Raw genomic sequence first — 112,250 nt, 5'->3', positions numbered from 1 at the left:
GCTGGACGAGAGCGCGGCGCACCTGGGGCATGCGGGCCAGGACGGCACCGGTGTCGGGACGCATTTTCGCGTGCGCATCGCCTCGCCGCTGTTCGCCGGCAAGACCAAGGTCGCGTGTCATCGCCTTGTGTATGATGCCCTGCGCGATTACCTCGACCGTGAGCATGGGGTCCACGCGCTGGCGATCGAACTGGTCTAATTTTTCCGCTCCCGAGGATATCCCATGAAGAAAGTGTTCCTGACCGCGCTGGCCGCGGCCACCATCGGCATCGCCCTGCCCGCCGCTGCGCAGAACGTCGCCATCGTCAACGGCAAGCCGGTCCCGAAGGAACGCGTGGACATGCTGCAGCAACAGCTGGCCAAGGCCGGCCGGACGGTCACCCCCGAGATGCAGGGCCAGTTGAAGGACGAGGTCATCACGCGCGAGATCTTCCTGCAGGAAGCGCAGAAGCGCGGCCTGGACGCCGGGGACGACTACAAGGCCCAGCTCGAACTCGCCCGCCAGACCATCCTGATCCGCGAGCTGTTCGCGGACTACCAGAAGAAGAACCCGGTCACGGACGCCGAGGTGAAGGCCGAGTACGACAAGTTCGCGGCGGCCAACGGCGGCAAGGAATACAAGGCGCGCCACATCCTGGTGGAAAAGGAAGACGAGGCCAAGAAGATCATCGCCGACGTGAAGAAGGGCGCGAAGTTCGAGGACCTGGCCAAGAAGATGTCCAAGGACCCGGGATCCGGCCAGAACGGCGGCGATCTGGACTGGGCCAACCCGAGCAGCTACGTGCCCGAGTTCGCCGAGGCCATGATCAAGTTGAAGAAGGGCGAGATGACCCCGGCGCCGGTGAAGTCCCAGTTCGGCTGGCACGTGATCCGCGTCGACGACGTCCGCGAAGCCCAGCTGCCCAAGTTCGACGAAGTCAAGCCGCAGATCGCGCAGCAGCTGCAGCAGCAGAAGCTGGCGCAGTTCCAGGAAAGCCTGCGGAAGGCCGCCAAGGTCGAATAAGCGTTCCTTCCCGCACCCCTGCCGGGGTGGGGCAGACAAGCGGCCCGGGATGGGCCGCTTTTTTCTCGTCCGCGCGGGTGCTTGGAGACCAGCGAAACCCGGCCGCCGCGCCCCGGATCAGACGATGAAGTCGGCCGCAGCCACCGCGGTGACGCCGACCAGTTCGATGGCGAACTCGGGCGTGGCGTCCGCATCGGTGCTGCCGTACACCATGGCGACGCCGGCGCGGGTGTCGTACTCCCAGCGCAGCTGCCCCGTCGCATCGCCGGCGCTGAAGCCCGCCGTGCCGATGAACGCGAGCGGCTGCAGTCCGGCCAGCGCCGTGTTGCCGTCGATGCCCGACAGGTCGATGCGGTCGCCCTCGAAGCTGCGGAAGTCGGTAATGACGTCGCAGCTGCCGCGGCTCCTGCCCATGTCGGAAGCCAGGGCCATCTGGAAGCGGTCGGCCCCGCTGCCGCCCGTCATGCGGTCGGCACCGCTGCCGCCGTCGAGGACGTCGTTGCCGCCGCCGCCCTGCAGCGTGTCGTTGCCCGCCCCGGCCGCCAGCCGGTTGTCGCCGGCATTGCCGGTGAGCAGGTTGGCCAGCGCATTGCCGTTGCCATCGATGGCCCCATTGCCCGAGAGCACCAGCTTCTCCAGGGACTTGCCGAGCGTGTAGCCGATGCCGGAGATGACGGTGTCGTAGCCGCCGCCGGCGGCCACGGATTCGATGACGAGGTCGCCGGCGTCGTCCACGTAGTAGCGGTCGTCGCCGCTGCCGCCGGACATCCGGTCCGCGCCCGCCCCGCCCTGCAGGACGTCATTCCCCGCGCCGCCGCTGAGGGTGTCGTTGCCCGAAGCGCCCGAGAGCACGTTGGCTGCCTCGTTGCCCGTCAGCACGTTGGCGAGTGCGTTGCCCGTGCCCTGGACCGCGCTGGTACCGGACAGCGTCAGGTTCTCCTGGAAGGCGCCTAGCGTGCGGGTGACGCTCGAAACCAGCGTGTCCACTCCGCCGAGCAGGGCGTCGGCCGATTCGGTGACCACGTCGCCCGCATCGTCCAGGTAGTAGGTGTCGTTGCCTTTGCCTCCCGCCATCACGTCGGCGCCCAGGCCGCCGTCCAGCGTGTCACGGCCCGCATCGCCATGCAGTGCGTTGGCCGCGGCATTGCCGCCCAGCGCGGCGCCCGTGGACCGTGCGATCCGGCCGGTCTCCACGTTGTCGGGCAGCACGAAGGCGGCGAGGTAGCTCCAGGCGACGTCGTTTCCCTCGCCCGCCGCCTCGATGACGCGGTCGCCGGCCGAGCGCACCGCGTAGCTGTCGTCGCCAGCGCCGCCACTCAGCGCGTTGCTGCCGGCGCCGCCGTCGATCCAGTCGTTGCCGCCGGCGCCATGGAGTTCATCGTCCCCTGCGCCGCCCGACAGCCTGTTGTCGGCCGCGTTGCCCCACACGACGGCCCCCGCCGGCGCCAGCACCGTGGCGTTCTCGATGTCCGGCGCGAGCGTGAACGCTCCGAGAGCGCTCAGAACGGAATCGATGCCCTCGCCCATGGCTTCGACCAGCACGTCACCGGCATCGCGCAGCACGTAGGTGTCGTCGCCGGCGCCCCCGGCCAGCCGGTCGATGCCCTCGCCGCCATCGAGCAGGTCCGCGCCGCCGCCTCCCCAGAGCGTGTCGTCGCCGCTGCCGCCGTCCAGCAGGTCGCTGCCGCCCGCGCCCCAGAGGGCGTCGTTGCCCGTGCCACCCGACAGCCTGTTGCCGTCGCTGGCGGCATCGTCGACGGCGTCACCGAGGAAGTCCTGCACTTCGGCGGCGAACAGCGTGTCATTGCCTGCGCCGCCGTCGAGCGCGTCGGAGCCCGAGCCGCCGACGAGCCTGTCGTTGCCATCGGCGCCATACAGGGTGTCGTCCCCGGCGCCCCCCAGCACGACATCGTCACCGGCCGAGCCGTTCAGCACGTCCGTGCCCTGGTTGCCACCCAGGAAGTCGTTGCCGCCGGCACCGCTGAGCCGGTCGTCGCCGCCGCCGCCGAAAAGCATGTCGTCCCCGCTGCCCGCCGGGAGCTGCGCGTTGGTATCGGGGCCCGCGCTGCCCACCCGGGCCCGGAAGGTCCCCGGGGTGAAGCTGCCGGGCGCCAGCGGGACCAGGCCGTCGAACGCGATCTTCAGGTCGGACGCGTCCACCACGAAGTCGCGGTTGCGGTCGGCAAACAGCACCGTCCGGTTGCTCGCCGGGTCATGCCAGGTCCAGAACTCGAGGAAATGCGGGTCGGCGGAATCGCTGCCCGCCAGCGCCATGCTCTGGCCGGCCGTGGCCGTGAAGCCCGCGGCGGCCTCCCCGCGCCACACCAGGGGAACGCCGGCCGCCGTGCCATCGACGATCCCGCAACCCAGCCGGTCGCCTTGCGCAGCGTCGAAATCGGTGACCCGCTGCGGCGCCGCGACCAGGCTGGTGGCGTGGCTGACGATGTTCCAGTCACCCGCGCCGTCGAAGCGGGCGTACGCGAACACGAAGCGATCGGCGCCCGGCCCGCCCGTGAGCACGGTCTGCACCAGTGCGGAAGTCGGCGCGCCGGCATTCGCGCCCGGCAGGCCGGCGGGCCACCAGGGTTCGGCGTCGCCACCCTGCAGCACGTCGTCGCCGTCCCCGCCCAGGAGCGTGTCGCCATCGCTGCCGCCCCACAGCCGGTCGTCGCCCGCATCCCCGGACAGCAGGTCGGCACCCGGCCCGCCGTCCAGGTCGTCGGCACCGTTCCCGCCATGCAGGCTGTCGCTTCCGGCGCCGCCCTGCAGCCAGTCGATGCCGTCGGCGCCATCGAGCGTGTCGTCGCCGTCGCCGCCGTCGAGGGCATCGTCGCCGGGTCCGCCGGCGAGGTGGTCGTTGCCCGCCTCGCCCCAGAGCCCGTCATTTCCCGCCAGGCCGTCCAGGCGATCGTCGCCGGCCCCCGCGAAGGCGACGTCCGGGCCGGACGACAGCGGCGGCGTGGTGTCCGCATCGGCTTGCGGCGTGCCGGATCGGGTGGTGAACGTGCCAGGCGTGAAGCAGGCCGGGGAGAGCCCGGTCTCGCCGTCGAAGACGACCTTCAGGTCGGTCGCATCGACGCGCAGGTTGCGGTTGGAATCGACGAACAGGATGGTCTGGCGGGCCGCCGTGTCATGGAGGATCCAGAACTCCAGGAACCGCGTGTCGGCCAGGCCGGCACCGGCAAGCGGGGTCCGCTCGCCTTCGGTGGCCGTGAAGCCGGCCGCGGCCTCGCCGCGCCACACCAGCGGCGTCGCGCCGCGGTGTCCATTGAGGATGCCGGAGGGCAGCAGGTCGCCCTGCGCGGCGTCGAAGTCGGTGATGCGGGCGGGCGCGGCCACGGTGCTGAATCCGGAGCCGACGATGTCGGCGCCGCCGGGACCCACCGGGAAGAGGAGGAAGCGATCCGCGCCGGCACCGCCGCTGAGGACCACCCGGCCGCCCTGGGCCTGGAGAACGTCATCGCCCTCTCCGCCTGCCAGGCTGTCGGTGGACCCGAGGCTGGCCGCGCCGGCACGCAGCACGTCGTTGCCCGCGCCACCGTCCAGGCTGTCGGACCCCTGGCCGCCATCGAGGGTGTCGGCACCGTCGTCGCCGTGCAGGAAGTCGCTGCCCGCGCCGCCTTGCAGCAGGTCGTCGCCGGCGCCGCCGTGGAGGAGGTTCACCGCGTCGGCGGCGTCCCAGTCCCAGACCGTCGTTCCGGAGTGGACCGGACCATCGGCGTAGAGCCGGTCGTCGCCCGCGCCGCCCGCCAGCGTGTCCGACCCGCTGCCGCCGTACAGGAGGTCGGCGTCGCCGCCGCCGTCCAGAACGTCCGCGCCGGCGCCGCCGTACAGGGCGTCGGCGCCGGCGGCGCCGCTGAGCGCATCGTCGCCGGCATTTCCGTTGAGGGTGTCGTTGCCCTCCAGTCCCTCGAGGACGTCGTTGCCCGCCAGGCCGAAGGTCAGGTCGTCGCCGGCGGTCAGCACCAGCGTGTCGGCGGCCGCCGTGCCGACATGCTCCGGCCCCGCGAAGGTGCCCGGTGTGAAGCTCTCCGGCGAAAGCGCGACGTCGCCGTCGAAGACGATCTTGGTGTCGCCCGCGTCCACCGCGAAGCTGAAGTTGCTGTCGACGAACAGCACCGTCTGCGCGCGCGCCGCGTCATGGAAAGCCCAGAGGCCGTAGAAGTCCGCCTCGGCGGGATCGGCACCGGCGTGCGAGAGGCTCTGGTGCAATGTGGCCTTGAAGGGGGCCGCCGGCGTGCCGCGCCAGATCACCGGACGGCCGTCGAACATGCCATCGACGATGCCGGTCCGCAGGAGGTCGCCCTCGCCTGGCCGGAAGTCCGTGATGCGCACCGGTGAAGCGACCGTGCTGACGTCGTGCAGCAGCGTCGCCCCGTTCGCCTCGCCATCGGCGGTCGCGTAGGTCAAGGCGAAGCGGTCGGCGCCCGTGCCGCCGGTGAGGATGGCGTCGTCGCGCCCGAAGGCGCCATCGCCGGGGCGCACGTAGAGCACGTCGTCGCCGGCGCCGCCTGCCAGCGTGTCGGTCGCGGCAGACTCGCCGAACAGGAAGTAGCTGCCGCCCACCAGGACGTCGTTGCCGTCACCGCCGTCGAGCGCATCGGAGCCCGCGCCGCCTGCGAGCACGTCGCTGCCGGCGCCGCCGCGCAGCACGTCGTCACCCGCCGCGCCGTCCAGCACGTCGTCTCCCGGGCCGCCGTCCAGCGTGTCGTTGCCCACGCCGCCCCGCAGCTGGTCGGAACCGTCGCCGCCGGTGAGGGTGTCGTTGCCGCCGCCGCCTTCCAGCGTGTCGGCGCCGGCACCGCCGGACAGGCCATCGTCCGCGCTGCCGCCCAGCAAGGTGTCCGCGCCCGCGCCGCCTTGGGCGTGCAGGGCCGACAGCAGCGCGCTGCCATCGAGGGACATGCCATCGCCGGAGCCCTGGGCCGTGGCATCGAAGGACACGGGGGCCGTTGCGGTGGCGAAGACGTTGTCGTTCAGGCGCAGCCGCACCGTCCCGCCCGGCTCAAAGACGAAGCGCTCGATCTCCGTGACGGTCAGCGTCCGCAGCGGCACCGCGGCGGCATAGTTGCCGGCCAGGTGCAGTTCGTCGTTACCCGCCCCGCCGCGGAACACGTCGGTGTCGCCCAGGCCTGCCCCGGCCCGGATCACGTCGTCGCCGGCGCCGGCGGAGACCCTGTCATTGCCGCCGGCGCGCATGTCGAACTGGTCCGCGGAGGCCGTTCCACCCAGCGCGTCGTCGCCGCTACCGCCCTGGCGGTACACGGAGCCGTCGGCGAACACGAATTGCGTCCCGGCGAGCGATGCCGCCACAACCCCGAGCAGCCGCACGGCGGCGCCGCCCTGGGACACGATCGTGTCGGCACCCGCCGCTGCGAGCGACAGGCCCGGGGCCCCCATTCCCGGACCGAAACTCAGTTGGTCGACGGCGGGGTCGAAGGCGATGCTGGAGCCCGCGACGTTCGTGAACGCATAGGTGGCCATGCTTGCTCCCGGATGCCGGTGCGCAGTCTGGCTGCGTCGGACGCAGGCCTTGCGCTGCCGACTCCCTCAAGAATGGACGACGGCAGCCGCGGGACCTTGATGGAGAACAAGCTCGGGCCGTGCGCCGCGGTACGGCGCCTGCACCGACGGCGCGACCAAGTTCCGCCGCGGCGGCGCCGCCGCCACAGTTCGGCTCAGCACAACGCGTCCGAACAACGCCTTGCGCACCACGCTGCGCAGCGAGACGAACGTCCAGGCATTCCGCACGGCCACGCTCGTGCCGGTCACCGGCGGCCCCGCGGGCCTGATGCTGGGAGCCAACGACACGGACGGCGTCGTCTTCACGATGCAATTCGCCAGGCTGGGCGCCGTGTTCGCGGCCCGCAACAACCCGGTCAGCCCCGGCTACATCGAGATCGGCCGCAAGTAAGGCCAGGAGGAGAGCCGTCTCCTGCGCATCGGACCGCCGCGCGGCCGCGTCCTGCGGCCGCCTGGTCCTTTCCGGGTCGGCGGCAGCCGCGCGCCGGCGGCGTCAGCGTCGCACCGCCGCCTGCAGCTCCTGCTGCCGCTCCTGCAGGCGGGCACCCAGCGCCTCCAGATCGAGGCCGGGCGTGGAGCGCGCCTTCGGGAACAGGTCGTCGCGCTCCTCTTTCACGTGCAGTTCGACCGCGCGCGCGAGTTCGCTGACGAGATCGTCGAGCGCGGGCGTGGCCCGCTTGGCCGCCTGGATCTGCGCGATCAGTTCCTTGGCCTGCTGGTGCTCGGCCTCGGCCCGGTCGAGCAGTCCGGGGCTGGCGATCGCTTCGCGCAACGCCGGATAGAAGATCTCCTCCTCGATCTGCGCGTGCACGGTCAGCTCGGCGCAGATGCGCGCCGCGATGGGCTGCCGCTCGGCCACCGCCGCGGGGGCGGCCATGGCAAGGCGGGCGTATTCGACGAACAGGTGCTTCACGGCGATGTGGTCGGCATCGAGCAGGTCGCAGGCGTCTTTCATGGCAACAGTGGGCATGGGTTTCGGGTCTCGGTGGTAGGGATGGCGTTCAGACCAGCGGCGGGTCCATCTCGCGGCCGAAGTGGCGGTGCTTCGCCAGCGCCTGGAGGAAGGCTTGAGTGGCGGCCTGCTCCTCGCCTTCCCCGGCCAGGATCAGGCCGGTGCCGCCCTGCGCCTGCGCCTTGTCCAGGGAGGGCGGCAGTCCCGCCAGCGCCAGCAGCTCGCGCGCCGCGCCTAGCACCAGGATCGTCTTGCAGTGGCGGAACTGGTCGCGGACGAATTCCGCGGTGTGGCCGTCCTGGGCCAGGGCGGCGACCGCCTCGGCGCCGTCCGGCAGCACGAGCGCGTCGAACAGGAAACCGGGCTCGTTCTCCAGGGAAGCATCGGCGTCGACCGCGGCGCCATCGGCCGTCGGCATCGGGCCGATCCGCGGGCCGACCAGGCGCCCGATGGCGCCCTGCTCCAGCAGCGCCTGCTGCACCTGCAGCAGCGGCGCAGCCCGCACGCCGGGGGCGACCAGCAGCGCCACCTTCCGGCCCCGGATCGAGCCGTCCCCCGGCCGCGCAAGCAGCGACAGCGGCGGCGACTTCGTGACCTCCGGCGGCGCCGGATCGGCCAGCGCCGGCGGCAGCGGATCCGGCAGCGGGTCCATGCCCAGCCCCTGCCCCACCTTCAGCGCCAGGTCCTCCGAGGCATTGCGCAGCGACGCCACCATCCGCTCGCGGATCGCCGGCACCGTCACCTTGCTCAACTCGAAGCGGAACGCGTTGGCGATGTGGCACTGCTCCACCGGCGTCTGGCTCTCGTAGAACAGGCGCGCCTGCGTGTAGTGGTCGGCGAACTTCTCCGGCTTGGCCCGCACCTTGCCCTGCTCCTCCTCGGCGCGGATGCGCGCCGGGACCGAGACGAAGCCCTGCGCCGCGCCGGCCTGGAACGGGCAGCCGCCGGCCAGCGAGTTGGGCTCGTAGTTCACGCGGCCGCGGTGGATCGCCTGCCGGTGCATGCCGTCGCGCTGGTTGTTGTGCACCTGCACGAGCGGCGCATTGATCGGGATCTCGTGGAAATTCGGGCCGCCCAGGCGCGAGATCTGCGTGTCGACGTACGAGTGGATGCGCCCCGCCAGCAGCGGGTCGTTGGAGAAGTCGATGCCGGGGATGACCTGCGCGGTGCAGAAGGCCACCTGCTCGGTTTCGGCGAAGAAGTTGTCCGGGTTGCGGTTCAGCACCATGCGACCCACCGGGATGACCGGCACGAGTTCCTCGGGAACGATCTTGGTGGCGTCGAGGATGTCGAAGCTGAACTGCTCGGCCTGCTCCTCCGTGAAGGTCTGCAGGCCCAGCTCGTACTCGGGATAGTTGCCCGCCTCGATGCGCTCCCACAGGTCGCGCCGATGGTAGTCGGGGTCGGCGCCGGAGATCTTCACCGCCTCGTCCCACACCAGCGAATGCGTGCCCGCCGCAGGGCTCCAGTGGAACTTGCAGAACACCGAGACGCCCTGCTCGTTGACCAGCCGGAAGGTATGCACGCCGAAGCCCTGCATCGTGGCGAAGCTGCGCGGGATCGCGCGGTCGCTCATCACCCACATCAGCATGTGCGTGGATTCGGGCATCAGCGAGACGAAGTCCCAGAAGGTGTCGTGCGCGCTGGCCGCCTGCGGCATCTGGTGGTGCGGCTCGGGCTTGACGGCGTGGACCAGGTCGGGGAACTTCATGGCGTCCTGGATGAAGAACACCGGCATGTTGTTGCCCACCAGGTCCCAGTTGCCCTCGTCGGTATAGAACTTCACCGCGAAGCCGCGCACGTCGCGCGCCGTGTCCTTGGAGCCGCGCTCGCCCTGCACGGTGGAGAAGCGCACGAACACCGGCGTGCGCTTGCCGGCCTCGCGGAACGGCGCGGCCATGGTGACATCGGTGAGCGGCCGCAAGCACTCGAAGAAGCCGTGCGCGCCGGAGCCGCGCGCATGGACGATGCGCTCGGGAATGCGCTCGTGGTCGAAGTGGGTGATCTTCTCGCGCAGGACGAAGTCTTCCAGCAGCACCGGCCCGCGCACGCCGTACTTGAGCGAGTTCTGGTTGTCGGAGACGGCCACGCCCTGGTTGGTGGTGAGCGTGCGGCCGCTGGAATCCACCCGCACCCGGTCGAGCGACTCGGTCGTCGCGTTCAGGCCGTCGAGCGCGGCCGTGCCGACCTTGGCCGAATCGTTCTCTTCCGACAGGGTGCTGGCGCCGACCAGGCGCGAGGGCGGCTCGACGGCCTCGCCCGCCGGAGGGTTGGTGCCATTCTCGAATCCGTGCTCCAGCGGTTTGGTGGCGTTGTGCGGCATGGCCGCCACCGTCTGCTGCACCTCGGCCATCCTGCGAGCCGCGAGGTCCGCCTGCGCCGGGTCGATGCGGCCCGGGCCGCTATCGGTATTGCGTGCCGCGGCAGCGGCCGCTTCCTTGTTCTGGCTCGCCGGATTCGGCGCGGGTGGCTTGGGCATGGAGGGAGGGTCCGGACACTCGGCAACATCGCCGAGGCCCGACGGTAAAGGCCCTCGCCACCCTGCCCTGTAGGCGCATGCCGACGACGCGTTCGGCGGTCGCTATCGCACCCATAGCATCACGCCGATGAGCAAGGGCTGGTGCAGCATGTACCAGCTCAGGCTCCACCGCCCCATCCACGCCAGCGGCGCGAACGCACGCGGAATCCCCCCGCGCACGAAGCCTGCGCGCTGCCGCAGCAGCCACTGCCCCGCGGCCATGCCCCACCACATCACGCCCAGCCAGGGCAGCAGCGGCACATAGTCCTGCGTCACCGGTTTCAGCGACACGAAGCCGATCCAGTTCAGCCAGCGCTCGTTGAGCAGGTGCAGGTTGCCGTAGGCCACGTGCACCGGCAAGGCGGCCAGCGGCAGCAGGATCGCGGCCAGCCCGGCCGGCCACAGCCACGCGCCCCAGCCGGCGGTCAGGCGCACGATGACCAGCATCACCGCGATGCCGTGCAGCACGCCGAAGTAGATGAAGCTGTCGGGGAACATGAACCACGAGCCCGCGCTCACCAGCAGCGCGCAGCCGGCGATCTGCGCCCAGCGGCGCCAGAAGCGCGGCCAGCCCTGCCCCTGCACGTACGCCACCGCCTGCCCGAGCCCGGCGCAGAACAGGAACAGGCTCACGATGCTGGTGCGCTGCCGGGTCCAGAACGGGTCGTAGAGGAAGTTCTGGTGGATCCAGCCGAAGTGGTTCAGGTCGAAGCAGAAATGGAAGGCCGTCATCCACACGATCGCGGCGCCGCGCAGGGCGTCGATGCGGTCGAAGCGGTGGCGGGCGGGGGCTGCGTGCATCGGCGTGCAGTGTAGTGGCGCGCCCGATTGACGCCCCGCACCGGCGCCGTTCCAATCGCCCCAGCCAATCCATCCAGGTTGGCATGCATACAACAAGGAGTTCGCGATGACGAGATTCCGGTCCCTGCTCTTCACTGCTGCCCTGCTGGCGCTCGCCGGCTGCACGACCCCGATGGGCGGCCCCCTGTCCTCCATGCAGGCGGCGCCTGCGCTGCAGGCCCGGCCCGGCGAGGCGCCGCGCGTGGCCGGCAAGACCGAGATCCTGTGGCTCGGACAGGCCGCGACGCGCATCACCACGCCGGGCGGCAAGGTGATCCTGATCGACCCGTGGCTCAAGACCAATCCGAAGGCGCCGGCCCACTGGAAGGACCTGGCCGCACTGGGCAAGGTGGACCTGATCCTCGTCACGCACGCGCACTTCGACCACTTCGCCGACGCACCCGAACTCGCGCGCATGAACAACGCGCCCATGTACGGCCCGGCCGGGCTGGGCCAGACCGTCGCCACCTACGGCATCCTGCCGGCCAACCTGGCGCCGCGCTTCGGCAAGGGCGGCACCATCCTGCCCTGGGGGCCGACCGGCCCCAAGATCACGGCCGTGCACGCCGAGCACTCCTCCGAACTCGGATGGAAGGACAGCAACGGCAAGGACATCGTGCTGCCCGCCGGCGAGCCGCAGGGCTACATCATCGAGATGGAGAACGGCTTCAAGGTCTGGCACATGGGCGATACCGGCGTGTTCGGCGACATGCGCCTGATCGGCGAGATGTACCGTCCCGACGTGGTGCTCATGCCCATCGGCAACCACTTCGTCATGAGCCCGCAGGACGCCGCGATGGCCGTGCGCGACATGATCCGCCCGCGCTACGCGATCCCGATCCACTACGGCACCACGCCGCAACTGCGCGGCACCCCGGCCGAACTGCTTTCGGCCATGGGCAATGCGGCGGTGCCGCGCATCCTGGTGCCGGAGCCGGGCCAGAAGTACGACTTCTGATGGCCAGCCGCCGCCTCTTCTGCGCGGCGGCCGGCGCCACGCTGGCCGGCTGTGCAGGCATGCCGGCGGCCGGGCCGTCCGCTGCCGCGGCGCGGGCCGAACTCGCCGGCAGCGGCAAGCTGCGCGCCGCCATCAACTACGGCAACCCGATCCTGGCGGGCCGCGGGGCCGACGGTGCGCCGCGCGGCGTGTCCGTCGACCTCGCGCGCGAGGCCGCCCGGCGCCTCGCCGTGCCCATCGAGCTGGTCACCTTCACCTCCGCCGGCAACGTGGTGGAGGCGGTCAAGGGCCGGCAGGTCGACCTCGCCTTCGTCGCGATCGACCCGGTGCGCGCGGCCGACATGGAATACACCGCACCGTACGTCGTCATCGAAGGCGCCTACCTGGTGCGCAACGCCTCGCCGCTGCAGCGCAACGAGGAGGTCGACCGCGCCGGCACGCGCGTGGCGGTGGGCCGCGGCAGCGCCTACGATCTGTTCCTCACGCGCGAGCTGAAGAACGCCACGCTGGTGCGCGTGCCGACCTCGCCGGTGGTCGTCGACGAATTCCTGAAGCAGAACCTGGAAGTCGCCGCCGGCGTGAAGCAGCAGCTCGAAGCCGACGCCAGGCGCGCAGGTGGCGTGCGCCTGCTGCCGGGGCGCTTCATGGTGATCCACCAGGCCATGGGCGTGCCCAAGGGGCGCACCGCGGCCCAGGCCTGGCTGAGCGCCTACATCGAGGACATGAAAGCTTCCGGCTTCGTCGCCCGCGCCCTGCAGCAGCACGGCATCGAGGGCGCGGCCGTCGCGCCCCCGGGCGGGGCGCGCTCCTGAACGCGCGGCCTCCCTCTGGCAGCCGCACGCCACCGCATGACTTGTGAGACACCCATGAACCAGCAGTTCCTTCGCTTCCGCTTCCTGCAACGCGCCGGCCTCGCCGTGCTCCTGGCCAGCGCCGCCATCGGCGCGCGCGCCGACTACCCGGACAAGCCGGTCACGATGATGCTGTCCTTCCCGCCCGCGGGCGCCACGGACATCCTGGCGCGCGCCATCGGCCAGAAGATGAGCGAAGCGCTCAAGCAGTCCGTCGTCATCGAGAACAAGCCGGGCGCCGGCGGCAACATCGGGCTGGTCGCGGCGGCCAAGGCGCCGGCGGACGGCTACACGACCTACATGGCCGCGGTGACGAACGCGGCCATCGCCGCCGCCGCCTATCCGCCCCAGGCCGCGCACCTGCAGAAGGACTTCGTGCCGGTGGCCGGCGTGGCGATCGTGCCGCACATGCTGGTCGTGCCCTCCTCCCTGCCGGTGCAGAACGTCAAGGAACTCATCGCGCTGCTGAAGTCGCAGCCGGGCAAGCACAACTTCGCTTCCCAGGGCGCCGGCACGCTGTCGCACCTGGAGTCGGAGGTGTTCAAGGCCACCACCGGCGTGGAGGTGACGCACATCCCGTACAAGGGCAGCTCGCAGGCGCTGCCGGACCTGATGTCGGGCAGTTCCAGCATGATGTTCGACAGCATCCCGGCCTCGATGCCGCACGTGAAGGCCGGCAAGCTGCGGATCCTGGCCGTGGCCTCCAGCAAGCGGCTCGGCGTGCTGCCCGAGGTGCCCACGATCGCGGAGGCCGGCGTGAACTTCTCGGCCGACAACTTCTTCGCCGTGATGGTCCCCAAGGGCACGCCGCCGCAGGCCATCGCGACGCTCAACCGCGCGGTGCGCCAGGCCGTGGAATCGACCGACCTCAAGCAGCGCCTGCTGGACCAGGGCGTGGAGCTGCGCTATACAGCGGGGGAGGAATTCGCCAAGGTGATCGACGAGGAATTCCGCACTTGGGGCAAGGTCGTGCAGCAGGCCAAGGTGCGGCTGCAATGAGCACTCCCGTCGTCCCCGCGGAGGCGGGGACCCGGCAAGCGCTGGATTCCCGCCTGCGCGGGAATGACGGTGCTGCTTCGGGCTTCTGGGACTTTCCCTACACCTCGCAGCGCATGCCGCTGCTGGCGCGCAACGTCGTCAGCACCTCGCAGCCGCTCGCCTCCGCCGCCGGCGCGCTGATGCTGGCGCGCGGCGGCAACGCGGTCGATGCGGCGCTCGCCACGGCGATCACGCTGACCGTCGTCGAGCCCTGCATGAACGGCATCGGCGGCGACGCCTTCGCCATCCTGTGGGACGGCCAGCGGCTGCACGGGCTGAACGCCAGCGGCCGGGCGCCGCGGCGCTGGACGCGCGACTACTTCGCCAGGTACGACGCGATGCCCTACCGCGGCTGGGACTCCGTCACGGTGCCGGGCACCGTCTCGGCCTGGCGCATGCTGTCGGACCGCTTCGGCACCGTGCCCTTCGCCGAACTGTTCGAGCCGGCGCTGCGCTACGCGCGCGAGGGCTACCTCGTCTCGCCGACGGTGCGCCGGCAGTGGCAGGCGCAGGTGGCGGAACTGCTGCCGCAACCCGGCTTTCGCGAGGCCTTCGCACCGCGTGGCGAGGCGCCGGGCACCGGGGAACCGTGGATCTGCCCGGGCCAGGCCGAGACGCTGCAGAAGATCGCCGCGAGCAAGGGTGAGGACTTCTACCGCGGCAGCCTCGCCAGGGCGATCGCCGACCATGCGCGCAACACCGGCGGTGCCATCGACGAACAGGACCTGGCGGAGCACGCATCCGACTGGGTCGAGCCGATGGCCATCGGCTACCGCGGCATCGAACTGCACGAGATCGGCCCGAGCGGCCAGGGCATAGGCGCGCTGATGGCGCTGGGCATGCTGTCGAATCTCGACCTCGCGGCGGCGGGCGCCGACAGCGCGCTGTGGCACCACCTGCAGATCGAGGCCATGAAGCTCGCCTTCGCCGACCTCGCGGCCTACGTGGCGGATCCGCAGGCGATGCGCGAGGTCAGCGCGCAGCAGCTGCTGGATGCGAAGTACCTCGCGCAGCGCGCGCGCCTGATCGACCCGGACCGTGCCGCGCCCGCGCGCGCCGGTGCACCCGCGAGCGGCGGCACGGTGTACCTCACCGCGGCGGACCAGAAGGGGATGATGGTCTCCTTCATCCAGTCCAACTTCAAGGGCTTCGGCTCCGGCGTGGTGGTGCCCCACACGGGCATCGCCCTGCACAACCGCGGCTGGGGCTTCACGCTGCAGGCCGGCCATCCGAACGAGGTCGCGCCGCGCAAGCGTCCCTTCCACACGATCATCCCCGGCTTCTTCATGCAGGACGGCCAGCCGCTCATGAGCTTCGGCCTGATGGGCGGATCGATGCAGGCGCAAGGGCACGTGCAGATCGCCGTGCGCGTGGCCGACCAGGGCTTGAACCCGCAGGCGGCCAGCGACGCGCCGCGCTGGCGCGTGCTGGACGACAACAGCGGCGTGGCGGTGGAATGGAACTTCCCCGCCGAAGCCATCGAAGGCCTGCGCGCCCGCGGCCACCCGGTGAAGGTGGCGCCGCGCCTGGACACCGAGTTCGGCTGCGCCCAGCTCGCGCTGAAGACGCAGCACGGCTACGTGGCGGCTTCGGACCATCGCAAGGATGGCTATCCGGTGGGGTTCTGATGACACACTCTCCTCCTCCCCTGCTCCAGCGCGCCGCCGTGCTGGCGTGCCTCGTGCTCGCAGCCTGCGCCAGCCCGAAGGAGCCCGTGGGCCCGGACCGCTGCCACCCGCGCCCGAACGGCGCGCAGTGCATCACGCAGGCCCCGCGCCCGCTGTCGCTGCTGCCGGTGGGCACCCCGGTCACGGTGCGGGTCGACGCCCGCTGCGAATGGAATCCCACCGGGGTGATCGTGGAGCGCGGCTCGCGCTACCGCCTCGCGGTCACCAACGTGGTGGAGGACTGGATCCGCGGCCCGCGCATCCTCTCGGTCAGCGGCAAGTACGTGCAGCGCTGGGCCCGCGCCAGCGAGTTCCCCATGTACACGCTGGTCGCCGCGCAGGGCCGCGACGAGCGGACCTACTTCGCCGCCGGTCCCGAGACCACCTTCACGGCGGCCAGCGGCGACGAGCTGCTGTTCTTCGCCAACGACTGGCCCGGCTACTACGACAGCAACCGCGGCTGCGTGGAAGTCGAGATCCGCAAGCTGCCGCCCTGAGCGCCGCCGACAGGATCGGCCTTCCCATGTCCCTCCGGCTCCGCCGCGGGCTTGACGGCGGTCAAGCCCCGCACGGGGGGGCGGACCATACTGGGGCTGTGACCCCCGGCACCTGGCACCTGCGGGAAGCCGCCGACGTCGCCCGCGAACACACCGTCGATCCCACGCTGGGCCTCGATCTCGCCGAAGTCCGCACGCGTGCCGGACGGCACGGCCCCAACGAACTGCCCTCTGCCCCGCCCCGCAGCCTCGCATCGCTGCTGGCCGAGCAGTTCCGCGACCTCATGATCCTGGTGCTGGTGGGCGCCGCCCTGATCTCGGGCGTGCTCGGCGACTGGGTCGACACGCTCGTGATCGTGGTGATCGTCGTGCTCAACGCGGCGATCGGCATCGTGCAGGCCTGGCGCGCCGACCGCGCCCTGGCGGCGCTCAAGCAGCTCGCGGCGGCCCACGCCGTGGTGCTGCGCGCCGGCCGCACCGACCGCATCCCCGCCCATGCGCTGGTGCCGGGCGACGTGGTGTTGCTGGAGGCGGGCAACCAGGTGCCGGCCGACCTGCGGCTGTTCGAAAGCGTGCAGCTGCGCATCGACGAGTCCGCGCTGACCGGCGAATCCGTCACCGTGGCGAAGCAGACCGGCGTGCCGGCCGGAGAGACGCACGCGCTGGGCGACCGCACCAACATGGCCTACAAGGGCACGACCGCCACCCAGGGTCGCGGCCGCGGCCTGGTGGTCGCGACGGGGCGCACCACCGAACTGGGGCAGATGGCGCACCTGCTGGCGCAAGGCGGCTGGGAGCCCACGCCGCTGCAGCGTCGCCTCTCGGCCTTCGGCAAGCGGCTGGCGCTGGCCGTGCTGGGCATCTGCGTACTCGTGTTCGCCGCGGGCTTGCTGCGCGGCGAGCCTGCGCTGCTGATGCTGCTCACCGCCGTCAGCCTGGCCGTCGCCGCCATCCCGGAGGCGATGCCGGCCGTGGTCACCGTGCTGCTCGCGCTGGGCGCGCGGCGCATGGTGGCGATCAACGCGCTGGTGCGCCGGCTGGCTTCCGTGGAGACGCTGGGCTCGGTGACCTGGATCTGCTCGGACAAGACCGGCACGCTGACGCAGAACCGCATGCGCGCCGAAACACTGCGCGACGGCCAGGGCCTGCGCTGGGACGCCGCGCAGTCCGCTGCCCCCGCCGCTTGCGAGCTGCTGCGGGCCGCGGCGCTGTGCAACGACGCGCAGGTCGCGCGCGACGGTGCGCTGCAGGGCGATCCGACCGAGACCGCGCTGGCCGCACTCGCCGCCAGCGCCGGCCTGCAGCGCGCCGCGCTGGAGCGGCAGTCCCCCCGCATCGCCGAAGAGCCCTTCGATGCCACGGTGAAGCGCATGAGCACCTGGCACGGCGACGCTGCCGGCGTCGTCGGCTACACCAAGGGTGCGCCCGAGCTCCTGCTGCCGCTGTGCGAGGGACTGTGGCACCCCGCGGGCGCCACCGCGCTCGACCACGCGCACTGGCTGCAGCAGGCGGAGGCCATGGCCGGCGAGGGCCTGCGCGTGCTGGCCTTCGCGCGGCGCGCGCTGCCCGCGCCGCCCGAGGCGGGCGACGTGAAGGGACTGCAGTTCCTGGGGCTCGTCGGCCTGATCGATCCGCCGCGCGAGGAAGCGGCGGCCGCCGTGCGCGAGTGCCTGGCCGCCGGCATCGCGGTGGCGATGATCACGGGCGACCATCCCGCCACGGCGCGGGCCATCGCCTGGCGCCTGGGGATCGTGCGCGACCCGCGCTCGCCCGTGCTCACGGGGGCCCAGCTGGCAGGGATGGACGCGGCGGCGCTGGCGGCCTGCGTGCGCGAGGTGCGGGTCTACGCGCGGGTCGATCCGCTGCAGAAGATCCGCATCGTGCAGGCGCTGCAGGCGCACGGCGAACTGGTCGCGATGACCGGCGACGGCGTGAACGACGCGCCGGCGCTGCAGCGCGCCGACATCGGCGTCGCGATGGGGCGAGGCGGCACGGACGTGGCGCGCGGTGCCTCCAGCCTGGTGCTGCTGGACGACAACTTCGCCACCATCGCGGCCTCGGTGCGCGAAGGCCGGCGCATCTACGACAACATCCGCAAGTTCGTGCGCTACGCGCTGACCGGCAACGCCGGCGAGATCGGCGTCATCTTCCTGGCGCCGCTGCTGGGCCTGCCGCTGCCGCTGCTGCCCATCCACATCCTGTGGATCAACCTCGTCACGGATGGCCTGCCCGGGCTGGCGCTGGCGGCCGAGCCGGCCGAACGCAACGTGATGCAGCGCCCGCCGCGGCCACCGGCCGAGAGCCTGTTGGCGCGCGGCCTGTGGCAACAGGTGCTGGTGGCCGGCCTGCTGCTGGCGGGCCTGTGCCTGGGCGTCCAGGCCTGGGCCCTGCACGTGGGCGACGCGCACTGGCAGACGATGGTGTTCACGGTGCTGACGTTCGGGCAGTTGGCGCTGGTGCTCGGCCTGAGGTCCGAGGCGACGCCGCTGTGGCGCCTCGGCCTCTTCAGCAATGTGCCCCTGCTGCTGGCCGTGCTGCTGAGCGTGGTGCTGCAGCTGGCCACGGTCTACGTGCCCTGGCTGAATCCGGTGTTCCGGACTCAGCCGCTGACGGCGATGGAGCTGGGTTGGTGCCTCGCGTTGGCGGCGCTCGTGTGGGCCGCGGTGGAGGCGGGCAAGGCCTGGTGCGGCAGGCCCGCCGGCTGACGGTTCAGTGCAGGCAAGCGGCTTCCACGGCCGGGTAGGCGAGTTCGCGGCCCATCATGGCGCGGGCGTAGAAGTAGTTGTTGCGGGTGCGCTCGCTCATCTGGTCGAGGTCGACGTGGCCTTCGGCGTCGCACGGGAAAGCAAAGTCGCTGCCGCTGCGCAGCGAGCGGAAGCAGAGCTGGAAGGCGCTGGACTTGCTGCTGGTGCTGGATTCGAACATGGTGCTCTCCTGGAACGTTTTGCCTTTCGGCATGGAGCAACTATGGGCGACGAGCCGGTTGGCGGCGATCAGCGCATGCTGAATCGAAGCCTCGGCGAAATCCGGATGGCAAGCACGGCGGGCACCGAGGGGGGCTAGGACGCGTCCTATGCCGAGGGAGGCTCTGGCGTACGGCGCGGCAGTCCGGCCGCCCCATCGCCTCCCCCGTCAGGTGCTCAGCGGCGCGTCGGGTTGTGCGGGGCGCGGTCGAGGCGGTTCGGCACGCCGTCGCCGTCGGCATCGCCCGGGCGCGACTGCATCGCCGCCTGGTGCGCGGCACGCGGGTCGTAGTGGCGCCAGTCGCGGTCGTACACGTTCGAGATGCCGTCGCGGTCGGCGTCGCCCCACAGGTCACGGCGATCGTGGCCGCCGCGCACGTCGTGGCGCGAGCGGTAGTACACGGGCTGCGGCTGCACGTACACCGGGCGGGGCTGCACGTACACCGGCTGCGGCTGCTCGTACACCGGCTGCGGCTGCACGTACACCGGGGCGGCGTGCACGTGGGCCAGCGGCACGCCGATGGAGACCGCGAGGTCCGTGCGGGCGTGGGCGGCGGACACGGCTGCCAGCGAACCGAAGGCAACCGCAGCGGCGAGGAAGGTCTTGGAGGAGAGAAGGCGGTTCATGAAGGACTCCTTGGTTGGTGTGCCTTCATGATGCGACCGGGTCGATGAACCGATCCTGAACCGATCGCAGCTTGTCGCCGCCCCATTTTCAGTCGATCGTGGCCCCGCTGCGCTTGATCACGGGACCCCACTTCGCCAGTTCTGCCTTCATGAAGGCAGCGAACTGCGCCGGCGTGCCGGGTTCGGCATCCATGTACTGCGCCTTGAGCTTCTCCCTGGTCGCGGGGTCGCGCATCGCCGCCACGAATTCATGGTTCAGCCGCTCGATGACGGGAGCCGGCGTGCCGGCGGGCGCCACCAGCCCGATCCAGGCGCTGCCGTCCATGGGCACGCCGGCCTCGCGCAGCGTCGGCACGTCGGGCAGTTGCGCGACGCGGTGCGCGGTGGACACGGCGAGCGCCTTGAGCTTGCCGGCCTGCACCTGCGGCATCACGGCCAGCGGTGCCAGGCTGGTCATGTGGGTGTCGCCCTGCAGCACGCTGGTGACGGCAGCCGGCGACGAGTTGTACGGCACGTGCACGACGAAGCTGTGGGTCAGCGACTTGAGCATCTCCATGCTCAGGTGCGAGAGGCTGCCGACGCCGATCGAGGCGTAGTTGTACTTGCCGGGATTCCTGCGCAGCAGGTCCATCAGTTCCCGCAGCGTGTTGACCCCCAGCGAGGGCGTCACCGCGATCACGTTGGCCTGGTGCACGCCGAAGGTGATGGGCGCCAGGTCGCGGAACGGGTCGTACGGCATCTTCCTGTACAGGACGGAGTTGTTCACCAGCGGCCCCGTGATGGAGGCGCCGATGGTGTAGCCGTCCGGTGCCGCCTTGGCCACCACGTCGGTGCCCAGGTTGCCACCCGCGCCGGAGCGGTTCTCGATCACGACCGGTTGCTTCAGGCCCTGCGACGCGCGGTCGCCCACGATGCGCGCGAACACGTCGGGGGTGGAGCCCGCCGCGAAGGGCACGACCAGGCGGATCGGCCTGGCGGGGTATTCCCCCTGGGCCCGCGCGGCGGTCCAGGAGCTGGCGAGGATGGCGGCCGGCGTGGCCGCCAGCGCTTTCACGAGTTGGCGTCGTTGCGTCACTGCTTGTCTTCGGAGGAGAAAGGAAGGGATCAGCCCACCCACTTGCGGGCGTTGTGCCAGATCTGCATCCAGGGGCTGAACGCGGAGGGATCGCCCGCGGTCCAGGACATCTGGATGTTGCGGAACACCCGCTCGGGGTGCGGCATCAGCGCCGTGAAGCGGCCGTCCGCCGTGGTCACGGCGGTCAGCCCGCCGGCGCCGCCGTTCGGGTTGAACGGGTAGCGCTCGGTGGGCTGGCCGAAGTGGTCGACGAAGCGCAGCGCCGCGATGGCCTGGGCGGCGTCGCCGCGCCGCGCGAAGTCGGGATAGCCTTCGCCGTGCGCCACCGCGATCGGCAGCCGCGCACCGGCCAGGCCCTGGAAGAACAGGCTGGGCGAGTCCAGCACTTCCACCATCGCCAGGCGCGCCTCGAAGCGCTCGCTGCGGTTGGTGGTGAAGCGCGGCCACGCCTGCGCGCCGGGGATGATGTCGGCCAGCTCGGCGAACATCTGGCAGCCGTTGCACACGCCGAGGCCGAAGGTGTCCTGGCGGGCGAAGAAGTCCCGGAACTGGCGCGAGAGCGCCGGGTTGAAGGTGATGCTGCGGGCCCAGCCGATGCCGGCCCCGAGCGTGTCGCCGTAGCTGAAGCCGCCGCAGGCCACCACGCCGATGAAGTCCGCCAGCGCGTGGCGGCCGGCCTGCAGGTCGGTCATGTGGACGTCGACCGCATCGAAGCCGGCCAGGGTGAAGGCGTAGGCCATCTCGACATGGGAGTTGACGCCCTGCTCGCGGAGGATGGCGACTTTGGGGCGGGTCAGGTTGAGCGCGGGAGCGCCCCCACCCCCGCCCTCCCCCAGAGGGGGAGGGAGTGAACCCGCCTGGCTCCCTCCCCCTCTGGGGGAGGGTTGGGGTGGGGGCGCCCCCGGCAGAAACACATGCAAGCCCGGATCATTCGCCTCCCCCGCCGCCGCGTGCTCGCTGTCCGCGCAAACCGGGTTGTCGCGCTGCTGGCAGATCTTCCAGCTCACGCTGTCCCACACCTGGTGCAGGTCGGCCAGTTTCGCGCCGAAGACCGCCTTCGTGTCGCGCCACACCTGGACCTCGCCCTTGCCGATGTCCATGGGCGAATCGGCGGGGCGCGTCTTGCCGACGAAGTGGGCGTGCTTCGACAGGCCATGCTGGCGCAGCACCTGCATCACCTCGTTGCGCTCCGCCGTGCGCACCTGCAGCAGCACGCCTAGCTCCTCGCTGAACAGGGCCTTGAGCGTGAGCTCCTCGCGGCGCGCGCTGACCTGCGTGGCCCAGTTCTTGGCGTCGCCGTATTCGGCGCGGCTGTCGCTGATGCCGTCGCCCTCGGTGACCAGCAGGTCGATGTTGAGCGCCACACCCACGTGGCCGGCAAAGGCCATCTCGCAGGCGGCGGCGAACAGGCCGCCGTCGCTGCGGTCGTGGTAGGCCAGGATGCGGCCCTGCGCCCGCAGTTCGTTGACGGCGTCAACCAGCCGCACGAGGTCCTGCGGATCCTCGAGGTCCGGCACCTCGCCGCCCGGCTGCGCGAGAACCTGCGCCAGGATGCTGCCGCCCATGCGGTTGCGGCCGCGCCCCAGGTCGACCAGCAACAGGGTCGTGTCGTCGCTCGCCTGCAGCTGCGGCGTGAGCGTGCCGCGCACGTCGGCCACGCTGGCGAAGGCCGTGACGATCAGGCTGACCGGCGAGCTCACCTTGTTCGTCCTGCCGCCTTCGCTCCACTGCGTGCGCATCGACAGGCTGTCCTTGCCGACCGGGATGGCCACGCCCAACTGCGGGCACAGTTCCATGCCGACGGCCCGGACGGTGTCGTACAGCGCCGCGTCCTCGCCCGGTTCGCCGCAGGCGGCCATCCAGTTGGCCGAGAGCTTGACGCGCGGCAGGTCGATGGGGGCGGCCAGCAGGTTGGTGATCGCCTCGGCCACGGCCATGCGGCCGGACGCGGCGGCGTCGGTGCTGGCCAGCGGCGTGCGCTCGCCCATGCTCATCGCCTCGCCGGCGAAGCCCTGGTAGTCGGCCAGCGTCACGGCGCAATCGGCCACGGGCACCTGCCAGGGTCCGACCATCTGGTCGCGGTGCGTGAGCCCGCCGACCGTGCGGTCGCCGATGGTGACGAGGAAGCGCTTGGAGGCGACGGTGGGATGGCCCAGGACCTGGATGGCCGCGTCCTGCAGGGAGACGCCGGTGAGGTCGAGGGGCGTGACCGGGCGCTGCACGCGGCTGACGTCGCGGTGCATCTTAGGGGGCTTGCCGAGGAGGACGTCGAGGGGCATGTCGACGGGCAGGCCCTCACCCCCGCCCTCTCCCGCAAGCGGGAGAGGGAGCAAGTCATTCCCCGTGGACTCGGGGGCTTCACTCCCTCTCCCCTCCGGGGAGAGGGTTGGGGTGAGGGGCACCCCGTCCGCCACCACCAGCTGCCGTTCTTCCGTCGCCACCCCCACCACCGCGAACGGGCAGCGTTCGCGCTCGCAGAAGGCGCGGAACTGGTCCAGCGATTCCGGGGCGATCGCCAGCACGTAGCGCTCCTGGCTTTCGTTGCACCAGATCTCCTTCGGCGCCAGGCCCGATTCCTCCAGCGGCACGCGCTGCAGGTCGAAACGCGCGCCCCGGCCGGCGTCGTTGGTCAGCTCGGGGAATGCATTGGACAGGCCGCCGGCGCCCACGTCGTGGATCGCCAGCACCGGGTTGTTCTCGCCCAGCTCCCAGCACCGGTTGATCACTTCCTGCGCGCGGCGCTCGATCTCCGGATTGCCGCGCTGCACCGAGTCGAAATCGAGTTCGGCCATGTTGGTGCCGGTGGCCATCGACGAGGCTGCGCCGCCGCCCATGCCGATGCGCATGCCGGGACCCCCGAGCTGGATCAGCAGGGTGCCCGGCGGGAAGGGGATCTTGTGCGTGAGGCGGTCATCGATGAAGCCGATGCCGCCGGCGATCATGATCGGCTTGTGGTAGCCGCGGGCGACGCCCGCCACTTCCTGCTCGTACTCGCGGAAGTAGCCCAGCAGGTTGGGCCGGCCGAACTCGTTGTTGAAGGCCGCGCCGCCCAGCGGCCCCTCGGTCATGATCTGCAGCGGGCTGGCGATGTGCGCCGGCTTGCCGAACTGGCCGCCCCAGAGCTTCGAGACGGTGAAGCCGGTGAGGCCCGCCTTGGGCCGCGCACCGCGGCCGGTCGCGCCCTCGTCGCGGATCTCGCCGCCGGCGCCGGTCGACGCACCGGGAAAGGGCGAGATCGCCGTCGGGTGGTTGTGCGTCTCCACCTTCATCAGCACGTGGTGCACTGCCTCGCTGGCGCGGTAGACGCCGCCCGCGCCCGGCACGAAGCGCTCGACCCGATGGCCTTCCATCACCGCCGCGTTGTCGGCGTAGGCGACGATCGTGTGCTGCGGGTGCGCCTGGTGCGTGTTGCGGATCATGCCGAACAGGCTCTTGTCCTGCGGCTGGCCGTCGATGGTGAACGAGGCGTTGAAGATCTTGTGCCGGCAGTGCTCGCTGTTGGCCTGCGCGAACATCATCAGCTCGACGTCCGTCGGGTTGCGCGCCAGGCCGGTGAAGGCCTGCACCAGGTAGTCGATCTCGTCGTCGGCGAGCGCCAGGCCGAAGCGGCGGTTCGCCTCTTCCAGCGCGGCGCGGCCACCGGCCAGCACGTCGACGTGTTCCATGGGCTGCGCCTGCACCTCGGTGAACAGGCGTTCCGCCTCGTCGAGGCTGGGCACCACGCTTTCCGTCATGCGGTCGTGCAGCAGGTCGGCGACGGCGGCCAGCTGCGCGGCCTCGAGCTGCGGCTTGCCCAGCCAGCCGGAGGCGAGCTGCAGGCGGTATTCGACGGCCCGCTCGATGCGGCGGATCGCGAGGCCGCAGTTGTGCGCGATGTCGGTGGCCTTGGAGGCCCAGGGCGACACGGTGCCCAGGCGCGGCGTGACCACCAGCAGCGGCCCCTGTCCGGCGCCGGTAGAGGGCTCGCCGTAGGTCAGCAGCGCGGCGAGCCGCTCGCGCTCCTCCGCCGTGAAGGCATGGTCGCTGGCCACCAGGTGGACGTAGCGCGCCGCGATGCCGCTGATCTTGGGATGCACCGCTTGCAGGCGGGGCAGGAGTTGCTGGATCCGGAAGTCGCTGAGGGCCTGGCCGCCCTCGAACTCGGTGATGTGCAGGGACACTGTGCTGAAGCCTTCGGATGGGGCGCGGGCGCCGCTGACTGGGGCGCTGCCGGGAGACGCTGCCATTCTACCTGCGCGACTTTTGCTGCTCTGGGATAATCCGCCCATGGGTATCACGATCAAAGACGAAGCAGGCATCCAGGGGATGCGTACCGCGGGCCGCCTGGCCTCGGAGGTCCTGGACTACCTCACGCCGCTGATCAAGCCGGGCATCACCACGAAGGAGATCGACCTCCTCGCGGCCGAGTGCATGGGCAAGCAAGGCAGCACCTCGGCCACGCTGGGCTACCAGCCCGCCGGTTATCCGCCCTACCCGGCCTCGCTGTGCACCTCGGTCAACAACGTGGTGTGCCACGGCATCCCGAACGAGAAGCCGCTCAAGAAGGGCGACATCGTCAACGTCGACGTCACCGTGATCAAGGACGGCTGGTACGGCGACACCAGCCGCATGTTCATCGTCGGCGACGCGTCCATCGCGGCCAGGCGCCTGGTGGCCATCACCTACGACGCGATGTGGCACGGCATCATGCAGGTCCGCCCCGGCATCCGGCTGGGCGACATCGGCTGGGCGATCCAGAAGTTCGCGGAGAGCAACGGCTTTTCCATCGTGCGCGAGTTCTGCGGCCACGGCATCGGCCGCAACTTCCACGAGGAACCCCAGGTGCTGCACTACGGCAAGCCGGGCACGCTGGAAGAGCTCAAGCCGGGGATGACGTTCACGATCGAGCCGATGATCAATGCCGGCCGCAGGGACGTGAAGGAATTCGGCAACGACGGCTGGACCATCGTGACGAAGGACCATTCGCTGTCGGCGCAATGGGAGCACACGGTGCTGGTCACGCAGACGGGCTACGAGGTGCTGACGCTGTCGGAGGGCAGCCCGCCGCCGCCGGCCTTCGTGAAGGCCGGATGACCTCGCTGCGCTCGATGACGAAATGACGGAATGACGGAATGACGAATCCGGGTCATTCCGTCATCGAGGCGGCGCAGCCGCCAGGTCATTCCGTCATCGGCGCGGCCTACAAGCAGCGCAAGGGCGAGCTGCTGGCGGAGTTCCGTGAGGGCGGCACCACGCGCAGCGTCAAGGGCCTGCTGCAGGCGCTGAGCCACGTCGCGGACGATACGCTCAAGGCCCTCTGGCAGCATGCCGGCCTGCCGGCGGGCATCGCGCTCGTCGCGGTGGGCGGCTTCGGGCGCGGCGAGCTGTTCCCGTATTCCGACGTCGACGTCCTGATCCTGATGCCGGACGGCATCTCCCCGGACCACGACGCCCCCCTCAAGAACCGCATCGAGCGCTTCATCGGCAGCTGCTGGGACGCCGGCCTGGAGATCGGCTCCAGCGTGCGCACCGTTGCCGAATCGCTGGCGCAGGCGGCCGAAGACGTGACGGTGCAGACGGCGCTGATCGAATCGCGGCTGATCACCGGCTCGCGCAAGCTGTTCGTCGAATTCCAGGCGCGCACCCGCGCCCGCATCGACGCCCGCGCCTTCTTCACGGCCAAGACGCTGGAGATGCGCCAGCGGCACAACAAGTTCGAGAACACCCCTTATTCGCTGGAGCCGAACTGCAAGGAGTCGCCCGGCGGCCTGCGCGACCTGCAGGTGATCCTGTGGGTCGCGAATGCCGCCGGCTTCGGCAAGAGCTGGGACGAACTGGCGCGGCGTGGCCTCGCCACCCCCTTCGAGGCGCGCCAGATCAAGGCCAACGAGGCGCTGCTGTCGATGATCCGCGCGCGCCTGCACATCGTCGCCGGCCGGCGCGAGGACCGGCTGGTCTTCGACCTGCAGAACGCGGTGGCCGATTCCTTCGGCTACAAGTCCGTCCTGCGCACCGACGGCCGCCTCGTCGCTCGCCCGAGCGAGCGGCTGATGAAGCGCTTCTACTGGGCGGCCAAGGCGGTGGCCCAGCTCAATCAGATCCTGCTGCTGAACATCGAGGAGCGGCTCAATCCGCTGGCGGCGGAGGCGCGCCCCATCAACGACCGCTTCCTGGAGAAGGCCGGGATGATCGAGGTGGCGAGCGACGACCTGTACCTGAAGAACCCGCGGGCGATCCTCGAAACCTTCCTGCTGTTCCAGACCACGCCAGGCGTCAAGGGCCTGTCGGCCCGGACGCTGCGCGCGCTGTACAACGCGCGCAAGGTGATGGACGCGAACTTCCGCAACGACCCGGTCAACCACTCCACCTTCCGCGCCATGCTGATGGCGCCGCGCGGCATCACGCATGCCATGCGCCTGTTGAACCAGACCTCGGTGCTCGGGCGCTACCTGTGGGTGTTCCGCCGCATCGTGGGCCAGATGCAGCACGACCTGTTCCACGTCTACACCGTGGACCAGCACATCCTCATGGTGCTGCGCAACGTGCGCCGCTTCTTCATCGCCGAACACGCGCACGAATATCCGTTCTGCTCGCAGCTCGCCGCCGGCTGGGACAAGCCGTGGATCCTCTACACCGCGGCCCTGTTCCACGACATCGCCAAGGGCCGCGGCGGCGACCATTCCGAGCTGGGTGCGCGCGAGGTGCGGCGCTTCTGCCGCCAGCACGGCGTGCCGGCGGAGGACTGCAAGCTGGTCGAATTCCTCGTGCGCCAGCACCTGGCCATGAGCAACACGGCGCAGAAGAAGGACCTGGGCGACCCGGAGGTGATCAAGGCCTTCGCGGCGCGCGTGGGCAACGAGCGCTACCTCACCGCGCTGTACCTGCTGACGGTGGCGGACATCCGCGGCACCAGTCCCAAGGTCTGGAACGCCTGGAAGGGCAAGCTGCTGGAGGACCTGTACCGCTACACCGTGCGGGCGCTGGGCGGCGCCGCGCCCGATCCGCGGGCCGAGGTCGAAGCCCGCAAGCGCGAGGCGCTGGTGCAGCTGCAGCTCTATGCGCTGCCCTTCGAGGCGCACAGGAAGCTGTGGGACACGCTGGACGTCGGCTACTTCATGCGCCATGAAGCCGGCGACATCGTCTGGCACACGCGCCACGTTTCGCGCTACGTCGGCACGGCCAAGGTGCTCGTGCGCGCGCGCATGTCGCCGGTGGGCGAAGGCCTGCAGATCATGGTCTACACCGCGGACCAGCCGGACCTGTTCGCCCGCATCTGCGGCTACTTCGACCAGGCCGGCTTCAGCATCCTGGACGCCAAGATCCACACGGCCACCAACGGCTATGCGCTGGACACCTTCCAGGTGGTGACGGCCATGCTGCCGGAGCACTACCGCGAGTTGTGCAGCATGGTGGAGTCGGAGCTGGCGCACGTGCTGGCGGCGGCGGGCCCCTTGCCGGCCCCGAGCCGCGGCCGCGTCTCGCGCCGGGTCAAGAGCTTCCCGATCCCGCCGCGGGTGGACCTGCAGCCGGACGAAAAGGCGCAGCGCTGGCTGCTCTCGGTTTCCGCCAGCGACCGCGTGGGCCTGCTGTATTCGATCGCGCGGGTGCTGGCGCGCCACAAGCTGAACCTGCAGCTCGCCAAGGTCACCACGTTGGGCGAGCGGGTGGAAGACACCTTCCTGATCGACGGGCCCGAGCTGCAGCAGAACCGCAAGCAGATCGAGATCGAGACGGAGTTGCTGGAGGCGGTGGCGGCTTGAGGCGGGGCGACATCCGCGCCGCGACGGGCACGACGTCATCCTCGGGCAGGCGGACATGTCGTCATCCCCGCGCAGGCAGTCATGACGTCATCCCCGCGCAGGCAGTCATGACGTCATCCCCGCGCAGGCGGGGATCCAGGAAGGCGCGCGCGCGGCGCGCTCTCCGGACGCCCTGGATTCCCGCCTCCGCGGGAATGACGGCGGGTGGGGGGCGTCGCCGCGGGAATGACGGCTGTGGGGGCCGCCTCCGCGCGAATGACGGCGGGAGAACTAGTCGTCGGCCTGCGACAGTTCCGGGAAGAGGATGTCGGTGAAGCCGAAGCGGCTGAAATCGCGCACCCGCATCGGGTACAGCTTGCCCTCCAGGTGGTCGCATTCGTGCTGCACCACGCGGGCATGGAAACCTTCGACTTCACGTTCGATGGGACGGCCCTTCTCGTCGAAGCCCGTGTAGCGGATGCGGCGCCAGCGCGGAACGACGCCGCGCAGGCCCGGCACCGACAGACAGCCTTCCCAGTCCTCTTCTTCCTCATCGCCGATCGGCGTGATCCGCGGGTTGATCAACACGGTGCGCGGCACCGGCGGTGCGTCGGGATAGCGGGGGTTGGGCGCGTCGGTGCCGAAGATCACCAGCTGCACGTCCTCCCCGATCTGGGGCGCGGCCAGGCCGGCGCCGTTGGCGGCGCGCATCGTGTCCTGCATGTCCGCGATCAGTGCATGCAGTTGCGGCGTGTCGAACGCGCGTAGGGGTTGCGCCACACGCAGCAGGCGCGGATCCCCCATCTTCAGGATTTCACGTAGGGACATCGTTCAGGAGCATACGCGCAGGGTGCGCAACTGGTATCTTGTGGGGAAATGGAAAACGAAGCGCAGACGGCCCCCCGTGGACTCGCGGCCCCTGCTCGCTGGGCCCTGCAGGCGCTGGCGGGCGTGTGCGTGCTGCTGGGGCTGATCGGCATCGTCGTGCCGGTGCTGCCGACGGTGCCCTTCCTGCTGGTGGCCGCCTGGGCTGCCTCGCGCAGTTCGCCCCGGCTGCACCGCTGGCTGCTCACGCATCCGCGCTTCGGCCGCCCGCTGCGCGAGTGGGAAGAAGCCGGCATCGTGCCGCGCCCGGCCAAGTGGTTCGCCACCGGCATGATCGCGGTGAGCGGCCCGCTGATGGCCTACCTGGTCCCGGCCGGCTGGCGCAATCTGGTCCTGATCGGCCTGGTGCTGATGCTCGTCGTGCTGGTGTGGCTGTGGCGGCGGCCGGAGCATCGCCCGGGCAGCACGTCGTAGGCCGGCGCGCAGCGGAAGGTGAGCTGCGCGAACCCCGGCTTGCCGGGTGCGAAAACGCTGGGGTTCCGGCGCGAACCGCTGCGCGGTCGCGCGTCACCGCCAGCCTACGTTGGCGAAGCCCCCGAAAGCAGCCGGCGCAGGCCGTCTTCGTCCAGCACCGGCACGCCCAGTTCGCGCGCCTTGTCCAACTTGCTGCCCGCCTCCGCGCCGGCGACCACATAGTCGGTCTTCTTGCTGACGGACCCGGCCACCTTGGCGCCGGCGGCTTCCAGCAGTTCCTTGGCCTCGTCGCGTGAGAGCGCGGGCAGCGTGCCGGTCAGCACCACCGTCTTGCTGGCCAAAGGCCTGGGCGCCTGCACCGCCGGCTCGCCCTCTTCCCAGTGCAGCCCGCAGGCGCGCAGCTGCTCGATCACCTCGCGGTTGTGCGGCTGCTCGAAGAAGGCATGGATGCTCTCGGCGACCACCGGCCCGACGTCGGCCACTTCCAGCAACTGCTCCACGCTCGCGTCCATGATGCGATCGAGCTGGCCGAAGTGGCGGGCGAGGTCGCGCGCCGTGGATTCCCCCACGTGCCGGATGCCCAGCCCGTACAGGAAGCGCGGCAGCGTCGTCGACTTCGACTTCTCCAGCGCCGCGAGCAGGTTCTGGGCCGACTTGTCGCCCATGCGCTCCAAAGCGACCAGCCCCTGCAGGCCGAGGCGGTACAGGTCCGGCAGGACGCGGATCACGCCGGCATCGACCATCTGGTCGACCAGCTTTTCGCCCAGGCCCTCGATGTCCATCGCGCGACGCTGGGCGAAGTGCAGGATCGCGTGCTTGCGCTGGGCGCCGCAGAAGAGACCCCCGGTGCAGCGATGGTCGGCCTCTCCTTCCTCGCGCACGGCGGCCGATCCGCACACCGGGCAGGTGGCCGGCATGTGGAACTCCTGCGCGCCCGGCACGCGCCTGTCCGGCACGACGGCGACCACCTCCGGGATCACGTCGCCCGCCCGGCGCACGATCACCGTGTCGCCCACGCGCACGTCCTTGCGATGCACCTCGTCCTCGTTGTGCAGCGTCGCATTGGTCACCGTCACGCCGCCGACGAACACCGGCACCAGCCGCGCCACCGGCGTGAGCTTGCCGGTGCGGCCCACGTAGACGTCGATGGATTCCACCGTCGTGAGCTGTTCCTGCGCCGGGAACTTGTGGGCGACCGCCCAGCGCGGCTCGCGCGTCACGAAACCGAGCTGCTTCTGCAACGCCAGGCTGTTGACCTTGTAGACCACACCGTCGATGTCGAAGGGCAGGCTGTCGCGCTCGCGCCCCACGGCCTGGTGGTAGGCCACGAGTTCCTCGGCGCCGCGGGCCAGCACGGTGCGTTGCGAGACGGGGAAGCCCCAGGCCGCGAGCGCCTGCAGCAGTTGGTGGTGCGTCTCGAAGGCGGGGCCGCCCTCGATCTCGCCCCAGCCGTAGGCGTAGAAGCTCAGGGGGCGCTGGCGGGCGATGGCGGGATCGAGCTGGCGCACGGCGCCGGCGGCGGCGTTGCGCGGATTGACGAAGGTCTTCTCGTTCTTCGCGCCCCGGGCGATCTTCTCGCGCTGCAGCTCGTTCAGGCGCTCGAAGTCGTCGCGCCGCATGTAGACCTCGCCGCGGACTTCGAGGATCGGGGGCACCCTCACCCCCGCCCTCTCCCGCAAGCGGGAGAGGGAGTGCTTCGGTGTTGCTCCCTCCCCCTCTGAGGGAGGGTTGGGGTGGGGGCGCTCCCCGAGCCGCAGCGGAATCTGCCCGACCGTCCGGATGTTCTGCGTCACATCCTCGCCGATCTCCCCATCGCCGCGCGTGGCCGCCTGCACCAGCACGCCGTCTTCGTAGCGCAGGTTGATCGCCAGGCCGTCGAACTTGAGTTCGGCCACGTATTCGATCGGCGGATCGTCCTCCTTGAGCCCCAGCTCGCGCCGCACCCGGGCGTCGAAGTTGCGGGCGCCGCTCGCCTCGATGTCGGTCTCGGTGCGGATCGACAGCATGGGCACCTTGTGGCGCACCTTGGCGAAGGCGTCCAGCGCCTTGCCGCCGACGCGCCGGGTGGGCGAATCCGGCGTCGCCAGCTCCGGATGCTGCTCCTCCAGCGACTGCAGTTCGGCGAACAGCTTGTCGTATTCGGCGTCCGGGAGTTCCGGCGCGTCCAGCACGTAGTACTGGTGGGCGTGGTGGTGCAGCAGTTCGCGCAGGGCGTCGGCGCGTTCACGGAGCTTGGCAGGGATCATGAAAACAGGCGCCGCGCCTGCGGCGAGCCCGCCGAGAGGTCGCGCGCATCCAGCGTGTCGTACAACTGCTCCAGGTCGGCGCCGATCACGTCCAGCGCCTCGGGCGGGATCTCGCGGCCGTCGTCGTCGGTGATCAGGCCGTCCATGGCGGCGGCCAGCGCGCTCGCCGCGTCCCGCATGCGCACGAAGGGCTGCTCGGTGCGCGGGACCTGCGGCACGTCCAGGCTCAGGGTCAGCTCGCGGATGGCCGATTGGGCCGGATCGTCGGCCAGCGCAGCCTGGCTGGAGAACGCGAGGCCCAGCAGCGGCGGGCCACCCGGCACGCCGGCCGGCAGCACCAGCCGGCCCGGGATGGCGCCGGCAACGAAACCCAGGCGCGCGGCGTTCTGCTGCACGTAGCCCGGGCTCCAGGCGGCATTGCGAGCCCGCAGTGTGAAGCCCAGTTGCGCGTCGTGGGCGCCGGCGAACTGGTCCAGTTCGCGTGCCCGCGCCACCTCATCGCGCATCTCCGGGAAAACCGCTTCGCCGTTCACCGCGTCGGCAAACGCCTGGGCCTTGATCACGAATTCCGAGAACTCGATCTCGTTGAGCGCGCCCTTGCGGTTGGCCAGCTGCACGCCGGCCTGGAACGCCGTGTAGCGCTGGCCGGCGCGCGGCGTCTCCCATTCCTGCGTGGCCTCGTTGCGGCCCTCGATCGCGAAGGGCTTGCTGCCGGCACGCCGCGTGGGCGGCAGGACGGACAGGGCCAGCTCGCCGGACACCGGCCCATCGAGGGCGATCGGGGCCAGCACGTCGATCAGGGCATCGAGCCCGGGGCGTTTCTCCGGCAAGGGCAGCGGGGCGAGCGGAGCGTCGTCGAAGACGGGCTCCTTGCGCTCCGGCGGCGATTCGACGCTCGCGCCGGCCGCGGCGGCGGCCTGCGGCTGGCGCGGCGTGTTGCGGCGGGTCGTCCAGGCGTTCCAGGCGACGAGCAAGGCGAGGACGAAGCCGCCGAGAAGGGCGACGCCGAGAGTGAAGTTGCTCATGGGGAGCCCTCACCCCGGCCCTCTCCCGCAGGCGGGAGAGGGAGGAAGAAGCGCGACGCGAGCATCATGCGGCTTCGGCCATCGACACGGCGGATTCCATGTCCACCGCCACGATGCGCGAGACGCCCTGCTCCTGCATGGTCACGCCAATGAGCTGTTCGGCCATCTCCATCGCGATCTTGTTGTGGCTGATGAAGAGGAACTGCGTCTCCTTGCTCATGCTGCCCACCAGCTTCGCATAGCGCTCCGTGTTGGCGTCGTCCAGCGGCGCGTCCACCTCGTCCAGCAGGCAGAAGGGTGCCGGATTGAGCTGGAAGATCGCGAACACCAGCGCGATGGCGGTCAGCGCCTTCTCGCCGCCCGAAAGCAGGTGGATGGTCTGGTTCTTCTTGCCGGGTGGCTGCGCCATCACCTGCACGCCGGAATCGAGGATCTCCTCGCCGGTCATGACCAGCCGCGCGTTGCCGCCGCCGAACAGCTCGGGGAACATGCGGCCGAAGTGGCCGTTGACGGTCTCGAAGGTGCTTCCCAGCAGCTCGCGCGTTTCGCCGTCGATCTTGCGGATCGCGTCCTCCAGCGTCGTCATCGCCTCGGTCAGGTCCTTCGACTGCGCATCGAGGAAGGACTTGCGCTCGCGCGCCGTGCTCAGCTCCTCCAGCGCGGCGAGGTTCACCGCGCCCAGGGCCGCGATCTCGCGGTGGATGCGCTCGATCTCCGACTGCATGCCGGCCAGGCGCACGTTGTTCTCCGCGACCGACTTGCCCACGGCTTCGAGGTCCGCCTGCGCATCCACCAGCATCTGCGTGTACTGCTCCAGGCCCAGGCGGGCCGCCTGCTCCTTCAGCTGCAGTTCGGTGATCCGCTGGCGCAGCGGATCGAGCTCGCGTTCCAGCTGCAGCCGGCGCTCGTCGCTGGCGCGCAGCTTGGCAGTGAGATCGTCGTACTCGCTGCGCTTGGCGCCCAGCACCTGCTCGCGCTGCGACTTCAATTCCAGCGCCGACTGCAGGCCCGCCTGCGCGGCGGCGTCGGTCAGGCGCGCCAGTTCCGCGGCGGCGCGTTCTTCCTCGCCGGCGAGCGAGCCGGCCTGCTGGGTCGCCGTCGCGATCGCCCGCTGCAGTTCGCCGCGCCGTGCCTCCAGCGCCCGCTGGGCGAACTGCGCTTCCTGCGCCTGGCGCTCCAGGCTGCGATGCTGCTCGCGCGACTCGGCGACCTTGCGCTCGGCCTCCATCACGCGCTCGTCGAGCTGCGCATGCCGCTCCTGGCTGTCGGCCAGCTGCATGTCCAGTTCCTCGAAGCGCGCTTCGGCCGCCACGCGGCGCTCCTGCAGTTCTTCCAGCAGCGCATCGACCTCGGCGAGGTCGGAGCCGATCTGCTCGCTGCGGGCGCGGGTCTGTTCCGCCAGCTGCGACAGGCGCAGCGTTTCGACCTGCAGTTCGTGGGCGCGGCCCTGGTTCTCGGCGGCTTCGCGGCGGGCCCCGGTGAGGCGCTGGGCGGCGTCGCTGTACGCCGCCTCGGCGCGCACCAGGGCCGAGCGGGCTTCCTCGGTGATCAGCGCCTGCGCGCGCAGCTGCTTCTCGAGGTTCTCGATCTCCTGCTGGCGCGCCAGCAGGCCGGCCTGCTCGGAGTCCTGGGCATAGAAGCTGACGCTGTGCGCCGTGACCGCGTGGCCCGACTTCACGAACAGGGTCTCGCCGGGGCGCAGCTTGTCGCGCGCGGCCAGCGCCTCCTCCAGCGAAGCAGCGGTGTAGCAGCCGTGCAGCCAGTCGGCCAGCAGCGCCTTCTGGCCCGCATCGTTCAGGCGCAGCAGGTCGGCCAGCCGCGGCAACGTCGCGGCGGCTTCGGGCGTGCCGGCAGCAGGCGCGTGGTAGAAGGCCAGCCTGGCCGGCGGCGCATCGCCGGCGAAGGCCCGCACCATGTCCAGGCGCGAGACTTCCAGTGCGTTCAGGCGCTCGCGCAGCGCGGCTTCGAGCGCGCTTTCCCAGCCCTGTTCGATGTGGATCTTCGTCCACAGGCCCTGCAGGCCGCCCAGGCCGTGCCTGGCCAGCCAGGGCTGCAGCTTGCCGTCGGTGCGCACCTTCTCCTGCAGCGCCTTGAGCGCCTCCATGCGCGCCGACAGGTCGGCCTGGCGCGCGCCCTGCGCATTCACGTCCTGCTGCCGGCCCCGGCGGTCCTCGTCGAGCTGCGGCACCTGCTCCTGCAGTTCGTGCAGCCGGGCGTCGGCCGTCTCGGCGGCTTCCTGCGCGGCGGCCAACTGCTGCTGCAGGTTGGCCAGGCGCTGCTCGTCGGGGGCGGCGAGCGCGTTGCGGTCGGTCACCAGCCGCTCGCGCCGCTGGTTCAATTGCCGCGACTGTTCCTCGATGTTGCGCTGGTCCGCCGCCAGCACCTGGATCTGCTGCTGCACCTGCGTGACGGCGACGCGCTGCTCGGACGCGCGGGACTGCGCCTGCCGCAGGGCATCCTCGAGGTCGGGCAGCTGCATGCCCTGCTCCTCGACCTGCGCCGCCAGCAGGGTCGCCCTTTCCTCGCCCTCCAGGGCCAGCGCCGCCAGGTTCCCGGTCTCCGCCTCGGCTTCGTCCTTGCGGGCGGCCCACTGCGCCGCCTGTTCCTTGAGCTGCACCAGCCGCTGCTCCACCCGCTGGCGGCCTTCGACCACGAAGCGGATCTCGGCTTCCAGCCGCCCGACCTCGGCGCTGGCCTCATAGAGCTGGCCCTGGGCCTGGTTCACCTGGTCGCCGGCGGCATAGTGCGCCTGGCGGATCGTCTCGAGCTCGCTCTCGACGCGCCGCAGGTCCGCCACGCGCGCCTCGAGCTCGTTGACGGCCTTGTCGGCATCGGCCTTGATGCGCGCCTGGTCCGTCTCGGCCTCCGCGCGCTTGAGGAACCAGAGCTGGTGCTGCTTCAAGGTGACGTCGGACTGCAGCTGGTTGTACCTGGCGGCCACCTCGGCCTGCTTCTCCAGCTTTTCCAGGTTGGAGTTCAGCTCGCGCAGGATGTCCTCGACGCGCGTGAGGTTCTCGCGCGTGTCGTGCAGCCGGTTCTCGGTCTCGCGCCGGCGCTCCTTGTACTTGGAGACGCCGGCGGCCTCTTCCAGGAACAGGCGCAGCTCCTCGGGCTTGGACTCGATGATCCGGCTGATCGTGCCCTGGCCGATGATGGCGTAGGCGCGCGGCCCCAGGCCGGTGCCGAGGAACACGTCCTGCACGTCGCGCCGGCGCACCGGCTGGTTGTTGATGTAGTAGCTGGACGTGCCGTCGCGCGTGAGCACGCGCTTGACGGCGATCTCCGCGAACTGGCTCCACTGGCCGCCGGCGCGGTGGTCGGCGTTGTCGAACACCAGTTCGACCGAGGAGCGCGAGGCCGGCTTGCGGGTGGTCGTGCCGTTGAAGATCACGTCCTGCATGGACTCGCCGCGCAGCTCGCTGGCCTTGCTCTCGCCCAGCACCCAGCGCACGGCGTCCATGATGTTCGACTTGCCGCAGCCGTTGGGGCCCACCACCCCCACCAGCTGGCCGGGCAGCATGAAGTTGGTGGGTTCGGCAAAGGACTTGAACCCGGAAAGCTTGATCGATGTGAGACGCACGGCCCCTCGCCCTTGTCGCAACGCAATGGACAGCGCCGGCGGGAGCGCGCGCGAGCGTCTCGCACGGCGCCCCACTGCCGGCGTCTACGGGGCACATGATAACTGCTGCCGTGCGCGCACCGGCGCGGTGCATGGCCCCTGCTGCACTGTCGCCAAAACCACGCGGAGTGCCAATTTTTTGGCAGGACCCAGGGTCATCCCTCAGACGCTTGCGGCTGGCACGTAACCAAATGTCGCCAGAATTGCAATCAAAACAGGGAGGGAGACATGAACACCCCGGTCGCCACCAGCTACCAACTGCTGTACGTGGCCATTTCCTATGGGATCTCGGTCCTGGGCGCCTTCGTCGCGCTGAACTCCGCCACCCGCATCGGGCAGGCGGACGGCAGCATCAGCGTCGGCAACACGATCGCCGCCGGACTCGCCCTGGGCGGCATCGGCGTCTGGGCCATGCACTTCATCGGCATGCTGGCGCTCAAGCTGGGCGTCGCCAGCAGCTACGCCATGGGCGAGACGCTGATCTCGCTGGTCGCCGCCGTCGTCGCCACGGCGCTGGCGCTGGGATTCGTCGCCCGGGCGCCGGAGCGCTTGGGCCGCCTGCTGGGCGCTGGCTTCCTCCTGGGCATGGGCGTGGTCGTGATGCACTACCTGGGCATGTGGGGCATGAAGATCTCCGGCTATATCCGCTGGGACGTCGGCGTGATCGCCCTCTCGGCGGTGATCGCCGTGCTGGCGGCCACCGCCGCCCTGTGGCTGGCCTTCAACACCGGCGGCGTCGGCATGCGCGTGCTGGCCGCCCTGATCATGGGCGTGGCGGTCTGCGCCATGCACTACACGGGCATGACCGCGGCCGAATTCATCTGCACCTCCGACCCCGGCATCGCACCGGACGGCTTCGGCTACGTCGGAGCCACCTCGCTGCCCTTCGTCGTCGGCCTGGTGGCGGTGGTGGTGGCGGGGCTGATCGCCGCGTACCACACCTGGCAGGACTCCGCGCTGTACGACATGGAGGAATTCGGCGTCTCGGTGCGCTGAAGGCCCCCCGGCCGCGCCGGCTTCTGGCAGAAAGAGGGCATGGCGGGCAAGGTCCTGATCGGCGTTTCGGGCTGGCGCTACACGCCCTGGCGCGGGCACTTCTATCCCACCGGGCTGGCGCAATGGCGCGAGCTGCAGCACGCTTCGCGGGTGTTCAACTCGCTGGAGTTGAACGGCTCGTTCTATTCGCTGCAGCGCCCCTCCAGCTATGCGATGTGGGCCGGGCACACGCCGCCCGGCTTCGTGTTCGCGGTCAAGGGCAGCCGCTACATCACCCACATGCTGAAGCTGCGCAACGTCGAGGTGGCGCTGGCGAACTTCCTCGCGTCCGGCCTGTTCGAGCTGGGGGAGAAGCTGGGGCCCATCCTGTGGCAGTTCCCGCCCATGATGCGCTTCCACCCGGAGCTGTTCGAGGCCTTCTTCCAGCTGCTGCCGAACAGCACCCACGACGCCGCGAAGCTCGCGCTGCAGCGCGACGCGCGCCTGCAGGGGCGCGAACGGCTGGAGCCCGGGCGCAACCGGCGCATCCGGCATGCGGTGGAAGTGCGGCACGAGAGCTTCGTCACGCCCGACTTCATCCGCCTGCTGCGCAAGTACCGCATCGCCTGGGTGGTGGCCGACACGCCGAAGCCCTGGCCGCTGTACGAGGACGTCACCGCCGATTTCGTCTACATGCGCCTGCACGGCTCCACCGAGCTGTACAACAGCCGCTACACGAGAGAGGAGCTGGAGCGCTGGGCGCGCTTCATCGGCGCGTGGCGCGACGGCGGCGAGCCGGACGATGCGCGCCTCATCTGCCCGGTGCGCTCACGCGAGCGCAGCGGGCGGGACGTCTACTGCTACTTCGACAACACGGACAAGCGCCATGCGCCCGAGAACGCCCGCGAGCTGATGGCGCTGCTGGACGTGGCGTGGCAGCCGGCCCCGGCGTGAGGCGTCAGCGGCTCTCGTGCAGGCAGAGGAAGTTGCCCTCCGTGTCCCGGAACCAGGCGCACTTCTCGCCGGCCATGTCGCAGACGTGTTCCACGGTCTTGAGCCCCGGGAAGTCGTAGTCCTCGAACACCACGCCGGCCTTCTCCAGGGTGCGGATGCCGTCCACGATGTCGCTCACCTCGAAGCTGAGCGCAGTGTGCTCGGCCTTCGTCCCGCCTTCCTTGGGCAGCAGCGCGATCGAGTATTTCTCCGTGTCGTACACCCAGGCCCCGTCGGGTTTGGCCGCGCCGTGGGAGAAGCCGAGCCGGGTTTCGTAGAAGGCCCGGGCGCGAGCGAGGTCCTTCACCGGCAGGATGGTGGTGGCCCTGGCTTGGGACAGAGGCAGCATGGCGGCTCCTTTGCAACAGCGGGGCTGCAAGGATAAATCCCTGCTGCCGGCGACGCAAAAGCCCGCGCGACCGAAGGAAGGCAACCCGGCCTTTTACCCTGGGGCGGCGGCGCCGGCCCGCCGCGGCTCCATCACGAGGAACCACAGCGGCGGCACGGCGGCCAGCAGGATGCAGCCCGCGTAGCCGGTCGGAAGCTGCGGCCCGGGCAGCGGCTCGAGCTGCCCGAACGGCTTCCAGGCGTGCACGTGATGGTCGGAATGCCGCTGCAGGTTCGCCAGCAGGCTGTTGGACACCACGTGGTCCGCATTCCAGGCGTGCGCCACGCCGAAAGGCTCGGGCCGGCCATCCGCCTGCAGGCGTCGCTGCAGGCCGTAGTGCTCGATGTAGTTCACGGTCTCCAGCAGCCACACCGCGAAGGCGCTCTGCACCAGCCAGAACGCCAGCAGCTTCCACTGCCCCGCGACGGCCAGCGCCAGCAGCCACGCGACGCTGGCACCGCTGGCCCAAGGCAGCGGACTCGCGGCCCACCCGCGGCGCCTGCGCTGCAGGTGCGCTGCCTCCAGTTCCCAGGCGCTGCGCAGGCTGCCGGCCAGGGTGCGCGGCAGGAAAGCCCACAGGCTTTCGCCGGGGCGCGCCGAGGCGGGATCGGCGGGGGTGGCGGCGCGCACGTGGTGCCCGCGGAAGTGCTCCACCATGAACTGCGGGTAGCCCACCGGCGTCATCAGCACCCAGGCCAGCGCGCGATCGGCGCGCTGCCGGCTGTGCCCCAGCTCGTGGGCGAAGGTGATGCCCTGCGCCCCGGTGACGAAGCCCACGGCGATGCCGACGCCGACGAGCGTGGGCCAGGAGGCATTCACGGCCGCCGTGGCGCCTGCGGACAGCAAGGCCAGTTCCAGCGGCACGAACAGGCGCAGCACCCAGCGCAGCGTGCCGCCATCGGCGTGCGGCGCCGGCGAACGGGCCAGGGCGGGCAGGAGCGCCTCCAGCGCGGCGATCAGGAACAGAACGCCGAAAGCCACGAGACCGGCCGTTTGCGGCCGGTGCGAGACCGAGTGCAGCGTCAGCGCGGGCAGCAGCAGCGCCAGCAGGAATCGCAGGTCACTGGCCCGCAGGGTGTTGGCCTTCATCGGCGCATTGGAGCGCCGCGCCCGGCGAAGGTCAATCGCGGGGCAGGGATAATCCGGGCATGAATCCCCTGCTGTCCCGGCTGCAGCCCTACCCCTTCGAGCGGCTGCGCCAACTGTTCGCCGGCGTCACGCCGAATCCCGCCCTGCGGCCCATCAGCCTGGGCATCGGCGAACCCAAGCACCCCACGCCCGCCTTCATCAAGCAGGCCCTCGCGGCCGCCATGGAAGTCCCGGGCAGCGACCTCGCCGGCTACCCGCCCACGGCCGGCACGCCGGAACTGCGCGCCGCCTGCGCCGGCTGGCTGCAGCGCCGCTACGGCCTGGCGGTCGATGCCGCGACGCAGGTCCTGCCCGTGAACGGCTCGCGCGAGGCGCTGTTCGCCTTCGCGCAGACGGTGATCGACCCGACGCGCCCGGCGGTGGTGGTCTGCCCCAATCCCTTCTACCAGATCTACGAGGGCGCGGCCCTGCTGGCGGGCGCCGAGCCGTACTACGCGCCCAGCGACCCGGCGCGCAATTTCGCGGTGGACTGGGACAGCGTGCCCGAAGCCACCTGGGCGAAGACGCAGCTGCTGTACGTCTGCTCGCCGGGCAACCCCACCGGCGCCGTGATGCCGCTGGAGGAGTGGCGCAAGCTGTTCGCGCTGCAGGACAGGCACGGCTTCGTCATCGCCTCCGACGAGTGCTACAGCGAGATCTACTTCCGCGACGAGCCGCCCCTGGGCGGCCTGGAAGCGGCGGCGAAGCTGGGGCGCGCGGACTTCCGCAAGCTGGTGGCGTTCACCAGCCTGTCCAAGCGCAGCAACGTCCCCGGCATGCGCAGCGGCTTCGTCGCCGGCGACGCGCGATTGATCAGGCAGTTCCTGCTCTATCGCACCTACCACGGCAGCGCGATGAGCCCGATCGTGCAGGCCGCCAGCGCCGTCGCCTGGCAGGACGAGCAGCACGTCGTCGCCAACCGCGAGCAGTACCGCCGCAAGTTCGCCGAAGTCACGCCGCTGCTGGAGCAGGTGCTGGACGTGCGGCTGCCCGATGCGAGCTTCTACCTCTGGGCCGGCGTGCGCGGCAGCGACACCGACTTCGCCCGCGACCTGCTGGCTCAATACAATGTGACGGTGTTGCCGGGCAGCTACCTCGCGCGTGAAGCGCATGGCTTCAACCCCGGCGCCGGCCGCGTGCGCATGGCACTGGTGGCGGACACCGCCGAGTGCCTCGAAGCCGCGCAGCGCATCGTGCAATTCGTGCAATCCAGGCCCTGAGAAATCCCCCCATGACCCAGCAGCTCCAGAACATCATCGACCAGGCGTGGGAAGACCGCGCCAATCTCTCGCCCAAGGGCGCGCCCAAGGAAGTGAGCGAGGCCGTCGACCACGTGATCGGCGAACTCAATACCGGCAAGCTGCGCGTGGCCACCCGCCAGGGCGTGGGCCAGTGGACGGTGAACCAGTGGCTGAAGAAGGCGGTGCTGCTGTCCTTCCGCCTGAACGACAACGTGCTGATGAAGAGCGGCGAGCTCGCCTTCTACGACAAGGTGCCGACCAAGTTCTCGCACCTGTCGGCCGACGAGATGGCCGCCACCGGCGTGCGCGTGGTGCCGCCGGCGGTGGCGCGGCGCGGCGCCTTCATCGCCCGGGGCGCAATCCTGATGCCCTCGTACGTGAACATCGGCGCCTACGTCGACGAAGGCACCATGGTGGACACGTGGGCCACCGTGGGCTCCTGCGCCCAGGTCGGCAAGAACGTGCACCTGTCCGGCGGCGTGGGCCTGGGCGGCGTGCTGGAGCCGCTGCAGGCGAACCCGACGATCATCGAGGACAACTGCTTCATCGGCGCCCGCTCCGAAGTCGTCGAAGGCGTGATCGTGGAGGAGAACTCCGTGATCTCGATGGGCGTGTACATCGGCCAGAGCACGCCGATCTACGACCGCACGACCGGCGAGACGCACTATGGCCGCGTGCCGGCCGGCTCGGTGGTGATCTCCGGCAGCCTGCCCAAGGACGGCGGCAAGTACAACCTGTACGCCGCCATCATCGTCAAGCGGGTGGACGCCAAGACGCGTTCGACGACCAGCCTGAACGATCTGCTGCGGGATTGAGACAAGACGCGGCAAATCGCCGACACAAAAGCGCCAAAACGCCGTCATTCCCGCGCAGGCGGGAATCCAGGGCTTTCGCCATCGGCGATTCGAAAAGAGAATGCTCTGGATCCCCGCCTTCGCGGGGATGACGCAAGAACGCGACGGATCAGAGGAGTGGGTTCGATGGGAACGATGGAGCGCATCCTGCGCCTGATGGCCGACAAGAAGGCCTCGGACGTGTACCTGTCCGCGCACGCGCCGGCGATGATCAAGATCAACGGCCAGACGCTGCCGATCAACAACCAGCTGCTGCCCCCGGACGCCACGCGTGCGCTGCTGGCCGAAGTGCTGCCCGCGCACCGCATGGAGGAACTCGATGCGACCGGCGAGCTGAACATGGCCTACGCCGTGGAAGACGCCGGCAACTACCGCTTCTCCGCGATGCGCCAGCGCGGCACCATCGCCGCCGTGATCCGCTACATCGCCAGCGACATCCCGCCGCTGGCGACCCTGCAGGTGCCGATGATCCTGGCCGACCTGATCCTGGAAAAGCGCGGCCTGATGCTGATGGTGGGCTCCACCGGCGCCGGCAAGAGCACCACGCTCGCGGCCATGATCGACCACCGCAACGAGACGATGACGGGCCACATCCTCACCATCGAGGACCCGGTCGAATTCATCTTCCGCAACAAGAAGTCGGTGGTGAACCAGCGCGAGGTGGGCAGCGACACGCAGTCGCTGCAGACCGCGCTGAAGAACGCGCTGCGGCAGGCACCCGACGTGATCCTGATCGGCGAGATCCGCGACCGCGAGACCATGTCCGCCGCGATCGCCTATGCGCAGTCGGGCCACCTGTGCCTGGCGACCATGCACGCCAACAACAGCTACCAGGCGCTGAACCGCATCCTGTCCTTCTACCCCGTCGAAGTGCGCCCCACCATGCTGGGCGACCTGGCCGCGGCGCTCAAGGCCATCGTGTCGCAGCGCCTGCTGCGCACGGTGTCCGGCGGCCGGGCCCCGGCGGTGGAGGTGATGCTCAACACGAAGCTCGTCTCCGAACTGATCGAGAAGGGCGACTTCTCCGGCGTGAAGGAGGCGATGGAGAAGTCCATGGCAGAGGGCTCGCAGACCTTCGAGCAGGACATCGCTCGCCTGATCCTCGACGGCATCGTCGACAAGAAGGAAGGCCTGGCCTACGCCGACTCGCCGACCAACCTGCAATGGCGGCTGCAGAACACGCAGACCGAGCAGGCCAAGACGCTCGGCAACGACGGCGACAGCCCGGAAGACCTGGACGACGAGCCGTCGTTCACGGAGATCACGCTGGACGTGAAGCACTGAGCTTCGCGGCCGGCCCTCGTCGGCGCTTGCGGTGCACCGTAGGCTGGCGGTGAGCCGCGCCAGCGCGCGAACCCCAGCGCTTCGCGGCGCTCGCGCATCGCTGGGGTTCCGGCGCTTCGCGCGTCACCCCAGCCTACGTCATCCCGCCAGCGGCCAAGGCAAGCACCGGCCACCGAATAGACTACGCCGATGTCCAGAGTCCTGCACCTGGCTGAGCAACTGATTGCCCAGCCTTCCGTCACGCCCGAAGACGGGCAATGCCAGCCCCTCATCGAAGCCCGCCTGAAACCCCTCGGCTTCGCCTGCGAAACCATCGTCAGCGGCCCGGACCACTTCCGCGTGCGCAACCTCTGGGCCAAGCGTCCCGGCAAGACCGGCCGCACCCTGGTCTTCGCGGGCCACACCGACGTCGTGCCGACCGGCCCCCTGGACCAGTGGAAGTCCGACCCCTTCGTGCCCAGCCACCGCCAGGGCAACCTCTACGGCCGCGGCGCGGCCGACATGAAGACCTCGATCGCAGCCTTCACCGTGGCGGTGGAGGAATTCCTGGCGCGCCGGCCGGATCCCGAGCTGGGCATCGCCTTCCTGCTCACGAGCGACGAGGAAGGGCCCAGCGTCGACGGCACGGTCGTCGTTTGCGAGAAGCTGCGCGAGCGCGGCGAGAAGCTCGATTTCTGCATCGTCGGCGAGCCTACTTCGGTGGAGAAACTGGGCGACATGATCAAGAACGGCCGCCGCGGCAGCCTCTCCGGCAAGCTCGCCGTCAAGGGCATCCAGGCCCACATCGCCTATCCGCAGCTCGGGAAGAACCCGATCCACATGGCGCTGCCGGCGCTGGCGGAACTGGCGGCGACGGAATGGGACCGCGGCAACGACTTCTTCCCGCCCACCAGCTGGCAGATCAGCAACATCCACGGCGGCACCGGCGCCGGCAACATCATCCCGAGCTCGGTGGTGATCGACTTCAACTTCCGCTTCGCCTCCGTCAGCAGCGCGGAGGACCTGCAGCGGCGCGTGCACGCGATCCTGGACCGCCACCAGGTCGACTACGAACTGGCCTGGGTGGTCGGCGGCCAGCCCTTCCTGACCACGCCGGGCGAACTGGTCGGCGCCGTGCAGGCGGCGATCCGCGACGTGGCCGGCATCGAGACCGAGCTCTCGACCACCGGCGGCACCAGCGACGGCCGCTTCATCTCGCGCATCTGCCCGCAGGTGATCGAGTTCGGGCCGATCAACGCCAGCATCCACAAGATCGACGAACACGTGCGCGTGGCGGACCTGGAACCGCTGAAGGACATCTACCGCGGCGTGCTCGAGCACCTGGACCGCCCGTGAAGCTGCTCCCCCTGGTGGAACGGCTGGCCTCCGAACTGGAAGCCGCGGGCGTCGCCTTCGGCCACGGCACGACCAACGCCTTCGACGAAGCGGCCTGGCTGGTGCTGTGGAAGCTCGGGCTGCCGCTCGATGCGCTGGACGAACACGCGCAGCGCGAGTTGCAGGCCGGCGAGGAACGGGCGGCGCGCGCGCTGGTGCAGGAGCGCATCGCCACCCGCAAGCCGGCGGCGTATCTCACCCGCGAGGCCTGGCTGCAGGGGGTGCCTTTCTACGTCGACGAGCGCGCGATCGTGCCGCGCAGCTTCATCGCCGAACTGCTGGCCGACGGCAGCATCGACGGGTGGCTCAGCGACCGCACGCGGCGCGTGCTGGACCTGTGCACCGGCAACGGCTCGCTCGCGGTGCTGACCGCGATGGCGTACCCGGAGGTGGAAGTCGATGCGGCCGACCTCTCGGCCCAGGCGCTGGAAGTGGCGCGCATCAATGTCGACAGGCACGGGCTGGCCGGACGCATCCGCCTGCTCGAATCCGATGGCCTGGCCGCCCTGCGCGGTCCGTACGACCTGATCCTGTGCAACCCGCCCTACGTGAACGCGCAGAGCATGGCGGCCCTGCCCCCCGAATACCGCGCCGAGCCCGGGCTGGCGCTGGCCGGCGGCGCCGACGGCATGGATTTCGTGCGCGCGCTGCTGCGCGACGCGCCTTTGCGCATGTCGGATCACGCGGTGCTGGTGCTGGAGATCGGCAACGAGCGGGCGCATTTCGAGGCCGCCTTCCCGCGCCTGGAAGCCGTGTGGCTGGAAACCAGCGCCGGCGACGACCAGGTGCTGCTGCTCACGAAGGAAGCGCTGCTCCCATGATCCAGCTGCGCAACGTGACCTTGCGCCGCGGCGCCAAGGTGCTGCTCGATGGTGTGACCGTCACCATCAATCCCGGCGAGAAGGTGGGCCTCGTGGGCCGCAACGGCGCCGGCAAGTCGACGCTGTTCGGGCTGCTCAATGGCAGCCTGCACGAGGATGCGGGCGACTTCTCGATGCCGCCGCAGTGGCAGCTCGCGCAGGTCGCCCAGGACATGCCGGACAGCGAGGAGCCGGCCACGGCCTTCGTCCTGGGCGGCGACACCCGGCTGGTGACGCTGCGCGAGGAACTGGCGGCGGCCGAGACGAGCGGCGACGGCCTGGCCATCGCGCATGCGCACTCGGACCTCGCCGACGCCGGGGCGCACGACGCGGTGCCGCGGGCGCAGGCGCTGATCCTGGGCCTGGGCTTCCGGCCCGACGAACTCGATCGGCCCGTGAACAGCTTCTCCGGCGGCTGGCGCATGCGCCTGCAGCTCGCCCGGGCGCTGATGTGCCCGTCGGACCTGCTGCTGCTGGACGAACCCACCAACCACCTGGACCTCGATGCCCTGGTCTGGCTGGAAGGCTGGCTGCAACGCTATGCCGGCACGCTGGTGGTGATCAGCCACGACCGCGAGTTCCTCGACGCGGTGACCAGCGTGACCCTGCACATCGAGAAGCAGCAGCTCACGCGCTACGGCAGCAACTACAGCGGCTTCGAGCTGCTGCGCGCGCAGCAGCTCGAACTGCAGCAGTCCGCGTATTCGCGCCAGCAGGACAAGATCGCGCACCTGCAGAAGTTCATCGACCGCTTCAAGGCCAAGGCCACCAAGGCCAAGCAGGCGCAGAGCCGCGTCAAGGCGCTGGAGCGCATGGAGAAGATCGCCCCGGTGCTCGCCGACGCGGAGTTCACCTTCGAGTTCAAGGAGCCGCAGAACCTGCCGAACCCGATGCTGGCGATCCAGGATGGCGCGTTCGGGTATTTGCCCTCACCCCTGCCCTCCCCCGCAGGGGGGAGAGGGAGTGGATTGCACCCTCTCCCGCTTGCGGGAGAGGGCGGGGGTGAGGGCCTCCCCGCGCCCAAGGTCATCCTGCGCAACGTCAACCGCTCCGTCCTCGCCGGCCAGCGCATCGGCATCCTCGGTGCCAACGGCCAGGGCAAGTCCACGCTGGTCAAGACGATCGCGCGCACCATGCCGCCGCTGGCCGGCCGCGTGACCGAAGGCAAGGGCCTCAGCATCGGCTACTTCGCGCAGCAGGAACTCGACGTGCTGCGCCCGCAGGACACGCCGCTGGAGCACATGGTGCGGCTGGCGCGCGAACTCGCCGCCGCGACCAACCAGTCCGACCGCGAGCAGGACCTGCGCAACTACCTCGGCCAGTTCCTCTTCACCGGCGACATGGTGCAGCAGGCCGTGGGCACCATGAGCGGCGGCGAGAAGGCGCGCCTGGTGCTGGCCATGCTGGTGTGGCAGCGCCCCAACCTGCTGCTGCTCGACGAGCCAACCAACCACCTGGACCTGAACACCCGCGAGGCGCTCTCGGTGGCGCTGAACGAATTCGAAGGCACGGTGATGCTGGTGAGCCATGACCGGGCCCTGCTGCGTTCCGTCTGCGACGAGTTCTGGCTGGTCGGCCGCGGTGTCGTCGCGCCCTTCGACGGCGATCTCGACGACTACCAGAAGTACCTGCTGGAGGAAGCGCGGCGCCTGCGCGAGCAGGTGGCCGCCGGACTGGCAGCCAGTGCGTCCACGGGCAACGAGCCGCGCGTCACGCCCCAGGAGCAGCGCAAGGCCCAGGCCCTGCAGCGCCAGCAGCTCGCCACGCGGCTGAAGCCCCTGAAGAAGGAGCTGGAACAGGCCGAGCGGCGCATGGCGGCGCTCGAGAGCGAGAAGGGCGAGCTCGAAGCGCGCCTCTCGGGCGCCCTGCCGCCGGCGGAAATCGCCGACGCGGGGCGGCGCCTGAAGGCCGTGGGCGACGAGCTCGCCACGCTGGAAGAACGCTGGCTCGAACTCTCGGGCGAGATCGAGGCCGCCGAAGCGGCCAGCACGGGCTGAACATGGCCAGCGCACTGCAGCTCGCGGGCGGCGACCCGGCCCTGCTGGTCGCGGTGAAGCGCGCCCGCAAGCTGCTGAACCGGCGCGCCCTCGCCGGCGCCGCCGCCAGCGCGGTGCCGATTCCGGGCGTCGACTGGCTCGTGGACGCCGCCTTGCTGTCCAAGCTGATCCCGGCCATCAACGCCGAATTCGGCCTCACGCCGGAGCACATCGCGGCGCTGCCGCAGCGCAAGCGCGAGCAGGTGGAAAAGGCGGTGAGCGTGGTCGGCTCGATGGTGATCGGCAAGTTCATCACCCGCGACCTCGTGATCCGCGCAGCGGCCGCCGCCGGCCGGCGCCTGACGGTGAAGCAGGCGACCAAGTACGTCCCCATCGCGGGCCAGGCGATCTCCGCCCTGATCGGCTACGCGGCGATCCGCTACCTGGGCGAGGAGCACATCCGCGACTGCGTGCAGGTGTGCCGGCAGGCCCAGCTGCAGCTGCCATCAGCGCCCGGCTGACAGCGACTCGCTCGCCGCACCTATCGGGGGCGCAGCACGGTCGCGTTCCAATCCGCTCATGCAAGTCTCCGACGTACTCGGCTACCTCGCCGCCACCCTGACCACCGTCTCCTTCGTGCCGCAGGCCTGGCGGACCTTCCGCACCAAGGACGTGAGCGGCATCTCCCTGAAGATGTACACGCTGTTCACGCTGGGGGTGGCCGTGTGGCTGGCCTACGGCATCGTGCTGGGCGAGGTGCCCATGATGATCGCCAACAGCACCACCCTGCTGCTGGCGATCCCGGTGCTCGTCATGCGCATCAAGTACGGGCGCAAGCAGCGCAAGACCCCGGCGCCCGGCCCGCAGCAGGGCCGGCGCGAGGACAAGTCCCGCATGGCCCGTGCGTAGGGCGATGCGCGGACGGACGCAACGCTAGCGCGTCGGCGCCGGCGCCACGCTGCCCGGCCGCGCCGGCGTGGCCGTGCCCGCTTGCGTGGGCGTTGCGCCCGCCGCCGCACCGGCCTGGCTCAGCACGCGCGAATTCACCACCTGCCCGGCGCGATCGAGCGTCAGCTCCAGCACGGAGCCGCCGGCATCGCGGACCTGCCGCACCACCTGGCCGGCGGTGTTGGTGGTCTCGCGCAGCACCGGCAGGTCGAGTGCGCGACCCACGGTGCGCGACGACAGCACGTTGCCCGCCTGGTCGACGGTGCGCTCCAGCAGGTTGCCGGCCGTGTCCACCGTGCGCGTGACGGTCTGCCCCAGGGTGTTGACCGTCTGCGAGACCACGCCACCGGGTTGCAGCGCCGTGTTGGCCACGCCGCCGACCGTGCCCACGGTGTTGTCCACCGTCTGCAGCAGCCGCTCGACCAGCTGCGGGTTCTTGTCCAGCGTGTCGAGCGTCTTGGTGATGATCTCCCGCACGTTCTCGAGGCGCACGATCAGCAGCACGCTGGCCTTGACGCCCTTGATGTCGAGGTTGACCTTGTCGATGCTCGCATCCACCCCGGCGCTGATCTTCACCAGGCTGGCGACGCGCGCATCCAGCGACACGTGCGCCTGCAGGTTCTGCACGTCCAGCTTGATCTCGTCGACGGAGAGGTTGGGAATGTCCAGCAGCACGTCGGGCTGGTCCGCCCCGCCGACCGGATCCGCCGGCCGGAAGCGGCTGGTCTGGTCGTTGCGCTGCGCGCGCGGAACGTTGCGCTGGACCTGCGTGGTGATCGAGGTCTGCCGGTCGCCCCGCACCGTGGGCGCGGTGTTGGTGGAACCTGCGGTCTGCGCCTGGGCCGCAGTGGCCGCGAGCAGGAGGAACACCGCGGCGGCCGCGGCGCAGGGAACGTTGGCTTTCAATTTCTTCATCATTTCGTCTTCTCCAGAGATTGCGTTACACCCCGGGAGGATTGTTGATGCAGCGCAAACGCGGACCTGTCGGACAAGAGCGCGGCGCCGCGGCTGGCGCGATAAAGCAGGCCGGCGCTGCGCGCGACACACGCCGTTCGGCGAAGATGGGAGTCGAGCATCAGGAAGGCAGGCATGTCCAGACTCAGCCACGGCGAGCGGGAGTTCGTGTCCGGCTCGGGCAAGCCGTCGGCGCGTCCGCCGCAGCCCACCACGGCCCCCGTTCCGCCGCCGCGCGGCGCCGGGCTGCGCGAGATCGATGCCCGGCGGCTCGCAGCGCCGCTGCCGTTGCTCGAAGCCCTGCGCGCGCTGCGCACGCTGCCGGCCGGCGAAGAGCTGCGCGTGATCACCGGCTACCTGGGCTCGCTGGGCGAATTCCAGGCCCTCGCCAAGTACGACCTGAGCTTCGAGCTGGTGTCGCAGGAGGCCGAGGGCGAGAAGTTCGTGCACCTGCTGCGCAAGCGGCGCTGAGGGCGAGCGCCCCCACCCCGACCTTCCCCCAGAGAGGGAGGGGGTCTCAAGAGGACGGCGCAGACTCCTGGACGCCGGCTGCCCGCCGCGGAACGATCAGCATGTCGCAGCCGGCCCGCTCCAGCATCGCGCTGGTCGTGCTTCCGAGCAGCATGTCTTCCAGCAGCGAGTCGCCCTGCTTGCCGACCGCCACCAGATCGGGCTGCAGGTGCTCGATGGCCCGGACGGCTTCCACGCGCACGTCCCCCGGCACCAGGCTCGTGCGCGCCCCCTCCGGCGCACCGACCGCATCCAGCGCCTGCTGCATCTGCGCGAGTGCGCGGGTCCGGATCTCCCGCCGATACGCGGCGATGTCGTCGTCGCTCACCCCGGCCAGCCGCAGCTTGCCTTCGAAGGGGATGTCGAAGGCATGCAGCAAGTGCACCTCCGCGCCGGGGGCGACCGCCAGCGCGGCCCGCAGCGCGGCCTGGGCCGCGGGGGAGAAATCGGTCAGGACCAGCGTGCGCGCGTAAGCCTGGTCCGGCGCACGCCGGACCACCAGCACCGGCCGGTCCGCGCTGCGGACCAGGCGATCCGCGAGTGTGGCCAGCGCCGCTTCGCGTCCTGCTTCGTCGCAGCGCCCGGCCAGCACCACCAGGTCCGATGCGGCGCCCGCCTGGTGCACTTCGTCCAGGGCGCGCCCCTGGCGGACCAGCCGCTCGATGCGCACTCCCAGTTCCTGCTCGATCGGATCGGCCTGGGCATCGAGTTGCATCCTGGCCTGCTCGGCGATGGCCGCGCGCAGGTCGCGCCCCTTGTCGAACCACTCCCGCAGGGCCACCAGCCCGTCCGGCTCCACCACGTGCAGCAGGATCATCCGGCTGCCGCGTTCCGCCGCCAGGCGCGCCGCGCGCCGCGCCGCGTGCACGCTCGCGGACGAGAAGTCGGTGACAGCCAGGATGCTGCGATCGGCGTCCATGCCTTTTCTCCTCTGGTGCAACGGGCGGCGTGCCCGCGCCAGCCATTGGACCACGCTGCCAGCCATTCGTGGCAGCGCAGCACGCCCCCTCCGGGCTGGCGAAGACCCCGCAGCCCGCGCCGCACCCTAAACTCGCCCGATGTCGCCGTGGTGGCTCATCCTCCTGCCCCTGGGTGCCGGCGTGCTCGCAGCGCTGCTGCCCACGCGCGCGCGCAACCAGGAATCGCTGCTCGCCGGCGCCGTCATGCTCGCCGTGGCGATCGGCCTGGGGCTGGAATACCCGCGCATCGCGGCCGGCGAGGTGCTGCGCTCGGAGCTTGCGTGGCTGCCCAGCCTGGGCGTGAACCTGCTGCTGCGGGTGGACGGCTTCGCCTGGATGTTCGGCATGCTGGTGAGCGTGATCGGCGCGCTGGTCGTGCTCTATGCGCGCTACTACCTCTCGGCGGAGGACCCGGCGGCGCGCTTCTACTCGCTGCTGCTCGGGTTCATGGGCGCCATGCTGGGCGTGGTGCTCTCCGGCAACCTGGTGCAGCTGGTCGTGTTCTGGGAACTCACCAGCCTGTTCTCCTTCCTCCTGATCGGGTACTGGCACGATCGCAAGGATGCGCGGCGCGGCGCGCGCATCGCGTTCACGGTCACGGCCACCGGCGGGCTCGCCCTGCTCGCGGGGGTGCTGCTCCTGGGACACGTGGCGGGCAGCTACGAGCTGGATGTGGTGCTGGCCGCGGGCGGGAAGGTGCGGCACGATCCGCTGTACCTCACGGTCCTCGTGCTGGTCCTGCTGGGCGCGTTCACCAAGAGCGCGCAATTCCCCTTCCACTTCTGGCTGCCGCACGCGATGGCGGCGCCGACACCGGTCTCTGCCTACCTGCACTCGGCGACGATGGTGAAGATGGGGGTGTTCCTGCTGGCGCGCCTGTGGCCGGTGCTGGCCGGCACCGATCCCTGGTTCTACCTCGTTGGCGGCGCCGGACTGGTCACCCTGGTGCTGGGCGCCTACCTGGCGATGTTCCACAACGACCTGAAGGGCGTGCTCGCCTATTCCACCATCAGCCACCTGGGGCTGATCACGCTGCTGCTGGCCCTCGACAGCCCGCTGGCCGCGGTGGCGGCGGTGTTCCACATCATGAACCACGCCACCTTCAAGGCCTCGCTGTTCATGGCCGTGGGCGTGGTCGACCACGAAACCGGCACCCGCGACATGCGGCGCCTGCACGGCCTGTTCGCCGCCATGCCGCGCACCGGCACCCTGGCCATCATCGCGTGTGCCGCCATGGGCGGCGTTCCGCTGTTGAACGGCTTCCTGTCCAAGGAGATGTTCTTCGCCGAAACGGTGCTGGTGCAGTTCACGCCGGCGGTGGAGTTCGGGCTGCCGTTCGCGGCCACGCTCGCGAGCGTGTTCGCCGTCGTGTATTCGCTGCGCATCGGCCACCACGTGTTCTTCGGCGAGCCGACGCGCGCCACCCCGCGCGCGCCGCACGAGCCCGTGGCCTGGATGCGCCTGCCGATCGCCCTGCTGGTGCTCGCGTGCCTGGTGGTGGGCATCGTGCCGGAGCTTTCCATCGGCGGCATCCTGGAAGTCGCCGCGCGCCCGGTCACGGGCGGCACGCTGCCGGAGTACAGCCTGTCGGTCTGGCACGGCTTCAACGCCCCCTTCGTGATGAGCCTGGTCGCCCTCGCCGGCGGCGCCGGCCTGTACCTGCTGCTCGCGCGCCAGCGCCGGCTGGGCGGGCTGCAGTCCGCGCCCTTGATCGGGCGCCTGAACGGCAAGCGCGCGTTCGAGTCGCTGCTGGTGCTCGCGCTGGACACCGCCCGCCGCGTGCTGCGCCGCACGAGCAGCCGCCACCTGCAGCAGCAGGTGCTCTGCATGCTGGTGGTCGCGGGCGCGACGGCGCTGGTCTCGGCGCTGGTGGTGCCGCTCGAATGGGGGTCGCGGCCGCGCGTGCCCGCCACGCTGGACTTCGCGCTGCTCTGGCTGGTGGGCGGGGCCGCCGCGATCGGCGCCGCGCAGCAGGCGAAGGTGCAGCGGCTGTTCGCATTGATGCTGCTCGCGGTGGTCGGCATCGTGGTCTGCGTCACCTTCGCCTGGTTCTCCGCACCGGACCTCGCGCTGACGCAGATCGCCGTCGAAGCCGTGACGATGGTGTTCTTCCTGCTCGGATTGCGCTGGCTGCCCAAGCCGGCCCGGGACGACGAACCGCGCGGCGCCGCGCGAGCCCGCTGGCGGCGGCGGCGCGACCTGGTGCTCGCCGGAGCCACGGGCGCCGGGCTCGCCGCCGTCTCGTACGCGCTGCTCACGCGGACCGGGGCCCAGAGCATCTCGCCCTTCTACCTGGAAAAGGCGCTGCCCGAAGGCGGAGGCACGAACGTGGTGAACGTGATGCTGGTGGACTTCCGCGCCTTCGACACCCTGGGCGAGATCACCGTGCTGGCCGCCGTCGGCCTGACCGTCTTTGCGCTGCTGCGCCGCTTCCGTCCCCCGCGCGAAACGACCGTGCCGCCGCCGCAGCAGCGGCTCACGCCCCCCGGCGTCGGCATCGACCTCGCGAGGCTGCAGGACACCGGGGCGCAAGGGGATCCCGCCACGGGCTACCTGCTGGTGCCGGCGGTGCTGGTGCGGCTGATGCTCCCGATCTCCCTGGTCGTGGCTTTCCACCTGTTCCTGCGCGGGCACAACCTGCCGGGCGGCGGCTTCGTGGCCGGCCTCACCGTCGCCATCGCGCTGGTCGCGCAGTACGTCGTCGGCGGCACGCAGTGGGTGGAAGACCGCGTGAACCTGCACCTGCCCCTGCTGGCGGGCCTGGGCCTGCTGGGGGCGCTGGCCACCGGCCTCGGCTCGCTGGGCCTGGGCTATCCGCTGCTCACCACGCACACGGCGCATTTCACGCTGCCGGTGATCGGCGAGGTGCACGTCCCCAGCGCCGCTTTCTTCGACCTCGGCGTGTTCCTGGTCGTGCTCGGTTCCTCCTTGCTGCTGCTGACCGCGCTGGCGCACCAGACCCTGCGGGCACGCCGCCGCAGCCCGGGAACGGCGGCCTGATGGAAATCGTCATCGCCCTGGCCATCGGCGTGCTGACGAGCGCCGGCACCTGGCTGGTCCTGCGGCCGCGCACCTTCCAGGTCCTGGTCGGACTGTCGCTGCTGTCCTATGCGACCAACCTGTTCATCTTCAGCGTCGGCAGCCTGTCGCTGGCCAGCGAGCCGATCGTCCAGCCGGGGCTGGCGCCCGACCTGGTGCAGTACTCGGACCCGCTGCCGCAGTCGCTGGTGCTGACCGCGATCGTGATCGGCTTCGCAACCACGGCGCTGTTCCTGGTCGTCCTGCTCGCACTGCGCGGCCTGACGGACAGCGACCACGTCGACGGCGCGGAGGAGCCGCCATGAACGGCGGCCTCCCGGCGCTCGCGCATCTCGTGGTCGCGCCCGTGCTGCTGCCGCTGGCGACGGCGGCCCTGCTGCTGGTGGTGGGCGACCGCTGGCGGCGCGCCAAGGCCGGGATCAATGCCCTGTCGATGACGGCGAGCCTGCTGCTGGCCGCCTGGCTGCTCGCCGGCACCGCCGCGGGCACCGGCAACGTGGCGGTCTACCTTCCGGGCAACTGGCCGGTCCCGTTCGGCATCGTGCTGGTGCTGGACCCGCTGGCCGCGGGAATGCTGCTGCTGGCGGCCTGTGGCGGCCTCGCCGCGCTGCTGTTCTCGCTGGCCCGCTGGCATCGCGCCAGCGTGCATTTCCATTCGCTGCTGCAACTGCAGCTGATGGGCCTCAACGGCGCCTTCCTCACCGGCGACCTGTTCAACCTGTTCGTGTTCTTCGAGGTGCTGCTGGCCGCCTCCTACGGCCTGCTGCTGCATGGCGGCGGCGCGAGCCGGGTCCAGCCCGGGCTGCACTACATCGCCGTGAACCTGCTCGCCTCCTTCCTGTTCCTGATCGGCGTGGCCCTGCTCTATGGCGTGACCGGCACGCTGAGCATGGCGGACATCGCGCGCAAGCTGCCCCTCGTGCCCGCGGCAGACCGGGGCCTGCTGCACGCCGCGGCGGCCATCCTGGCCGTCGCCTTCCTGGCCAAGGCGGCCTTCTGGCCCCTCAACTTCTGGCTGCCGGCGGCCTATGCAGCCGCCAGTGCGCCCTCAGCGGCGATGTTCGCGGCGCTGACCAAGGTCGGCGTGTACGCGGTGCTGCGCCTATGGATGCTGTGCTTCCCCGAGACGGCGGGACCTTCGGCGCAATTCGGCGGCCCGCTGCTCGTCTGGGGCGGCCTCGCGACGCTGGCCTTCGGTTCGCTGGGCATGCTGCGCTCGCAGCAGATCGGGCGGCTGGCGGGCTACAGCATCATCGCTTCGTCCGGCACCGTCCTCGCGGCGACGGGGCTGGACCTGCCGGCGCTCACCGCGGGCGCCCTGTTCTACCTTGGCAGTTCCACGCTGGCGGCGGCCGCCCTGTTCCTGCTGGCCGAACTGGTGGAGCGCAGCCGCCAGGTCGAAGTCGATCCGCCGCTGCCCGACCTCGGCGAACGCCTGCCGCTGTTCGGCGAAGCGCCGCCGGCCGACATGAACCTGGACGACCGCCAACTGCCGCTGGTGGGTCGCGCCATTCCCGGTGCGCTCGCCTTCCTGGCGGCCAGTTTCCTGCTCTGCACCCTGGTCATCGCGGGCCTGCCGCCGCTTTCCGGCTTCGTCGGCAAGCTGGCCATGCTGCGGGCGATCGCGGCCGCACCCCCCGGCGCCGGCGCCCCGCTGCCCGCGGGCCTGCTGTTCGTGCTGCTGATCCTCTCGAGCCTCGCGGCCTCCATCGCGCTGATGCGGGCCTTCAGCGCCCATTTCTGGGCGGTGCAAGGCCGCGCGACGCCGGCGCTGCGGACCATCGAGGTGCTGCCCGTCACGCTGCTGCTCGCCGGCTGCGTGCTCCTCGCCGCCCGCGGCGAGCACGTCCTGCGCTTCACGGCGGCGGCCGCCGCGATGCTGCACACGCCGCAGGTGTACATCGACGCCGTCCTGCGGATGCAGCCGGTTGCGGCGCCGACGGGGGGGCGGCCGTGAGGCGCTGGATTCCGTCGCTGCCGCTGTTCGCCGGCTTGTGGGCCCTGTGGCTGCTGCTGAACGACTCGCTGGCACCGGCCCACCTCCTGCTCGGCCTCGCCCTCGCCCTGCTGGTTCCGCGCCTGGTGCTGGCGCTGCGGCCGCCCGGGCCGCGCGTGCGCCGGCCGCGCGTGCTGGTGCGCCTGGTCGCGCACGTGGGGGCGGACGTGGTGCAGTCGGCCCTGGAGGTCGGCGCGCGGATCCTGCGGGCCGGCGGGCGGGCGCCACGCGGTGCCTTCGTGAAGGTGCCGCTCGCCCTGCACGACGCGCACGGCCTGGCGGCGCTCGCGATGATCACGACCGTCGTTCCCGGAACCGTCTGGTGCGAACTCGCCGCCGACCGCAGCGAACTGCTGCTCCACGTCTTCGATCTCGAGGACGAGGCGGCCTTCATCGCCCACTACAAGGCACGCTACGAACACCCGCTGCGGGAGATCTTCGAATGAACCTGCTGGACCTGGCGATCACCGCGACGCTCGTGATGTACGGCCTCGCAAGCTGCATGGCGCTGGCGCGCCTGTTGCGCGGCCCGCGCGCGCAGGACCGGATGGTGGCGCTGGACTTCATCTCCGTCGTCGCCCTGCTCGCCATGCTGGTGCTGGCGATCCGCTACCGCAGCAGCAGCTACTTCGAGGCCGCGCTGCTGATGGCGCTGTTCGGATTCCTCAGTTCGACGGCGCTGGCGAAGTTCCTCCTGCGCGGCGAGGTGATCGAATGATCGTCGACCTGCTCGTCGCCTTGCTGCTGCTGGCCAGCGGCGTGCTGGTGCTGACGGCCGCCGTGGGCCTGTGGCGCCTGCCCGACTTCTTCCTGCGCATGCACGCCCCGGCGCTGGCCAGCACGCTGGGGAGCTGGGCGGTCGCCCTGGCTTCGGTGCTGCACCTGACGGCCAGCAGCGGGCGGCTGGCCCTGCATCACTGGATGATCATCATCGTGCTGTCGATCACCGCGCCGATCACCACCATGCTGCTCGCGCGCGCCGCGCTGTTCCGCAAGCGCGCGGGCGAGCGGCTGGCCAGCCGCCAGGACGCCCCATGACCCATCCGCCCCTCGTCTGGGAGCTGAGCGTCGCGCTGATCGTCGCGATGCTGCTCTTCGACTACTTCTTCCACATCCGCAAGGCGCACGTCCCCACCCTGCCGGAGGCAGCGCGCTGGTCCGCCGCCTACGTCGCGGTCGCGCTCCTGTTCGGTGGTGCGGTGTTCGCCTTCGGCGGCACCGAGCTGGGCATCCAGTACTTCGCGGGCTACCTGACGGAAAAGGCGCTGTCGATCGACAACGTCTTCGTGTTCCTGGTGATCCTCTCCAGCTTCAAGGTGCCGCGCGAGGACCAGCAGAAGGCGCTGCTGATCGGCATCGTGATCTCGCTGCTGGCCCGCGCGGGCTTCATCTTCGTCGGCGCCGCGCTGATCGAGCACTTCGCCTGGGTGTTCTACATCTTCGGCGTGATCCTGCTGCTGACCGCGGGCCACATGCTGGCCCCCGAGCGCCACGAGGACGACGAGGACAGCACCGTGCTGCGCCTGGCCCGGACCCTGCTGCCCACCACCGGCGGCTACGACGGCGACAAGCTGTTCACCATGGAGGATGGCAAGCGGCGCATGACGCCCATGGTGAGCGTCATCGTGGCGCTGGGGCTCACGGACATCGTGTTCGCGCTCGACTCCATCCCTGCCATCTTCGGGCTTACGGACGACGTCTTCATCGTCTTCACCGCCACCGCCTTCTCGCTCCTGGGCCTGCGGCAGCTGTTCTTCCTGGTCGAGGGGCTGCTCGAGCGGCTGCTGTACCTCTCCTACGGCTTGGCGACGATCCTCGCCTTCATCGGCGTGAAGCTGGTGCTCCATGCGCTGCACGAGAACAACGTGCCCTTCATCAACGACGGCGCGCCGGTCAACGTCATCGAGATCTCGCCGATGCAGTCGCTGGTGGTGATCGTGGCGATCCTCGCCGTGACCGTGCTGCTCTCGCTGCTCAGTCCGAGGGGCAAGGCCAGGAGCGCGGTGAGCCGGCTGCGGCACACCCTGGCCGCTTGGCAGGACCTGGATGCCGCCGGCGCCGCGGCGGAGGAGCGCGCTGCCGCCTATGCGAAGCTGGCCGACGCCGAACAGGCCGTGCGGGCGCTCCCCGAGGAGTATCGCGCCCTGATCCACGAACGGCAGACCCTGCGCGAAATGCTGGCCGATGCGCACGCGCGGCAGGCGGCGCAGGCGACCGGCGCCGGCCCCGGCACCGGGATCGATCCGGCCTCGCCGCGGCAGCCTGCCTCGAGCGGGGTCTGAGCCGAGCGTCCTCGCTTCGGCACTGCCGGCGAACGAAGACAATGCCTCCGATGCCGAACCAGGACCTCCTCCTGTCATGGCTCCACACGCTCGTGGAGGCCACCGCCAACGTCGCTTTCGCGCTCTCGGGCCTGCTGGCGGGCATCCGCAAGCGGCTCGACGTCGTGGGCCTGTGCGTGGTCATGGGGCTGGCGGCGTTCGGCGGCGGCACCTTGCGCGACGTGCTGCTCGATCGCAGGCCGTTCTTCTGGGTCGACCACCCGGTGTGGCTGTGGATCCTGATCGCCGCGGGCGTCGCCGCGATCTTCCTGCTGCGCTCCAGCCACTTCGAATTCACCGAGCGTGCGATCCAGTGGCCGGACGCCCTGGGACTGGGCCTGTTCGCGGCGAGCGGAACGCAGCTCGCGCTGGCGCAGCAACTGCCCGCGATCGTGGCCGTCCTCATGGGGGTGGTCAGCGCCACCTTCGGCGGCATCCTGCGCGACGTGGTCTGCAACGAGATCCCCACGGCGCTGCGTGACCGGCGGCCTTATGCCGTGTGCGCCTTCGTCGGCGGCTGGGTGTACGTGCTGGGCGTCCAGTTCACCTGGTCGCCCGGCGCGGCTTTCCTGCTGGCGGCGGCAACGGCGACCGGTACCCGGGTGGGGGCGCTGCTGAGCGGGTACGAACTGCCCTCGGGTCGGGACACCCGGTCGCACGAGTGAGCGCGCCGCGGCGCGAAGAGCGTCAATTCGGCTGCCCGTCCGCCGCCAGGCCCTTTGCGGTCCGCTGCGATGCGTCGCCGCGTCCGCGGGCGAGATAGCTGCGCGGGTGCATCTGGCGCAAGCTCACGCCAGCCTCGCCCGGAGCGAGGATGTCGCCGTCCTGGATCGCCTGCAGCGTTTCCGCGCGCACCTGCTCGCGCGTCTTGCCCGCCACCACAGCCCGCGCCGGGTAAGCCGACGGATGGAGCTGGTGGGCGCTGAGCCCGGACTCGCCGCCGGCCAGCAGGTCGCCGTTGCGGCGCGCCTGCTCCAGTTCCGCCCGCACTTCAGCGCGGGCCCTGCCGATCGCCGGCGCTGCTGCGGAATAGCGTTCCGGGTGCAGCTGCCGCTCGGTGAGCCCGGGCTCGCCCGGCGCGAGAAGCTCGCCATTGCGCCGGGCCTCGGCGATGGACTGCGCGCGCGTCGGGCCGTCCTCGGCTTGCGCGACGGAGGTCGCCGCCAGCAGGGCGAGCAGCGCGATGGAAAGTGTGCGTTTCATCGTGTCGTTCCTTCAGTAGGCAGGTACGGGAGCGGGATCGCAGGCGTGGCTCGCTGCTTCATTGCGCGTTGCGCGGCGTGCCGGCCAGGTACGGCAGCGCCTGCGCCGGCTTGTGGGCCGCCAGGTAGCCGGAGCCGCTGTCCTCGGCGTTCATCGCGGCCGCTGCGTCGCGGTTCGCGAGGAACTCGCCGACCACCTCGGCACGCGTGCGGCCGCTGCGGAAGGACGCGAGCTGGTCGTACTCGTCGGCCCAGGGGTCGACACCGTGTTGCCGGAAGGCGCGCAGTTCGGCCTGCACCTGCGCGCGGCTGACGGTGGATGCGGCGCGGGCGGCGAACTGGCCTGCCGGGTCCGGCGATTCAGCCCGGGCGGCGAGGCCGGCGAGCGACAGGGCGGCGGCGAGGATGAGGGCGGTGCGGTTCATGGTGATTTCCTTTGCGAGAACAAGTACGGGGGACGAGAAACGGGAGCGACGGGTCGGCGCTTACTGGCCGCTGGCCGGCGTGCCGGCGAGCAGCGAAGCGGCGACGCCATGCGCGCGGGCGGCCAGCCAGGCGGAGCCGCTGTCTTCGGCGGTCAGGGCGGCGGTCTCCTGCCGCGACTGCAGATAGTCGGCGCGCACCTGGGCGCGCGTGCGGCTGCTGCGCAAGGCGGCGAGCTGGTCGTAGTGCTGCGCCCACGGATCCACGCCGGCCTGCCGGAATTGCTGCAGTTGCGCGTTCACCTGCGCGCGGCTCGAGGTGGAGACGAAGGGCGTCGTTTCGACGGTGATGTCGTCGGCCAGGACGGAGGAAGCGGACGAGGCGGCGACGAGGGCGATGACGGCGGCGGCGATGGTGCGATGCATGGCGGCTTCCTTGGTTGGTGGCGTGGACACCGCGTCCACAGGGCAAATCATGGGTCACGTGCGTCTTGAATGGAACTGACGGTTTTGCACCGGAGTCATGCAGTGCATTCAATTCACGCCGGCTGCTCCAGAGTGACGCCGGCTTCTCCCCAACTGAGCGCATCCCATGCGCCTCGCGCGGCCGATCGCCACGCGCACGCCGACGCGCCGCGCCGCTACGCCGGCGAGGAGGCGGCAGGAGGCCGCCGTGCGGCCTCGCCCCACTGCGTGCGGTACTCGCTCGGGCCGACGCCGAGGCGACGCAGGAAGGCGCGGCGAAATGCATCGGTGTTGGCGTAGCCGATGTTGGCCGCCAGGCGCTTCAGCGGCAGCGCACTGCCTTGCATGAGCCGGCGGGCCTCGTCGATGCGCGCCTGCTCCACGAACTCCGCCGGCGTCATGCCGGTTTCGGCACGGAACACGCGGGCGAAGTTGCGCTCGCTCATTCCTGCGTGGGCGGCCAGCCTGGGAACCGACAGATCGGCATCCAGGTGCGCGAGCACATGGTCCTGCACCTGGCGGATGTTCGACCTGGCGGCGGTCTGGGCAGCGAGATACGCGCTGAACTGGCTCTGGCCGCCGGGGCGCTTGAGGAACATCACCAGCTCGCGCGCCACCCCGAGCGCCAGCTCGCGCCCGTGGTCCTCTTCCACCATGGCGAGCGCGAGGTCCATGCCGGCGCTGACCCCTGCGGACGTGTAGAGGTTGCCGTCCTTGACGTAGATCGCATCGGGTTCGACATTGGCCCGCGGGTGCCTGGCGGCGAGCCGCGCCACGGCGTTCCAGTGCGTGGCGGCGCGGCGGCCGTCCAGCAAGCCGGCACCGGCGAGCACGAACGCGCCGTTGCACACCGAGCCGATGCGGCGCACGGAACCGGCCTGCGCGCGCAACCAGTCGTGCAGTTGCGCGTCCGCTTCGACCGCCTCGATCCGCGGGCTGCCGGCCACCAGCAGCGTGTCGAGGCCGCCGGGATGGGTGGAGAAAGTCGCATCGACGGCGAGCCCCAGCCCGCAGCTGCTGCGCAGGACGCCCGCTTGCGTGCCGATCACCTCCACGCTGTAGGCCTGCGGATCGGCAAGCTGCCGCGCCGCCTCGGCGAAGACATCCGCCGGGCCGGCCACGTCGAGCAGCTGGACGCGCTCGAAGGCGAGGATCCCGATGCGCATGGGCGAGACCCGCCGCCCCCCTACCGCGCGAGGACGGCCTGCCGCGCGTTGCGCGAGCGGACGGGCGGGTCGGCCTCGAGCACCGCGCGCATCCGCGCCAGGGCCTCGGGCCAATAGCTGCGCATGCCGTCGAAGGCGGCGCGGCCGGTGGCAGATGCGAGATCGAGGCCCGTGTGCTCCATCACGAGCCGGGCGCCCGATCCCGCGGGCTGGATGCGCCAGGTGAGCGTCGTATCGAGAGTGCCGCGGGCGAACGCACAGGAAAGCAGCCGGCCAGGCTCTACCGCCAGGACCTGGAGCTCCTGCATGCCCCAGGGGCTGTACATGTCGAGGGTGAACAAAAGCAGGCGCGTCAACGCGATGAGGCCGGGTTCGATCACCCGGCGATGATGGTCCAGCACGGCCTTGCGTGGAACTGATCGTTCTGCAAGGCCGCCATGAACGCGCTTCAAGCCCCGAAGCGCTACGCTAGGCGATCGGCCTGCGCGACTGAACGAAGGGAATCCGCCGGCAGTCAGTCCGCGCAGCAGGCCAGCGCGCACAGCACGGCGATCGGCACGAGCAGCGCCCAGAACGAGCAGGCGAGCCAGGCGAGCCCGCCGCCGGCGCAGCCCATTGCGAAGCCGGCCACGGGCGCCAGGGTGCTCGCCATGCGCTGGCGGGCCTGCCGGCGGTCGGCGGCGAGCAGGCCTGCCGCCCCCATGCCCTCCAGCACCAGCTGCGTGACGTTGCCGGTCATCGCCGTCGTCGCCCCCGCGGAGCTGAGGGACAGGCGCGACTGCGCGTTCTGCACGCCCATGGCGAACGCGCCGGCGCAGGCGGCCAGCCAGGGGGACGCGCGCACGCCGGCCAGCAGGAAGCCCACCAGCGCCGCCACTTCGAACAGCAGCAGGAGGGACGCGGTCCCGCGCCGGATCGCATGGGTGCCGGCCGCACAGGCAACACCCGCGACGAAGGCGGGCAGCACCAGCAGCTTGACCGCCACGGCGCCGGCATCGCCGGCCAGGCCAGTGCCCAGGAGCACGAAGTTGCCGGTCACGTGGGCCGTGAACACCCCCTGCAGGCCGAGGAAGCCGAGCGTGTCGACCCAGCCCGCGATCGCGGCCAGCACGGCCCCGACCAGCAGCGGCGCCGCCGATGGCAGGCGAGCGGCCCGAGGCGCAACCCGGACCGTCTCGTCCTTCACCGGCTTCAGCCCCGGCCGATCCATTCCGCCGGCGCTTCGAAGCCGGCGAGCCGCACGAATTCGCTCACGTGCTGGCGCGGCAGGTTCATCTGGTTGACGCCCGCGCTGGTGTCGCCGAACCCCATCGACATGCCGCAGGCCGTCACCTCCTCGTCGGGCATCCCGAGGTGGGCGGCGATCAGCGAGTGGAAGCGCGCGAACGAGACCTGGGGGCACGTGTCGATGCCGCGCGAGCGCGCCGCGATCATCACGTTCTGCACGTACAGGCCGAGGTCGAGCCAGCTATGGCGGCCCAGGCGGGCGTCGATGCTGAAGATGAGCCCCACCGGGGCGCCGAAGAAAGTGAAGTTGCGCAGGCTCTGCCGCGCCCGGGCCTCGGCGTCCTTGCGGTCGATGCCCAGCGTGCCGTAGTAGCGCGCGGCGAAGTCGGCCTGGCGGTCGCAGAACACGGCGGGCAGCGGGTCGGGAAAGTGCGTCGGCGGCGGGAAGCTGCCGTCCTGGAAGGCCGTGACGAGCGCGTCGCCCAGGCGTCGCATGGGCGCACCCGTCACCACGTAGACGCGCCACGGCTGCGTGTTCGAGTTGCTGGGCGCCGAGGCGGCCGCCTGCAGGATCTCCAGCACCTGTTCGCGCGCGAGCGGCTCCGGCTTGTAGGCACGCACGGACCTGCGCGAGCGCAGCACCTGGTCGACGCATTGGCCGATGTCGGCCTGGGACCACGTCAGGGAAGTCATGTCCACTCCTTGTCCAGCATCTCGGCAAAGAAGGAATCACTCTTCGGAGCGGAAACCGGAAGCGCGCACCACCGGGCCCCAGGCCTCGCGCTCCCGCCGCACCAGCGCAGCGTAATCCTGCGGAGCCAGCGTGAAGGTGTCCAGCCCCACCTGCTCGAAGGCCGCCACCAGGGAGCCATCCTTGCTCGCGGCGACCAGCGCCTCGTGCAGGGCCGCGACGGTGGCCGGCGGCGTTCCGGGCGGCGCGAAGACACCGTACGTCTCGACGCCGCGGATGGCCGCAAGCCCCTGCTCCGCGAAGGTGGGCACGCCGGGCAGGAAGCGCGAACGCTTGTCGCCGGTCACGCCGAGGATCCTGGCCTTGCCCTGCTGCAGGTAGGGCAGGAAGTCGGCCACGAAGCCGAAGTAGGCCGGGATCTGGCCGCCCAGGAGGTCCTGCATGGCCGGCGCGGAGCCGCGGTAGCCGACGTGCTGCAGCTTCAGCTTGCGCGCTTCGGAGAACTGGTAGCCGAGGAAGTGCGCCATCGAGCCGGCGGCCGGCGATGCATAGATCCCCGCGCCGGGATTCGCGCGCAGCCAGCGCACGTAGTCGTCCAGCGTCTTCACGCGGTCGGCCGGCACCGCGCTGCTGACGGCGAAGGCACAGGTCGCGGAAACCAGCGGCGACACCGGCAGGAAGTCGGCGGCGGCGTCGTACATCAGCCGGCTGTAGACGTGCGGGTAGATGGTGAGTGCCGAGGTGTGCGTGCACAGCAGCGTGTTGCCGTCCGCGCGTTCGCGCTTGAGCTGGCTGTTGGCGATGCGTCCGGCGGCGCCGGCCCGGTTGTCGACGATGTACAGGCGCCCCTGCTTGCGCCAGGCCTCGGCGAGCTGGCGCGCGGTGGTGTCCAGCGTGCCCCCGGCCGGATAGCCGACCAGCAATTTTCCGGTCTGCGCCAGCGCGGGCAGCAGCCAGGCGGCGGCCGGGGCGGCGATGGCCAGGCGGGCGAAGCGGCGGCGTGAAAGTGTCTGCATGGGGTCCTCGTTTCGGTCGATGGCTCGGGATGCGCGTGATGATGGTCGCGGCCGGTGTTGAACGGAACTGATGTCTTTGCAAGAGCGAGTTGCACGCCGTTCAGTGCGTGGCGCCGTCTTCCGCGCCAGCCGCGACGGCTGCGCGCGGCAGCGGGAGGCGGGCTGCATCGGCACGCAGGTCGTCGGCGATCTCCACCGCCAGGCGCAGGCGGCGCAGCACCCACGGGGCCAGCCCCGCGTGCAGCTGCGGCGAAGGGAAGGCGGGCGGCGCCGGCTGGCCGGCTGCCGGCGCGAGCGCGGCCGCGATGGTGCGCGCCGCCTGCGCGAGCGGCGCCTGCAGCGGCGCCAGGTCCACCAGGTGGCGCCGGCGCAGCAGCATGGTCTTGGTGGCGGTGAGCTGCGCCAGCAGCTGGTAGCTGCGCGCGAGCACGCGCTGGAGTTCCGCCACCGGCGGCCGCACGGAGCGCGGTTCGGCCAGCGAACGCTGGACGGCCTGCGCCAGGGCGGACAGGCTGTCGAAGGCCTCCCGGCGCGCCAGCCGCCAGGCCAGTTCCGATGCGGTGCTGACGCCCTGCAGCTGGCCGAGCCGCAGCGCCAGCTGCGCGTGGCGCGCCTGTGCGGCCAGCGCGCGAGCGAGCAGCGCCGCGACCTGGGCGCGCTCCCACGAAGGCAGCACGTAGCTGAAGATCCAGGCGATGGCGACGCCCAGCAGCGTGTCCAGCAGGCGTTCGGCGACGTCGAAGACCGGCGCGCTGGCGCCGTTCAGGAGGTGGGACTGCAGCAGGGCCAGCACCGTGGCGGCCACCGCCGTCACCAGGTAGCGGCGCAGGACGAAGGCATGGGCGATCCCATGGGCCAGCGCGACGGCCAGCAGCAGCACGGGGGGCGGCACGTGCGCATAGAGCAACGTGCCCGCCACCACGCAGCCCAGGAGCGTGCCGGCCACGCGGCTGTCGCGACGTTCCAGGGTCTGCGACAGCGTTGCGCGCAGCACGAACGCGATCGTCATCAGGATCCAGGTCGCGTGCGACCCCCAGGGGATGGCGGCACCCACGACATAGCCGGTGCCGATGGCGAGCGCGGCCCGCACGCCATGGCGCAGCGGCGGCGCATCCCGGCGCCACAGGCCCGGCAACGGGCCCCAGCACCAGCCGGTCGGACTGACGAACAGCTGCCACGCCGTGCGTACCACCCGCGCGTCGGGCGCGCGCTCGCCCCGGGCGGCCAGCTCCAGTAGCCGCAGCACCTCGTCGTGCACATGGCCAACCCGGCGCGCCAGCGCGCGTGCCAGCAGGCCGGGCGATGGCGCGTGCAGGTCGGCGTCGCGAGGGTCCGGCGCCGCGGCAGCCGCAGCGGCAAGCGGCGGCCGCCGGCGGCCGATGCGCGCCGGGACGCGCCCGAGGCGCAAGGCGTCCGCGAGTTGCTCCACGTCGCCGGCGAGCGCCTGGATTTCCTGACCGAGCACCTGCAGCAGCTCGTCCTGCCCGGGCGCGTCACACAGCGCGTCCAGATCCAGTGCGGAGGTGACCAGGTGATCGCGCAGTTCGATGGCGTGCAGCAGCATGCCCGCGAGCTGCAGCCGCCGCGGCGCGGTCGGATCCTCGAGCAGGAGGTTGCGCGCCCCCTGCAGTTCGTCGGCCAGGCGCGCCTGCAGCCCGATCAGCCGGTCCGCCAGCGCGGTCGCCCGATGCACCTGGGGCGTCGCAGTGAACTGCAGGGCCTGCGCCCGCATCAGCGCAGCCACCCCCGCCAGCGCGTCGGCCAGCGTCAGCACGCGATAGCGGTGGTTCAGGAGCGCATTGGCTGCCGTGGCCCAGAAGATGTACAGCCACGCGCCGACACTGAATGCCAGCGTTTGACGCATCGCGGCGGCCGGCCCGGCGGCTGGCTGCGAAGCCAGCGCGAACAGGGCGGCGAAGACCAGCGAGGCGGCGATGGGCAGGCCCCGCTTGCCCCAGGCGGCGCACAGGAAGGCAAGGAATGTCGCGGCCATCAGCAGCGGGACGAGCACCGCCACCGTGTCGCGCAGGGACGCCACCGCGAAGAACAGTGGCGTGCCCAGCAGCACGGCCGGCAGGAAGTGCGTGAACTTGCCGCGACGGGGCGCCGGATGGTCCGGCGCCGTCACGACGATCACTCCGGCCATGGCGACGGCAGCGGCCTCGCCGCCGGCCAGCAGGTGCACCAGCGAGGAAATGAGCAGCAGCGCGGCTGCCGCGACCAGGCCATTGGTGACGTGCGCACTGAGGGCCGTGCGCAGGGCGGCGCGCAGGAACTCCCCGGCGCGCCGGCCCGCCTCGCGCATGGGTTCGACCGTCGCTGCCATCGCAAGCCCGCCGCGCACGCCGCTATGCGCTGCGCTCGCGCAGGCTGCCGCCATTCGCGAGGACGTTCACGTTCATGCTGCCGTCGTCAATGCCTGGCTGGAGACGGCGCGGCCCTGGAACCCGAGCATCCGGGCGAAGTCCTCGACGCGCTCGCGCGGCATGCGCACCTGGTTCACCGCCGCCGCGGGGTCGCCATAGCCCATCGACATGCCGAAGGCCGTGACCTCCTCCGGCGGCATCTGCAGTTGCGCGGCGATGGTGTCGTGGAAGGGAGCGAAGGACACCTGCGGGCAGGTGTCCACGCCGCGCGACTTCGCGGCGATCATCAGGTTCTGCGCGAACAGCCCGAGGTCGATCCAGCTGTGGGGCTTCAGCCGCCGGTCGATGCTGAAGATCAGGCCGACCGGTGCGCCGAAGAAGAACAGGTTGCGCTCGGCCTGGCGCGCGCGCGCCGGCGCGTCGTGCCGTTCGATGCCCAGCGATCCGTAGAGTCGGCCCCCGAAATCCTGCAGGCGGGTGCGGAACACGTCGGGCAAGGGGTCCGGGAAGTGCGCCGGAGGTGGCGCACTGCCGGAACGCGCGCTGGCCAGCAGCGCGTCGCCCAGTTCCTTCAGCGGCGCACCGGCCAGCACGTACACGCGCCAGGGCTGGATGTTGGCGCCGCTCGGCGCCGTGGAGGCCTCCGCGAGGATGTCGTGCACCAGCTCCCTGCCCAGCGGGTCGGGTCGGAACGCGCGCACCGCCTTGCGGGCGCGCAGCACGTTGCCCACGCAGCGGGCGATGTCGGCCTGCGGCCAGTCGAGCGCTCTCGTTCCCATGCTTCACTCCTGCGGCGCGGCGTTGTACGAGATGCGCCCCGACGGCAGGAAGAACAGCGCGATCACGGCGCCGCCCTTGGCCTCGGGATAGTGCTGGCTGCCCGGCGCCGGCGCCGTCCAGCCGCCTTCGCACCAGCCGTTGGGGCCGTTCAGCGCGGCGCCCGGCGTGACCGGGACGACCATGTTGAATTCGCCGTAGGGATGGCCGTGATACTGGCCGCGGTAGCGGTCGTCGGGCAGGCCCAGCCGGTTGCCGGTGCTGTCCATGTACACCGCCGTGATGCTGAAGAAGCGCGTGCGCTGCGAGGGTTCTGCCAGGCGGCTGCGGCGGTACACCGGGCCGTCGATCTCCACATTCGCGGCCCAGCCGTCCTGCACGCCCTTCTTCACCAGGCGGGCGAGCGTCTGGTACAGCTCGCTGCCGGGGCCGTACTTGCGGTTGAGCCAGCGTTCGACTTCCGTGCTGGTCGTCATGTCCTTCACTTCCTCGAGGAAGGGAACACAGTGGTCGATGAGGGCTTCGAGGTCCTGGTTCGCGGTGGCGGTGGTCATGGTTCTGGTGTCCTTCGGTGGCCGATCGGCTGGAAGCGATGATGGGCGAAGGGTGAATTGAATGGAACTGATGTAATTGCAAGAGCAAAATGCAGGTCATTCATCCCGGAAAGGAGGCCCGTCTTGAGCATCGGTCGGATGGACCTGAACCTGCTGAAGGTGTTCGACGCCGTGTACGAGGACCGCAACCTCGTGCTCGCGGGGCGGCGCCTGAACCTCACGCAGTCCGCCGTGAGCCACGCGCTGACGCGCCTGCGCGAGCTGGTCGGCGACGAACTGTTCATGCGCACGGGCAAGGGCATGGTGCCCACCGGCCGCGCGGCGGCCATGGCGCCGAGCCTGCGCGACTCGCTGCGCCGCATCGAGGCGACGCTGGGCGTGGAGCGCTTCTCGCCGGAGAAGTCGAACCGGCGCTTCGTGATCGCGGCCAACGACCACATCACGGTGGTGATCCTGGCGCCGCTGTCGCGCAAGCTGCAGGACACCGCGCCCGGCGTGGACCTGGTGATCCGGCCTTCCACCCGGCTGGACCTCGCCGAGCAGATCGACATCGGCCGCATCGACCTGGCGATCGGCATCTTCTCGCAGGTACCGCCGCGCCTGAGCGCCCGCACCCTGATGTCGCAGCGCGAGGTGATCCTGATGCGCAAGGGCCACCCCGCGTCGCGCCGCAAGCTGACGCTGGCGGACCTGGCGAAGTACCCCCTCGTCACCATCTCGGTCGGCGGCCAGGAGGAAGGTGCCGTCGACGGCTTCATCCTCGAGCGCGGGCTGGCGCGCCAGTCGGAGATGTTCGCGCGCCACGCGCTCGAAGAGGCGCTGGCGGAGGCCGGTCAGGTGCCGCGGATGCGCGTGACCGTGCCGCACTCGCTGGCGATTCCGGCAATGCTGCTGGATTCCAACATGCTGTCGATCGTGCCGGCCTCGCTGGCCAAGGCGCTCACGCGCGGCAGCGAGCTGCTGATCCGCCAGCCGCCCTATCGCGCCGGAACGTCCACCACCCGAGCCGTCTGGCACCAGCGCAACGAGCACGACGAGGCCCATGCCTGGCTGCGCGACATGGTCGCGGCGGCGGCGCGCAACGCCGCCGGGAACTCGGAGGAAGCGGAGTGACGCGGGTCAGACGATCCCGCCGTTGGCGCGCAGGACCTGCCCGTTGATCCAGGCGCCGTCCGGCCCGGCGAGGAAGGCGACCACGTTGGCGATGTCTTGCGGCTGGCCCAGGCGCTCCAGTGGCGCCAGCATGGCGAGTTGCTGCACCACGGCCTCCGGTTTGCCGTCCAGGAGCAGCTCGGTGGCGGTCGGCCCCGGCGCCACTGCATTGACCGTGATGTTGCGCCCGCGCAGTTCCTTCGCCAGCACCCGCGTCATGGCTTCGACGCCGGCCTTGGTCGCCGCGTACACCCCGTAGGTCGGCTGGTAGAGGCCGACGACGCTCGACGACAGGTTGACGATGCGGCCGCCGGAGCGCAGCCGGCGTGCCGCTTCCCGCATCGTGTGGATGCTGCCCTTGAGGTTGACCGCGAGCTGCCGCTCGATCAGCGTGTCGTCCGACGCGGCCATCGTCGCCAGGCGCATGATGCCGGCGTTGTTCACCAGCACGTCGACGCCACCGAAAGCCGCCTCCGCGCGATCGAACATCGCCGTCACGGCCCGCGGATCGCTGACATCGGCCTGCAGCGCCAGCGTGCTTGCGCCGGCCTGCGCGAGGCGCGCCGCCAGTGCCTCGGCGTCCGCCGCGCGGCCGGCGTAATTCACGACCACGGTGAAGCCATCCGAGGCCAGCCGCGTGACGATGGCGGCACCGATGCCGCGCGACGAGCCCGTGACCAGCGCGACCTTCCTGTCCTGTTTCGACAAAGGCTTTCTCCTTCTGTGAGGTCCGGAACTGTAGTCGCCACCAGGCCCTGCCGGCGTGAATGGCGGCAGCTGCGGCGCGATTGGCAGGAAAGGTCGTGTGCGGCTGCCACCGCCAAGGAGCTCGTGGCCCACACTGGCGGCGCACATCCACCAGCCCCAGCAAACGCAATGACGACTCTCCACAGCGACAGACAGCAGGCAGAGCGGGTCGGCCCCGCCTTTTCCGACGACGGCATGCTTGCCGCCCGCCATCTCACCCGGCTCGCCATCCGCGAGATTGCCCGCGCCATCCAGCCCGGCATGGTCGAAGAAGACGCCGTCGAACGCGCGCGCGAAGTGCTGCGCAGGATGGACCTGCAGCCGACCTGGCATCCGGTGCGGGTGCGCTTCGGCCGCAACACGACCAAGGCGATGCGGCAGGCCTCCGTACCCGGCGTGGTGCTGCAGGAGGAGGACATCTTCTTCATCGACATCGCGCCGCGGCATGCCGCCTGGGAAGGCGACGGCGGCGCCACCTTCACGTTCGGCAGCGACCCGCTGCAGGCCAGGTGCGCGCGCGACGCCCAGGAACTGTTCCACGACGTGCGGCGGCAGTGGACGGCGTTCGGATGGTCGGGCGTGCGCCTCTACGCATACGCGCAGCAGCGAGCCCGGGAAATGGGTTGGGAGCTGAACCTCGACCTGCCGGGCCACCGCGTGGCCGATTTCCCGCATGCGGCGCTCCACACGGGCTCGCTGGCTTCGGCCGACTTCAGGCCGTCGGCGATGCGCTGGATCCTGGAGATCCACCTGCGCGATCCGCAAGGCAGGTTCGGCGCCTTCTTCGAGGACATGCTGCTGGAGGAGCGCCACTACGCCGAGTGATGGCGCCGGGCACGCGGGCCGGCATGCCGGCCCGGCCCCGGCTCTGCTGCGCCGACGCGGGCGCGCCGCAGCAGCGCCCGCCCTGCCCGCCCGGCACCGTACAGCGCGACGGCCAGCAGGCTGCAGCGGACGATCATCTCCTCCGCGCGCTCCAGTCCCAGCAGCACCTGCGCGATCTCCTGGTCGAACAGGATGCCGCTGCCGATGCCACCCGTCGCCCAGACAAGGGTGCCGACCAGGTCCAGCGCCAGGAAGGTGCGCGCCGGCATGCCCAGTGCCCCCGCCAGCGGACGGGCGACGGTGGTGAGCCCCGGAACGAACTTCGCCAGCAACACCGCGGCCGAGCCCCAGCGCGCGAACCGTGTCTGCCCGCAGGCGCGGCAGCGATGCGGCGCGGTGCTGCCCCGGCAGAGCCGCCCCAGCACCGTTTCGGCATGGCGGCGGCCGACCGCGAACCAGGCAAGGTCGGCCACCACCGACGCGCTCGAGGCCAGCAGCAGGAACTGCAAGGTGATGCCCACATCGCCGGTACTGCGCGCGCCGGCCAGCAGCAGGAAGGGCAGCGCCGGCACGGGTGCGCCCATCTGCTCGAACAGCACACCGAGGAACACGGCGAGATGGCCATGCTCTTCGAAGAGGGCGGTGAGCGCGTGCATGATGGGCCGCGCTTCAGGCGCCCTGCAGGGAGGCTTCGGAGATCCTGCGCACGCTCGGCCAGGCGACTTCGCGGCCGATCATGGCGCGGGCGTAGAGGTAGTTGTTGCGGATCCGCTCGCTCATCGCGTCGAGGTCCACCTGCCCCCCGGCATCGCAGGGGAACTCGAATCCGCGGCCGCTGTGGAAAAGGGACCGGAAGTGGAGGACGAACGGCGCTTCGGCGCCTGCGGCGATGGTGCGGTTCATGACGGGCTCCTTGAGGTGAAGAACGGGTCCACGGGAGCCATCATGGTTGGCGGGTGCGGTGAATGGAACTGGCGGTTTTGCAGCATCCGAATGCACCACGTTCATTCCGCGCGGGCCCGCGGCCGGCCGGAACTGCGGCCCTGCTACGCGCTTCGCGATCGGCAGGCCGTGCAGGTAGTGCGCCGGAAGATCGCCGCGGCGCCGCTGCATCAGGCGCCGCGCCTGCTCACGTGCCCGGTCCAGGCACAAGGAAAGCCGCCCGCGGGCGGCTTCCGGTTCTCGCACGGCGGTTCTTACTTGCCGCGGGCGGCGATCGCCTTCTCCGCCGCGTTCACCAGGTCGGCGCCTATCGTGTTCTTCCACTTGTTGTACACGGGGCGCGTCGCCTTCACGAACGCCTCCCGCTCGGCCGGGCTCACCTCCGTGACCGTCACGCCCATGCCCGCCACTTCCTTCATCAGCGGCTTGTCCGCTTCCACCAGGCCCTTGCGCGCCAGCACGATCTCCTGCTGGCCGGCTTCCAGGGCCGCCTTGCGCACGATCTCCTGGTCGGCCTTCGTCCAGCTGTTCCACACGTCCTTGTTGACCACGAAGATCAGCGGATCGGCGACGTAGTGCCAGGTCGTCACGTACTTCTGGCCCACCGTGTGCATCTTCAGGATGGTGAACAGGAACATCGGGTTCTCCTGTCCGTCCACCGCACCGCTGGAGAGCGCCGGCTGTGCATCGGCCCAGCTCATTTGCGTCGGATTCGCGCCGAGCGCATTGAAGGTGTCGGAGAACAGCGGCGAGCCGACCACGCGGATCTTCATGCCCTTGAGGTCGTCCGGCGACTTGATCGGCTTCTTGCTGTTGGTCAGTTCGCGGAAGCCGTTCTCGCCCCAGGCCAGCGGCACGGCGCCGGCCTTGTCGACGGCGGCGAAGATGCGCTTGCCCACCTCGCCCTGCGTGAGCGCGTCGACCGCGGCGTAGTCGGGCATCAGGAAGGGCAGCGAGAACAGGTTCAGCTCCTTCACCTGCGGCGACCAGTTGATCGTGGAGCCCACGGCCATGTCGATCACGCCCTGGCGCAGCGCGCTGAACTCGCGCGTCTGGTCGCCCTGGATCAGCGAGACGCCGGGATACAGCTTGATGTTGATGCGGCCCTGCGTGCGCTCGCGCACCAGGTCGGCCCAGACCTTGCCGGCCATGCCCCAGGGCGTCGGCGGGCCGAGCACCAGCGACATCTTGTATTCGGCCTTGTAGGCGGACTGCGCGATGGCGCCCTGCGTGAAGGCGAGCGCCGTCGCGGCCATGGCGAGGCCCAGAAGGGTGCGGCGGAAATGCATGAACGACTCCTTGGTTGAGATCAGTAGCCCAGCGCCCGCGGCATCCAGGTCGCGAGCGGCGGGAACGCGATGACGAGCACCATCACCAGCGCCATCGAGAACAGCATCCAGCCGACCCAGCGCACGGTGCTCTCCATCGGCACGTTGGCGATGCGGCAGGACACCATCAGGTTGACGGCGAGCGGCGGCGTGAACTGGCCCAGCGCCACCTTCAGCGTGAGGATCACGCCGAACCACACCGGGTCCCACTTGTAGTACTGCACGATCGGCAGCAGCAGCGGCACGAAGATCAGGAAGATCGAGACGCCGTCGAGGAACATGCCCACCGTGACCAGCATCACGATCAGCAGGGTCAGCACGCCGTACTCGCCAAGGCCCGAGTTGACGATCGCATTCGTGACCGGGTCGATCACGCCCAGCGTCGACAGCGAATACGCGAAGATCCCCGCCAGCGAGACGACCAGCAGGATCACCGCCGACAACTCCCCCGACTCGCGCAGGATCACGAACAGGTCGCGCACCTTGATCGTGCGGTGGACCACCATGCCGACGAACAGGCCGTAGAACACGGCGACGACGGCCGCCTCGGTGGGCGTGAACCAGCCCGCGCGCATGCCGCCCAGGATCAGCACCGGCGCGGCGAGGCCCCAGAGGGCGTCCCGCAGGCTGCGCCAGAACGGCGGCCGCGGCAGCGCCGCCTCCTCCTTGCCCATCTTGTGCTTCTTCGCCATCCACACCGCCGGGATCATCAGCGCCAGGCCGGCGAGCACGCCCGGGATCATGCCGGCGGCGAACAGCGCCGGAACGGAAGCACCCGGCACCAGCACCGAATACACGATGAAGGCCACCGAGGGCGGGATCAGGATGTCGGTGGCGGCGGCGGCGCCGACCACGCTGGCGGAATACGAGGGCGGATAGCCCGCGCGCGTCATCGCCGCGATCATCACGGCACCCACCGCAGCGGCGTTGGCCGGACCGGAACCCGAGATGCCGCCCAGGAACATCGCCACGGCGATCGCCACCAGCGGCAGCATGCCGGAGCCGCGGCCCACGATCGCGATGGCGAAGTTCACCAGCCGCAGCGCCACGCCCGAGCGGTCGAAGATCGAGCCCACCAGCACGAACATGGGGATGGCCAGCAGCGGGTACTTGCCGAGGCCGGCATAGAAGTTCTGCGGCACCGCCAGCAGGCCGAACCACTGCGCGCCCTGGTTGGCCAGCGCGATGCAGACCGCGCCGGCCAGTCCCAGGGCGGCGCCGATCGGCACGCCCAGGAACAGCATCGCGAGGAACGCGATGAACAGCAGTGTCGCGATCATGACCTGCGGCCCCGGCGCATGAACAGGCCCAGCGCGCGGCCGGCGATCGCCGTCGACAGGATCGGCAGCCAGACCGTGTACCACCACTGCGGGATGCCGATGCCCGGCGACGTTTCGCCGAAGCGGATGTCGTCGTACACCACGCGCACGGAGAGCACCGCGATCAGCGCGAACAGCAGGAACACCATCGCCGCGCCGAAGCGCGCCAGCGCCTTCTGCCGCTTCTCCGGCCCGTTGTCGGCGAAGTACTCGATGCGGATGTGCTGGTTGCGGGCCACCGCGGCGGAACCCGCCACCAGCGACAGCACGATCATCAGGAACACCGAGAACTCCTCGGTCCAGGCGAAGGACTGGTCGGTGAAGTAGCGCACCAGCACGTTGGCGAAAGTGATCAGCGCCAGCAGCGCCATCACGATGACGGTGAGCCAGTCCTCGATCGCGAGGGGAACGCGGGTGGCTTCGTCGGTCGCTTCGGGCACCGGTTCGGTGGCACCGGTCTCGGGAGGTCGGGTCATTGTCTGGTGCCAAGGAGGCCGCGCGCGGACGCGGCGATGTCGGCTGCGGTGACGCGCGACTGCGCCTCCAGCACGGGCGAATAGCCGACCGGGATGCGCGGCGCGCCCAGCCGCCGCACGCGGCAGCCGGTGGCCTCGGCCGCGGTGGCGGCGATCTCGGCGCCGAAGCCGGCGGCCTGCACGGCCTCGTGCACCACCAGCAGCCGGCCGGTGCGGCCGCACGAGGCGAGCACCGCCTCGCGGTCCCAGGGCCAGATGCTGCGCAGGTCGATCAGTTCGGCCTGCACGCCTTCGGCCGAGAGCGTCTCGCACGCTTCGGCGCAGGCCTGCAGCTGTCGGCTCCAGCTCACGATAGTGAGGTCGGCCCCGGGCCGCACGATGCGCGCGCGCCCCAGCTCCACGGACTGGCCGGCATCGACCTCGCCCTGCATGCCCCACAGCGTCTTGTGCTCCATGTACACGACCGGGTCGCCGCTGGCGAGCGCCGCGCGCAGCATCGAGTAGTTGTCCTGCGGCGTCGCCGGGCAGACGACGACCAGCCCCGGCAGGTGCGCGAACCAGCTCTCGAGCGATTGCGAGTGCTGCGCCGCCGACGCATCCCAGATGCCGATCGGCATGCGCACCACCATCGGCACGCGGCCCTGGCCGCCGAACATGAAGCGGTTCTTGGCACCCTGGTTGGCGATCTCGTCCATCGCGCACAGGGCGAAGTCCACCACGCGCATCTCCACCACCGGCCGCAAGCCAGCCAGCGCCATGCCGACGCCGGCGCCGAGGATGGCCGCTTCGCTGATCGGCGTGTCGATCACGCGCTCGGCCCCGAAGCGCTCCTGCAGCCCGCGGTACTGGCCGAAGATGCCGCCGCGGCCGACGTCTTCTCCGAGCACCACCACGCTGGCATCCGCTTCCATCTCGTGCTGCAGGGCCAGCACCGCGGCCTGGGCGTACGTCATCATCGCCATTGGCCGGCTCCCGTGGTCTGCACATCGGTGAAGGCGCTGGCGGGGTCGGGCCAAGGCGCGGCCTCGGCCGCGGCAAGGGCGCGTTGCACCTCGTCGGCGGCCCCGCGCTCGATCGCCTGCAGGTGCGCGGCCTCGGCACCGGGCAGCGCGAGATACGCCGCGCGCGCGCGGGCGATCGGGTCGCCCCGCAGCGCTTCTTCCAGTTCCTTCGGATCGCGGTACGCGGCCGGGTCCACCGAGACATGGCCCTTGACGCGGTACGTGATGGCGTGCAGCAGGCGCGGCCCTTCGCCGGCGCGCACCTGCGCCACCAGCTGCGCGCCAGCGCGATGCACCGCGACCACGTCGTTGCCGTCCACCTGCAGGGCCGGAATGTCCAGGCTGGCGGCGCGCGCCGAAGCGCCCTCGCCCGCCGTCATCGGGCCGCTCGGGGTGGTGGCGCTCCAGCGGTTGTCCTCGCACACGAACAGCACGGGAAGCTCGTACACCCGCGCCCAGTTCAGCGCCTCGACGAACGGTCCGCGATTGATCGCGCCGTCGCCGAAGAAGCAGGCCGTGATGCCGTGGCGCTTGCGCAGCTTCTGCGCATGGGCGGCGCCGACCGCGATCGGCAGGCCGGCGGCCACGACGCCGTTGGCGCCCAGCATGCCGACCGAGAAGTCCGCGATGTGCATGGAGCCGCCCTTGCCGCCGTTGTAGCCGCTGGCCTTGCCGAACAGCTCGCACATCATGCGCACCGGGTCGGCGCCCTTGGCCAGCGTGTGGCCGTGGCCGCGGTGCGTGGAGGTCAGGTAATCGTCAGCGTGCAGGTGCGCGCAGACGCCGGCGGGCACGGCTTCCTGCCCGGTGGACAGGTGCAGCGGACCGCGCACGCTGGCCGTTCCCGCGGCCGTCATGCCGTAGGCGCTGACGCCGCCCTGGCTCGCGACTTCCGCCGCGTCTTCGAATGCCCTGATGCGGACCATCGTCCGGTACAGGGCCAGGAGAGTCTCCGTCTCGGTGGCCATCACATCCAGCCTTGTTGTACGTGGCGGCCATTGTAGGGAACGCGCGGAGTGGACTTTCGCGCGACGCGCGCACCGGATCAGGGTTTCCCCCGATCGGCGCACGCGCACCAGGCATCGTTCGATGCGCCGAAGACTGCGCGCTAACCGGGCTCCTGCGAGCGCACCAGGGTGCCCCATGGGCCGGGCTGCAGCGGCTGCGGCATCGGGCGCTGCACCGGGATGGATTCGGACGCCGCGCGCGGGAGGCGCTCCGGATGCACGAGCACATCGGAGGGCGCTTGCGCCAGCATGCGCTGCGTGAGTCCGCCGAGGAAGTAGTTCGCCAGCAGCCCGCGTTGCGCCTTGCCGATCACCATCAGTTCCGCGTCCCAGGCGCGGGCGCGGGCCAGCACCACCGCCGGTGCCTCGCCGAACTCGATGGCGGCTTCGGCGCCGGCGTCGCCGGCCTCGGCCGCCGCGATCAGCCGGTGCAGGGCGAGGAACGCACCTTGCGCACGGTGCTGCCGGAAGCCGCGCACGGCCTCGTCGGCGCCGTCCATGCCCTGCAGCACCTGTTCGTCGCCGTCATCGAGCGCGTGCAGCACCTCCAGGCGCGAACCGCGCGAGAGCGAGGCCGCGACGGTGATCAGGGGCACGGCGTGGTCCTCGAGGTCCAGCGGCACCAGCACGCGCCGGTACGCGAGCAGCGCCGGGCGCTTGACCACCAGCACGGGCGAGCGGCACAGGCGGATCAGCCGCTCCGCCTGCGTGCCCATGATCCACTCGCGCAAGGGATTGGCGCGCAGGCTCGGAAGCACCACCAGGGCTGCCTCGCGCGATGCCGCCACGGCGTGCCGCAGCACGTTGCCCTCGACCGCTTCGATGCTCACGTCCACGCGCGTGCGTTGCCGGATGTCCTCTGCGAGTTCGTGCAGGGAGGCTTGCTCGCGCGAAACCATGCTCGCCCGCGGCGCCGGATGCAGGATGTGCAGCCTGGCGCCGAGGTCCCGCGCGACGAGCGCGGCGCGCCAGGTCGCGTTGCGGCTGGCCGGCGACGCCGCGCAAAGGCTCACGACGAGGGGCTTGGGATGGACGGTATCGGATCGCGTGACGATGCGCCCCGGCGGACGCTGCACGTGGGTGGCTTGCATTTCAACACTCCATGGCGATTCCGCGGCCGCGAACGTTCGCGGATGCGGAAAGGGTCTTGCGCTTGGAGTGCCCGGCGATTCGGTGTGCGCGGCTGGGAGGGAATCGCCGGGCTCAGGAAAGTGCCGGCGTGCGTGCGGGCACGCCCGCAGCCATGCCGCTACCCGGCACGCATCCACGCGCAGCCCGCAGCATGCAGCCGCGTTGGCGCAGGATCGAACGGGTGGGACGGACGCGAATCACGAGCGCAGTCTATGCGGCCCCGCGCGTGCAACCAAGTGCGCGCGCAATGCCCCTCGGTGGCTTGCCAGATTGGGCCGCGATCGTGGCGATGCGGCCTATACTGGCTGCATGGCACACACCGCCGGTCCTCTCACGTTCGCCTCCCTCGCTCTTCGCCTCGCGGCGCGGCGCGTGGCCCTGCGCGCGTGCACCAGGGCGGGCCGGCAGCAAACGCCCGCACCTTCCTGAGCCCGGCGGTCGCCTCTTTCCCTTTCAGCGCCATCCATCGACCGCCGGGCATCGCCCCGGCGCACCTGCGAGCCCGCTTCCTGCAGCGACGGCTCGCACTGGAATGGAGTGCCTCCCATGCGTGCCCCGAATTGCGGCGAGCGCAAGCTCACCGAGCTCGATTACATCCGCCTGAAGAAGTTCACCGCTCCCGGGACCTTCCCCGAGCTGGCTGACATCCTGAACGAGGCGGAACTGCTGCCGTCCCGCTGCATCCCTCCCGATGTCGTGACGATGAATGCGCGCTTCGTCATCCGCGACCTGAAGCTGCAGCGTCGCCACATGATGGCCGTGTGCTATCCCGCCGACGCGGAGCCCGCCACCGGCGCCATCTCCGTGCTCTCGCCGGCGGGCCTGGGCCTGCTCGGTCTGTCCGTCGGCGCGGTTGCCCGCTGGGTGGGCCCCGCGGGCGAGGAAACGGTGGCGCAGATCGAAGGGATCCTGTTCCAGCCGGAGGCCACCGGCGACTACGTCACGTAGTCGCCGCGCGCCACCTTGCCTGTGAACCTGCGGGGCCGGCCGTGACGCCGCGCCCGCGCCACCCTGGAAGTCCCACGATGAACATCAAGTCGATCCTGGTCGTCACCGATCTTTCCGCGCGCGAGAACGTCGCGGTCCAGCGGGCCTGGCAGCTCGCGGACACGCATCGTGCGTCGGTCAGGCTGATGTACGTGCCTCCGCACGGCCAGAAGGCCCTGCCCGCAGCCGCTTCGCGCCTCGCCAACGCGGCCCGCCAGCTCGAGGAAACGATGGAGTTGCGCGTCCGCACCGCGCCCATCGAGTCGGGAAAGCTGGAAGACCTCGTCTCGCAAGCGCAAGGCACGGACCTGGTGGTGCTGCCGCACCGCCACGAGCGCTCGACCGCCGCATTCTTCCGCGGCCAGCCCGTGCTGCGGCTGCTGCGACGCCTGCAGCGGCCGGTGCTGGTCGTGCGCCAGGCGCGCGGCGCCAGCTATGAGCGCGTGCTCGTCGCGGTCGATTTTTCCGCCGCGTCGGAAGCGCTCGTCAAGCTCGCCGCTGGCCTGGCCACCAGCGCGGAACTCGAGATCTTCCACGCCATCAGCACGCTGGACGAATCGAAGCTCCGCTCCGCCGAGGCGCCGGAGCACGCAGTGCGCGCCTACCGCGAGCGCTGCCTGCAGCATGCGCGCGAGCGGATCGTGTCGCTCACCGACTCCTTCGACACCCGCAGGAACCGCGTCCTGACGGCCATCGGCCGGGGCGACCCGGGACGGCAGACCGTGATCCAGCAGGAGCACACCGGCGCCGACCTCGTGGTGCTGGGCAAGAAGCGCACGACGGCCTGGGAGGACTTCTTCTGCGGCAGCGTGGCGCATCGCGTCCTGAGCTGGGGCACGAGCGACGTGCTCGTGGTGCCCGACGGCTGCCTGTCGGCCACGGCCCCTCATGCGGCACGCCGCCTGGCGTCCGCCGTCGGCAAGAACACCGCGCTGCCCGTGCCTGCGGCGGCCAGGAGGATGTCATGAGCTTTCCCGTCACCTTGACCCGGCACGACATGGAGGCCTTCGACACGCTGGACCTGATGCCGCTGCGGCAGGTGGTCCACGCCACCGAGGCAAGCCGCGCGGGATGGTGCGCCCAGGGCCTCCTCGACGGGCTGTCCCGGCCCGAGCGCTTTCGCATCCTGCGCCTCGGGACCGGCGGGCAGATCCTGGCCCGCAACGGCCTCGCACTCGCGCAGGCACAACGCCTGCTGCGGCAGGCGTATGGGCAATCGATCGAGTTCGGGACGCCCACCGTGCATCGCGTGGTCGACCCTGCGACCGGCGCGGTGCTGGTGCCCGTCATGTCCCTGCGGGTCGACGCGCCGCGCTCGTTCCGGCAGGAACTGCTGCAGATCCTCGCGGACCGCGCGACGGGACCGCGCCAGGTCGCCGTCCAGGGCGAGCGCACGATCGTGCGCACGGAGTCGCCGCTGGAGCACCTGATCGGACTGGAGCCCCAGGTGCTGGAACGCAGCAACGGGGCGGCGCGCATCCTGTGCTCGCTGGCCCGCTACGGGCAGGGACCGGGCAGCAGCCCGCAGGGAGCGCAGCGATGACGCAGGAACACGTCTCCGTGATGTGATGGACCAGCACGCCCCCCTTGTACGCACCGCAGCGGTACGATGATGCGACCATGCAACCCGATCCCCACGAAGAACTGACCGCAGCCATCGCCGCCGAGCGCGCTGCCTGGAGCCGGGTGAAAGACAGCTTGCCGGGCACGCCGGGGCACGACGGATCCTTGTGGGCCGCGTGGCAGGCCAGCGTGCAGCGTTGCCGCGACGCCCGGCAAGCCGTCGACGGTGCGGCCGGGGTCCTGCAGGGATTGGATGGCAACGGCCGCAAGCGCGACGAGTGAGGCACCTCGCGGCCTGGTCGGCCGGGCGCGCGGGCGCCCGCGCGCCGGTCAGCGCTGCTTCACCTTGATCACGAAGCTCTCCTTGATCTCCTCCATCACGACGTAGCTGTTCGACTGCGCCCGGGACGCCTGGATCCCGCCCGGCCACACGCCACCGCGGCACGACGGAGCAGGCGCTCATGGCGGACGCGGCGTGGTAGATCGAAGTGGTGGTCGCAGGCGCTGCCGGGAAGCGCGTAGGCTGTTGGTGACGAAGGAACCCCAGCGGTCCGCGAGCGCAGCGCAGCGCTGGGGTTTCGCTGCGCTCCACCGCCAGCCTACGAAGCGGGGGCGGGAATGCGCGCTGAATCAGCTGGAGACGCCTGCCACCTGCGGGCCTTCCCTTCTAGACTTCCGCCCTCCGCCGCCAACCTCTCGATGCGGCGGGCCTCGACGCGGAGAACCCATGTCAAGAATCCTCGTGCTCTATCACAGCTTCTACGGCCACATCGAGGCGATGGCGAAGGCCGTCGCCGAAGGAGCGGGCCAGGTCCGCGGTGCGCAGGTGGAGATCAAGCGCGTCCCGGAGACGGTGCCGGACGATGTCTTCCGGCAGGCCGGCGGCAAGGCGCACCAGGCCGCGCCGGTGGCGCAACCCGCTGAACTGGCCGACTACGATGCGATCATCTTCGGCACGCCGACACGCTTCGGCAACATGAGCGGCCAGATGCGCAACTTCCTGGACCAGACCGGCGCGCTGTGGATGTCCGGCGCGCTCGTCGGCAAGGTGGGCTCGGTGTTCTGTTCCAGCGCCACCCAGCACGGCGGGCAGGAAAGCACCATCCTCACCTTCATCCCCACCCTTCTGCACCACGGCATGGTCGTCGTGGGCCTGCCGTATTCGGACCAGACGCAAGTGGGCGTCGACGAAGTCAAGGGAGGCAGCCCGTACGGCGCATCGACGATCGCCGGTGGCCAGGGCGAGCGCATGCCCAGCTTGCAGGAACTGGGCATGGCGCGCTACCAGGGCAGGCACGTCGCGAATATCGCGAGCCGGCTTTTCGGGTAGGGCTCCGCGCGGCTCGGGAGCCGCGCGTGCGAGCCTCAGGCGGCTTGGGGCGCGAGCGCCCGATCCACCGAGTAGCGGCCGGCACCGCTGAACAGCAGGGCGACCGAGGCGGCGAACAGGGCGAGTGCGTATTCGTAGCCACCCTTGTCGGCGAAGAAGCCCTTGCCGATGTGGACGCTGAAGATCGCGATCAGCATGGCGCCGGCGAGCGCCGCGGCGGCCGGGCGCACCAGCAGGCCGAACACCAGGGCCAGGCCGCCGAGGAATTCGACCAGGCCGGCCAGCAGTGCCATCAGGTAGCCGGGCGTCAGGCCCACCGAACCGAAGAACTGGCCGGTGCCTTCGAGGCCGTAGCCGCCGAACCAGCCGAACAGCTTTTGCGCACCGTGCGCAGCGAAGATGATGCCCACGGGGATGCGCAGGGCCAGTGCGCCCGGGCCGGCCGTGGTGGACAGCACGCGTTGGAAGAAGGACGAGTTCATGGAATGCTCCTGGGATGTTGCGGGGATTCAGTTCTTGCGGATCCAGACCGGGGCGATGGCCGTGCCCTGCCCCGCGCCGTAGCCGAGGTAGATGTTCAGGCCGGCCACCGGCTCGAGATAGCGCGCGTTCTTCAGCGGCCCGGCGTCGACCACGTTGAAGCCGAGGCTCTCGGCGATCGCTCTTGCGGTCTGCTTGGCGCGTTCGCTGTCGCTGGCGACGAAGACATCGACCTGGCGGCCCTGACCGAAGTCCGGGCCTTCCGCGAGGACCTGGGCGAACACGGTGTTGAAGGCCTTCACGACTTCCGCGCCGGGCACCGCCTTGGCGATCTCCTCCGCCGCGGACGTGCCGTGGCCGATGGTCAGGCCCATGTAGTCGGCGGTCAGCGGATTGGTGATGTCGATGACGACCGTGCCGGCGCCGGCACCCGCAGCACGCAGTCCGGACGCCGCATCGCCGTAGCCGGTGGCCAGCACGACGGCGTCGGCGCCTTCGGCTGCGCCCGCGGCAGGAACCGCACGGGCACCGGGATGCGCCGCGGCAAGCTGCTGCGCCTTGGACGGATCGCGGGCGGTGACGCTGACCTGGTGGCCCGCGCCGGTCAGTTGGCGGACGAAGGCCGAGCCCATGCTGCCGGTGCCGATGACAGTGATCTTCATGAGGTTCTCCTGGTGGGTGGAGCAGCGCGTGCTGCGATGAAGAGAACTTTAAAGTTTCACTTCGAATAGATAAACCGCCTCGAAACGGTTTCTGAGTCCCGTATTCCGGGACAATGGGGAATGGACCGCTTCGAGGAAATGCGCGCCTTCGCGGCCGTCGTGGATGCCGGCAGCTTCGTGCGGGCCGCCGAGGCCCTGAACGTGTCGAAGACGGCCGTCTCGCGGCTGGTCGGCGACCTGGAGGCGAGGCTGGGCGTGCGGCTGCTCCATCGCACGACGCGCAAGCTGTCACTCTCGGTCGAAGGCGAGGTGTTCCATGCCCGCTGCCGGGAGCTGCTCGCCGAGTTGCAGGAAGCGGAGGCGGAAGTCACCGCACGCGCCGACGAGGCGGTCGGACTGCTGAGGGTCAACGTGCCGGTCAGCTTCGGCCTGCTGCAGCTGGCGCCCTTGTGGCCTGCATTCCTGGAGCAGCATCCGCGCGTGGTGCTGGACGTGACCCTGTCGGACCGCATCGTCGACCTGGTCGACGAGGGCTACGACCTCGCGGTGCGCATCGCGCAGCTGCCGACGTCGTCGCTGGTCAGCCGCAAGCTCGCTTCGACCCGGATGATGCTGTGCGCCTCGCCCGGATACCTGCGGCGGCACGGAACGCCGGCGCACCCGTCCGAGGTTTCCGCCCACAGCGTCGTCGCCTATACGCTGCTGGCCACCGGCGAGCAGTGGGTGTTCGAGGGGCCGGAGGGATCGGTCACGGTGAAGGTCACGCCGCGGATGCGCACCAACAGCGGCGACACCTGCATTGCCGCCGCTTTGCAGCACCGGGGCATCGTGCTGCAGCCTTCGTTCATGGTGGGCCCGCACCTGCGCGCGGGCGAACTGGTGGAACTGCTGCCGCAGTACCGCTCGCGCGAGCTGGGAATCTACGCCGTGTATCCGAGCCGCAAGCACCTCACGCCCAAGGTGCGCGTGCTGATCGATTTCCTGCTGGAGACGTTCCGCATCCAGCCGTGGGCGGGTTGACGCGTGGTCAGCGGATGGTCGCCCGTGGCACACTTGACGCACGCTCGGCCTGGATCGGGCCGCCCGCAATCCGCCTCAGAGGAGATGCCGATGCTGACGATGGAGAAGACGGCTGACTACGTTAAGCGCTGGGTCGCCGCGTTCGAGTCGAAGGACCTGGATCGTGTGCTGGCGTTCTACACCGACGACGTGATCTTCCATTCCCCGCTCGTTGCGCGGCTGAGTCATGACCCGAGCGGCACCGTGCGTGGCAAGGGGGGGCTGCGCGCCTACGTGGCGAAGGGCTTCGAGGTGTTCGATCACATCGAATTCACCGTCCTGGACGTGCTGCGCGGGGTCGACAGCATTGCGATCCACTACAAGGGCATCACGGGGACGCATGTCGTCGAGGTGCTGTTCTTCGACCGCGACGGCATGGTCCGCGAGTCGTACGTGCACTACGCGTCTCCCCAGTAGCAGGCGCACGGATGCCTGCGCGTCGCGTCCCGTTGTCCGGGTATCCTGCACTCGGGTAATCTGCGGCCCATGAACCGAGACCAGCTCTACAGCCTTGCCCCCACCGATCGCGCATTCCGGGAGATGAGCGGCGACCAGAAGAAACAGGTCGTCGCCGCCTTTGCGCTCGAGGTGCTCAAGGAAATCCGCAACGAGGGGCGGGAGCCCGATGCGTGGGAGTCCGTTCACCTGATGCATGCGCTGGGCGCCCTCCACGGAGAGCGCCTGACCTATGCATTGACGCTGATCGAACTCGCGATCGAGGATCCCGCAGACCGCGCTCCCGAGGCCGTCGCACGCATCCAGAAAGAGCTTGCAAGCGCCGAGACCCTGGAGCGCGCATTCCGCGACGCGCAAGCCAGGAGCGCGCCCGGAACCTGAAGGAGACGCACGGCGGCCAGTGCGTGCTCAGACGGATCGCGTGAGGCCGCCGTCCACGCGCAGGTTCTGTCCCGTGATGTAGGCCGCGCCGTCGGAAGCCAGGAACGAGATCGTCGCGGCGATCTCCTCGCTTCTTCCGTAGCGCTGCATCGGGACGGTCTGGCGCCGCGCTTCGGTGGCGGGAAGGCTGTCGATCCAGCCGGGAAGAACATTGTTCATCCGGACATTGAACGGCGCGTGCGTGTCGCTGAAGATCTTGGTGAAGGCGGCCAGGCCGGCCCGGAACACGGCGGAGGTCGGAAACTGCTCGGTGGGCTCGAAGGTCCAGGCGGAGGAGATGTTGATGATCGCGCCTCCCTGCTGCGCCTTCATCATCGGCGCGACCAGCCGCGTGGCCCGCACCACGTTCAGCAGGTAGGTGTCCATGCCCTTGTGCCAATCCTCGTCGGAGATGTCGAGGATCGGCGCCCGCGGACCATGGCCGGCGCTGTTGACGAGGACGTCGATCCGGCCCCAGCGTGCCATGGCGAGCCCGACGAGTTGGCCGAGGGCCTGCGTCGACTGGTTGGATCCGGTGACGCCCACGCCCCCGAGTTCACGTGCCAGCGCCTCGCCCTTGCCGGATGACGACAGCACGCCGACCAGGAAGCCATCCGCCGCAAGCCGGCGCGCGGCGGCCGCGCCCATGCCGCTGCCGCCGGCGGTGATCAAAGCGACCCGTTGCGTCATGCGCGTCTCCTCGAAGCTGGGCGCCACGCAGCATGGGGCGGGCGTCTCGCCACCTTACCCGATCCGACGGGCGCAGGACTGCTATACATTCGGCGGCAGTCCACATCCACCGAGAGAACCCATGTCGATCTCATCCGCCCTGAAAGCCACCGTGGTGGCACTGGCCGTTGCGACCGGTGCGCCGCTTTTCGCCCAAGGCACCCCCATCAATGCGGCAGCCTTCGACGCGCTGGTCGCCCAGGGGCCCGTGGCCGACGCCGCGACCATCTCGTCCAGCAAATGGGCCAGCAAGATCAAGCAGGCCGGCACGCTGCGCCTCGGCGGCACCCAGACCTCCAACCTCTTCTCGCTGCTCAACGAGAAGGACGGCAAGATCCGCGGATTCGATGCGGGCCTGGCCCAGCTCCTGACGCGCTACATCCTGGGCGACGGCTCCAAGTACCAGTTCACGCAGGTCACGTCGTCCACCCGCGAACAGGTCCTCGTCAACGACCAGGTGGACATGGTGCTGGCCACCTATTCGATCACGCCGGCCCGCGCGGAGAAGATCTCCTTCGCCGGGCCTTACTACACCTCGCAGGCGGGGGTGCTGGTCAAGTCGACCAACAAGGCGATCCAGTCGTACAACGACCTCGCCGGCAGGAAGACCGCCACCCAGGCGGGATCGACGGGCCCCGCGATCCTGGCGCAATTCGCGCCCAAGGCCACGGTGCAGGAGTTCCAGACCCACCAGGAGGCCGTCGACGCCCTGCGCCAGGGGCGCGTGGACGCCTACGTGACCGACTACACGCTGCTGCTCAATGTCCTGAGCCTCGGCGCCGGCGACGCGAAGCTGGCCGGCGCCCCCTTCGGTCCGCAGGACCCCTATGGCATCGGCCTGCCCAAGGGCTCGGACGGCGTGGCCTTCGTCAATGCCTTCCTGAAGAAGATCGAGGCCGATGGCACCTGGTCCAAGCTGTGGACGCTGGCCATCGGGCAGCGCACCGGGAGCACGAACGTCCCGACGCCGCCTGCGCTACCCTGACCGATGGGCAGTGTCTTCCGGCTCCTGGCCGACCACGGGCCTGCCTTCGGGCAGGCCCTTTTGCTCACCTGGAAACTCACGGCCCTGTCGTTCGGGGCCGGCTTCGTGCTGGGCATCGTCGTGACGGTGGCGCGGCTCCTGCCGCTGCGGCCGCTGCGCTTCGTGCTGACCGCCTATGTCGAGGTCTTCCGCAACATCCCGGCCGTTGCGCTGCTGATCTTCATCGTGTTCGCGCTGCCCGATCTCCAGGTGGTGATCGACTATGAGCCCAGCGTGATCCTGACCCTGGCCCTGGTGTGCTCCGCGTTCACGGCCGACTACCTGCGCACGGGCATCAACACCGTCGCCGGCGGCCAGGTGGAGGCCGCACGCAGCCTGGGCATGCGTCCCCTGGTCATCATCACGTCCATTGTGTTGCCGCAGGCGCTGCGCTCGGTCGTGCAACCGATGACCTCGCTGCTCATCGCGCTGATGCTGTCGACCTCCCTGGCGTCACAGGTGCCCCTCCCGGGTCGGGAACTCACGGCGCTCGTGGCGAAGATCGCCAACGACTCCGCCGCCGGGATCCCTGCGTTCGCAGTCGCTGCCGCGGCGTACCTGGTGTCGGGCCTGCTCATCGCGTGGGCGGGCGCCACCCTGGACAGGAAGATGCGGATCCTGCGATGAGCCGGGCGCTGGAAGACGCCCTCTTCGGCGACCTGGGCTACAAGGCGCGGGCCGTCACCCGCGCGCTGAGCGTGCTCGTCGCGGCGACGCTGCTCGTGCTGGCCGCAGGCATCGTGGTCCGGTTCCATGCCGCGGGCCAGTTCGAAGGGCGGCTCTGGGAATTCTTCGCCTGGAAGACGACCTGGGCCTTCCTGGGCAAGGGACTGCTCGGCACGCTGGCCTCGGCGGCGGCGGCCGCCGTCATCGCGCTGGTGCTCGGCCTCGTGCTGCTGGTCGGCCGCCTCTCGCGGCTGCGGCTCGTGCGCTGGCCGGCCGTCGCGGTCATCGAATTCCTGCGCGGTGTGCCGACCCTGCTGCTCATCTACGTGTACTTCCTGGTCCTTCCCTCCGTCGGGATCAAGCTGAGTGCCTACTGGATGCTGACCCTGCCCGTGGGGCTCAGTACGGCTGCCGTCGTGGCGGAGGTGTACCGCGCAGGCGTGCTCGCCGTTCCCCGCGGCCAGACGCATGCGGCTCGCGCGCTGGGCCTGAACGAGGCACGGGTCTTCGCCCACGTCGTCTTTCCCCAGGCGCTGCGCTACATCGTCCCGGCGCTGGTCGCGCAGCTGGTGATCGTCGTCAAGGACACCACCTTCGGCTACGTGGTCACCTACGGCGAACTGATGCAGAACGCCAGGGTGCTGATCGCCAACTACCGCTCGCTCGTGCCCGTGTACCTTGCGGTCGCGGTGCTGTACTGCCTGGTGAACTACGGTCTTTCGAGGGCAAGCCGCCGGCTCGGCCGGCCGATGCATTGAACACGCCATGAAGATCGATTTCGACGGTGTCCAGGCCTTCGTTGCGATCGCTGAACTGGGCGGATTCAACAAGGCCGCGCGCGAGCTGCACATCACGCAGACCGCGCTCACGCGGCGCATCCAGAAGCTCGAGGCCTATCTGGGCGTGAGGCTGCTGGATCGCACCACGCGGGCCGTCGAACTCACCGTGGTGGGCCGCGATTTCCTTCCGCAGGCGCGCTCGATCGTGCAGGAGATGACATCGGCCGTGGAGCGCCTCAAGGACATGTCGCAGCACGGGCGCGGCAACCTCACGGTGGCGTGCATCCCCACCATGGCCTCCCACGTGCTGCCCGGGATCATCCGTGAATACGCCAGGCGCCATCCGCGCAACCAGGTCCGCCTGCTGGATGGCACTTCCGACCAGGTGCGCACCGCCGTCCTCCACGGCAAGGCGGAGCTGGGGATCGCGCTGGCGGGCGAAAGCCAGCCGGAGCTGATCGAAACCGCCTTGTTTTCGGACCCGCTGGTCTTCGTGTGCCGAACGCCGCACCCGTTGCAGGAGCGCAAGACCCTGTCGTGGAACGACATGCGCGGCATCGAGCTGGTGCGCGTGAGCGGCCTGGTCGCCACGCGCGTGGTCATGGACTACCAGCTGGCGAGGCACAACGTCCGGCTGGATGCCAAGTACGAGGTGGACCACCACGCGACGGCGGTCAACCTCGTGGCGGCAGGCGTCGGTGCAGCGATCCTGCCGGCCTCCACCATCCGGGAAGGCGACCGCCCCGGCATCCGCAAGATTCCGCTGACGGGGCCGGTGGTGAAACGGCGGGTGGTCCTGCTGCGCTCGCGCCGCGGCAGCCTGTCCCCGGCGGCCGAAGCGTTCTACGAGCTGGTGCGCAGCACGCCCGTGAAGGTCTGAGGCGCTGTTGCGGTAACCGCAACAATCGCGACCTTCTTTTCATTTCACAGCCGCATCGCCGACTCGCACAATCCGCCCACACTTCCTGGAGCGGACATGAGCACCGACGTGCTTGTCATCGGCGGCGGCAACGCCGCACTGTGCGCGGCCCTCATGGCTGCCGAGGCGGGCGCCAGCGTGCTGCTGCTGGAAGCCGCCCCCCGCGAATGGCGCGGCGGCAACTCCATGCACACGCGCAACCTGCGCTGCATGCACGATGCCCCGCAGGACGTGCTGGTCGACGCCTACCCCGAAGAGGAGTTCTGGCAGGACCTGCTGAAGGTCACCGGCGGCGTGACGAACGAGCGCCTCGCGCGCCTCACCATCCGCGCGTCCTCGTCCTGCCGCGACTGGATGCGCAAGCACGGCGTGCGCTTCCAGCCGCCGCTGTCGGGCGCCCTGCACGTGGCGCGGACCAATGCCTTCTTCATGGGCGGCGGCAAGGCCCTGGTCAACGCCTACTACCGCAGCGCGGAGCGGCTCGGCGTGCGCATCCGGTACGACGCACCGGTGGATCGGGTGGAGATCGAGGACGGGCGCTTCGTCGCGGCCTGGGTGAAGGGCGAGCGCATCGCCGCCCGGGCCTGCGTGCTGGCCGCCGGCGGCTTCGAGTCGAACCGCGAATGGCTGCGCGAAGCCTGGGGCCGCAACGAGCGGGGCGAATGGCCGGCCGACAACTTCCTCATCCGCGGCACCCGGTACAACCGCGGCGTCCTGCTCAAGCACCTGCTGGACGACCACGGCGCGGATCGCATCGGCGATCCGACCCAGGCCCACATGGTGGCCATCGACGCGCGCGCGCCGCTGTACGACGGCGGCATCTGCACGCGCATCGACTGCGTGTCCCTCGGCGTGGTGGTCAATCGGGACGGCGAACGCTTCTACGACGAGGGCGAGGACTTCTGGCCCAAGCGCTATGCGATCTGGGGCCGGCTGGTCGCGCAGCAGCCGGGACAGGTCGCCCATTCCATCATCGACGCGAAGGCGGTCGGGCGCTTCATGCCGCCGGTGTTCCCCGGCGTGGTGGCGAACACGCTGCCGGAACTGGCCGTCAAGGTGGGACTGCCGGTGGAGAGATTCATGCACACCCTGCAGGCCTACAACGCCGCCTGCCGCGTCGGCACCTTCGACCACACGGCGCTGGACGACTGCCACACGCAAGGCGTGGTCCCGCCCAAGACACACTGGGCGCGCCCCATCGACACGGCGCCGTTCTACGCCTATGCCGTGCGCCCCGGCGTGACCTTCACCTACCTGGGACTGCGCACCGACGAGACGGCCGCAGTCCGCTTCCAGGACGTTCCCAGCCAGAACCTGTTCGTCGCGGGGGAAATGATGGCCGGCAACGTGCTGGGCAAGGGCTACACCGCCGGCGTGGGCATGTCGATCGGCACGGCCTTCGGCCGCATCGCCGGAACCCATGCGGCGCGGGCCGCGCTGGACGAAGGAGCGAAAGAACATGCAAGCGCTTGAGGTCCTGACCCGCGACGCCGTCGCCCTGGCCAAGGGCGAGGTCGTGCTGACCGCACCCGAAAGCGAAGTGGCCCGGCAGATGCAGATCTGCAATGCCTGCCGCTACTGCGAAGGCTTCTGCGCGGTGTTTCCGGCCATGACACGCCGCCTGGAGTTCGGCAAGGCCGACATCCATTTCCTGGCGAACCTGTGCCACAACTGCGGCGCCTGCCTGCACGCCTGCCAGTACGCGCCGCCCCACGAGTTCGCAGTCAACGTGCCGCAGGCCATGGCCAAGGTGCGCGGGCAGACCTATGCCGACTACGCGTGGCCGCCGGCGCTGGGCGCCTTGTACCAGCGCAACGGCGCCACGCTCGCCGTCGCGCTGGCCCTGGGGCTCGCCTTTTTCCTGGCGCTGGGTGTCGCGGTCCAGGGCAGCCTGTGGGGCGCGGTGGCCGCGGGCAACTTCTACGCCATCTTTCCGCACAACCTGCTGGTCGCCCTGTTCGCTCCGGTCTTCCTGTTCGTCGTGCTGGCGCTCGGCATGGGGGTGGCGAAGTTCTGGCGCGAGGTGAAGCCCGCCACCAGCGGGCAGCCGGTGAGCGCGCCCGCCGCGGCGGAAGCGACCGGCGACGTGCTGCGCCTGAAGTACCTGGACGGCGGCCATGGAGAAGGCTGCAACGAGTCGAACGACGCCTTCACCCTGGCGCGCCGGCGCGCGCACCACCTGACCTTCTACGGTTTCCTGCTCTGCTTCGCCGCCACCTCGCTGGCCACGTTCTATCACTATGCGTTCGGCTGGGTGGCGCCCTACGATCTGCCGTCGCTGCCGAAGCTGCTGGGCGCAGCCGGCGGCGTGAGCCTGGCCATCGGAACGGCGGGCCTGTGGCGCCTGAACCGCCGCCGGCATGTCCTGCAAGGCGACGCGGCGCAGAAGCCGATGGATCTCGGCTTCATCGCGCTGCTGTTCCTCACCAGCGTCAGCGGGCTCGCGCTGTGGCTGGCACGCGCCACCCCGGCGTTGCCCCTGACTTTGTGCCTGCACCTGGGCGCGGTGATGGCCTTGTTCGCCACCCTGCCCTACGGCAAGTTCGCCCACGCCGTGTTCCGCGGCGCAGCGCTGCTGCGCCACAACGTCGAGAAGCGCCAGCCGAATCCGATCGGCCTCGGCGCGGACTGAATCCCCCACCAGGAGACCGAAATGAACAAGCGTGAGGTACTGCGCCTCTGCGCGCTCGCCGCCGCCCCCTTGCTGCCGCTCGCGTGCGCACAGGCACAGGACGCGAGCTTCCCGCCGCGCACCATCACCATCGTCGTGGGCTTTGCCGCCGGGGGCGCGGCCGACGTCGCGGCCCGCCTGATCGGCAAGAGGCTCGGCGACAACCTGGGCGTACCCGTCATCATCGACAACAAGCCCGGCGCCGGTGGCAACATCGCCCACCAGTACGTGGCCAAGACGGCGCCCTCGGACGGCAGCGTGATCCTGTTCGGCTCGGTCGGCCCGCTGACGATCGCCCCGCACCTGATGAAGCTGCCCTACGACCCGGTGAAGGATTTCGCGCCGATCACCATGGGCGTGAACTTCCCGAACGTGCTGGTCGTGCATTCGGGCCTCCCGATCAGGACCTTCCCCGAGTTCGTTGCCTACGCGAAGTCCAACCCCGGCAAGCTCGACTTCGCCTCCACCGGCCCCGGCTCGGCCTCGCACCTGGCGGGCGAACTGCTGAACGACATGGCAAAGATCCAGACCGTGCACATCCCCTACAAGGGTGGCGCGCCGGCGCTGCAGGACCTGCTGGGTGGCCGCGTGGCTTCCTACTACTCCACCTTCGCCACCGCGCAGCCCCACATCGCGTCGGGCAAGCTCATCCCGCTCGCCGTGACCGGCCCGACCCGCCTGGCCACGCTTCCCAAGGTGCCGACCGTCGCGGAGTCCGGCTACCCCGGCTACAGCGCGACCAACTGGTATGCCTTCGTGGCGTCCTCCAGGGTGCCGAAGGCGATCCTGGACCGCTACAACACCGAACTCGTGAAGGTGCTGAAGACGCCCGAGATCGTCGCCGCGCTGGAAGCGCACGGCCTGCCGCCGCAGCCCGGCTCGCGCGAGGAGCTCGCCAGGACGATGGAACGCGAGTCGGCGACCTGGGCTCGCGTGATCCGCGAGCGCAAGATTTCCAGCGAGTGAATCCCCGCGGAGCCGCGCGCCGACCTGGTCCAGCCAGTTCGGCAGACGCGCTCCGTGGCGTTACCGGCGAACGTCTACACCCGCTCCAGCACCACGGCGATCCCCTGCCCGACGCCGATGCACATCGTGCAGAGCGCATAGCGGCCGCCGGTGCGGTGCAACTGGTTGACCGCCGTCGTCGCCAGCCGTGCGCCCGACGCGCCGAGCGGATGACCCAGCGCGATCGCACCGCCGTTGGGATTCACGCGGGCGTCATCGTCGGCGAGCCCGAGATCGCGCAGCACCGCGAGCCCCTGCGCCGCGAACGCTTCGTTCAATTCGATCACGTCCATGTCGGACAGCGTCAGCCCTGCCAGCGCCAGCACCTTGCGCGTCGCGGGGGCCGGGCCCATGCCCATGATGCGCGGCGCAACGCCGGCCGTCGCCATTGCCACGATGCGCGCGCGCGGCGTGAGACCGTACCTGGCGGCTGCGGCTTCGCCGGCGAGCAGGAGCGCGCAGGCGCCGTCGTTCACGCCCGACGCATTGCCGGCGGTCACCGTCCCGTCGGGCCGCACGACGCCCTTGAGCTTCGCCAGCGCTTCCAGCGATGTCTCGCGCGGATGCTCGTCCCGGTCGACCCGCAGCGGCTCGCCCTTCTTCTGCGGGATGCTGACCGGAACGATCTCGGCATCGAACACCCCGCTGCGCTGTGCCGCCAGTGCCTTCTGCTGCGAGCGCAGCGCCATGCGGTCCTGCGCCTCGCGCTCGATGCGGAAGTCCGTGGCGACGTTCTCCGCCGTCTCCGGCATGGAATCGACGCCGTAGCGTTCCTTCATCAGCCGGTTGACGAAGCGCCAGCCGATGGTCGTGTCCTGCACGCTGTTGGCACGCGAGAAGGGGCTCTCTGCCTTGGGCAGGACGAACGGAGCGCGCGTCATGCTTTCCACGCCGCCTGCGATCATCAGGTCGGCTTCGCCCGACTTGATCGCACGCGCGGCCGAGCCGAGGGCGTCGAGGCCGGAGCCGCACAGGCGGTTGACGGTCGCCCCGGGCACCTCCACCGGCAGCCCGGCCAGCAGCGCACTCATGCGCGCGACGTTGCGGTTGTCCTCGCCGGCCTGGTTGGCGCAGCCGTAGATCACGTCGGTGACGGCCTGCCAGTCGACGCGGGGGTTGCGCTGCATCAGCGCGGAAAGCGGGATCGCACCGAGGTCGTCGGCCCGCACGGAGGCGAGCGCGCCGCCGTAGCGACCGAAAGGCGTGCGGATCGCGTCGCAGATGAAGGCTTGTCGGGTCATGCAGGTTCCTTGCTTGCCGGAGTGAGGAGAACGCGAGCCGGGTCTCCGGGGCGGAAGCCCGGTCCGCTCACTTGCGCGAGCCAGCGAAGATCGGTTGCCAGTGCGTCGGCGCCACGTTCGCGGGCCCAGAACACGGGGCCGCCGCGATGGCGGGGAAATCCGTAGCCGTTGACCAGGGCGACGTCCACGTCGCTGGGGCGCGCAGCCACGCCTTCGGCCAGCAGCAGGCAGGCTTCGTTGACCATGGCGAGCACGGCCCGGCGCTGGATCTCGTCGGGATCCAGCGTCCTGCGCGAGATGCCCTTGCGCGCACTCTCGGCCTCGATCAGTTCCTGCACCTGCGCGTCGGGCGTTCCGCGCGACTTGCTGCCCGCCTCCGGATACCGGTAGTAGCCGGCCCCGGTCTTTCGACCCAGGCGCCCCACCTCGCAGAGCAGGTCCGGAATCCGGACATAGCGGTGTGCCGGATCGCGCGTGGCGGCCTGGCTCTGGCGCATGCGCCAGGCGATGTCCAGTCCGGAGAGATCGGCCACGGCGAACGGGCCCATGGCGAAGCCGAACGCCTCCAGTGCGGCATCGACCTGTTCCGGCAAGGCGCCCTCCTCGAGCATGAATTCGCACTGCCGCCGGTAGGCGGAGAAGACGCGGTTGCCGACGAAGCCGAAAGCGTTGCCGGTCACGACCGGCTGCTTGCGCAAACGCTTGGCCAGCTCGAGGCTGGTCGCCAGGGCCTCGCGCGAGGTCGCGCGACCCCGCACCACCTCCAGCAGCCGCATGACGTTCGCGGGGCTGAAGAAGTGCAGGCCAATGACGTCCTGCGGCCGCGAGGTGGCCGCGGCGATCGCGTCGATGTCGAGGTAGGAGGTATTCGTGGCGAGCAGTGCGCCGGAGCGCGCGAGCTGGTCGATGCGCGCGAACACCTCGCGCTTGACGCCCAGGTCCTCGAAGACGGCCTCGATCACGAGGTCGGCCTCGCAGAGGCAGGACCATTCCGTCGTTGCCCGCAGCCGCGACGCACAGTCGGCCGCCCGCTGCGCATCCAGCTTGCCGCCCGCCACCCGGCGCGCAAAGTGCTCGCCGATGCGCGCCGCGCCACGCTGCAGGGCGCCGGCGTCCTGCTCCAGCAGGGTCACCGCCGACCCCGCTTCGAGGCATGCGATGGCGATCCCGGACCCCATGGTCCCGGCGCCGATCACCGCGATGTGCCGGACCTGCCCCGGCGCGATCCCATCCAGTTCCGGCAGCGTGGCGGCCTCGCGCTCGGCAGCCGCCAGGTAGTTCTCGACCTTGTCCATGGCACTCAGCGCAGGACGACCACGCCGTCGGCGGCGCGCACGCCCCGGCCTTGCGGCAGCACGAACACGGGGTTGATCTCCGCCTCCACCAGCCGGTCGCCCAGCTGCGCGGCCATGCGGGAGAAGGCGACGATCGCATCGACGAGCGCATCGACGTCCGCTTTCGGGCAACCACGGAATCCATCCAGCAGCGGCCAGGTCCTGAGTTCCTTCGCCATCGACAAGGCTTCCTCCCGGCCCAGGCCGCCTTGCGAAGGCAGCATCCGCAGGGTGGTGTCCTTGAACAGTTCCGCCGTGACGCCCCCCATGCCGAGGAGGATCGCGGTACCGAGGGGATCGCGGTGCATGCCCAGGATCAGCTCCGTCCCGCCCGTGACCATCTCCTGTACGATGAAGCGCGTCGGGCGCACGCGCGCCTTGCCCTCCACTTCGTCGGCCATGGACGCAAGCCGCGCCGCGATCTGGTCCGGCGTCACGTTGACGGCCACGCCGCCCACGTCGCTCTTGTGGGTGATGTCGCGCGAGAGGATCTTCAGCACCACGCGGCCGCCGAGCTCGCGCGCCGCGCGCTCCGCCTCGGCCGGCGTCTGCACCACGGTCTCGCGGGCACAGGGCACGCCGAAGCGGGCGAAGAGCTGCTTGGCCTGCGCTTCGTCGAGGGAGCCGGCCGGCAGGTCTGCAAGGTCGACGGCGGGGGCGGCAGCGTCTGGCGCAGGCTCCTTCCACTGCGTCGCCTGCAGCATGCCCGCGAACGCCGCCGTGCAGCTTTCCGCCGCCGAAAAGGCCGGCACGCCGCGCTGGGTCAGCAGCGCCTGCACCTCGGGTGCGTGGGGGCTGACGTACGCCACCACCGGCTTGTCCGACAGCGGCAGGCAGTCGCGGATCGCGTTGGCCATCAGCTCCGGCATGGCCAGTGCCGAGGCGCCGACGACGATCGCGAGTGCGTCGTAGGAGGGGCTGGCCAGCAGGGCCTTGATCGCGGCGCGCAGCAATTCCGGCTGCAGGCCGGCCAGCGTCACGTCGATCGGATTGCGGTCCAGGGCGGCATGGTCGCCGTCCTGCAGCGCGCGCAGCGCCGCGGCCGTGTCCGCGTCCGGGGCGGGCGTGTCGAAGCCCGCAACACCGAGGCTGTCGGACACCAGCGTGCCGGCACCGCCGGTGGAAGTCAGGATCGCGACGCGCCGGCCGCGCAGCTTGCGCCCCGTCGCCAGTGCAGCGGGGATGTCCAGCAGGTCGGCGAAGCTCTGGGCGCGGATCACGCCGGCCTGGCGGAAGAGCGCGTCGTACATGCGATCCGCGCCCGCCAGCGCGCCGGTGTGCGAGACGGCAGCCTTGGCCCCGGCTTCGGAGCGGCCGATCTTGAATGCAACGACAGGCTTGCCGGCGCGGGCGGCGCGCAGGGCGGCGGCGCGGAACTTCTCCGGATGCCGCACGGCCTCGACATACAGCGCGATCACCTTGGTCGCTTCGTCGTCGACCAGCGCATCGATGAAGTCGGCGAGTTCGAGGTCCACTTCGTTGCTGGTGGAGACCAGCTTGGACAGGCCGATGCCGCGCGCCGCCGCGCGCGACAGCAGCGAGCCGAGGATGCCGCCGCTTTGCGACACGACGCCGATGGAGCCGGCCGGGAAGTGGTCCATCTCCAGCGCACCGCTGGCCGAGAGGACGATGTTGTCGGTGAGGTTGACGAGGCCGATCGTGTTGGGGCCGAGGATGCGCATGGCCCCCGCCGCTTCGACCAGTTGCTGCTGCCGGCGGGCACCCTGCTCGCCGGTCTCCGTGTAGCCGCTGGCCAGCACGATGGCGGCGGCGCAGCCGCGCGCTGCGAGCTCACGCACGGCGACGTGTGCACGTTCGGCGCCCAGCAGCACGATGCCCACGTCAGGCGTTTCCGGCAGCGAGGCGATGTCGGGGTAGCACTTGAGGCCGCCGATTTCGGTCGCCTTCGGGTTCACGGGATAGATCGCCCCGCCGAAGCCGTGCTTCGACAGGTAGGAAACCGGCCGGCCGGCGGTCTTGGAGGGGTCCGCGGAAGCACCGATGACGGCGACGCTGCGCGGCTGGAGGAGTCGGTTGATCGCGTTCATGCGCTTACTGCTTCGAAGAAGTGGCCTTGGCCAGGAAGGCCATGACGGATTCGCGGTGCTCGGTGCTCGTGTAGCAGATGCCCTGCGCCTGGCTGCCCTGCGCGAACACCTGCTGCGCCGGGAGCTCGAAACTCTGGTCGAGGATGGTCTTGGTCAGCGCCAGCGCAGTCGCCGAGCCTTGGCTCAGCTCCTTGGCCCAGGCTTGCGCGTCGGCCAGCAGGCGGTCGGCCGTGGTCTTGCGGTCGACGATGCCCAGGGCGGTCGCTTCGTCGATGTCCACCTTGCGGCCGCTGAAGATCAGCTCCTTGGCACGCGGCAGGCCGACGCGCCGCGGCAGGAAGTACATGCCGCCACCATCGGGGACGATCCCCCGGTGGATGTAGGACCAGGTGAAGCTGGCCCATTCGCTGGCAATGATGAAGTCGCAGGCGAGCGCCGTGTCCGCGCCGAGCCCCGAGGCAGCGCCGTTCACGGCAGCGATCACGGGCTTGGGCATGGTGTGCAGCAGGGTCTGGGTGTAGTGCACCCGCTGCTGGCGGTGCCAGCCGTTGAAGGCGATCTCCCCCGTGGGAGCGCTCATCCTCCTTTCCATGCCGGCGATGTCGCCGCCGGCGCAGAAGCCCTTGCCGGCGCCGGTGAGCACCAGCGCGCGGATCGCCTTGTCGGCCGCGACGCGCTCCAGCGCGTGGATGAATTCGGAGCGCATGGCATCGCTCATCGCGTTGCGCTTGTCCGGGCGGTTGAGCGTCAGGGTGGCGATGCCGCCCTCGACCTGCAGTTGGATCAGGGAGTCGTCCATGGCGTGTGTTCCTCGGCCCGGTTCAGTCGACCTTGACGTTGTTTTCCTTGACGATGCGCGCCCAGCGCGTCGTCTCGGAGCGGACGTAGGCATCGAGTTCGGCGGGAGCGCCGGCGCTGACCGCGAGGCCTTCGGGTTCGATCATCTTGCGGAATGCAGGGGTGCCGGTCGCCTTGCGGGCGGCGTCGTGCAGCTTGGCGAGCACGTCGGGCGGGGTGCCGGCCGGCGCGAACAGGCCGTACCAGCTCTCCACCGCGTAGCCGGGAACGGTCTCGGCGATCGCGGGCAGGTTCTTCATCGCGGCGGCACGCTGCGGAGTCGTGACGGCCAGCGCGCGAAGCTTGCCGCCCGCGATGTGGGGCGACGCGGCCGCGGCGGTCGCGAACATCATGTCCACCTGGCCGCCGAGCAGGTCCGTCATCGCGGGGCCCGCGCCGCGATAAGGGACGTGCGTCATCTGGACCTTCGCGAGGTTGGTGAACATCTCGCCGGCGAGGTGGGCGGAGGTGCCATTGCCCTGCGAGGCGTAGGTCAGCTTGCCCGGCTTGGCACGCGCCGCGGCGACGACGTCGGCCACGCTCTTGTAAGGGCTGTCCGCGCGCACGACCAGCACGTTCGGACCGCGTGCGAGCAGCATCACCGGGGCAAACGCCTTCTGCGTGTCGAACGGCAGCTTCTGCATGAGGCTGGGATTCACCGCATGCGCGAACGTCGCCACCACCAGTGTGTAGCCGTCCGGCGCGCTCTTGGCCACGTAATCGCTGCCGATGATCGTGCCGGCGCCCGGCTTGTTGTCCACGATCACCGGCTGGCCCAGCGCCTCGCCCATGCCCACGCCCAGCGCGCGGGCGATCGCATCCGTGCCGCCGCCCGGTGCGAAGGGCACGACCAGCTTCACGGGCTTGTCGGGAAAGCCGGCGGCCATCGCGGTGGAGGCCGCCATGGCGGCGATAGCTGCGAGCGCACCGAAGCGCGCGAGGAGGGAGCGGAAGGTCATCGGTTTGTCTCCTGGATCCGGCAGCACGGAACGCACTGCACTTGCCGGGAAGCTTAGGCAAGACAGCCCCGGATGGCACCCCGCGAATTCCAAGCAGTGGAATCGGCGAGAATGCCTCTGCCGTGAAGAAGCCTTCCGAGCCCGAAGCGCGCCGCGACGTGCCGACCTTGCGCGAGCAAAAGCCCGGCGTGTCGCCGGCGAACCGCTCCCTGGAGCGGGGCATCGAGCTGCTTCGCTCCTTCCGCCCCGGGTCGGAGTTGCTGGGCAACGCGGAACTCGCGGAACGCACCGGCTTGTCGCGATCGACCGTGAGCCGGCTCACCCAGACCCTCGTGGGCAGCGGGCTGCTGCAGGTCGATCCGAGGTCCCGCGCGTTCCGGCTTGCACCGGCAGTGTTGAGCCTGGCGCACGCGATGCGCACCGGCTCGACGGTGCTTGCGACGGCCGCTCCGCTCATGCGGCAGGTGGCCGAAGGCAGCAAGATCAACGTCGGACTCGCCGCGCCGGACCGCGACGAGATGGTCTACCTGGAATCGATCCGCTACAACCGCCGGCCTTCGCTGCGGACGGTCGTGTCGGGCCAGCGCGTTCCGATGGAGTTGACGTCGCTGGGCCGCGCGTACCTCGCGAGTGCGCCGCAAGGCAAGCGCAGCGCACTGCTCGCGCACTTCCGGCAAGCCCGCGGCGCCCAGTGGCGGCGCGTGGGGGCGGAGATCACGGCCGCGATCGAGAGCGTGGCGCAGAACGGCTACTGCGCCGCGTCCTGGCAACCCGAGGTCGCCGCAGTGGCCACGCCGCTGGTGTTCCAGGGCGCGTACTACGCGCTGAACGTGAGCCTCTCATCGGCGGAAGCCTTCGAGGTCGCCGTGCGGGAACTCGCGCCGACCCTGGTCGACCTGAGGAGGCGCATCCTGGAGCGGCTCGAAGCTGCCGCCGAGGATTGAAAGTCGGCAGCCGTCGCCAGGCCCTTGCCGAGGAGGACGTTCTCGTGGTCGTGGCGACGCGCCATCCTCCGCGCGGGCGATGCGGACCGACCTGTGCTGCGTCGATACTCCGCCCGCCACTGCGAAGGAGGATGCCATGGCCCTGATCGTCCGCGCCTTCCCGCTCGGAAGGAACACGTCGCGCTCCGACCTGGAAGCCTTCATCAAGGAACTGGAGGCCCGCAGCGACGAGGTCTCGCGCTGGCATGCCGACCACGGCATCCGCCACGAATCCTGGTACCTGCAGGAAACGCAGGCTGGCCCCTGGGTGATCGCCATCAACGAGGGGACCGAAGTCCAGCAGAACGCGCAGCGTTTTGCCGAGCGCACCAGTGGCTTCGAAGCCTGGTTCAAGCAGCGCGTGCAGGAGCTCACGGGGGTGGACCTGAATCAGGCGCCTCTGGGGCCGCCCACCACGCCCGTCTACGAGTGGTCCCAGGACGAGGTGATCCGCGCCCGGTTCGAGCCCTTCCGCGCCTGAGCGGACGCGGCGCGGATCCTTACGCCGGGTGCGCCGGCATCCTGCGCTTGTGCATGCTCGCGGTGTAGAAGCGCCGAATCACCGCCACGGCCTCGGGCGCGACCGGCTTGCCTTCCAGGAAGTCGTCGATCTGCTCGTAGGTCACGCCGTAGGCCGCCTCGTCGGGCAATTGCGGGCGCAATTCCTCGAGATCGGCCGTCGGCACCTTCTGCACGAGGGATTGCGGCGCACCCAGGTGGGTGGCGATCGCCCGGACCCGCCGCTTCACCAGCCCCGTCAGCGGAGCAAGGTCGCAGGCGCCATCGCCAAACTTGGTGAAGAAGCCCATCACCGCCTCGGCAGCGTGGTCGGTGCCCACCACCATGCCGCGCCGCGCGCCGGCCACGGCGTACTGCGCGATCATGCGCTGGCGCGCCTTGATGTTGCCGAACACGAAGTCGCGCTGCGCCGGGTTGGCGAAGGCCATCCCGCTCTCCACGCACGCCAGCATCCCCTCGGCGGCGGGGCGGATGTCCACGGTCAGCGTCTCGTCGGGCTGGATGAACTGCAAGGCGGCCTGCGCATCTACCTCATCGCGCTGCTTGCCATGGGGCAAGCGCATGGCGACGAAACGGGCCGGGCGGCCAGCGGCGCGCATCCGCTCGACGGCGAGCTGGCACAAGCGGCCGGCCGTCGTGGAATCGACGCCGCCGCTGATCCCCAGCACGAGACTCTCCATCCCGGATTGCGTCAGGTAGTCGGCAATGAAGGCAATGCGGCGCTCGGCCTCCGCAGGGGCATCGAAGGTCGGCGCCACCAGCAACTCGGCAGCGACTTGCGAAGCGGAGAAGATTTCGTTCATCGGCTCGAGTGTGCCGGATCTTCGCCACCTTCGCCGCCATCCCCATCTCATTGATTGCCTGGAGCGCTGTACCGTCGATGTCCACCGAAATGCGCTTGCCTTGTGCCATGCGGAGAATGGTCGCCGCAGTCAGTACGTTGTCGAACGCTGAAGGCCCGGCCGGACGGCTGGAGGTGGCCGATGGCGGCACAAGCGGTGAGGTCGTGACGGACGGTGGCGTCGTGCAGCGCGTACGCCAGCGTCATCCGGTTTGTGCGGGTGGGTTGCGAAGCATCGAGCGAAGCACCTCGAAGCTGTCGATCCGCGGCAGGGAGCGAAGGATCAGGAGAAGGCCTTTCGGGGGCGGGATCAGTTTGCGGTCGTCCAGGTGGATCCAGGCCCCGTCGATCGTGAGCACCGCGGCCTGCTTGCCTGAGCGCGCCACCTCCTGCTGCACCCGCCATTGCGAGCCGTCATCGGAGAGCCCCGCAATTGCCACGTTCACCACGACCTGGTCGCCAAAAGCAAGCTCCCGGCGGTACCGGATCTCTTCGCGCAGCATGACCGGCCCGAACCGCAGCCGCTCGAAACTCGCCTGGTCGAAGCCATGAGACGCCAGCAGCCGAAACCTGGTGTGCGTGGCGAACTCGCTGAAGACGGTGTTCCTGACGTGCCGATTGGCGTCCAGGTCCGACCACCGGACGGCGAAATGCTCCTCGTGGGCGGGGACATGGGCCATGGGAAGGACAGGTACTGTGAACCCGGAAGCGAAGGATACCTTTGCTTCGCCGCTCCTGGCCGCGCCCGGCGCCCGGACGGAGCTGCCTGGTGCGCCGCGAGGTCCCTCAAGTCCCAGTCGTGCTGATGCCGGTTGCCGCGGCCAGGTACTTGTCGCCGTGGCGGCGATAGCAAGCGAACACGAGGGCGGCCAAGCCTGCAATGATCCCCAAGACGATGCCAGGGTGGCTCAGAGTTTCCATGATGGTTTGCATGTCACGTACTCCCGGGGGTGACCCCATGCGATGCGCCGAGGCCAATCCGTCGGCTGCAGCTGGCATTCACCTTAAGTGCAGGTGAGCCGGATCCGTTGATACACGTCAACCGCGAGCTTCTTCTCGTGCGCGAACGCAACGGGGATCACTAGGGGGGGTTCTGGGCGGGAGCTGACTTCCGGTCGGTTGCCACTGGGGCAGCAACGGCCTCCGGCTACCATTCCTAACGCCCGGCAAGAACGACTGCTTTGCAGCGTGGGACTAAACCGCTCGCGCGGTAGGCGCTCCGCGCCAGGCCGGGTGCCTCATTCCGAGTTGCTGGCACCGTTGACGGCGAGGCAATCCGCCTCGCCTCCGACGGGAGCAGGACCATGAGCTCATTGACGCCCAACGTGTCTCCACTGCGCCAACGCATGATCGAGGACATGCGCATGCGCAAGTTCAACGGCAAGACGCAGATCCACTACATCCGCGCCGTGCGCAGGCTCGCCGCGTTTTCGCACACCGCCCAGGCCGCGCCGCGCAGTGTTTCGCGACCGTTCTTGGCGGCCTGCGAACTTGGTTCTCGAACACACTTCGTATGTCGCGGCATTGCGACACCGAAGCATGAGACGTCAGCATGTCGAACTATCCCAGCACCGTTTAGCTCGGGGTTCGCTGTCGCCCCCAAAGGGCAATGCAAACTGACTCGATAATCCCGAGCGCGACTCAGGTGCATGGCAGTAGAGGCCGCGGTTTAAGCACTTCTTTTGGTGGGCGCGCCATAACGACAACGCCGCTTGCTGGCAAGTCGGGATTCGGCTCTCCTTAATTTCTCTGTCAACGTCACTAGAATCTCTCTTCAGCTATCACGCTAACTTTAATGGATTGATATGGTAACGCGGCCTGCAGCCCCCAACACAAAACCGACTAAAGCACAGATTGCGCTATTCGACAGCGTGAAAAAGCAAGGGACAAAAACTACTTGCTTCTTCAATAACAAGGGTGGCGTCGGGAAGACCACTTTAGTGGCGAACTTGGCTGCCGAACTGGCTCTGAGCTTCAAAGCGAAGGTGTTGGTTGTCGACGCAGACCCGCAATGCAACCTAACCCAGTATGTGTTGGCGGAGGAGCTAACCGACGAAATCTATTCATCCGAAAATCCAAACTCAATCTTTAGCGTGATTCGACCTTTGTCATTAGGTAAAGGTTACGAAAGTGAATTGCCGATAATAGCTTCGCCAGAATTCGGATTTGATATCATCATCGGTGATCCGCGCTTGGCACTGCAGGAAGACCTTTTGGCTGGCGACTGGAGGGACGCAAAAGGTGGTGGAATGCGGGGCATTAGAACCACGTTCGTCTTCGCGGAGTTGGTCAAAAGAGCTAAAGAGCTCAAGTATGACTTCGTGTTCTTTGACATGGGCCCCTCCCTGGGTGCGATTAATCGCGCAGTTCTGCTGGCAATGGATTTTTTCGTGGTCCCCATGTCGATCGACGTGTTCTCACTATGGGCCATCCGAAATATTGGTGTCACGGTCACGGTTTGGCAAAAAGAGCTCGAGACTGGCTGCCGACTGGCGGAAGATCCCAGCGAAATACTCGAACTATCGCCGAAAGGAAGAATAGCGTTCCTTGGCTACGTGACCCAGCAACACAAGGAGCGGACTGGATACGACGAAGAGGTATCCGACGACACCGGCGAACCGGTCAAGATCAAACGTAGAGTGCGAGCGTACGAAAGCATAGGGGCCACCTTCCCCCAGAAGGTCAATGAGAGCCTTGGCACCATGTTTGCCAATCCTCAGATGGAATCACATCTCGGTGACATACGACATTTGGGTAGCTTAGCGCCAATGTCGCAAAGCCAGCACGTGCCCATGATCTCTGTCAAAGGTACGGGAAGCTATACCAAGCTTCGCAAGCAAGCTCGCGAACTCTACAGAGGCATCGCGGAAAAATACCTCCAGAACCTGGACTCTAATAAGTCATGATTAATAACGATCTTCTGCGCGATCTGGCGGAGGACAAGGTCGTTTTATTCTTGGGTGCCGGGGTGTCGGCGAGTTCGCTCATAGACGACCGGCCTGCCTTCAAGGGGTGGCCGGAATTTCTCGCCGGGGCAGCCGAGTCGCGGGAGAGCGCGTTGCGAGATCAGGTTAAACGACTTATCGGTGCCAAAGACTACTTGCTTGCATGTCAGTTGCTGCAGGATAGCTATGAGCACGAATGGCAAGAGCTTATCACAGCCGAGTATGGGAAGGTCGCTCAGCCTTCGCGGCTTCATGACTCGACAATATCGCTAAAGCAACGACTGGTGGTGACTACCAACTTTGACAAGCTACTGGAAACGGCTTGGGCGAATTCCATATCCGCTGGAGCAAGAAGCTTCAAGGTTATTTCTGCAGTAGAAGAAGGCGTCTTTAGGTGTCTAAAGGACTACGATACGCCATACCTCATCAAGATACATGGCTCGGTCGATGACACCTCCAGCATGGTTTTTTCGAGGTCAGAATACATCAAACTAGCCTTTGCAAATACCCGCTACTCCAATTTTATCGACGCACTGCTCCTGAACTATACGATACTGTTCATTGGATTTTCGATGGAAGATCCCGCAATATCGGCCCTAATGGAGCTATACGCATTCAATTATCCTGGTGCACGACCGCACTACATCATGGCGCCGCAGGGCGGTGGCAGCAATATTGCTGAGATAAATAAACGGTTGAGAAAGCTTTCGATGATCGAATACGATCCTGTTAACAATCACGAAGAGCTGCCGGTAATGATTGCTGCGATGGCGAATGCTGCGAAATCTAAAAAGCGCGAAATACTAGCAGCTCGCATTTTGGCTGCAGCGTAGAGTTGTTGCGCGGCGTCAGAGGATGCTGGTAGTCAGGGGCGGCGCGCCCAAGATCCTGAAGTGCTCACGGCGTTCGCCGACATCCGAGCGCCATGATCGAATGTCTCAGTTCAGTCTCGAGCAGTCGCACAGAGCCGGGCCGCTTCGGAGCGGTTGGGGTCGGTCGTTGGTGGACCGCGGCGGGGGTCGCAGGCAGCCGTCTCGGCTGGGGCGAGGTCGGTCAGGCAGCAAGAACAACGTCGTGAAATCGACGGAACTGCTCGTCCTTCAACCTCAGTGCGGCAATGTCGAGTTGCTCCGCCGCTTGCTGCATCGCTTCCAACCGATGGTTCCCCTGTCCGCGGTAAAGAAAATTAAGCTCGAGCCAGCTTTCGATTGATGGATTCGGGAGCGACGCAACCCACTCGTCGAACTCCAGGCCCTTGGACAGCATGGTCGCCGTTCCCGTGGGATCGCCGTCGGCGTCGGCGACGATGAGCACCTTGGGCATCCCGGCTACGGAATGGAAGGCGTTCCATAGTGAGTTTGCAACGCGGGGAATCGTTAGTTTGCCCATTGCCGTCACAATCTTGATCGAACGGCGCGAACGGGCACCCGCGAGGATTCTTTCGGTCAAAGTAGCGATGACCCTGCGATCCGACTCTGCCTCACAAACAATTAACAAGTCCCCCACAGTCGCCTGGGATGACGGCGTCTGTACACCCCCCCCGGAGACGTTGAACCGACCATGCTCGCTTCCGATGGGCAGAGCGTTGGCAGCCGTGACAAGTTCGGCCTCGGCAGGAAAGTAGATTGCTCCTTCCTCGGATGCTTTTCTGAGTTTCAGCTTCAGCACTTCTTTAAAACCACGCGCGCGGAGAATCGCAGCATCCATGTCGCGCCTGTCTACCAAGATGACGTTCAGGTTCTTCCCGAGCATGAGTGCATCGACGGCATCCTTGGCGTAGCCTGACATGGAGATAAAGATTCCCACCGTTCCAGATAGCTTGCCATCCACTTTCCCCTTGAACTGGTAAAGGGTGGATGCGGGCAACGGTTCCGCCTGCCACTTCGCTTCGATCAGATACGTGCGTCCTTCCAAGTAGATCGAACCATCGATTTGCTCTCCTGCAGGCCTGTAGCTCGCCCGAGGCTCAAGTCCGTCGACGGAGAAGAGCGTGTCCAACAGCCGTTCAAATGCGAAGCCTCGACGGCGCTTGTCAGAACCGTCGGCATCGGCCGGCAGGTTCGACAGTTCTTCGTAGAGTTCCCTAACCTTTTCGACAGTCATTTCAACACTTACGCGCGTTCCATATCTCGCTCACGCCACGTCAACGGGAATTCCCTCATGCACGCTGCAGGGACCGTCAGGCCAACAAGTAGGCACATGATCTGCGGCCCCTTCAGGACCACTACTCTGTGCGACTGCATGTGCCGTTTGACCACGTTGTACACCGCCGGGATCGGGCGATCGAGGCGACTTGAACGCGGCCTGCAAACGGATTCCCGATGTGCAAGAGGGTCCCCATCGCGTCATAGGGCTTCTGCCAATACTGCGGCGTCAACAAGGAAGCGGATTGCTGCGCGTATGCTAGCTGCGGCTGCCGGGAATCGTGGACCAGCTCAATATGCTCTGGGAACCATCTTGGATGCAGCTTGCTAAGTCTCCCAGCCACTTTTTTGGACGGGTACGCGTGGCGAACGAAATCATTGTGCGCAACCTCGTAGATCGCCTTGTTCGCGATCATGCCGCTAAACGCGATCAGTTCCAGAACCTTGCGAAACTGGAGGGCGAACTCCTCTAGTGCTGGTCCGTCTTCATTAGCGATCGTGCTGTCTGCCAGTCCCGGAAAATCTGCGACGAGCCCCTCGATGCGGACCATCCGCGTTTTCATTTCACCCATACGGTTCGCGTACAACTGCAGTAAATCGACCTTGCTCATTCCATCCGTCGAGTAAACGTCTGCCTGAGATTGTCGCTCACGAATCGGTGGCTTCGCGGTCCCGCACGATCTTGGGCGCGTTGTGCGGCCTCAGAAGCGAAATCACCGTCGGTTCAGAGAGCAACAATCCCTTCCGTTTGGCGGCCGCCTGGCTGCCATTACTTGACCTAGCTTGCTGAGGACAACGCATGGCGGCAGGCAACATTCTGTCTGCGGGTTTTGCTGGGACTCGATGTCTGCTTGCGGCCAATCGAGGTTCATTGCCGCGGGTCAGGTACCGGCGACAGCGGTCATCGGGCGGCCAAACCCGACCGACCGCCCTCAGTCTGAAGCGGTCATTCACCGACGCTGCATCTGGCCTGAAAGGATCTACCAGCGCATTAGCAGCGTGATGACCGCTTCCGACCGCGGCTGTGTGAAAACCCTCTGATCCCTGTGAGGGACTCTCGGTAGAGTCGCGCAAACGCGATCTCGGGAGTCGACATGACCCGATTCATCGAAGGACAGGAGCGGCAGCAGATCACACTGATGCCTGAATGCCTCGACGACTTCATCGCTGACGATAACGCGGTACGGGTGATCGATGCGTTTGTTGGCGAGCTGGACCTGGCCAGCCTGGGCTTCGAGGGCGCCGCGCCAGCGGCCACGGGACGTCCCTCGTACCATCCGGGCATTCTCCTGAGGCTGTACATCTACGGCTACCTGAATAGGGTGCAATCCAGCCGTCGCCTCGAACGCGAGTGCCAGCGGAACGTGGAGCTGATGTGGCTCACCGGCCGGCTAGCACCGGACTTCAAGACGATCGCTGACTTTCGGCGGAACAACGGAGCCGGCATCGGCAATGTCTGCCGGCGCTTCGTTGCCCTGTGCCGCGATCTGAAGCTTTTCAGCCAAACACTGGTGGCCGTGGACGGCAGCAAGTTCAAGGCGGTGAACACCCGGGACAAGAACTTCACCGCGGCCAAGATCCAGAAGCGGCAGCAGCAGATCGAAGAGAGCATCCAGCGCTATTTGGCGGCGCTGGACACCGCGGACCGCACGCAACCAGCGGAGCTCGAGGCGAAGACCAGTCGTCTCTCGGAGAAGATCGAGCAGTTGCGAAAGCAAATGCGCGTGCTCGACAAGGTCAAGGAACAGCTCGCTTCGCAGCCAGACGGACAGCTGTCAATGACGGATCCCGACGCACGCTCGATGGCCACGAGTGGCCGCGGCTCCGGAATCGTGGGTTACAACGTCCAAGTTGCCGTCGATGCCAAGCATCACCTGATCGTGGCGCACGAGGTAACGAACGTCGGACACGACAGGACATCCCTGTCACCCATCGCACAAGCCGCTCGCGAGGCAATGGGGAAGAAGCGGCTGCAAGCCGTTGCGGACCGGGGCTACTACAGCGCAATGCAGATCAAGGACTGTGCTGACCACGGTGTCGCTGCGATCCTGCCGAAGCCCACGACGTCGAACGCAAAGGCGGAGGGCCGCTTCGACCGATCAGACTTCATCTACATCGCGCGCGACGATGAATACCAATGCCCCGCCGGTGAGCGCGCAATCTACCGGTTCACCGGCGAACAAGACGGACTGCAGGTGCGCCGTTACTGGAGCAGCGCTTGCCCACAATGCCCGTTGAAGGCGCAATGCACGCCTAGCCAGAATCGACGCATCACACGTTGGGAGCACGAAGCTGTTCTAGAAGCTGCGCAGCGCCGCCTGGATCGCATGCCAGACGCGATGATGGTCAGGCGTCGAACGGTGGAACATGTATTCGGGACATTCAAAGCCTGGTTCGGGCACACCCACTTCCTAACTCGCAGGCTGCCGAACGTGAGCACGGAAATGAACCTGACGGTGCTGGCGTACAACCTGAAGAGCGTCCTAAGCATCCTCGGCTTCGCGAAGATGATGGCGGCATTCGAAAACGTGGGGGCGTGAGCCCTTATCGGCTTCGATTTCGCTCGTACTGCCTCACCAGCAGGCCGAGGCGTCTTCTGGCGGGTTTTAGGCGCGACCGCGTGATCGAAAATCGCGAATCAGTGGCCCCACGAATAGAAGCGCAAGCCGCCGCTCGGTCAGCGCGGGTTTCCACACAGTTCCGACCCAACGCAGACTTGTCTCCAGCGTGCGAACGAAACGTCGTGTCAGTTGCGACAGGAAGCAGCGAGATCGGCGCCCAGCTGCCTCCGAAGGTCCGCCAGAGCGGCATCAAACGCATCCTGCATCTCGGCCTCCGTGTTCCACCAGTTCGTGCTGTTCTCCACCCCTCGGTACAGCTTCTCGGTGAAGGCGCCCTGCGCATCCGTCAGATGGACCTTCACGACGATGTTGGCCGACTTCAGCGTGCTCAGCGCCTGGATGTAGGCCTTCACGATCGCGATGCGAACCCGCACCGGCGCAGGCTCCACGCTGTGGCCCGGCGCCGCTGCAATACCCCTGCGGAACCACGCCGCGAAGCCTTCCCCGCTCACCCGGGTGGGGCCCATGATTCCGAGGTCCTGGCCTTCGCGCCGATCCTCGATCGCGTCCACGTGGAAGCGGCAAGGCGCCGGCGTGCTGGCAGCCGATGCCGCGGCAGGGCCGAGGGCGATTGCTTCGGGGCGGATGCCGACAACGCGATCGGCGCAACCAGCCAGCGCGACGGCCGTTGCGAGCGCGAGCACGGAGGCGCCCGACGTGATCACTGCAGCATCGCCGCGCCGCCCGCGGAACTTGCCTGCGCCGGCGCCGGTGCAAGCGTGGTCTTGTACAGAAGCGCGCCCGTGGGCATGCGGATCAGCTCGGAGCCGTTTTCCCTCGCGAGCAGGTCGCCCATGACCCCGGCGGCCGCATCGACCTTGCCGAGCACCGGCCGCTCCTGATCGGGCGCGCGCTGCAGGTCTTCAGCCAGCAGCCGCGACACTTGCTGTGCGCCATCCTCGAGCGCGGCACGCAGCAGGCGCGCGTTGCCGGATTTCCATTCATCGATGTTGGAGCCAGCCGTGCCGGGCTTGGGCAGGGCGCCGCGATAGACGATGTCGACCTGGTAGGCCCTTTCATTGGCGTGCAGCGGCGCGCCCTTGCCCTGCTCCGGCAGCTCCGGCGACTTGCCCGCCGCTTTGCGGGCTCCGACGCTGCGGGGGTAGACGGTGCCGCGCGCCGACACCTCCACGCTCGCGAAGTCCTTCGCCACGTGGTAATCGACATTGACGAACATGACGGCGGCCGAGGTGGAGGCGCGGAACACTTCCTCGTAGGCCTTGCCGTCCACCGTCTTCGTGAACTTCATCCCCGAGAATTTCAGGGTGGGAACGGCGCGCAGCGAGTTGGTGATCGATTCGTTGAACAGCTGATCCAGCTTGACGTCGACGATCGCATCCTTGAGAGGCCGAACCGTCTCGTCGGCAGCCTTGGCGCGCTCGGCGTTGATGTTCGCATCCATGGCGCCCATCGCGCCGCCGCAAGCAGCAGCGAGCAGAATCCCCAGGCCCGGAATGGCTCCGCATGCCGCGGCACCGGCGACCATGTTGGAGTGTTCGAATTCGGCATACAGCTCGGGCTGCTTGATGCCGACATGCAGTTCGACCGGCACGATGGCGGAGGCTACGCTGGGGCTCATCCCACGCGTCGTGGGAGCACCGGCACATCCGGCGAGGACCAGGGGAATGCAGGCCGCAAGCAAGGCACGGCGCATGATGGACATCGGCTTCTCCTGAAGTTGGACTGCTGTTCGGGCGTTCAAGGCCGGGCTCATTCTAGGAAGCGGCCGACGCATTCCCCACGGCTGCACATCGTGCATCTCCCGCGATCGGAGGACGGCTTCGCGGCGAACCTCGCACAGACTTGCGCGAAGGCACCGGCTGCTTTATGTGGCCGGAAGCCGCCCATCCCTCCCCGTCCATCAGTCGAGCACCGCGGGGCGTGCTGCGCAGCGGCGACGATCGCTTTGTGCAACGCTACGACTAAGGCTACTTCGCTGAGGGCAGCCCAGGACGCGAGCACGCTCCACGGCCTTGCGCCCAAGCCATCCAGTGATGGCCTGTGTACCATCGGCCGGTGGATTTCCTTCTTCTCCTGCCCCTGGCGCTCGTCGCCTTGTGGATAGCCAGGGCGCGGCAGCAGCAAAGGCGCATCGCTATCCTGGCGCGCTACCTGTCCGGCCATGACATCGAAAAGCACATCGAGACGCTCTCGCAAGGCTACTCGCGCGCCCTGGGCGAATCGGACCCCGCCCGCAGCGAGCAGGTCTGGGGCGTGCTGCGCGGCACGGAGGAAGTGCTGTGCCGGCAGGTCCGCAAGCTCGCGGAGGACTTTGCAGGCGTCCAGCCTACGGCCACGCGCGTGAGCAAGTTCCCGATCTGGCTGCCCCGCTCGCCGGCGTTAGACAGGTCCTTCGACATGCGTGAGGCGCTGCGCATACATGCCCGCGGCATCTGCCGTGCCGTCGAAGAACAGGTCGCCGCCCCGAAGGACCGCGCCTTCGCCATCCTGGCCGAGATGCTCCTGATGCAGCACACCTGCCACTGGTATTGTCGGTCGAAGTCGGTGGCGTCGGCCCGTATGCTGGCCCGCCATCGCACGTCCTACGAGCAACTTGTAGGGGCCGTGTTGCCGCAGACGCGGCAGGAGTATCTTGGGCTGGTGGCCTGACGACCTCGGCGCTATCCTGCAGCTTCGCGGGCGGCTCGGGGTGAAAGCTCGGGTTTCAGCGACTGATGCCGCCGAGCCGGCCCAGACGATGCCCTCGGACGACGTGCGCTGGATCACCCGCCGGCCCCCCGCACGAACTGGCGCGGCGCATGCCACGATAATCGAGCAGAACCTCGCGGGATGAAGCGGCCCCTGCAGCCGCAGGGTGAGGCCTGATGTGTATTCGAGCCGGAGCATGCCATGGACGCAGCGCTTTCTTCCAGTTGTCACCGACCGCCGTATAGGAGCCACTTCGTGATCGGCATGTAGGAGCCAGTTGCCGACCGGCGTAATGGAGCCACTGCGTGATCGCCGTATTGGAGCCAGTCGCGGATCGGCATATTGG

Annotated in this window: 106 protein-coding genes (1 of these 106 running past the window's edge); 54 read left to right on the top strand and 52 right to left on the bottom strand. The window is 69.5% G+C overall.

Annotated features, from left to right (window positions below; translation table 11 throughout):
- Window positions 1-199 carry the 3' portion of a BolA family protein gene (locus JI746_RS20760; RefSeq protein WP_201692189.1) on the top strand. The gene continues 83 nt to the left of window position 1, outside the view, so only the last 199 of its 282 coding nucleotides appear in the window; its start codon lies beyond the left edge, outside the window; its stop codon occupies window positions 197-199.
- A gap of 24 nt (window positions 200-223) precedes the next feature.
- Window positions 224-1,003, top strand: a complete 780-nt coding sequence (locus JI746_RS20755; protein ID WP_201692188.1) for a foldase protein PrsA — start codon at window positions 224-226, stop codon at window positions 1,001-1,003.
- A 117-nt stretch (window positions 1,004-1,120) separates the two neighbouring features.
- Here the strand turns inward: JI746_RS20755 and JI746_RS20750 are convergent, their stop codons facing one another.
- Complete coding sequence (locus JI746_RS20750; RefSeq protein ID WP_201692187.1) at window positions 1,121-6,487, bottom strand: calcium-binding protein; 5,367 nt, start codon at window positions 6,485-6,487, stop codon at window positions 1,121-1,123.
- A 220-nt stretch (window positions 6,488-6,707) separates the two neighbouring features.
- Here JI746_RS20750 and JI746_RS20745 point away from each other — a divergent pair, with 220 nt between their 5' ends.
- A complete protein-coding gene (locus JI746_RS20745) occupies window positions 6,708-6,917 on the top strand; it encodes a hypothetical protein (RefSeq protein WP_201692186.1) in 210 nt (69 codons plus the stop codon).
- Between the two features lie 102 nt (window positions 6,918-7,019).
- On the opposite strand, the gene JI746_RS20740 is transcribed toward JI746_RS20745, so the two are convergent.
- From JI746_RS20740 to JI746_RS20730, 3 genes are all read right to left on the bottom strand, one after another.
- On the bottom strand, window positions 7,020-7,481 hold the full coding sequence (locus JI746_RS20740) for a hemerythrin domain-containing protein (protein WP_236600010.1): 462 nt from the start codon (window positions 7,479-7,481) through the stop codon (window positions 7,020-7,022).
- Between the two features lie 46 nt (window positions 7,482-7,527).
- A complete protein-coding gene (locus JI746_RS20735) occupies window positions 7,528-9,957 on the bottom strand; it encodes a catalase (protein WP_201692184.1) in 2,430 nt (809 codons plus the stop codon).
- Window positions 9,958-10,059: 102 nt separating this feature from the next.
- Window positions 10,060-10,797 carry a heparan-alpha-glucosaminide N-acetyltransferase gene (locus tag JI746_RS20730; protein WP_201692183.1) on the bottom strand — a complete coding sequence of 246 codons (738 nt, stop codon included), beginning with the start codon at window positions 10,795-10,797 and terminating at the stop codon, window positions 10,060-10,062.
- 106 nt (window positions 10,798-10,903) lie between these two features.
- Here JI746_RS20730 and JI746_RS20725 point away from each other — a divergent pair, with 106 nt between their 5' ends.
- From JI746_RS20725 to JI746_RS20700, 6 genes are all read left to right on the top strand, one after another.
- On the top strand, window positions 10,904-11,794 hold the full coding sequence (locus tag JI746_RS20725; RefSeq protein ID WP_201692182.1) for a metal-dependent hydrolase: 891 nt from the start codon (window positions 10,904-10,906) through the stop codon (window positions 11,792-11,794).
- Window positions 11,795-11,853: 59 nt separating this feature from the next.
- Complete coding sequence (locus tag JI746_RS20720) at window positions 11,854-12,606, top strand: ABC transporter substrate-binding protein (protein ID WP_201692283.1); 753 nt, start codon at window positions 11,854-11,856, stop codon at window positions 12,604-12,606.
- Window positions 12,607-12,660: 54 nt separating this feature from the next.
- Window positions 12,661-13,644 carry a Bug family tripartite tricarboxylate transporter substrate binding protein gene (locus JI746_RS20715; RefSeq protein WP_201692181.1) on the top strand — a complete coding sequence of 328 codons (984 nt, stop codon included), beginning with the start codon at window positions 12,661-12,663 and terminating at the stop codon, window positions 13,642-13,644.
- Between the two features lie 113 nt (window positions 13,645-13,757).
- A complete protein-coding gene (locus tag JI746_RS20710; RefSeq protein ID WP_236600024.1) occupies window positions 13,758-15,311 on the top strand; it encodes a gamma-glutamyltransferase family protein in 1,554 nt (517 codons plus the stop codon).
- On the top strand, window positions 15,311-15,847 hold the full coding sequence (locus JI746_RS20705; protein ID WP_201692179.1) for a hypothetical protein: 537 nt from the start codon (window positions 15,311-15,313) through the stop codon (window positions 15,845-15,847). The genes JI746_RS20710 and JI746_RS20705 overlap by 1 nt, the downstream gene beginning before the upstream one ends.
- A 98-nt stretch (window positions 15,848-15,945) precedes the next feature.
- Window positions 15,946-18,552, top strand: coding sequence for a cation-translocating P-type ATPase (locus JI746_RS20700; RefSeq protein WP_330893050.1), 2,607 nt, complete (start codon window positions 15,946-15,948; stop codon window positions 18,550-18,552).
- Between the two features lie 4 nt (window positions 18,553-18,556).
- On the opposite strand, the gene JI746_RS20695 is transcribed toward JI746_RS20700, so the two are convergent.
- From JI746_RS20695 to purL, 4 genes are all read right to left on the bottom strand, one after another.
- Window positions 18,557-18,772 (bottom strand): hypothetical protein, encoded by a 216-nt coding sequence (locus JI746_RS20695; RefSeq protein ID WP_201692282.1) that lies wholly within the window; start codon window positions 18,770-18,772, stop codon window positions 18,557-18,559.
- Between the two features lie 215 nt (window positions 18,773-18,987).
- Complete coding sequence (locus JI746_RS20690) at window positions 18,988-19,437, bottom strand: PXPV repeat protein (protein ID WP_201692177.1); 450 nt, start codon at window positions 19,435-19,437, stop codon at window positions 18,988-18,990.
- An 88-nt stretch (window positions 19,438-19,525) separates the two neighbouring features.
- On the bottom strand, window positions 19,526-20,512 hold the full coding sequence (locus JI746_RS20685; protein ID WP_330893049.1) for a Bug family tripartite tricarboxylate transporter substrate binding protein: 987 nt from the start codon (window positions 20,510-20,512) through the stop codon (window positions 19,526-19,528).
- Between the two features lie 29 nt (window positions 20,513-20,541).
- Window positions 20,542-24,672, bottom strand: a complete 4,131-nt coding sequence (purL, locus tag JI746_RS20680; RefSeq protein WP_201692176.1) for a phosphoribosylformylglycinamidine synthase — start codon at window positions 24,670-24,672, stop codon at window positions 20,542-20,544.
- Window positions 24,673-24,778: 106 nt separating this feature from the next.
- On the opposite strand from purL, the gene map reads away from it, so the two are divergent.
- Both map and JI746_RS20670 read left to right on the top strand, forming a co-directional pair.
- Complete coding sequence (gene map / locus JI746_RS20675; protein ID WP_201692175.1) at window positions 24,779-25,585, top strand: type I methionyl aminopeptidase; 807 nt, start codon at window positions 24,779-24,781, stop codon at window positions 25,583-25,585.
- 38 nt (window positions 25,586-25,623) lie between these two features.
- Complete coding sequence (locus JI746_RS20670) at window positions 25,624-28,251, top strand: [protein-PII] uridylyltransferase (RefSeq protein ID WP_201692174.1); 2,628 nt, start codon at window positions 25,624-25,626, stop codon at window positions 28,249-28,251.
- 270 nt (window positions 28,252-28,521) lie between these two features.
- On the opposite strand, the gene def is transcribed toward JI746_RS20670, so the two are convergent.
- Window positions 28,522-29,058: a peptide deformylase gene (gene def, locus JI746_RS20665; protein ID WP_201692173.1), complete on the bottom strand. Its 537-nt coding sequence runs from the start codon at window positions 29,056-29,058 to the stop codon at window positions 28,522-28,524.
- Window positions 29,059-29,106: 48 nt separating this feature from the next.
- Here def and JI746_RS20660 point away from each other — a divergent pair, with 48 nt between their 5' ends.
- Complete coding sequence (locus tag JI746_RS20660; RefSeq protein ID WP_201692172.1) at window positions 29,107-29,529, top strand: YbaN family protein; 423 nt, start codon at window positions 29,107-29,109, stop codon at window positions 29,527-29,529.
- Between the two features lie 104 nt (window positions 29,530-29,633).
- Here the strand turns inward: JI746_RS20660 and ligA are convergent, their stop codons facing one another.
- The 3 genes from ligA to smc form a co-directional block, all read right to left on the bottom strand.
- Window positions 29,634-31,775: an NAD-dependent DNA ligase LigA gene (ligA, locus tag JI746_RS20655; protein ID WP_201692171.1), complete on the bottom strand. Its 2,142-nt coding sequence runs from the start codon at window positions 31,773-31,775 to the stop codon at window positions 29,634-29,636.
- The gene (locus JI746_RS20650; RefSeq protein WP_201692170.1) at window positions 31,772-32,800 is read right to left on the bottom strand and encodes a cell division protein ZipA C-terminal FtsZ-binding domain-containing protein; all 1,029 of its coding nucleotides are present in this window, start codon (window positions 32,798-32,800) and stop codon (window positions 31,772-31,774) included. The genes ligA and JI746_RS20650 overlap by 4 nt, the downstream gene beginning before the upstream one ends.
- A 64-nt stretch (window positions 32,801-32,864) precedes the next feature.
- Window positions 32,865-36,380 (bottom strand): chromosome segregation protein SMC, encoded by a 3,516-nt coding sequence (smc, locus tag JI746_RS20645; RefSeq protein WP_201692169.1) that lies wholly within the window; start codon window positions 36,378-36,380, stop codon window positions 32,865-32,867.
- Between the two features lie 267 nt (window positions 36,381-36,647).
- On the opposite strand from smc, the gene JI746_RS20640 reads away from it, so the two are divergent.
- Together JI746_RS20640 and JI746_RS20635 are read left to right on the top strand one after the other, a co-directional pair.
- On the top strand, window positions 36,648-37,415 hold the full coding sequence (locus JI746_RS20640) for an MHYT domain-containing protein (RefSeq protein ID WP_201692168.1): 768 nt from the start codon (window positions 36,648-36,650) through the stop codon (window positions 37,413-37,415).
- Window positions 37,416-37,454: 39 nt separating this feature from the next.
- Window positions 37,455-38,348 (top strand): DUF72 domain-containing protein, encoded by an 894-nt coding sequence (locus tag JI746_RS20635; RefSeq protein ID WP_201692167.1) that lies wholly within the window; start codon window positions 37,455-37,457, stop codon window positions 38,346-38,348.
- 4 nt (window positions 38,349-38,352) lie between these two features.
- Here the strand turns inward: JI746_RS20635 and JI746_RS20630 are convergent, their stop codons facing one another.
- Entirely contained in the window at window positions 38,353-38,736 is a 384-nt protein-coding gene (locus JI746_RS20630; RefSeq protein ID WP_201692166.1) for a VOC family protein, read from the bottom strand.
- Between the two features lie 93 nt (window positions 38,737-38,829).
- Entirely contained in the window at window positions 38,830-39,864 is a 1,035-nt protein-coding gene (locus JI746_RS20625) for an alkane 1-monooxygenase (protein WP_201692165.1), read from the bottom strand.
- 59 nt (window positions 39,865-39,923) lie between these two features.
- Here JI746_RS20625 and dapC point away from each other — a divergent pair, with 59 nt between their 5' ends.
- The 8 genes from dapC (at window position 39,924) to JI746_RS20585 (ending at window position 48,401) form a co-directional block, all read left to right on the top strand.
- Window positions 39,924-41,123, top strand: coding sequence for a succinyldiaminopimelate transaminase (dapC, locus tag JI746_RS20620; RefSeq protein WP_201692164.1), 1,200 nt, complete (start codon window positions 39,924-39,926; stop codon window positions 41,121-41,123).
- 11 nt (window positions 41,124-41,134) lie between these two features.
- Window positions 41,135-41,959, top strand: a complete 825-nt coding sequence (gene dapD / locus JI746_RS20615; RefSeq protein ID WP_201692163.1) for a 2,3,4,5-tetrahydropyridine-2,6-dicarboxylate N-succinyltransferase — start codon at window positions 41,135-41,137, stop codon at window positions 41,957-41,959.
- A 165-nt stretch (window positions 41,960-42,124) separates the two neighbouring features.
- Window positions 42,125-43,282, top strand: a complete 1,158-nt coding sequence (locus JI746_RS20610) for a PilT/PilU family type 4a pilus ATPase (protein WP_201692162.1) — start codon at window positions 42,125-42,127, stop codon at window positions 43,280-43,282.
- Window positions 43,283-43,471: 189 nt separating this feature from the next.
- Window positions 43,472-44,617 (top strand): succinyl-diaminopimelate desuccinylase, encoded by a 1,146-nt coding sequence (gene dapE / locus JI746_RS20605; RefSeq protein WP_201692161.1) that lies wholly within the window; start codon window positions 43,472-43,474, stop codon window positions 44,615-44,617.
- On the top strand, window positions 44,614-45,477 hold the full coding sequence (gene prmB, locus JI746_RS20600) for a 50S ribosomal protein L3 N(5)-glutamine methyltransferase (RefSeq protein ID WP_201692160.1): 864 nt from the start codon (window positions 44,614-44,616) through the stop codon (window positions 45,475-45,477). The genes dapE and prmB overlap by 4 nt, the downstream gene beginning before the upstream one ends.
- Entirely contained in the window at window positions 45,474-47,513 is a 2,040-nt protein-coding gene (locus JI746_RS20595; RefSeq protein WP_201692159.1) for an ABC-F family ATP-binding cassette domain-containing protein, read from the top strand. Before prmB ends, JI746_RS20595 begins: the two co-directional genes overlap by 4 nt.
- 2 nt (window positions 47,514-47,515) lie before the next feature.
- A complete protein-coding gene (locus JI746_RS20590; RefSeq protein WP_201692158.1) occupies window positions 47,516-48,013 on the top strand; it encodes a hypothetical protein in 498 nt (165 codons plus the stop codon).
- Between the two features lie 58 nt (window positions 48,014-48,071).
- Window positions 48,072-48,401 carry a SemiSWEET transporter gene (locus JI746_RS20585; protein ID WP_201692157.1) on the top strand — a complete coding sequence of 110 codons (330 nt, stop codon included), beginning with the start codon at window positions 48,072-48,074 and terminating at the stop codon, window positions 48,399-48,401.
- A gap of 24 nt (window positions 48,402-48,425) precedes the next feature.
- On the opposite strand, the gene JI746_RS20580 is transcribed toward JI746_RS20585, so the two are convergent.
- A complete protein-coding gene (locus tag JI746_RS20580; RefSeq protein WP_201692156.1) occupies window positions 48,426-49,358 on the bottom strand; it encodes a hypothetical protein in 933 nt (310 codons plus the stop codon).
- Window positions 49,355-49,531 (bottom strand): hypothetical protein, encoded by a 177-nt coding sequence (locus JI746_RS20575; protein WP_201692155.1) that lies wholly within the window; start codon window positions 49,529-49,531, stop codon window positions 49,355-49,357. Before JI746_RS20575 ends, JI746_RS20580 begins: the two co-directional genes overlap by 4 nt.
- Here JI746_RS20575 and JI746_RS20570 point away from each other — a divergent pair.
- Complete coding sequence (locus tag JI746_RS20570) at window positions 49,530-49,865, top strand: sulfurtransferase TusA family protein (protein ID WP_201692154.1); 336 nt, start codon at window positions 49,530-49,532, stop codon at window positions 49,863-49,865. The genes JI746_RS20575 and JI746_RS20570 overlap by 2 nt on opposite strands.
- A 46-nt stretch (window positions 49,866-49,911) precedes the next feature.
- Here the strand turns inward: JI746_RS20570 and JI746_RS20565 are convergent, their stop codons facing one another.
- Window positions 49,912-50,823: a universal stress protein gene (locus JI746_RS20565; protein ID WP_201692153.1), complete on the bottom strand. Its 912-nt coding sequence runs from the start codon at window positions 50,821-50,823 to the stop codon at window positions 49,912-49,914.
- Between the two features lie 139 nt (window positions 50,824-50,962).
- On the opposite strand from JI746_RS20565, the gene JI746_RS20560 reads away from it, so the two are divergent.
- From JI746_RS20560 to JI746_RS20525, 8 genes are read left to right on the top strand one after another with little or no spacing between them, the layout of a single operon-like run.
- The gene (locus JI746_RS20560) at window positions 50,963-53,863 is read left to right on the top strand and encodes a monovalent cation/H+ antiporter subunit A (protein WP_201692152.1); all 2,901 of its coding nucleotides are present in this window, start codon (window positions 50,963-50,965) and stop codon (window positions 53,861-53,863) included.
- A complete protein-coding gene (locus JI746_RS20555) occupies window positions 53,863-54,207 on the top strand; it encodes a Na+/H+ antiporter subunit C (protein ID WP_201692151.1) in 345 nt (114 codons plus the stop codon). The genes JI746_RS20560 and JI746_RS20555 overlap by 1 nt, the downstream gene beginning before the upstream one ends.
- Window positions 54,204-55,859 (top strand): monovalent cation/H+ antiporter subunit D, encoded by a 1,656-nt coding sequence (locus tag JI746_RS20550; RefSeq protein WP_201692150.1) that lies wholly within the window; start codon window positions 54,204-54,206, stop codon window positions 55,857-55,859. The genes JI746_RS20555 and JI746_RS20550 overlap by 4 nt, the downstream gene beginning before the upstream one ends.
- Window positions 55,856-56,344: a Na+/H+ antiporter subunit E gene (locus JI746_RS20545; RefSeq protein ID WP_201692149.1), complete on the top strand. Its 489-nt coding sequence runs from the start codon at window positions 55,856-55,858 to the stop codon at window positions 56,342-56,344. The genes JI746_RS20550 and JI746_RS20545 overlap by 4 nt, the downstream gene beginning before the upstream one ends.
- Window positions 56,341-56,616, top strand: coding sequence for a K+/H+ antiporter subunit F (locus tag JI746_RS20540; protein WP_201692148.1), 276 nt, complete (start codon window positions 56,341-56,343; stop codon window positions 56,614-56,616). The genes JI746_RS20545 and JI746_RS20540 overlap by 4 nt, the downstream gene beginning before the upstream one ends.
- The gene (gene mnhG, locus JI746_RS20535) at window positions 56,613-56,936 is read left to right on the top strand and encodes a monovalent cation/H(+) antiporter subunit G (RefSeq protein ID WP_201692147.1); all 324 of its coding nucleotides are present in this window, start codon (window positions 56,613-56,615) and stop codon (window positions 56,934-56,936) included. Before JI746_RS20540 ends, mnhG begins: the two co-directional genes overlap by 4 nt.
- Window positions 56,933-58,180, top strand: coding sequence for a TerC family protein (locus JI746_RS20530; RefSeq protein WP_201692146.1), 1,248 nt, complete (start codon window positions 56,933-56,935; stop codon window positions 58,178-58,180). Before mnhG ends, JI746_RS20530 begins: the two co-directional genes overlap by 4 nt.
- Before the next feature lie 50 nt (window positions 58,181-58,230).
- Window positions 58,231-58,884 carry a trimeric intracellular cation channel family protein gene (locus JI746_RS20525; RefSeq protein ID WP_201692145.1) on the top strand — a complete coding sequence of 218 codons (654 nt, stop codon included), beginning with the start codon at window positions 58,231-58,233 and terminating at the stop codon, window positions 58,882-58,884.
- Window positions 58,885-58,906: 22 nt separating this feature from the next.
- On the opposite strand, the gene JI746_RS20520 is transcribed toward JI746_RS20525, so the two are convergent.
- From JI746_RS20520 to JI746_RS20470, 11 genes are all read right to left on the bottom strand, one after another.
- Window positions 58,907-59,422: a DUF4148 domain-containing protein gene (locus JI746_RS20520; protein WP_201692144.1), complete on the bottom strand. Its 516-nt coding sequence runs from the start codon at window positions 59,420-59,422 to the stop codon at window positions 58,907-58,909.
- Between the two features lie 58 nt (window positions 59,423-59,480).
- Entirely contained in the window at window positions 59,481-59,846 is a 366-nt protein-coding gene (locus tag JI746_RS20515) for a DUF4148 domain-containing protein (RefSeq protein ID WP_201692143.1), read from the bottom strand.
- A gap of 60 nt (window positions 59,847-59,906) precedes the next feature.
- Window positions 59,907-60,269 carry a DUF4148 domain-containing protein gene (locus JI746_RS20510; protein ID WP_201692142.1) on the bottom strand — a complete coding sequence of 121 codons (363 nt, stop codon included), beginning with the start codon at window positions 60,267-60,269 and terminating at the stop codon, window positions 59,907-59,909.
- Window positions 60,270-60,484: 215 nt separating this feature from the next.
- Window positions 60,485-61,474, bottom strand: a complete 990-nt coding sequence (locus JI746_RS20505; protein WP_201692141.1) for a GlxA family transcriptional regulator — start codon at window positions 61,472-61,474, stop codon at window positions 60,485-60,487.
- A gap of 20 nt (window positions 61,475-61,494) precedes the next feature.
- On the bottom strand, window positions 61,495-61,854 hold the full coding sequence (locus JI746_RS20500; protein WP_201692140.1) for an SRPBCC family protein: 360 nt from the start codon (window positions 61,852-61,854) through the stop codon (window positions 61,495-61,497).
- A gap of 134 nt (window positions 61,855-61,988) precedes the next feature.
- Window positions 61,989-62,684 (bottom strand): YoaK family protein, encoded by a 696-nt coding sequence (locus JI746_RS20495; RefSeq protein ID WP_201692139.1) that lies wholly within the window; start codon window positions 62,682-62,684, stop codon window positions 61,989-61,991.
- Complete coding sequence (locus JI746_RS20490; RefSeq protein ID WP_201692138.1) at window positions 62,666-63,394, bottom strand: nitroreductase family protein; 729 nt, start codon at window positions 63,392-63,394, stop codon at window positions 62,666-62,668. The genes JI746_RS20495 and JI746_RS20490 overlap by 19 nt, the downstream gene beginning before the upstream one ends.
- A gap of 36 nt (window positions 63,395-63,430) precedes the next feature.
- Entirely contained in the window at window positions 63,431-64,408 is a 978-nt protein-coding gene (locus tag JI746_RS20485; protein ID WP_201692137.1) for a tripartite tricarboxylate transporter substrate-binding protein, read from the bottom strand.
- A gap of 100 nt (window positions 64,409-64,508) precedes the next feature.
- Window positions 64,509-66,734, bottom strand: coding sequence for an FUSC family protein (locus JI746_RS20480; protein WP_236600009.1), 2,226 nt, complete (start codon window positions 66,732-66,734; stop codon window positions 64,509-64,511).
- A 72-nt stretch (window positions 66,735-66,806) separates the two neighbouring features.
- The gene (locus JI746_RS20475; RefSeq protein ID WP_201692136.1) at window positions 66,807-67,553 is read right to left on the bottom strand and encodes a nitroreductase; all 747 of its coding nucleotides are present in this window, start codon (window positions 67,551-67,553) and stop codon (window positions 66,807-66,809) included.
- Window positions 67,554-67,556: 3 nt separating this feature from the next.
- On the bottom strand, window positions 67,557-68,105 hold the full coding sequence (locus tag JI746_RS20470; RefSeq protein ID WP_201692135.1) for a 4-hydroxylaminobenzoate lyase: 549 nt from the start codon (window positions 68,103-68,105) through the stop codon (window positions 67,557-67,559).
- Between the two features lie 123 nt (window positions 68,106-68,228).
- On the opposite strand from JI746_RS20470, the gene JI746_RS20465 reads away from it, so the two are divergent.
- The gene (locus JI746_RS20465; RefSeq protein WP_201692134.1) at window positions 68,229-69,218 is read left to right on the top strand and encodes a LysR substrate-binding domain-containing protein; all 990 of its coding nucleotides are present in this window, start codon (window positions 68,229-68,231) and stop codon (window positions 69,216-69,218) included.
- 6 nt (window positions 69,219-69,224) lie between these two features.
- On the opposite strand, the gene JI746_RS20460 is transcribed toward JI746_RS20465, so the two are convergent.
- Entirely contained in the window at window positions 69,225-69,965 is a 741-nt protein-coding gene (locus JI746_RS20460) for an SDR family oxidoreductase (RefSeq protein ID WP_236600008.1), read from the bottom strand.
- A 168-nt stretch (window positions 69,966-70,133) separates the two neighbouring features.
- On the opposite strand from JI746_RS20460, the gene JI746_RS20455 reads away from it, so the two are divergent.
- Window positions 70,134-70,829, top strand: a complete 696-nt coding sequence (locus JI746_RS20455) for a M24 family metallopeptidase (protein ID WP_201692132.1) — start codon at window positions 70,134-70,136, stop codon at window positions 70,827-70,829.
- Here the strand turns inward: JI746_RS20455 and JI746_RS20450 are convergent.
- The 8 genes from JI746_RS20450 to JI746_RS20415 all read right to left on the bottom strand — a co-directional run bounded on the left by JI746_RS20450 (window position 70,817) and on the right by JI746_RS20415 (window position 77,993).
- Window positions 70,817-71,485, bottom strand: coding sequence for a DedA family protein (locus JI746_RS20450; RefSeq protein WP_201692131.1), 669 nt, complete (start codon window positions 71,483-71,485; stop codon window positions 70,817-70,819). The genes JI746_RS20455 and JI746_RS20450 overlap by 13 nt on opposite strands.
- Before the next feature lie 13 nt (window positions 71,486-71,498).
- Complete coding sequence (locus JI746_RS20445; protein ID WP_201692130.1) at window positions 71,499-71,732, bottom strand: hypothetical protein; 234 nt, start codon at window positions 71,730-71,732, stop codon at window positions 71,499-71,501.
- 293 nt (window positions 71,733-72,025) lie between these two features.
- Entirely contained in the window at window positions 72,026-73,060 is a 1,035-nt protein-coding gene (locus tag JI746_RS20440) for a DctP family TRAP transporter solute-binding subunit (protein WP_201692129.1), read from the bottom strand.
- Between the two features lie 20 nt (window positions 73,061-73,080).
- The gene (locus JI746_RS20435; protein ID WP_201692128.1) at window positions 73,081-74,379 is read right to left on the bottom strand and encodes a TRAP transporter large permease; all 1,299 of its coding nucleotides are present in this window, start codon (window positions 74,377-74,379) and stop codon (window positions 73,081-73,083) included.
- Complete coding sequence (locus JI746_RS20430) at window positions 74,376-74,894, bottom strand: TRAP transporter small permease (protein ID WP_201692127.1); 519 nt, start codon at window positions 74,892-74,894, stop codon at window positions 74,376-74,378. Before JI746_RS20430 ends, JI746_RS20435 begins: the two co-directional genes overlap by 4 nt.
- Window positions 74,891-75,856 carry an alpha-ketoacid dehydrogenase subunit beta gene (locus tag JI746_RS20425; RefSeq protein ID WP_201692126.1) on the bottom strand — a complete coding sequence of 322 codons (966 nt, stop codon included), beginning with the start codon at window positions 75,854-75,856 and terminating at the stop codon, window positions 74,891-74,893. The genes JI746_RS20430 and JI746_RS20425 overlap by 4 nt, the downstream gene beginning before the upstream one ends.
- Window positions 75,847-76,863: a thiamine pyrophosphate-dependent dehydrogenase E1 component subunit alpha gene (locus JI746_RS20420; protein ID WP_201692125.1), complete on the bottom strand. Its 1,017-nt coding sequence runs from the start codon at window positions 76,861-76,863 to the stop codon at window positions 75,847-75,849. The genes JI746_RS20425 and JI746_RS20420 overlap by 10 nt, the downstream gene beginning before the upstream one ends.
- Before the next feature lie 140 nt (window positions 76,864-77,003).
- Complete coding sequence (locus tag JI746_RS20415; RefSeq protein ID WP_201692124.1) at window positions 77,004-77,993, bottom strand: universal stress protein; 990 nt, start codon at window positions 77,991-77,993, stop codon at window positions 77,004-77,006.
- 586 nt (window positions 77,994-78,579) lie between these two features.
- Between JI746_RS20415 and JI746_RS20410 the strand changes: the two genes are divergently transcribed.
- From JI746_RS20410 to wrbA, 5 genes are all read left to right on the top strand, one after another.
- A complete protein-coding gene (locus tag JI746_RS20410) occupies window positions 78,580-78,981 on the top strand; it encodes a GreA/GreB family elongation factor (protein WP_201692123.1) in 402 nt (133 codons plus the stop codon).
- Window positions 78,982-79,058: 77 nt separating this feature from the next.
- The gene (locus JI746_RS20405; RefSeq protein ID WP_201692122.1) at window positions 79,059-79,988 is read left to right on the top strand and encodes a universal stress protein; all 930 of its coding nucleotides are present in this window, start codon (window positions 79,059-79,061) and stop codon (window positions 79,986-79,988) included.
- On the top strand, window positions 79,985-80,563 hold the full coding sequence (locus tag JI746_RS20400; RefSeq protein WP_201692121.1) for a hypothetical protein: 579 nt from the start codon (window positions 79,985-79,987) through the stop codon (window positions 80,561-80,563). The genes JI746_RS20405 and JI746_RS20400 overlap by 4 nt, the downstream gene beginning before the upstream one ends.
- Window positions 80,564-80,640: 77 nt before the next feature.
- The gene (locus JI746_RS20395; RefSeq protein ID WP_201692120.1) at window positions 80,641-80,865 is read left to right on the top strand and encodes a hypothetical protein; all 225 of its coding nucleotides are present in this window, start codon (window positions 80,641-80,643) and stop codon (window positions 80,863-80,865) included.
- Between the two features lie 445 nt (window positions 80,866-81,310).
- The gene (gene wrbA / locus JI746_RS20390; RefSeq protein ID WP_201692119.1) at window positions 81,311-81,913 is read left to right on the top strand and encodes an NAD(P)H:quinone oxidoreductase; all 603 of its coding nucleotides are present in this window, start codon (window positions 81,311-81,313) and stop codon (window positions 81,911-81,913) included.
- Window positions 81,914-81,948: 35 nt separating this feature from the next.
- Here wrbA and JI746_RS20385 read toward each other — a convergent pair whose 3' ends face one another.
- A complete protein-coding gene (locus JI746_RS20385) occupies window positions 81,949-82,395 on the bottom strand; it encodes a DoxX family protein (RefSeq protein ID WP_201692118.1) in 447 nt (148 codons plus the stop codon).
- A 27-nt stretch (window positions 82,396-82,422) separates the two neighbouring features.
- Window positions 82,423-83,055, bottom strand: coding sequence for an NADPH-dependent F420 reductase (locus JI746_RS20380; RefSeq protein WP_201692117.1), 633 nt, complete (start codon window positions 83,053-83,055; stop codon window positions 82,423-82,425).
- Window positions 83,056-83,175: 120 nt separating this feature from the next.
- On the opposite strand from JI746_RS20380, the gene JI746_RS20375 reads away from it, so the two are divergent.
- The 3 genes from JI746_RS20375 (at window position 83,176) to JI746_RS20365 (ending at window position 84,951) form a co-directional block, all read left to right on the top strand.
- Window positions 83,176-84,075, top strand: a complete 900-nt coding sequence (locus JI746_RS20375) for a LysR family transcriptional regulator (protein ID WP_201692116.1) — start codon at window positions 83,176-83,178, stop codon at window positions 84,073-84,075.
- Between the two features lie 90 nt (window positions 84,076-84,165).
- A complete protein-coding gene (locus JI746_RS20370; RefSeq protein WP_201692115.1) occupies window positions 84,166-84,531 on the top strand; it encodes a nuclear transport factor 2 family protein in 366 nt (121 codons plus the stop codon).
- A gap of 69 nt (window positions 84,532-84,600) precedes the next feature.
- Window positions 84,601-84,951: a hypothetical protein gene (locus tag JI746_RS20365; RefSeq protein ID WP_201692114.1), complete on the top strand. Its 351-nt coding sequence runs from the start codon at window positions 84,601-84,603 to the stop codon at window positions 84,949-84,951.
- Window positions 84,952-84,978: 27 nt separating this feature from the next.
- Here the strand turns inward: JI746_RS20365 and JI746_RS20360 are convergent, their stop codons facing one another.
- Window positions 84,979-85,680: an SDR family oxidoreductase gene (locus JI746_RS20360; RefSeq protein WP_201692113.1), complete on the bottom strand. Its 702-nt coding sequence runs from the start codon at window positions 85,678-85,680 to the stop codon at window positions 84,979-84,981.
- Between the two features lie 121 nt (window positions 85,681-85,801).
- Between JI746_RS20360 and JI746_RS20355 the strand changes: the two genes are divergently transcribed.
- The 7 genes from JI746_RS20355 (at window position 85,802) to JI746_RS20325 (ending at window position 92,744) form a co-directional block, all read left to right on the top strand.
- Window positions 85,802-86,704 (top strand): glutamate ABC transporter substrate-binding protein, encoded by a 903-nt coding sequence (locus JI746_RS20355; RefSeq protein ID WP_201692112.1) that lies wholly within the window; start codon window positions 85,802-85,804, stop codon window positions 86,702-86,704.
- A 3-nt stretch (window positions 86,705-86,707) separates the two neighbouring features.
- Complete coding sequence (locus JI746_RS20350; RefSeq protein ID WP_201692111.1) at window positions 86,708-87,370, top strand: amino acid ABC transporter permease; 663 nt, start codon at window positions 86,708-86,710, stop codon at window positions 87,368-87,370.
- The gene (locus tag JI746_RS20345) at window positions 87,367-88,167 is read left to right on the top strand and encodes an amino acid ABC transporter permease (RefSeq protein ID WP_201692110.1); all 801 of its coding nucleotides are present in this window, start codon (window positions 87,367-87,369) and stop codon (window positions 88,165-88,167) included. The genes JI746_RS20350 and JI746_RS20345 overlap by 4 nt, the downstream gene beginning before the upstream one ends.
- A gap of 7 nt (window positions 88,168-88,174) precedes the next feature.
- Entirely contained in the window at window positions 88,175-89,068 is an 894-nt protein-coding gene (locus JI746_RS20340; protein ID WP_201692109.1) for a LysR family transcriptional regulator, read from the top strand.
- 96 nt (window positions 89,069-89,164) lie between these two features.
- Window positions 89,165-90,580: an FAD-dependent tricarballylate dehydrogenase TcuA gene (gene tcuA, locus JI746_RS20335; protein ID WP_201692108.1), complete on the top strand. Its 1,416-nt coding sequence runs from the start codon at window positions 89,165-89,167 to the stop codon at window positions 90,578-90,580.
- Window positions 90,567-91,739, top strand: coding sequence for a tricarballylate utilization 4Fe-4S protein TcuB (tcuB, locus tag JI746_RS20330; protein ID WP_201692107.1), 1,173 nt, complete (start codon window positions 90,567-90,569; stop codon window positions 91,737-91,739). The genes tcuA and tcuB overlap by 14 nt, the downstream gene beginning before the upstream one ends.
- A gap of 21 nt (window positions 91,740-91,760) precedes the next feature.
- Window positions 91,761-92,744, top strand: a complete 984-nt coding sequence (locus JI746_RS20325) for a Bug family tripartite tricarboxylate transporter substrate binding protein (protein WP_201692106.1) — start codon at window positions 91,761-91,763, stop codon at window positions 92,742-92,744.
- 74 nt (window positions 92,745-92,818) lie between these two features.
- Here JI746_RS20325 and pcaF read toward each other — a convergent pair whose 3' ends face one another.
- Genes pcaF through JI746_RS20300 form a run of 5 tightly spaced genes read right to left on the bottom strand, consistent with a single transcriptional unit; the run spans window position 92,819 to window position 99,202 of the window.
- Complete coding sequence (pcaF, locus tag JI746_RS20320) at window positions 92,819-94,024, bottom strand: 3-oxoadipyl-CoA thiolase (protein ID WP_201692105.1); 1,206 nt, start codon at window positions 94,022-94,024, stop codon at window positions 92,819-92,821.
- Complete coding sequence (locus tag JI746_RS20315; RefSeq protein ID WP_201692104.1) at window positions 94,021-95,319, bottom strand: 3-hydroxyacyl-CoA dehydrogenase; 1,299 nt, start codon at window positions 95,317-95,319, stop codon at window positions 94,021-94,023. Before JI746_RS20315 ends, pcaF begins: the two co-directional genes overlap by 4 nt.
- Window positions 95,320-95,324: 5 nt before the next feature.
- Window positions 95,325-97,406, bottom strand: a complete 2,082-nt coding sequence (locus tag JI746_RS20310) for an acetate--CoA ligase family protein (RefSeq protein ID WP_201692103.1) — start codon at window positions 97,404-97,406, stop codon at window positions 95,325-95,327.
- 4 nt (window positions 97,407-97,410) lie between these two features.
- Entirely contained in the window at window positions 97,411-98,205 is a 795-nt protein-coding gene (locus JI746_RS20305) for an enoyl-CoA hydratase/isomerase family protein (RefSeq protein ID WP_201692102.1), read from the bottom strand.
- A 22-nt stretch (window positions 98,206-98,227) separates the two neighbouring features.
- The gene (locus tag JI746_RS20300) at window positions 98,228-99,202 is read right to left on the bottom strand and encodes a tripartite tricarboxylate transporter substrate binding protein (protein WP_201692101.1); all 975 of its coding nucleotides are present in this window, start codon (window positions 99,200-99,202) and stop codon (window positions 98,228-98,230) included.
- A gap of 122 nt (window positions 99,203-99,324) precedes the next feature.
- On the opposite strand from JI746_RS20300, the gene JI746_RS20295 reads away from it, so the two are divergent.
- Together JI746_RS20295 and JI746_RS20290 are read left to right on the top strand one after the other, a co-directional pair.
- Window positions 99,325-100,146 (top strand): IclR family transcriptional regulator, encoded by an 822-nt coding sequence (locus JI746_RS20295; protein ID WP_408004118.1) that lies wholly within the window; start codon window positions 99,325-99,327, stop codon window positions 100,144-100,146.
- Between the two features lie 136 nt (window positions 100,147-100,282).
- The gene (locus JI746_RS20290; RefSeq protein ID WP_201692100.1) at window positions 100,283-100,666 is read left to right on the top strand and encodes a hypothetical protein; all 384 of its coding nucleotides are present in this window, start codon (window positions 100,283-100,285) and stop codon (window positions 100,664-100,666) included.
- A 19-nt stretch (window positions 100,667-100,685) separates the two neighbouring features.
- Here the strand turns inward: JI746_RS20290 and nadE are convergent, their stop codons facing one another.
- The 3 genes from nadE to JI746_RS20275 all read right to left on the bottom strand — a co-directional run bounded on the left by nadE (window position 100,686) and on the right by JI746_RS20275 (window position 102,478).
- Window positions 100,686-101,507: an ammonia-dependent NAD(+) synthetase gene (gene nadE, locus JI746_RS20285; protein ID WP_201692099.1), complete on the bottom strand. Its 822-nt coding sequence runs from the start codon at window positions 101,505-101,507 to the stop codon at window positions 100,686-100,688.
- Between the two features lie 241 nt (window positions 101,508-101,748).
- Window positions 101,749-102,225, bottom strand: a complete 477-nt coding sequence (locus tag JI746_RS20280) for an acyl-CoA thioesterase (protein WP_201692098.1) — start codon at window positions 102,223-102,225, stop codon at window positions 101,749-101,751.
- Between the two features lie 106 nt (window positions 102,226-102,331).
- The gene (locus JI746_RS20275; protein WP_201692097.1) at window positions 102,332-102,478 is read right to left on the bottom strand and encodes a hypothetical protein; all 147 of its coding nucleotides are present in this window, start codon (window positions 102,476-102,478) and stop codon (window positions 102,332-102,334) included.
- Window positions 102,479-103,350: 872 nt separating this feature from the next.
- On the opposite strand from JI746_RS20275, the gene JI746_RS20270 reads away from it, so the two are divergent.
- Together JI746_RS20270 and JI746_RS20265 are read left to right on the top strand one after the other, a co-directional pair.
- A complete protein-coding gene (locus JI746_RS20270; protein ID WP_201692096.1) occupies window positions 103,351-104,451 on the top strand; it encodes a ParA family protein in 1,101 nt (366 codons plus the stop codon).
- Window positions 104,448-105,323 carry an SIR2 family protein gene (locus tag JI746_RS20265; protein WP_201692095.1) on the top strand — a complete coding sequence of 292 codons (876 nt, stop codon included), beginning with the start codon at window positions 104,448-104,450 and terminating at the stop codon, window positions 105,321-105,323. Before JI746_RS20270 ends, JI746_RS20265 begins: the two co-directional genes overlap by 4 nt.
- Window positions 105,324-105,543: 220 nt before the next feature.
- Here JI746_RS20265 and JI746_RS20260 read toward each other — a convergent pair whose 3' ends face one another.
- On the bottom strand, window positions 105,544-106,593 hold the full coding sequence (locus JI746_RS20260; protein WP_201692094.1) for a restriction endonuclease: 1,050 nt from the start codon (window positions 106,591-106,593) through the stop codon (window positions 105,544-105,546).
- Window positions 106,594-106,714: 121 nt separating this feature from the next.
- Window positions 106,715-107,245, bottom strand: coding sequence for a hypothetical protein (locus tag JI746_RS20255; RefSeq protein ID WP_201692093.1), 531 nt, complete (start codon window positions 107,243-107,245; stop codon window positions 106,715-106,717).
- 483 nt (window positions 107,246-107,728) lie between these two features.
- Here JI746_RS20255 and JI746_RS20250 point away from each other — a divergent pair, with 483 nt between their 5' ends.
- On the top strand, window positions 107,729-109,174 hold the full coding sequence (locus tag JI746_RS20250; RefSeq protein ID WP_201692092.1) for an IS1182 family transposase: 1,446 nt from the start codon (window positions 107,729-107,731) through the stop codon (window positions 109,172-109,174).
- A 206-nt stretch (window positions 109,175-109,380) separates the two neighbouring features.
- On the opposite strand, the gene JI746_RS20245 is transcribed toward JI746_RS20250, so the two are convergent.
- Both JI746_RS20245 and JI746_RS20240 read right to left on the bottom strand, forming a co-directional pair.
- Entirely contained in the window at window positions 109,381-109,920 is a 540-nt protein-coding gene (locus JI746_RS20245; protein WP_201692091.1) for a hypothetical protein, read from the bottom strand.
- A complete protein-coding gene (locus tag JI746_RS20240; protein ID WP_201692090.1) occupies window positions 109,917-110,918 on the bottom strand; it encodes a hypothetical protein in 1,002 nt (333 codons plus the stop codon). The genes JI746_RS20245 and JI746_RS20240 overlap by 4 nt, the downstream gene beginning before the upstream one ends.
- Before the next feature lie 353 nt (window positions 110,919-111,271).
- On the opposite strand from JI746_RS20240, the gene JI746_RS20235 reads away from it, so the two are divergent.
- On the top strand, window positions 111,272-111,865 hold the full coding sequence (locus JI746_RS20235; protein WP_201692089.1) for a hypothetical protein: 594 nt from the start codon (window positions 111,272-111,274) through the stop codon (window positions 111,863-111,865).
- Window positions 111,866-112,250 lie beyond the last annotated feature (385 nt).

This window comes from Ramlibacter alkalitolerans (genome assembly GCF_016722765.1).
In the GTDB taxonomy this organism is placed as follows: domain Bacteria; phylum Pseudomonadota; class Gammaproteobacteria; order Burkholderiales; family Burkholderiaceae_C; genus Ramlibacter; species Ramlibacter alkalitolerans.
This window is presented reverse-complemented; position numbering and strand designations above follow the sequence as displayed.

Coding starts and splice junctions, on each gene's coding strand:
- JI746_RS20755 (WP_201692188.1), top strand. CDS start 224: ATGAAGAAAGTGTTCCTGACCGCGCTGGCCGCGGCCACCATCGGCATC.
- JI746_RS20750 (WP_201692187.1), bottom strand. CDS start 6,487: ATGGCCACCTATGCGTTCACGAACGTCGCGGGCTCCAGCATCGCCTTC.
- JI746_RS20740 (WP_236600010.1), bottom strand. CDS start 7,481: ATGAAAGACGCCTGCGACCTGCTCGATGCCGACCACATCGCCGTGAAG.
- JI746_RS20735 (WP_201692184.1), bottom strand. CDS start 9,957: ATGCCCAAGCCACCCGCGCCGAATCCGGCGAGCCAGAACAAGGAAGCG.
- JI746_RS20730 (WP_201692183.1), bottom strand. CDS start 10,797: ATGCACGCAGCCCCCGCCCGCCACCGCTTCGACCGCATCGACGCCCTG.
- JI746_RS20725 (WP_201692182.1), top strand. CDS start 10,904: ATGACGAGATTCCGGTCCCTGCTCTTCACTGCTGCCCTGCTGGCGCTC.
- JI746_RS20720 (WP_201692283.1), top strand. CDS start 11,854: ATGCCGGCGGCCGGGCCGTCCGCTGCCGCGGCGCGGGCCGAACTCGCC.
- JI746_RS20715 (WP_201692181.1), top strand. CDS start 12,661: ATGAACCAGCAGTTCCTTCGCTTCCGCTTCCTGCAACGCGCCGGCCTC.
- JI746_RS20710 (WP_236600024.1), top strand. CDS start 13,758: ATGCCGCTGCTGGCGCGCAACGTCGTCAGCACCTCGCAGCCGCTCGCC.
- JI746_RS20705 (WP_201692179.1), top strand. CDS start 15,311: ATGACACACTCTCCTCCTCCCCTGCTCCAGCGCGCCGCCGTGCTGGCG.
- JI746_RS20695 (WP_201692282.1), bottom strand. CDS start 18,772: ATGTTCGAATCCAGCACCAGCAGCAAGTCCAGCGCCTTCCAGCTCTGC.
- JI746_RS20690 (WP_201692177.1), bottom strand. CDS start 19,437: ATGAACCGCCTTCTCTCCTCCAAGACCTTCCTCGCCGCTGCGGTTGCC.
- map (WP_201692175.1), top strand. CDS start 24,779: ATGGGTATCACGATCAAAGACGAAGCAGGCATCCAGGGGATGCGTACC.
- JI746_RS20670 (WP_201692174.1), top strand. CDS start 25,624: ATGACGAATCCGGGTCATTCCGTCATCGAGGCGGCGCAGCCGCCAGGT.
- def (WP_201692173.1), bottom strand. CDS start 29,058: ATGTCCCTACGTGAAATCCTGAAGATGGGGGATCCGCGCCTGCTGCGT.
- JI746_RS20660 (WP_201692172.1), top strand. CDS start 29,107: ATGGAAAACGAAGCGCAGACGGCCCCCCGTGGACTCGCGGCCCCTGCT.
- ligA (WP_201692171.1), bottom strand. CDS start 31,775: ATGATCCCTGCCAAGCTCCGTGAACGCGCCGACGCCCTGCGCGAACTG.
- JI746_RS20650 (WP_201692170.1), bottom strand. CDS start 32,800: ATGAGCAACTTCACTCTCGGCGTCGCCCTTCTCGGCGGCTTCGTCCTC.
- JI746_RS20640 (WP_201692168.1), top strand. CDS start 36,648: ATGAACACCCCGGTCGCCACCAGCTACCAACTGCTGTACGTGGCCATT.
- JI746_RS20635 (WP_201692167.1), top strand. CDS start 37,455: ATGGCGGGCAAGGTCCTGATCGGCGTTTCGGGCTGGCGCTACACGCCC.
- JI746_RS20630 (WP_201692166.1), bottom strand. CDS start 38,736: ATGCTGCCTCTGTCCCAAGCCAGGGCCACCACCATCCTGCCGGTGAAG.
- JI746_RS20625 (WP_201692165.1), bottom strand. CDS start 39,864: ATGAAGGCCAACACCCTGCGGGCCAGTGACCTGCGATTCCTGCTGGCG.
- dapC (WP_201692164.1), top strand. CDS start 39,924: ATGAATCCCCTGCTGTCCCGGCTGCAGCCCTACCCCTTCGAGCGGCTG.
- dapD (WP_201692163.1), top strand. CDS start 41,135: ATGACCCAGCAGCTCCAGAACATCATCGACCAGGCGTGGGAAGACCGC.
- JI746_RS20610 (WP_201692162.1), top strand. CDS start 42,125: ATGGGAACGATGGAGCGCATCCTGCGCCTGATGGCCGACAAGAAGGCC.
- dapE (WP_201692161.1), top strand. CDS start 43,472: ATGTCCAGAGTCCTGCACCTGGCTGAGCAACTGATTGCCCAGCCTTCC.
- JI746_RS20595 (WP_201692159.1), top strand. CDS start 45,474: ATGATCCAGCTGCGCAACGTGACCTTGCGCCGCGGCGCCAAGGTGCTG.
- JI746_RS20590 (WP_201692158.1), top strand. CDS start 47,516: ATGGCCAGCGCACTGCAGCTCGCGGGCGGCGACCCGGCCCTGCTGGTC.
- JI746_RS20585 (WP_201692157.1), top strand. CDS start 48,072: ATGCAAGTCTCCGACGTACTCGGCTACCTCGCCGCCACCCTGACCACC.
- JI746_RS20580 (WP_201692156.1), bottom strand. CDS start 49,358: ATGATGAAGAAATTGAAAGCCAACGTTCCCTGCGCCGCGGCCGCCGCG.
- JI746_RS20570 (WP_201692154.1), top strand. CDS start 49,530: ATGTCCAGACTCAGCCACGGCGAGCGGGAGTTCGTGTCCGGCTCGGGC.
- JI746_RS20575 (WP_201692155.1), bottom strand. CDS start 49,531: ATGCCTGCCTTCCTGATGCTCGACTCCCATCTTCGCCGAACGGCGTGT.
- JI746_RS20565 (WP_201692153.1), bottom strand. CDS start 50,823: ATGGACGCCGATCGCAGCATCCTGGCTGTCACCGACTTCTCGTCCGCG.
- JI746_RS20560 (WP_201692152.1), top strand. CDS start 50,963: ATGTCGCCGTGGTGGCTCATCCTCCTGCCCCTGGGTGCCGGCGTGCTC.
- JI746_RS20555 (WP_201692151.1), top strand. CDS start 53,863: ATGGAAATCGTCATCGCCCTGGCCATCGGCGTGCTGACGAGCGCCGGC.
- JI746_RS20550 (WP_201692150.1), top strand. CDS start 54,204: ATGAACGGCGGCCTCCCGGCGCTCGCGCATCTCGTGGTCGCGCCCGTG.
- JI746_RS20540 (WP_201692148.1), top strand. CDS start 56,341: ATGAACCTGCTGGACCTGGCGATCACCGCGACGCTCGTGATGTACGGC.
- mnhG (WP_201692147.1), top strand. CDS start 56,613: ATGATCGTCGACCTGCTCGTCGCCTTGCTGCTGCTGGCCAGCGGCGTG.
- JI746_RS20530 (WP_201692146.1), top strand. CDS start 56,933: ATGACCCATCCGCCCCTCGTCTGGGAGCTGAGCGTCGCGCTGATCGTC.
- JI746_RS20525 (WP_201692145.1), top strand. CDS start 58,231: ATGCCGAACCAGGACCTCCTCCTGTCATGGCTCCACACGCTCGTGGAG.
- JI746_RS20520 (WP_201692144.1), bottom strand. CDS start 59,422: ATGAAACGCACACTTTCCATCGCGCTGCTCGCCCTGCTGGCGGCGACC.
- JI746_RS20515 (WP_201692143.1), bottom strand. CDS start 59,846: ATGAACCGCACCGCCCTCATCCTCGCCGCCGCCCTGTCGCTCGCCGGC.
- JI746_RS20510 (WP_201692142.1), bottom strand. CDS start 60,269: ATGCATCGCACCATCGCCGCCGCCGTCATCGCCCTCGTCGCCGCCTCG.
- JI746_RS20505 (WP_201692141.1), bottom strand. CDS start 61,474: ATGCGCATCGGGATCCTCGCCTTCGAGCGCGTCCAGCTGCTCGACGTG.
- JI746_RS20495 (WP_201692139.1), bottom strand. CDS start 62,684: ATGGATCGGCCGGGGCTGAAGCCGGTGAAGGACGAGACGGTCCGGGTT.
- JI746_RS20490 (WP_201692138.1), bottom strand. CDS start 63,394: ATGACTTCCCTGACGTGGTCCCAGGCCGACATCGGCCAATGCGTCGAC.
- JI746_RS20485 (WP_201692137.1), bottom strand. CDS start 64,408: ATGCAGACACTTTCACGCCGCCGCTTCGCCCGCCTGGCCATCGCCGCC.
- JI746_RS20480 (WP_236600009.1), bottom strand. CDS start 66,734: ATGGCAGCGACGGTCGAACCCATGCGCGAGGCGGGCCGGCGCGCCGGG.
- JI746_RS20475 (WP_201692136.1), bottom strand. CDS start 67,553: ATGGGAACGAGAGCGCTCGACTGGCCGCAGGCCGACATCGCCCGCTGC.
- JI746_RS20470 (WP_201692135.1), bottom strand. CDS start 68,105: ATGACCACCGCCACCGCGAACCAGGACCTCGAAGCCCTCATCGACCAC.
- JI746_RS20455 (WP_201692132.1), top strand. CDS start 70,134: ATGACGACTCTCCACAGCGACAGACAGCAGGCAGAGCGGGTCGGCCCC.
- JI746_RS20450 (WP_201692131.1), bottom strand. CDS start 71,485: ATGCACGCGCTCACCGCCCTCTTCGAAGAGCATGGCCATCTCGCCGTG.
- JI746_RS20445 (WP_201692130.1), bottom strand. CDS start 71,732: ATGAACCGCACCATCGCCGCAGGCGCCGAAGCGCCGTTCGTCCTCCAC.
- JI746_RS20440 (WP_201692129.1), bottom strand. CDS start 73,060: ATGCATTTCCGCCGCACCCTTCTGGGCCTCGCCATGGCCGCGACGGCG.
- JI746_RS20435 (WP_201692128.1), bottom strand. CDS start 74,379: ATGATCGCGACACTGCTGTTCATCGCGTTCCTCGCGATGCTGTTCCTG.
- JI746_RS20430 (WP_201692127.1), bottom strand. CDS start 74,894: ATGACCCGACCTCCCGAGACCGGTGCCACCGAACCGGTGCCCGAAGCG.
- JI746_RS20425 (WP_201692126.1), bottom strand. CDS start 75,856: ATGGCGATGATGACGTACGCCCAGGCCGCGGTGCTGGCCCTGCAGCAC.
- JI746_RS20420 (WP_201692125.1), bottom strand. CDS start 76,863: ATGGCCACCGAGACGGAGACTCTCCTGGCCCTGTACCGGACGATGGTC.
- JI746_RS20415 (WP_201692124.1), bottom strand. CDS start 77,993: ATGCAAGCCACCCACGTGCAGCGTCCGCCGGGGCGCATCGTCACGCGA.
- JI746_RS20410 (WP_201692123.1), top strand. CDS start 78,580: ATGCGTGCCCCGAATTGCGGCGAGCGCAAGCTCACCGAGCTCGATTAC.
- JI746_RS20405 (WP_201692122.1), top strand. CDS start 79,059: ATGAACATCAAGTCGATCCTGGTCGTCACCGATCTTTCCGCGCGCGAG.
- JI746_RS20400 (WP_201692121.1), top strand. CDS start 79,985: ATGAGCTTTCCCGTCACCTTGACCCGGCACGACATGGAGGCCTTCGAC.
- JI746_RS20395 (WP_201692120.1), top strand. CDS start 80,641: ATGCAACCCGATCCCCACGAAGAACTGACCGCAGCCATCGCCGCCGAG.
- wrbA (WP_201692119.1), top strand. CDS start 81,311: ATGTCAAGAATCCTCGTGCTCTATCACAGCTTCTACGGCCACATCGAG.
- JI746_RS20385 (WP_201692118.1), bottom strand. CDS start 82,395: ATGAACTCGTCCTTCTTCCAACGCGTGCTGTCCACCACGGCCGGCCCG.
- JI746_RS20380 (WP_201692117.1), bottom strand. CDS start 83,055: ATGAAGATCACTGTCATCGGCACCGGCAGCATGGGCTCGGCCTTCGTC.
- JI746_RS20375 (WP_201692116.1), top strand. CDS start 83,176: ATGGACCGCTTCGAGGAAATGCGCGCCTTCGCGGCCGTCGTGGATGCC.
- JI746_RS20370 (WP_201692115.1), top strand. CDS start 84,166: ATGCTGACGATGGAGAAGACGGCTGACTACGTTAAGCGCTGGGTCGCC.
- JI746_RS20365 (WP_201692114.1), top strand. CDS start 84,601: ATGAACCGAGACCAGCTCTACAGCCTTGCCCCCACCGATCGCGCATTC.
- JI746_RS20360 (WP_201692113.1), bottom strand. CDS start 85,680: ATGACGCAACGGGTCGCTTTGATCACCGCCGGCGGCAGCGGCATGGGC.
- JI746_RS20355 (WP_201692112.1), top strand. CDS start 85,802: ATGTCGATCTCATCCGCCCTGAAAGCCACCGTGGTGGCACTGGCCGTT.
- JI746_RS20350 (WP_201692111.1), top strand. CDS start 86,708: ATGGGCAGTGTCTTCCGGCTCCTGGCCGACCACGGGCCTGCCTTCGGG.
- JI746_RS20345 (WP_201692110.1), top strand. CDS start 87,367: ATGAGCCGGGCGCTGGAAGACGCCCTCTTCGGCGACCTGGGCTACAAG.
- JI746_RS20340 (WP_201692109.1), top strand. CDS start 88,175: ATGAAGATCGATTTCGACGGTGTCCAGGCCTTCGTTGCGATCGCTGAA.
- tcuA (WP_201692108.1), top strand. CDS start 89,165: ATGAGCACCGACGTGCTTGTCATCGGCGGCGGCAACGCCGCACTGTGC.
- tcuB (WP_201692107.1), top strand. CDS start 90,567: ATGCAAGCGCTTGAGGTCCTGACCCGCGACGCCGTCGCCCTGGCCAAG.
- JI746_RS20325 (WP_201692106.1), top strand. CDS start 91,761: ATGAACAAGCGTGAGGTACTGCGCCTCTGCGCGCTCGCCGCCGCCCCC.
- pcaF (WP_201692105.1), bottom strand. CDS start 94,024: ATGACCCGACAAGCCTTCATCTGCGACGCGATCCGCACGCCTTTCGGT.
- JI746_RS20315 (WP_201692104.1), bottom strand. CDS start 95,319: ATGGACAAGGTCGAGAACTACCTGGCGGCTGCCGAGCGCGAGGCCGCC.
- JI746_RS20310 (WP_201692103.1), bottom strand. CDS start 97,406: ATGAACGCGATCAACCGACTCCTCCAGCCGCGCAGCGTCGCCGTCATC.
- JI746_RS20305 (WP_201692102.1), bottom strand. CDS start 98,205: ATGGACGACTCCCTGATCCAACTGCAGGTCGAGGGCGGCATCGCCACC.
- JI746_RS20300 (WP_201692101.1), bottom strand. CDS start 99,202: ATGACCTTCCGCTCCCTCCTCGCGCGCTTCGGTGCGCTCGCAGCTATC.
- JI746_RS20290 (WP_201692100.1), top strand. CDS start 100,283: ATGGCCCTGATCGTCCGCGCCTTCCCGCTCGGAAGGAACACGTCGCGC.
- nadE (WP_201692099.1), bottom strand. CDS start 101,507: ATGAACGAAATCTTCTCCGCTTCGCAAGTCGCTGCCGAGTTGCTGGTG.
- JI746_RS20280 (WP_201692098.1), bottom strand. CDS start 102,225: ATGGCCCATGTCCCCGCCCACGAGGAGCATTTCGCCGTCCGGTGGTCG.
- JI746_RS20275 (WP_201692097.1), bottom strand. CDS start 102,478: ATGCAAACCATCATGGAAACTCTGAGCCACCCTGGCATCGTCTTGGGG.
- JI746_RS20270 (WP_201692096.1), top strand. CDS start 103,351: ATGGTAACGCGGCCTGCAGCCCCCAACACAAAACCGACTAAAGCACAG.
- JI746_RS20265 (WP_201692095.1), top strand. CDS start 104,448: ATGATTAATAACGATCTTCTGCGCGATCTGGCGGAGGACAAGGTCGTT.
- JI746_RS20260 (WP_201692094.1), bottom strand. CDS start 106,593: ATGACTGTCGAAAAGGTTAGGGAACTCTACGAAGAACTGTCGAACCTG.
- JI746_RS20255 (WP_201692093.1), bottom strand. CDS start 107,245: ATGAGCAAGGTCGATTTACTGCAGTTGTACGCGAACCGTATGGGTGAA.
- JI746_RS20250 (WP_201692092.1), top strand. CDS start 107,729: ATGACCCGATTCATCGAAGGACAGGAGCGGCAGCAGATCACACTGATG.
- JI746_RS20240 (WP_201692090.1), bottom strand. CDS start 110,918: ATGTCCATCATGCGCCGTGCCTTGCTTGCGGCCTGCATTCCCCTGGTC.